Annotated in this window: 101 protein-coding genes, 5 tRNA genes and 1 riboswitch (1 of these 107 only partly in view); of the genes, 39 read left to right on the top strand and 67 right to left on the bottom strand. The window is 52.2% G+C overall.

The window, feature by feature from the left end; all coding sequences use genetic code 11:
- The first annotated feature begins 25 nt into the window (after positions 1 to 25).
- The 6 genes from aspS (at position 26) to AAAH10_RS09190 (ending at position 5388) form a co-directional block, all read left to right on the top strand.
- Positions 26 to 1822, top strand: coding sequence for an aspartate--tRNA ligase (aspS, locus tag AAAH10_RS09215; protein ID WP_343562775.1), 1797 nt, complete (start codon positions 26 to 28; stop codon positions 1820 to 1822).
- A gap of 141 nt (positions 1823 to 1963) precedes the next feature.
- Complete coding sequence (locus AAAH10_RS09210) at positions 1964 to 2746, top strand: response regulator (protein WP_343562773.1); 783 nt, start codon at positions 1964 to 1966, stop codon at positions 2744 to 2746.
- 105 nt (positions 2747 to 2851) lie between these two features.
- Positions 2852 to 3169: a peptidylprolyl isomerase gene (locus AAAH10_RS09205; protein WP_343562771.1), complete on the top strand. Its 318-nt coding sequence runs from the start codon at positions 2852 to 2854 to the stop codon at positions 3167 to 3169.
- 85 nt (positions 3170 to 3254) lie between these two features.
- On the top strand, positions 3255 to 3572 hold the full coding sequence (locus AAAH10_RS09200) for a PilZ domain-containing protein (protein ID WP_343562769.1): 318 nt from the start codon (positions 3255 to 3257) through the stop codon (positions 3570 to 3572).
- A gap of 94 nt (positions 3573 to 3666) precedes the next feature.
- On the top strand, positions 3667 to 4392 hold the full coding sequence (locus AAAH10_RS09195; RefSeq protein ID WP_343562767.1) for a DUF1007 family protein: 726 nt from the start codon (positions 3667 to 3669) through the stop codon (positions 4390 to 4392).
- Between the two features lie 3 nt (positions 4393 to 4395).
- Complete coding sequence (locus AAAH10_RS09190; RefSeq protein ID WP_343562765.1) at positions 4396 to 5388, top strand: nickel/cobalt transporter; 993 nt, start codon at positions 4396 to 4398, stop codon at positions 5386 to 5388.
- A 3-nt stretch (positions 5389 to 5391) separates the two neighbouring features.
- Here the strand turns inward: AAAH10_RS09190 and AAAH10_RS09185 are convergent, their stop codons facing one another.
- Together AAAH10_RS09185 and AAAH10_RS09180 are read right to left on the bottom strand one after the other, a co-directional pair.
- A complete protein-coding gene (locus tag AAAH10_RS09185; protein ID WP_343562763.1) occupies positions 5392 to 5901 on the bottom strand; it encodes an HPP family protein in 510 nt (169 codons plus the stop codon).
- A 120-nt stretch (positions 5902 to 6021) separates the two neighbouring features.
- Positions 6022 to 7935 carry an ABC-F family ATP-binding cassette domain-containing protein gene (locus AAAH10_RS09180; RefSeq protein ID WP_343562762.1) on the bottom strand — a complete coding sequence of 638 codons (1914 nt, stop codon included), beginning with the start codon at positions 7933 to 7935 and terminating at the stop codon, positions 6022 to 6024.
- A gap of 140 nt (positions 7936 to 8075) precedes the next feature.
- Between AAAH10_RS09180 and AAAH10_RS09175 the strand changes: the two genes are divergently transcribed.
- Positions 8076 to 8528 carry a GFA family protein gene (locus AAAH10_RS09175; RefSeq protein WP_343562760.1) on the top strand — a complete coding sequence of 151 codons (453 nt, stop codon included), beginning with the start codon at positions 8076 to 8078 and terminating at the stop codon, positions 8526 to 8528.
- 126 nt (positions 8529 to 8654) lie between these two features.
- Positions 8655 to 9077, top strand: coding sequence for a nucleoside-diphosphate kinase (gene ndk, locus AAAH10_RS09170; RefSeq protein WP_343562758.1), 423 nt, complete (start codon positions 8655 to 8657; stop codon positions 9075 to 9077).
- 95 nt (positions 9078 to 9172) lie between these two features.
- On the opposite strand, the gene AAAH10_RS09165 is transcribed toward ndk, so the two are convergent.
- From AAAH10_RS09165 to AAAH10_RS09155, 3 genes are all read right to left on the bottom strand, one after another.
- Positions 9173 to 10072, bottom strand: a complete 900-nt coding sequence (locus tag AAAH10_RS09165; protein WP_343562756.1) for an AMP-binding protein — start codon at positions 10070 to 10072, stop codon at positions 9173 to 9175.
- A 4-nt stretch (positions 10073 to 10076) separates the two neighbouring features.
- Positions 10077 to 11072, bottom strand: coding sequence for a porphobilinogen synthase (hemB, locus tag AAAH10_RS09160; RefSeq protein ID WP_343562754.1), 996 nt, complete (start codon positions 11070 to 11072; stop codon positions 10077 to 10079).
- 126 nt (positions 11073 to 11198) lie between these two features.
- Positions 11199 to 12494, bottom strand: a complete 1296-nt coding sequence (locus AAAH10_RS09155) for an O-acetylhomoserine aminocarboxypropyltransferase/cysteine synthase family protein (RefSeq protein ID WP_343562753.1) — start codon at positions 12492 to 12494, stop codon at positions 11199 to 11201.
- A 106-nt stretch (positions 12495 to 12600) separates the two neighbouring features.
- Here AAAH10_RS09155 and AAAH10_RS09150 point away from each other — a divergent pair, with 106 nt between their 5' ends.
- From AAAH10_RS09150 to mmsB, 3 genes are all read left to right on the top strand, one after another.
- Positions 12601 to 13158 carry a hypothetical protein gene (locus AAAH10_RS09150; protein ID WP_343562752.1) on the top strand — a complete coding sequence of 186 codons (558 nt, stop codon included), beginning with the start codon at positions 12601 to 12603 and terminating at the stop codon, positions 13156 to 13158.
- Between the two features lie 116 nt (positions 13159 to 13274).
- Positions 13275 to 14351: an enoyl-CoA hydratase/isomerase family protein gene (locus AAAH10_RS09145; RefSeq protein ID WP_343562748.1), complete on the top strand. Its 1077-nt coding sequence runs from the start codon at positions 13275 to 13277 to the stop codon at positions 14349 to 14351.
- Positions 14352 to 15278, top strand: coding sequence for a 3-hydroxyisobutyrate dehydrogenase (mmsB, locus tag AAAH10_RS09140; protein ID WP_343562746.1), 927 nt, complete (start codon positions 14352 to 14354; stop codon positions 15276 to 15278). It abuts the gene before it with no gap.
- Between the two features lie 84 nt (positions 15279 to 15362).
- Here the strand turns inward: mmsB and AAAH10_RS09135 are convergent, their stop codons facing one another.
- Both AAAH10_RS09135 and AAAH10_RS09130 read right to left on the bottom strand, forming a co-directional pair.
- Positions 15363 to 15938 (bottom strand): TadE/TadG family type IV pilus assembly protein, encoded by a 576-nt coding sequence (locus AAAH10_RS09135; protein ID WP_343562744.1) that lies wholly within the window; start codon positions 15936 to 15938, stop codon positions 15363 to 15365.
- The gene (locus tag AAAH10_RS09130; RefSeq protein ID WP_343562742.1) at positions 15925 to 16536 is read right to left on the bottom strand and encodes a TadE/TadG family type IV pilus assembly protein; all 612 of its coding nucleotides are present in this window, start codon (positions 16534 to 16536) and stop codon (positions 15925 to 15927) included. Before AAAH10_RS09130 ends, AAAH10_RS09135 begins: the two co-directional genes overlap by 14 nt.
- Positions 16537 to 16601: 65 nt before the next feature.
- Between AAAH10_RS09130 and AAAH10_RS09125 the strand changes: the two genes are divergently transcribed.
- Entirely contained in the window at positions 16602 to 17432 is an 831-nt protein-coding gene (locus AAAH10_RS09125) for a tetratricopeptide repeat protein (RefSeq protein ID WP_343562740.1), read from the top strand.
- Between the two features lie 32 nt (positions 17433 to 17464).
- Here the strand turns inward: AAAH10_RS09125 and AAAH10_RS09120 are convergent, their stop codons facing one another.
- From AAAH10_RS09120 to AAAH10_RS09080, 9 genes are all read right to left on the bottom strand, one after another.
- A complete protein-coding gene (locus AAAH10_RS09120; protein WP_343562739.1) occupies positions 17465 to 18448 on the bottom strand; it encodes a type II secretion system F family protein in 984 nt (327 codons plus the stop codon).
- Positions 18445 to 19443, bottom strand: a complete 999-nt coding sequence (locus AAAH10_RS09115) for a type II secretion system F family protein (protein ID WP_343562737.1) — start codon at positions 19441 to 19443, stop codon at positions 18445 to 18447. The genes AAAH10_RS09120 and AAAH10_RS09115 overlap by 4 nt, the downstream gene beginning before the upstream one ends.
- Complete coding sequence (locus AAAH10_RS09110) at positions 19440 to 21146, bottom strand: TadA family conjugal transfer-associated ATPase (protein WP_343562735.1); 1707 nt, start codon at positions 21144 to 21146, stop codon at positions 19440 to 19442. Before AAAH10_RS09110 ends, AAAH10_RS09115 begins: the two co-directional genes overlap by 4 nt.
- The gene (locus AAAH10_RS09105) at positions 21137 to 22432 is read right to left on the bottom strand and encodes a CpaE/TadZ family protein (RefSeq protein ID WP_343562733.1); all 1296 of its coding nucleotides are present in this window, start codon (positions 22430 to 22432) and stop codon (positions 21137 to 21139) included. Before AAAH10_RS09105 ends, AAAH10_RS09110 begins: the two co-directional genes overlap by 10 nt.
- Positions 22432 to 23040: a CpaD family pilus assembly lipoprotein gene (locus AAAH10_RS09100; RefSeq protein WP_343562731.1), complete on the bottom strand. Its 609-nt coding sequence runs from the start codon at positions 23038 to 23040 to the stop codon at positions 22432 to 22434. The genes AAAH10_RS09105 and AAAH10_RS09100 overlap by 1 nt, the downstream gene beginning before the upstream one ends.
- A 34-nt stretch (positions 23041 to 23074) precedes the next feature.
- Complete coding sequence (locus AAAH10_RS09095; protein WP_343562730.1) at positions 23075 to 24418, bottom strand: type II and III secretion system protein family protein; 1344 nt, start codon at positions 24416 to 24418, stop codon at positions 23075 to 23077.
- A gap of 73 nt (positions 24419 to 24491) precedes the next feature.
- Complete coding sequence (cpaB, locus tag AAAH10_RS09090; RefSeq protein ID WP_343562729.1) at positions 24492 to 25388, bottom strand: Flp pilus assembly protein CpaB; 897 nt, start codon at positions 25386 to 25388, stop codon at positions 24492 to 24494.
- Positions 25389 to 25400: 12 nt separating this feature from the next.
- Positions 25401 to 25883, bottom strand: coding sequence for an A24 family peptidase (locus AAAH10_RS09085; protein WP_343562728.1), 483 nt, complete (start codon positions 25881 to 25883; stop codon positions 25401 to 25403).
- A gap of 117 nt (positions 25884 to 26000) precedes the next feature.
- Positions 26001 to 26234, bottom strand: coding sequence for a Flp family type IVb pilin (locus AAAH10_RS09080; RefSeq protein ID WP_343562726.1), 234 nt, complete (start codon positions 26232 to 26234; stop codon positions 26001 to 26003).
- A 336-nt stretch (positions 26235 to 26570) separates the two neighbouring features.
- Here AAAH10_RS09080 and AAAH10_RS09075 point away from each other — a divergent pair, with 336 nt between their 5' ends.
- The 3 genes from AAAH10_RS09075 to lysA all read left to right on the top strand — a co-directional run bounded on the left by AAAH10_RS09075 (position 26571) and on the right by lysA (position 30023).
- A complete protein-coding gene (locus AAAH10_RS09075; RefSeq protein ID WP_343562724.1) occupies positions 26571 to 27947 on the top strand; it encodes a pilus assembly protein TadG-related protein in 1377 nt (458 codons plus the stop codon).
- 71 nt (positions 27948 to 28018) lie between these two features.
- Positions 28019 to 28648 (top strand): pseudouridine synthase, encoded by a 630-nt coding sequence (locus AAAH10_RS09070; protein WP_343562722.1) that lies wholly within the window; start codon positions 28019 to 28021, stop codon positions 28646 to 28648.
- Between the two features lie 109 nt (positions 28649 to 28757).
- Positions 28758 to 30023, top strand: coding sequence for a diaminopimelate decarboxylase (lysA, locus tag AAAH10_RS09065; protein ID WP_343562720.1), 1266 nt, complete (start codon positions 28758 to 28760; stop codon positions 30021 to 30023).
- A 49-nt stretch (positions 30024 to 30072) separates the two neighbouring features.
- Here lysA and AAAH10_RS09060 read toward each other — a convergent pair whose 3' ends face one another.
- From AAAH10_RS09060 to AAAH10_RS09035, 6 genes are all read right to left on the bottom strand, one after another.
- A complete protein-coding gene (locus tag AAAH10_RS09060) occupies positions 30073 to 31245 on the bottom strand; it encodes a DUF1513 domain-containing protein (protein ID WP_343562718.1) in 1173 nt (390 codons plus the stop codon).
- Complete coding sequence (locus AAAH10_RS09055) at positions 31245 to 32345, bottom strand: imelysin family protein (protein ID WP_343562716.1); 1101 nt, start codon at positions 32343 to 32345, stop codon at positions 31245 to 31247. The genes AAAH10_RS09060 and AAAH10_RS09055 overlap by 1 nt, the downstream gene beginning before the upstream one ends.
- A gap of 9 nt (positions 32346 to 32354) precedes the next feature.
- Positions 32355 to 33821, bottom strand: coding sequence for a di-heme oxidoreductase family protein (locus tag AAAH10_RS09050; protein ID WP_343562715.1), 1467 nt, complete (start codon positions 33819 to 33821; stop codon positions 32355 to 32357).
- 95 nt (positions 33822 to 33916) lie between these two features.
- Positions 33917 to 35185 (bottom strand): imelysin family protein, encoded by a 1269-nt coding sequence (locus tag AAAH10_RS09045; RefSeq protein WP_343562714.1) that lies wholly within the window; start codon positions 35183 to 35185, stop codon positions 33917 to 33919.
- Positions 35186 to 35304: 119 nt separating this feature from the next.
- Complete coding sequence (locus AAAH10_RS09040) at positions 35305 to 37884, bottom strand: AMP-binding protein (RefSeq protein ID WP_343562713.1); 2580 nt, start codon at positions 37882 to 37884, stop codon at positions 35305 to 35307.
- 189 nt (positions 37885 to 38073) lie between these two features.
- Complete coding sequence (locus tag AAAH10_RS09035) at positions 38074 to 39738, bottom strand: dipeptide ABC transporter ATP-binding protein (RefSeq protein WP_343562711.1); 1665 nt, start codon at positions 39736 to 39738, stop codon at positions 38074 to 38076.
- Positions 39739 to 40143: 405 nt separating this feature from the next.
- Here AAAH10_RS09035 and AAAH10_RS09030 point away from each other — a divergent pair, with 405 nt between their 5' ends.
- A complete protein-coding gene (locus AAAH10_RS09030; RefSeq protein ID WP_343562709.1) occupies positions 40144 to 41733 on the top strand; it encodes a peptide chain release factor 3 in 1590 nt (529 codons plus the stop codon).
- A 66-nt stretch (positions 41734 to 41799) separates the two neighbouring features.
- Here AAAH10_RS09030 and AAAH10_RS09025 read toward each other — a convergent pair whose 3' ends face one another.
- The 4 genes from AAAH10_RS09025 to AAAH10_RS09010 all read right to left on the bottom strand — a co-directional run bounded on the left by AAAH10_RS09025 (position 41800) and on the right by AAAH10_RS09010 (position 42604).
- Complete coding sequence (locus AAAH10_RS09025) at positions 41800 to 42108, bottom strand: DUF1330 domain-containing protein (protein ID WP_343562707.1); 309 nt, start codon at positions 42106 to 42108, stop codon at positions 41800 to 41802.
- Positions 42109 to 42193: 85 nt separating this feature from the next.
- Positions 42194 to 42269: transfer RNA gene (locus AAAH10_RS09020), tRNA-Asn, on the bottom strand.
- A 155-nt stretch (positions 42270 to 42424) separates the two neighbouring features.
- A tRNA-Asn gene (locus tag AAAH10_RS09015) sits at positions 42425 to 42500 on the bottom strand.
- 30 nt (positions 42501 to 42530) lie between these two features.
- A tRNA-Cys gene (locus AAAH10_RS09010) sits at positions 42531 to 42604 on the bottom strand.
- Positions 42605 to 42902: 298 nt separating this feature from the next.
- On the opposite strand from AAAH10_RS09010, the gene AAAH10_RS09005 reads away from it, so the two are divergent.
- From AAAH10_RS09005 to AAAH10_RS08970, 8 genes are all read left to right on the top strand, one after another.
- On the top strand, positions 42903 to 43574 hold the full coding sequence (locus AAAH10_RS09005; protein ID WP_343562705.1) for a protein-L-isoaspartate O-methyltransferase family protein: 672 nt from the start codon (positions 42903 to 42905) through the stop codon (positions 43572 to 43574).
- An 81-nt stretch (positions 43575 to 43655) separates the two neighbouring features.
- On the top strand, positions 43656 to 45065 hold the full coding sequence (locus AAAH10_RS09000; protein WP_343562703.1) for a TolC family outer membrane protein: 1410 nt from the start codon (positions 43656 to 43658) through the stop codon (positions 45063 to 45065).
- 125 nt (positions 45066 to 45190) lie between these two features.
- On the top strand, positions 45191 to 45946 hold the full coding sequence (locus tag AAAH10_RS08995; protein ID WP_343562701.1) for a DUF2497 domain-containing protein: 756 nt from the start codon (positions 45191 to 45193) through the stop codon (positions 45944 to 45946).
- A 220-nt stretch (positions 45947 to 46166) separates the two neighbouring features.
- Complete coding sequence (locus tag AAAH10_RS08990) at positions 46167 to 48830, top strand: valine--tRNA ligase (RefSeq protein WP_343562699.1); 2664 nt, start codon at positions 46167 to 46169, stop codon at positions 48828 to 48830.
- Between the two features lie 505 nt (positions 48831 to 49335).
- Entirely contained in the window at positions 49336 to 49743 is a 408-nt protein-coding gene (locus tag AAAH10_RS08985) for a ketosteroid isomerase-related protein (RefSeq protein WP_343562697.1), read from the top strand.
- A gap of 38 nt (positions 49744 to 49781) precedes the next feature.
- Entirely contained in the window at positions 49782 to 50414 is a 633-nt protein-coding gene (locus tag AAAH10_RS08980; RefSeq protein WP_343562695.1) for a GNAT family N-acetyltransferase, read from the top strand.
- A 13-nt stretch (positions 50415 to 50427) separates the two neighbouring features.
- Positions 50428 to 51315 (top strand): carbon-nitrogen hydrolase family protein, encoded by an 888-nt coding sequence (locus tag AAAH10_RS08975; protein ID WP_343562693.1) that lies wholly within the window; start codon positions 50428 to 50430, stop codon positions 51313 to 51315.
- Positions 51316 to 51351: 36 nt separating this feature from the next.
- Positions 51352 to 52344, top strand: a complete 993-nt coding sequence (locus AAAH10_RS08970) for a LysR substrate-binding domain-containing protein (protein ID WP_343562691.1) — start codon at positions 51352 to 51354, stop codon at positions 52342 to 52344.
- 29 nt (positions 52345 to 52373) lie between these two features.
- On the opposite strand, the gene AAAH10_RS08965 is transcribed toward AAAH10_RS08970, so the two are convergent.
- From AAAH10_RS08965 to AAAH10_RS08945, 5 genes are read right to left on the bottom strand one after another with little or no spacing between them, the layout of a single operon-like run.
- Positions 52374 to 53600 (bottom strand): molybdopterin molybdotransferase MoeA, encoded by a 1227-nt coding sequence (locus tag AAAH10_RS08965; protein WP_343562689.1) that lies wholly within the window; start codon positions 53598 to 53600, stop codon positions 52374 to 52376.
- A 19-nt stretch (positions 53601 to 53619) separates the two neighbouring features.
- Positions 53620 to 54102, bottom strand: a complete 483-nt coding sequence (gene moaC, locus AAAH10_RS08960; RefSeq protein ID WP_343562687.1) for a cyclic pyranopterin monophosphate synthase MoaC — start codon at positions 54100 to 54102, stop codon at positions 53620 to 53622.
- Positions 54103 to 54125: 23 nt separating this feature from the next.
- Positions 54126 to 54920: an indole-3-glycerol phosphate synthase TrpC gene (trpC, locus tag AAAH10_RS08955; RefSeq protein ID WP_343562685.1), complete on the bottom strand. Its 795-nt coding sequence runs from the start codon at positions 54918 to 54920 to the stop codon at positions 54126 to 54128.
- Positions 54921 to 54950: 30 nt separating this feature from the next.
- Positions 54951 to 55985, bottom strand: coding sequence for an anthranilate phosphoribosyltransferase (gene trpD / locus AAAH10_RS08950; protein ID WP_343562683.1), 1035 nt, complete (start codon positions 55983 to 55985; stop codon positions 54951 to 54953).
- Positions 55986 to 56010: 25 nt separating this feature from the next.
- A complete protein-coding gene (locus tag AAAH10_RS08945) occupies positions 56011 to 56571 on the bottom strand; it encodes an anthranilate synthase component II (RefSeq protein ID WP_343562681.1) in 561 nt (186 codons plus the stop codon).
- Between the two features lie 218 nt (positions 56572 to 56789).
- On the opposite strand from AAAH10_RS08945, the gene AAAH10_RS08940 reads away from it, so the two are divergent.
- The 3 genes from AAAH10_RS08940 (at position 56790) to AAAH10_RS08930 (ending at position 60814) form a co-directional block, all read left to right on the top strand.
- On the top strand, positions 56790 to 59090 hold the full coding sequence (locus AAAH10_RS08940) for a heavy metal translocating P-type ATPase (RefSeq protein ID WP_343562679.1): 2301 nt from the start codon (positions 56790 to 56792) through the stop codon (positions 59088 to 59090).
- Positions 59087 to 59479 carry a Cu(I)-responsive transcriptional regulator gene (gene cueR, locus AAAH10_RS08935; protein ID WP_343562678.1) on the top strand — a complete coding sequence of 131 codons (393 nt, stop codon included), beginning with the start codon at positions 59087 to 59089 and terminating at the stop codon, positions 59477 to 59479. The genes AAAH10_RS08940 and cueR overlap by 4 nt, the downstream gene beginning before the upstream one ends.
- Before the next feature lie 72 nt (positions 59480 to 59551).
- Positions 59552 to 60814: a divergent polysaccharide deacetylase family protein gene (locus AAAH10_RS08930; protein WP_343562676.1), complete on the top strand. Its 1263-nt coding sequence runs from the start codon at positions 59552 to 59554 to the stop codon at positions 60812 to 60814.
- Here AAAH10_RS08930 and AAAH10_RS08925 read toward each other — a convergent pair whose 3' ends face one another.
- The 3 genes from AAAH10_RS08925 to purM all read right to left on the bottom strand — a co-directional run bounded on the left by AAAH10_RS08925 (position 60815) and on the right by purM (position 62832).
- Positions 60815 to 60940 (bottom strand): hypothetical protein, encoded by a 126-nt coding sequence (locus AAAH10_RS08925; RefSeq protein WP_343562674.1) that lies wholly within the window; start codon positions 60938 to 60940, stop codon positions 60815 to 60817. It abuts the gene before it with no gap.
- A gap of 66 nt (positions 60941 to 61006) precedes the next feature.
- Positions 61007 to 61687, bottom strand: coding sequence for a phosphoribosylglycinamide formyltransferase (gene purN, locus AAAH10_RS08920; RefSeq protein ID WP_343562673.1), 681 nt, complete (start codon positions 61685 to 61687; stop codon positions 61007 to 61009).
- 29 nt (positions 61688 to 61716) lie between these two features.
- Entirely contained in the window at positions 61717 to 62832 is a 1116-nt protein-coding gene (purM, locus tag AAAH10_RS08915; RefSeq protein WP_343563297.1) for a phosphoribosylformylglycinamidine cyclo-ligase, read from the bottom strand.
- A gap of 133 nt (positions 62833 to 62965) precedes the next feature.
- Here purM and AAAH10_RS08910 point away from each other — a divergent pair, with 133 nt between their 5' ends.
- The 3 genes from AAAH10_RS08910 (at position 62966) to AAAH10_RS08900 (ending at position 66089) form a co-directional block, all read left to right on the top strand.
- Positions 62966 to 64192 carry a DUF2066 domain-containing protein gene (locus AAAH10_RS08910; protein ID WP_343562671.1) on the top strand — a complete coding sequence of 409 codons (1227 nt, stop codon included), beginning with the start codon at positions 62966 to 62968 and terminating at the stop codon, positions 64190 to 64192.
- A gap of 28 nt (positions 64193 to 64220) precedes the next feature.
- On the top strand, positions 64221 to 65345 hold the full coding sequence (locus AAAH10_RS08905) for an AI-2E family transporter (protein ID WP_343562669.1): 1125 nt from the start codon (positions 64221 to 64223) through the stop codon (positions 65343 to 65345).
- 81 nt (positions 65346 to 65426) lie between these two features.
- Positions 65427 to 66089: an HdaA/DnaA family protein gene (locus AAAH10_RS08900; RefSeq protein WP_343562668.1), complete on the top strand. Its 663-nt coding sequence runs from the start codon at positions 65427 to 65429 to the stop codon at positions 66087 to 66089.
- A gap of 79 nt (positions 66090 to 66168) precedes the next feature.
- Here the strand turns inward: AAAH10_RS08900 and AAAH10_RS08895 are convergent, their stop codons facing one another.
- Both AAAH10_RS08895 and AAAH10_RS08890 read right to left on the bottom strand, forming a co-directional pair.
- Positions 66169 to 66903 carry a GGDEF domain-containing protein gene (locus AAAH10_RS08895; RefSeq protein WP_343562666.1) on the bottom strand — a complete coding sequence of 245 codons (735 nt, stop codon included), beginning with the start codon at positions 66901 to 66903 and terminating at the stop codon, positions 66169 to 66171.
- A 187-nt stretch (positions 66904 to 67090) separates the two neighbouring features.
- On the bottom strand, positions 67091 to 68455 hold the full coding sequence (locus tag AAAH10_RS08890) for a DNA polymerase IV (protein WP_343563296.1): 1365 nt from the start codon (positions 68453 to 68455) through the stop codon (positions 67091 to 67093).
- Between the two features lie 328 nt (positions 68456 to 68783).
- Between AAAH10_RS08890 and AAAH10_RS08885 the strand changes: the two genes are divergently transcribed.
- The gene (locus AAAH10_RS08885) at positions 68784 to 69161 is read left to right on the top strand and encodes a response regulator (protein WP_343562664.1); all 378 of its coding nucleotides are present in this window, start codon (positions 68784 to 68786) and stop codon (positions 69159 to 69161) included.
- Positions 69162 to 69207: 46 nt separating this feature from the next.
- Positions 69208 to 70596, top strand: coding sequence for a PleD family two-component system response regulator (locus AAAH10_RS08880; protein WP_343562662.1), 1389 nt, complete (start codon positions 69208 to 69210; stop codon positions 70594 to 70596).
- Between the two features lie 98 nt (positions 70597 to 70694).
- Here AAAH10_RS08880 and rpmG read toward each other — a convergent pair whose 3' ends face one another.
- From rpmG to ruvX, 10 genes are all read right to left on the bottom strand, one after another.
- Positions 70695 to 70862, bottom strand: a complete 168-nt coding sequence (gene rpmG, locus AAAH10_RS08875) for a 50S ribosomal protein L33 (protein WP_343562660.1) — start codon at positions 70860 to 70862, stop codon at positions 70695 to 70697.
- A 154-nt stretch (positions 70863 to 71016) separates the two neighbouring features.
- Entirely contained in the window at positions 71017 to 72558 is a 1542-nt protein-coding gene (locus AAAH10_RS08870; RefSeq protein WP_343562658.1) for a S41 family peptidase, read from the bottom strand.
- Positions 72559 to 72662: 104 nt separating this feature from the next.
- Positions 72663 to 74996, bottom strand: a complete 2334-nt coding sequence (rnr, locus tag AAAH10_RS08865; RefSeq protein ID WP_343562657.1) for a ribonuclease R — start codon at positions 74994 to 74996, stop codon at positions 72663 to 72665.
- Positions 74997 to 75032: 36 nt separating this feature from the next.
- A complete protein-coding gene (gene topA / locus AAAH10_RS08860) occupies positions 75033 to 77681 on the bottom strand; it encodes a type I DNA topoisomerase (RefSeq protein ID WP_343562656.1) in 2649 nt (882 codons plus the stop codon).
- A 143-nt stretch (positions 77682 to 77824) separates the two neighbouring features.
- Entirely contained in the window at positions 77825 to 79009 is a 1185-nt protein-coding gene (dprA, locus tag AAAH10_RS08855; protein ID WP_343562655.1) for a DNA-processing protein DprA, read from the bottom strand.
- Between the two features lie 83 nt (positions 79010 to 79092).
- Entirely contained in the window at positions 79093 to 79716 is a 624-nt protein-coding gene (gene plsY, locus AAAH10_RS08850) for a glycerol-3-phosphate 1-O-acyltransferase PlsY (RefSeq protein WP_343562654.1), read from the bottom strand.
- A gap of 44 nt (positions 79717 to 79760) precedes the next feature.
- Complete coding sequence (pyrC, locus tag AAAH10_RS08845) at positions 79761 to 81056, bottom strand: dihydroorotase (RefSeq protein ID WP_343562652.1); 1296 nt, start codon at positions 81054 to 81056, stop codon at positions 79761 to 79763.
- 3 nt (positions 81057 to 81059) lie between these two features.
- Complete coding sequence (locus tag AAAH10_RS08840; RefSeq protein ID WP_343562650.1) at positions 81060 to 82064, bottom strand: aspartate carbamoyltransferase catalytic subunit; 1005 nt, start codon at positions 82062 to 82064, stop codon at positions 81060 to 81062.
- A gap of 58 nt (positions 82065 to 82122) precedes the next feature.
- A complete protein-coding gene (locus AAAH10_RS08835) occupies positions 82123 to 83085 on the bottom strand; it encodes an ion transporter (protein ID WP_343562649.1) in 963 nt (320 codons plus the stop codon).
- Positions 83086 to 83616 (bottom strand): Holliday junction resolvase RuvX, encoded by a 531-nt coding sequence (ruvX, locus tag AAAH10_RS08830; protein ID WP_343562647.1) that lies wholly within the window; start codon positions 83614 to 83616, stop codon positions 83086 to 83088.
- Positions 83617 to 83781: 165 nt separating this feature from the next.
- Here ruvX and AAAH10_RS08825 point away from each other — a divergent pair, with 165 nt between their 5' ends.
- Entirely contained in the window at positions 83782 to 84180 is a 399-nt protein-coding gene (locus AAAH10_RS08825; protein ID WP_343562645.1) for a YbaN family protein, read from the top strand.
- A 436-nt stretch (positions 84181 to 84616) separates the two neighbouring features.
- Here AAAH10_RS08825 and AAAH10_RS08820 read toward each other — a convergent pair whose 3' ends face one another.
- The 4 genes from AAAH10_RS08820 to AAAH10_RS08805 form a co-directional block, all read right to left on the bottom strand.
- Complete coding sequence (locus AAAH10_RS08820; RefSeq protein WP_343562643.1) at positions 84617 to 85609, bottom strand: M23 family metallopeptidase; 993 nt, start codon at positions 85607 to 85609, stop codon at positions 84617 to 84619.
- 146 nt (positions 85610 to 85755) lie between these two features.
- The gene (yddG, locus tag AAAH10_RS08815) at positions 85756 to 86652 is read right to left on the bottom strand and encodes an aromatic amino acid exporter YddG (protein WP_343562641.1); all 897 of its coding nucleotides are present in this window, start codon (positions 86650 to 86652) and stop codon (positions 85756 to 85758) included.
- A gap of 91 nt (positions 86653 to 86743) precedes the next feature.
- Positions 86744 to 87484 carry an AraC family transcriptional regulator gene (locus tag AAAH10_RS08810; protein WP_343562639.1) on the bottom strand — a complete coding sequence of 247 codons (741 nt, stop codon included), beginning with the start codon at positions 87482 to 87484 and terminating at the stop codon, positions 86744 to 86746.
- On the bottom strand, positions 87474 to 88244 hold the full coding sequence (locus AAAH10_RS08805) for a 5'-methylthioadenosine/adenosylhomocysteine nucleosidase (protein WP_343562637.1): 771 nt from the start codon (positions 88242 to 88244) through the stop codon (positions 87474 to 87476). Before AAAH10_RS08805 ends, AAAH10_RS08810 begins: the two co-directional genes overlap by 11 nt.
- 176 nt (positions 88245 to 88420) lie before the next feature.
- Between AAAH10_RS08805 and AAAH10_RS08800 the strand changes: the two genes are divergently transcribed.
- Both AAAH10_RS08800 and AAAH10_RS08795 read left to right on the top strand, forming a co-directional pair.
- Positions 88421 to 88708 carry a helix-turn-helix domain-containing protein gene (locus tag AAAH10_RS08800; RefSeq protein WP_343562635.1) on the top strand — a complete coding sequence of 96 codons (288 nt, stop codon included), beginning with the start codon at positions 88421 to 88423 and terminating at the stop codon, positions 88706 to 88708.
- A 49-nt stretch (positions 88709 to 88757) separates the two neighbouring features.
- The gene (locus AAAH10_RS08795; RefSeq protein WP_343562633.1) at positions 88758 to 89468 is read left to right on the top strand and encodes a helix-turn-helix transcriptional regulator; all 711 of its coding nucleotides are present in this window, start codon (positions 88758 to 88760) and stop codon (positions 89466 to 89468) included.
- Between the two features lie 60 nt (positions 89469 to 89528).
- Here the strand turns inward: AAAH10_RS08795 and AAAH10_RS08790 are convergent, their stop codons facing one another.
- The 7 genes from AAAH10_RS08790 to AAAH10_RS08760 form a co-directional block, all read right to left on the bottom strand.
- Positions 89529 to 91244: a thiamine pyrophosphate-binding protein gene (locus AAAH10_RS08790; protein WP_343562632.1), complete on the bottom strand. Its 1716-nt coding sequence runs from the start codon at positions 91242 to 91244 to the stop codon at positions 89529 to 89531.
- Positions 91245 to 91357: 113 nt separating this feature from the next.
- Positions 91358 to 92329: a hypothetical protein gene (locus tag AAAH10_RS08785; protein WP_343562630.1), complete on the bottom strand. Its 972-nt coding sequence runs from the start codon at positions 92327 to 92329 to the stop codon at positions 91358 to 91360.
- Positions 92330 to 92413: 84 nt separating this feature from the next.
- Positions 92414 to 93538, bottom strand: a complete 1125-nt coding sequence (locus tag AAAH10_RS08780) for an enolase C-terminal domain-like protein (RefSeq protein WP_343562628.1) — start codon at positions 93536 to 93538, stop codon at positions 92414 to 92416.
- 11 nt (positions 93539 to 93549) lie between these two features.
- The gene (locus AAAH10_RS08775) at positions 93550 to 94860 is read right to left on the bottom strand and encodes a TRAP transporter large permease (protein ID WP_343562626.1); all 1311 of its coding nucleotides are present in this window, start codon (positions 94858 to 94860) and stop codon (positions 93550 to 93552) included.
- Positions 94861 to 94862: 2 nt separating this feature from the next.
- On the bottom strand, positions 94863 to 95399 hold the full coding sequence (locus AAAH10_RS08770; protein ID WP_343562624.1) for a TRAP transporter small permease: 537 nt from the start codon (positions 95397 to 95399) through the stop codon (positions 94863 to 94865).
- A gap of 103 nt (positions 95400 to 95502) precedes the next feature.
- Positions 95503 to 96501 carry a TRAP transporter substrate-binding protein gene (locus tag AAAH10_RS08765; protein WP_343562622.1) on the bottom strand — a complete coding sequence of 333 codons (999 nt, stop codon included), beginning with the start codon at positions 96499 to 96501 and terminating at the stop codon, positions 95503 to 95505.
- A gap of 31 nt (positions 96502 to 96532) precedes the next feature.
- Positions 96533 to 97783, bottom strand: a complete 1251-nt coding sequence (locus tag AAAH10_RS08760) for an NAD(P)/FAD-dependent oxidoreductase (protein WP_343562620.1) — start codon at positions 97781 to 97783, stop codon at positions 96533 to 96535.
- A gap of 279 nt (positions 97784 to 98062) precedes the next feature.
- Between AAAH10_RS08760 and AAAH10_RS08755 the strand changes: the two genes are divergently transcribed.
- Together AAAH10_RS08755 and AAAH10_RS08750 are read left to right on the top strand one after the other, a co-directional pair.
- Positions 98063 to 98746: a GntR family transcriptional regulator gene (locus tag AAAH10_RS08755; protein ID WP_343562619.1), complete on the top strand. Its 684-nt coding sequence runs from the start codon at positions 98063 to 98065 to the stop codon at positions 98744 to 98746.
- A 37-nt stretch (positions 98747 to 98783) separates the two neighbouring features.
- Positions 98784 to 99551: an aspartate/glutamate racemase family protein gene (locus tag AAAH10_RS08750; protein WP_343562618.1), complete on the top strand. Its 768-nt coding sequence runs from the start codon at positions 98784 to 98786 to the stop codon at positions 99549 to 99551.
- Positions 99552 to 99618: 67 nt separating this feature from the next.
- On the opposite strand, the gene thiC is transcribed toward AAAH10_RS08750, so the two are convergent.
- The 9 genes from thiC to AAAH10_RS08705 form a co-directional block, all read right to left on the bottom strand.
- Positions 99619 to 101409 (bottom strand): phosphomethylpyrimidine synthase ThiC, encoded by a 1791-nt coding sequence (gene thiC / locus AAAH10_RS08745; protein WP_343562616.1) that lies wholly within the window; start codon positions 101407 to 101409, stop codon positions 99619 to 99621.
- Positions 101410 to 101505: 96 nt separating this feature from the next.
- Positions 101506 to 101626: riboswitch (TPP riboswitch) on the bottom strand.
- A gap of 1572 nt (positions 101627 to 103198) precedes the next feature.
- Positions 103199 to 104230, bottom strand: coding sequence for a lipid A deacylase LpxR family protein (locus tag AAAH10_RS08740; protein ID WP_343562614.1), 1032 nt, complete (start codon positions 104228 to 104230; stop codon positions 103199 to 103201).
- A 411-nt stretch (positions 104231 to 104641) separates the two neighbouring features.
- Positions 104642 to 104717, bottom strand: a tRNA-Lys gene (locus tag AAAH10_RS08735).
- Positions 104718 to 104751: 34 nt separating this feature from the next.
- Positions 104752 to 104827, bottom strand: a tRNA-Lys gene (locus AAAH10_RS08730).
- 189 nt (positions 104828 to 105016) lie between these two features.
- On the bottom strand, positions 105017 to 105535 hold the full coding sequence (gene coaD, locus AAAH10_RS08725) for a pantetheine-phosphate adenylyltransferase (RefSeq protein WP_343562612.1): 519 nt from the start codon (positions 105533 to 105535) through the stop codon (positions 105017 to 105019).
- 5 nt (positions 105536 to 105540) lie between these two features.
- Positions 105541 to 108330 (bottom strand): DNA gyrase subunit A, encoded by a 2790-nt coding sequence (gyrA, locus tag AAAH10_RS08720; protein ID WP_343563295.1) that lies wholly within the window; start codon positions 108328 to 108330, stop codon positions 105541 to 105543.
- Positions 108331 to 108563: 233 nt separating this feature from the next.
- Positions 108564 to 109025, bottom strand: a complete 462-nt coding sequence (locus AAAH10_RS08715; RefSeq protein WP_343562610.1) for a GNAT family N-acetyltransferase — start codon at positions 109023 to 109025, stop codon at positions 108564 to 108566.
- A gap of 69 nt (positions 109026 to 109094) precedes the next feature.
- On the bottom strand, positions 109095 to 109628 hold the full coding sequence (gene ssb / locus AAAH10_RS08710) for a single-stranded DNA-binding protein (protein ID WP_343562608.1): 534 nt from the start codon (positions 109626 to 109628) through the stop codon (positions 109095 to 109097).
- A gap of 212 nt (positions 109629 to 109840) precedes the next feature.
- Positions 109841 to 110485, bottom strand: coding sequence for an OmpW/AlkL family protein (locus AAAH10_RS08705; protein WP_343562605.1), 645 nt, complete (start codon positions 110483 to 110485; stop codon positions 109841 to 109843).
- A 340-nt stretch (positions 110486 to 110825) separates the two neighbouring features.
- Here AAAH10_RS08705 and uvrA point away from each other — a divergent pair, with 340 nt between their 5' ends.
- On the top strand, positions 110826 to 113690 hold the full coding sequence (gene uvrA, locus AAAH10_RS08700; RefSeq protein WP_343562603.1) for an excinuclease ABC subunit UvrA: 2865 nt from the start codon (positions 110826 to 110828) through the stop codon (positions 113688 to 113690).
- Between the two features lie 42 nt (positions 113691 to 113732).
- Here the strand turns inward: uvrA and AAAH10_RS08695 are convergent, their stop codons facing one another.
- Complete coding sequence (locus AAAH10_RS08695; RefSeq protein ID WP_343562601.1) at positions 113733 to 115064, bottom strand: adenylate/guanylate cyclase domain-containing protein; 1332 nt, start codon at positions 115062 to 115064, stop codon at positions 113733 to 113735.
- A gap of 160 nt (positions 115065 to 115224) precedes the next feature.
- Between AAAH10_RS08695 and trmFO the strand changes: the two genes are divergently transcribed.
- Positions 115225 to 115343, top strand: the 5' portion of a protein-coding gene (trmFO, locus tag AAAH10_RS08690; protein ID WP_343562599.1) for a methylenetetrahydrofolate--tRNA-(uracil(54)-C(5))-methyltransferase (FADH(2)-oxidizing) TrmFO. The gene runs 1258 nt beyond the window's last position; only the first 119 of its 1377 coding nucleotides appear in the window; the start codon lies at positions 115225 to 115227; its stop codon lies beyond the right edge, outside the window.

The raw sequence follows: 115343 nt of genomic DNA, 5'->3' as shown, positions 1-115343 counted from the left end.
CGGTTACAGCGTCTAAGGAAAGATCATGCATCTTTATCGCACACACTCCTGTGGAGAGCTTCGTCAGGATCAGGCAGGCGAGCGGGTTCGTCTGTCAGGTTGGGTTCACCGTAAACGAGATCACGGACAGCTGCTGTTTGTTGATCTGCGTGACAGCAAGGGTATTACACAGTGTGTGGTTGATAGCTCCAGTCCTCTGTTTGAAACGCTGGAAAGCGTTCGTGTAGAGTCTGTTATCACTGTGACCGGAACAGTCGTGGAGCGTATTGCCGAGACGATCAACGAGAACCTTCCAACAGGTTATATCGAGGTCCGCGTCGAGGAACTTGATATCCAGTCCCGTGCCGAAGTTCTGCCCCTGCAGGTGAATTCCGATGAAGATGCCGGCGAAGACACACGTCTGCGTTATCGCTACCTTGATCTGCGCCGCGAGAAAATGGCTGCCAAGCTCAAGCTGCGCTCGGATGTGATCGCATCGCTGCGGACCAGAATGATCGGGCAGGGGTTCCAGGAAATCCAGACACCGATCCTGACGGCGTCTTCTCCTGAAGGCGCGCGTGACTATCTGGTTCCAAGCCGTGTTCACCCGGGCAAGTTTTACGCCCTGCCGCAGGCACCCCAGATGTTCAAACAGCTTCTGATGGTGGGTGGTGTCGACAAGTATTTCCAGATTGCTCCCTGCTTCCGTGATGAAGACAGCCGTGCTGATCGTTCACCGGGTGAGTTCTACCAGCTCGACTTTGAAATGAGCTACGTCACGCAGGATGATGTTTTCGCTGCTGTTGAACCCGTCCTTGAAGGGGTTTTCAAGGAGTTCGCAAACGGCCGTGAAGTTACACCTGCGCCGTTCGTTCGTATTCCCTATGCGGAAGCCATGGCAAAATACGGCTCTGACAAGCCGGATCTGCGGAACCCGATTATGATTGCAGATGTGACCGAGGCCTTCCGCGGTTCGGGCTTTGGTATCTTTGCCAAGTCCGTTGATGCGGGTTCTGTTGTTCGCGCAATCCCTGCGCCGGGTGCTGCGGGCAACCCGCGCAGCTTCTTTGACAAGCTCAACGACTGGGCGCGCTCCGAAGGTGCGGCAGGTCTTGGCTATATCATTTACGGTGAAGACGGTACGCCAAAGGGTCCAATTGCCAAGAACCTGGATGATGAGCGTCTGGCGCAGATCAAGGACGCTGCCGGCCTGAAAGATGGCGATGCGGTTTTCTTCGCCTGTGACAAGGAACTGAAAGCAGCGAAGTTTGCCGGTCAGGTTCGTATCAAGCTGGGCAACGATCTTGATCTGCTTGAAAAGGATATCTTCAAGTTCTGCTGGATTGTCGACTTCCCGATGTTCGAACTGGATGAAGACACGGGTCGTATTGATTTCAGTCACAACCCGTTCTCCATGCCCCAGGGCGGAATGGAAGCTCTGGAAGGTCAGGATCCCCTGACGATCAATGCCTTCCAGTACGATATTGTCTGTAACGGTATCGAGCTGTCTTCCGGTGCCATTCGTAACCACCGTCCTGACATTATGTACAAGGCCTTTGAAATTGCAGGCTACACGGCAGAGGATGTTGAAGAAAGCTTCGGCGGCATGCTGAACGCCTTCAAATACGGCGCGCCTCCGCATGGTGGTTCTGCCCCGGGTGTCGACCGTATGGTCATGATGCTTGCTGATGAGCCAAACATCCGCGAAGTGATCGCTTTCCCGATGAACGGAAAGGCAGAGGATCCACTGATGCAGGCTCCTGCGACAATCGATGAAGCGCGTCTGAAAGAGCTGCATCTGAAACTCGATCTGCCGCTTGAGGAAATTGAAAACGAGGCCTGATTGCCTTTTCAAAGCATCCTTTTGAAAATCCTCGCTGTATTTCACTGCAGCGGGGATTTTTTATAGCTGTTTTTAGGTATCATTAACCTATTGAGCGCTACTATCTTGCCAGATTTTGTTCTTATTGGAGTAGATGGCTCAATGAGCAGCAGTGGCATTAACATTACAGAAGAAGAAGTCAATCAACAGGCAGAGGCTGAAATCCTTGATGAAGCGCGCGATGTCGCGTCAAGTCTGGAAGTCACACTGCAGCAGGTCCGTACAGGGGGAACGGATCCGAAGGATGCTCTGGCAAGGATGTCAGGGGATGTTTCAAACATCCGTTTGAAAGCCAAGTCCGTCAATGTTCCTGGTTTGACAGCAATCACACACCGCCTTGAAGAATACATGTCCAGTGTCAAGGAGCTCGATGACAAGGCGATCGGTGACCTTCAGACCTACAGTGACAAGATTTCCTCGCTTCTGGATGGCGAGAGTGTCGACGTCAGCGAAATTGCTGAAGTTGTGCGCTCCATGCCACACCACTCGACCTTCAACGTTGAAGACATTGAAATCGACATCAAGGAAGTTGTGCTTGTTGTTCCCCAGAAAATTGCTGGCAAGGTTGTGGCCCGGGAGCTGGAAGCCTGTGGTTATCGCGTTACAACGATCATGGATCCCTTTGATGCCATTGCCCTGATTATGGAATTGAAGCCGGACATGATCATGACCTCGATGGTCCTGCCGAGAATGTCCGGGGCCGATTTGGCCTGTGCGCTTTCTGCAATGCCCTCGACAAAGCATATTCCGGTTACGGCTTTGACAAGCCTGGAGCCTTCGCATCCTGACATGCGTGCACTGCCGGTCAATGTTGGTGTTGTCCGTCGGGGTCCCAACTTTGGTGACGATCTGGCGCAGGTGCTGTCGAAATTCCAGATTACCTGATATTTTCCGGTCGAGAATCCGTGACACAGCCCGACTTCCGTTGCATGCGAAAGTCGGGCTGTTATTGTGTTGGCTGTTTTGATTTTACCAACAGCGGAGAGAGTTATGTCTCAAGTTCGTGCTTCCCATATCCTGCTGATGTACGCAGGGTCCATGCGTTCCACTGCATCCCGTTCCAAGGAAGAGGCTCAAAGCCTGATTGAAGAACTGAAGGGTCGCGCTGCAGGCGGCGAGGACTTTGGTGCTCTCGCGCGCGAATTTTCCGATTGTCCTTCCGGTCAGGAAGGTGGCGATCTGGGCCATTTCGGCCGTGGCATGATGGTGCCCGAGTTCGAGGAAGCTGCCTTTTCAATGAACGTTGGCGAAACCAGTGATGTTGTTGAGACATCCTTTGGTTATCACCTGATCCATCGCACGGAATAAAATCTTTGCCTCTCTGGCGTTATGATCTAGAATTTATCGCAGCCTGGGGTGGTTTTGTCTGAAAAACACAAAGGTTGGGCGTACAATGAAAGTCAGGACAATAGAGAGCGATACCCGCAGACTTTTTCAGCGGTTCGAGGTTGATGGCTCTGCGCTTGTGCGAATAGCGGAAGAGTGGCATCGTGTTGAGTGTGTTGATCTTTCAGCCGGTGGCCTTGCGGTGCAAAGCGAATTGCGACCCGATGCAGGGTCCCTGATTGACCTGCATGTTGAAACGCTGGGACGTTTCAAGGGGCGTATTCTGAAGCACACAGATGCCGGATTTGTGATTGAGCTGGAAACATCCGACTTCGTTCAGAACCAGTTAAATGAAGAGCTGGATGAAAAAGCTGACGGCGACTGAGATATTTTTGTGTAGGCAGTCTTGTTTTGTGGCGAGACTGCCTATGTTATTGTATAACGTCAAAACTTTCGCATCGTAAGCTGAGTTATACAGTATGCATTTTTCTATTAAGTCATTTGGTGCTTCTGGTGTGCGGTCCTCCCTTGGCGGGCTGGCAATTGCCTTGATGACATCTGTTCCGGGTGCCAAGGCACACCCTCATGTTTTTGTTGATACTGCAGTGATTGTCTATCACGAGCAGGAGAAGATCGTCGGATTGGAGCCGATCTGGATCTTCGACGATCTCTATTCGGAAACCCTGATTGCCGACCTTGATCTTGACCGGGACGGTCAGTTGTCCGATCAGGAGCTTTATGACTTCGCGGGAGAGGCCCTCTCAAATCTCAAGGAGTGGAATTATTTTCTGGAAATCGAGGGGCTGGAAAATCAGGACCGGATCGACATCAATGCCACACGCATTCATGCGTCCATTCAAAGCGGGCGTCTCGTTCTGAGGTTTCTTGTTGAACCGGAAAGTGGCGAGACTTCCCTCGGGGAAGCGGTACAGCTTAAAATGTTTGACCCGTCCTATTTTATTGCCATGGATTTCGTCCAGTCCGATCAGACGGTCAGTTATCTTCCGGCCAGTGCAATTGAGGGTGGGCAGGCCAGGGCTGTCAGTGGTGCCGATGCGGATTGCCGGACTGAAAGAAAGGCTGCGACCGGGGTTGACGAGCAGACCAGATCTCTTCTGGAAGCCATTCCGATTGACGGTACGCCGGATGATCCCCGTATCGGGGCTGCCTTTGCTGAAACCATGATTGTGGATTGCAGAGGATAAATGATGAAAAGAGTGCTTCCTCTGCTGTGCGCTGCCCTGTTGCTGGCCGCGCCAAAAGCGGCTTTCGCCTTCGAGGTTCTGTCTGCCTTTCAGGAAACCTGGGCGGGGCTGATTGATATAACCCGGGCCTATCAGCAAAGTTTTTCTGCAGAAATCTCATCGGCTGTTCGTGCCATGGCGACAGAAGGGCTGGGCGGAAATGCAGCCTGGCATATGGCATGGGTTTCATTTCTCTATGGTGTTTTTCATGCTGTGGGCCCCGGACATGGCAAGGCGATTATTTCCTCCTACAGCCTGACCCATCACGTTTCGGTACGAAAAACAGCCTCGCTGGCCATGATCTCATCCTGTGTGCAGGGATTGACAGCCATTGTTATCGTTGGAGGAGCCTGGCTCATTCTGGAAGGAGGCGTGCGCTCCTTTTCCCTGTCGGTTGAAGACGCGCTCGAACCTGTCAGCTATGGAGCCTTTATTGCTGTCGGGGTTTTCCTGATGTTTCGTGGTTTCAGAAACAGCGAAGGTCATCATCACTGCTGCGGGCATGACCACGGGCACAGTCATGATCACGCGCATTCCGGATGTGATCATAACCATGGGCATCAGGACGAACATGCACATCATGAACACCATGATCACAGCAGGCAGAGCAAGCACGAGATCAGGAAGAGGGATTTCTGGCTGCTGATTTCCTCGGTCGGGATCAGACCCTGTACAGGTGCCTTGCTGGTCTTGATCCTCTCATTCCTGCTGGGAGAATGGTGGGGAGGCCTGATGGCCGTCCTGGCCATGTCCCTCGGGACCGGGTTGACGGTGAGTGCGATTGCCCTGACCGCCAAGGGGATCCGTGTTCCGCTTTTGTGGCTGGTCGAGGATATCGGAGGCAATCGCCTCTGGGTTGGGCGGGTTATTCCTGTTCTGGGGGGGGGGGTGATCGCTCTTTTCGGGGGCGCCCTGCTTTATGACTACTGGATCACACCGGCACATCCCTTTGTCTAGAGCCTACCAGTATTCGGGATAGTGGCCGCCTTTGGGCAGGTTGTTGACCACAAGACCAACCAGCAGGATTACAAGGGCACCGCTCAGAATGGGCGTCACCAGAAATGACCAGTCTGCCTGTTCCAGCATGACAACCAGCGGTGTTGCACCGGCCGGTGCGTGAAGAGTGCGGGTCAGCTGCATGGCCGTGATTGCGGTTGCGACGGCAATGCCCATGTAAATCCAGTCGTTCCCGAGGGTATGAAAAATGGCCAGACCGACAAAACCGGCAACGAGATGACCCAGAACGAGATTGCGGGGCTGGGCAAGCGGAACATTGGGGGCCGCAAAGACAAGCACACAGCTTGCTCCAAAGGGAGCCATAAAGAAGGGAGCGTTGGCCCAGTTTGATAAACCGGCTGTTGCAGCAATGGCAATGCAGGCTCCAATCCAGGCCCAGACCAGCTTGTCTGTTTTGGGAACAGGCGGCAAGGCCTGTCCCTTGCCGCTGTATTTTTGAAAATGTGCTCTCATTCTTCTGACTCCGTTTTTGTCTGCCTTAAAAGCGCGGGACTTGTTGAAGCCTAGATGGACCGGTTCGTGACAGAGGTCTATTACTGTTTACCTATCAAGTGATAGATTTGTGGCAGAGGTTCAGGCGGAAAGGGCCTCTTCCAGCTGTTCCTGTGCCAGCATCCAGTCTTCTTCAGCCTGTTCCAGAGCCTTTGTCACCTTGCCCATTTCGATGTTCAGCTCCTGAACTTTTTCTGACGGGCCACTGTAAATCTCCGGGTCTGCAAGCTTGTTTTCAATCTCCGCTTTCCGGGATTCCAGCTTCTCGATTTCCTTCTCGGCCTTTTTCACGGCTTTCCTGAGGTCTGCCGAGGCAGCCCGCAATTCGGCTGCGGCCTTGCGTTTGTCTTTTTTGGAGAGGCTGTCTGTGTCGGCGTTGTTGCTGTCCTGTCCTGTTTCTCCTGCCTTTTGGGCCTGACGCTCCTTGCGGCGCTGTTCGAGCAGGAGCTTGCGATAGTCTTCCAGATCGCCATCAAATGGTTTGACGTCGCCATCTGCAACAAGCAGGAGGCGATCCGCTGACAGCTCGATCAGGTGAGGGTCGTGAGAAACCAGTACAATCGCTCCTTCAAAGGCATTCATGGCCTGTATGAGAGCCTGCCGGGAGTCAACATCCAGGTGGTTGGTGGGTTCGTCCATCAGCAGGATGTGAGGTGCTTCGCGTGTCATCAGGGCAAAGAGGAGGCGTGCCTTTTCTCCGCCTGAAAGGGAGGCAATTCTGTTTTCGAAGTGGTTTTCGCCAAAACCGAAGCGGCCCAGCTGGGCGCGAACCTTTTCGGGCAGGGTTCCCTGTGGCATTGCGCGCGCCATCAGCTGGTAGGGAGTGGCGTCCAGATCCAGTTCGTCGGCCTGGTCCTGGGCAAAGTAACCCACGCGAAGCTTTCCGGAACGACTGATCTCGCCAGAGAGAGGCGCCAGGCGTCCTGCGAGAAGCTTCATCAGGGTGGACTTGCCGTTGCCGTTTGCACCAAGCAGGGCAATCCTGTCTTCCTGATCCAGCCGCATGGAAATATTGCGCAGGATCGGTTTGCCTGCCTCGTAACCGATGTTGACACGATCAAGTCCGACAAGGGGAGGAGGGAGTTCGTCAGGAGATGGAAAGTCAAAGGATACAGTCTGATCTTCCATGACAGCAGCGATCGGCTCCATCTTTTCCAGAGCCTTGATGCGGGACTGTGCCTGACGTGCCTTGGAAGCCTTCGCCCGGAAGCGGTCGATGAAGGACTGCATGTGTGCCATCTGTGCCTGCTGCTTGGCGTGGTGGGCGGCCTGCAGTTCCAGACGCTCCCGGCGGGTCTGTTCAAACTGATCGTAGTTTCCGGTGTAGCTGTTGAGCTTCAAATGTTCCAGATGAACAATGCGGTTGCAGATCTTGTTGAGAAGTGTGCGATCGTGGGATACCAGAAACAGTGTCCCGGAATAGCTTTTGAGATAGCCTTCAAGCCAGAGTGTTGCTTCCAGATCCAGATGGTTTGTCGGCTCGTCCAGCAGCAGCAGATCGGGTTCGGCAAAGAGGAGTGAGGCCAGGGCAACGCGCATTCTCCAGCCGCCTGACAGGGCAGAGCAGGGCTGTTGTTGTGCGCTTTCGCTGAAGCCCAGTCCGGCCAGAATTCTTGCAGCCCTTGCAGGGGCTGTGTCTGCGTTGATGGAGTGCAGGCGTTCGTGGATTTCGCCAATCCTGACCGGATCGGTCGCTGTCTCTGCTTCACTGAGGAGTTCTGTCCGTTCATGATCGGTTGCAAGAACAGTATCAATCAGTGACACATCACCGGAAGGCGCTTCCTGATGAACCTTGCCCACACGCTCGTTTCTTGGAATGACAATTTCCCCGGGTTCTGACGGAAGTTCACCGGAAATCAGACGGAGCAGTGTGGACTTCCCGGTGCCGTTGCGACCGACAAAGCCAACCTTGTCACCCTTGTGAATGGTTGCGGAGGCCTTGTCCAGAAGGACGCGGCTGTTGATACGGTATGTAAGATCATGAACTGTCAGCATGGTCGTTCTTTATCATTTCGGGAGCGGCCGGGTAAGTTCTTTTTTGTTTTCGTTTTGTTCTATTTTGGCGTATGGTGTTCCCGAGAATGTTCTCCGGTGTGTTGCCTGTCAGAAAATGATCAAGTCTTGAGGGAAATGTCATGTCTTCCGGAAGCGATACTCCTGTTGAAAAGAAGTCTTTGAAAGGTCAGTGCCTGTGCGGTTCTGTCCGGATCGAGGCCAGTGAATGTGATGCCCATTATCATGCCTGCCATTGCACCATGTGTCAGAAATGGTCCGGTGGTCCGGGGCTGTCTGTTCTGGCCGGAAACGTGGTGTATCAGGGAGAAGAGCATATCAGGAGCTACAGCTCTTCCGATTATGCTGAACGGGGCTTCTGTTCGAACTGCGGCAGCAACCTTTTCTGGCGTATGAAAGATGGCAGCATGACCTTGATGTCGGTCGGCATTTTTGATGATCAGACCGGTTTGAATCTCGGCGGGGAAATTTATATTGATCACAAGCCTGCCGGTTATGATTTTGCCGGGGATCATTCCCGTATGACGGAACGCGAATTCCTGATCTCCATCGGTGCGATTCCGGCCGGGGCCTGAGAACACAAAATGAAGCTTTCATGATTTTGGGGGCGGGCTTGGTAAAAGCCTTGCCCTTCCTCTTTGGCGGACGTATAAGAACGCAGAAATTTACCTGTTGAAGCTTTATTGAAAAGGTTCCGAACTATGGCTCTCGAGCGTACTTTCTCTATCATCAAACCAGATGCAACCAAACGTAACCTGACCGGCAAGATCGTTGCCAAGTTTGAGGAAGCTGGTCTGCGTATCGTTGCGTCCAAGCGCATCCGCATGTCCCGCGAGCAGGCTGAAGGCTTCTACGCTGTTCACAAAGAGCGTCCCTTCTTCGGCGAGCTGGTTGAATTCATGATGTCCGAGCCAGTTGTTGTTCAGGTTCTCGAAGGCGAAAACGCGATCGCGAAAAACCGTGAAGTTATGGGTGCAACAAACCCTGCAGAAGCTGCTGAAGGCACAATCCGTAAAGAGTTTGCTCTGTCTATCGGCGAGAACTCTGTACACGGTTCCGATGCTCCTGAAACAGCTGCTGAAGAAATCAAGTTCTTCTTTGCTGATGAAGAGATCGTTGGCTGATCCAGCTGATCCTTCTGAAAGACAAAACCCCGGCAGGGTTTCTGCCGGGGTTTTCTGTTCAGGAAAAGTATTCAATTTTTGAGTTAATATACTGATTATAAAATATTTATTTTCCTTCTGGTGTAATCATAAAAGAGATCAGAACTCTCTTTTGAAGGCAGGCCGCCTGCGCAGAGACAGCTGCGCACAGATTGGGGAATGTCGCCTGTGAAACTGCTTGAACTGATCCAGTGCTGATAGACGACGGGGTTACCAGCCATAACCGTGATACGGGGCAGGAGCCCGGTCATCCGGACTGCATCAAAGCTTTTGAGATAACAGATTTTGCTGCCACTCAGCAGAGCCATGTTTACAAGCGAGAACAGGCCGTGTTTCTGATAGGCAGGAAGGGCGTGGAGCAGGACATCTTCCCCGTTCAGGCTGTGCTTTTTTACAAGATCCCTTGCTTCGCGCAACAGGTCAGCCTGGGTCATGGATGTCAGAACCGCCCTGTTTTCTGTTGTTCCTGAAGGGAGCAGGGCTGCGGGAGTGTCTGCAGCCAGAGGACTGTCCTGAAACAACAGGTCCTGGGTGATGCAGGCTGACATCAGGCTGCCATCCCCGCGTGTCCCCAAAGTCAGAATAGAAGCGATGTTCAGATCGGCTGCACTTTCCTGTGCCTGTTCCTCTTTGTCCGGGCTGCACACCAGAAGGGAGAGCCTTTGCGTTTCAGGGCTTGCCGACAAATCCGAAAGGGCGATCGAGGGATTGAGAGGAAGGCAGGTCAGTCCAACTCGCAAAGATGCAAGATAGAGGAAAACAAGATCAGCGGACTTCCCGGTCTGGATGGCTATTGTGTCACCGCTTTTCAGGCCGTTCTGCTGCAAGGCGTTGGCAAGCTGGCCTGAAAATTCATAGAGATCCCGGTAGCTGTAGTGTTCGCTATCACAGGTCCACAGGACGGTCTGGTCCGGATCGTTGGGAAAGGCCTCCAGGAAAGCCTGAAAGAGGGACATGTTCCTATCCCTGCTTCAGGCGTCGGGCCACATCCTTGGCAAAGTAGGTCAGAACGCCGTCTGTGCCTGCACGCTTGAAGGCCATCAGGCTTTCCATCATGGCGTTGTCGTGATCAATCCACCCGTTCTGGCTGGCTGCCTTGATCATGGCGAACTCCCCACTGACCTGGTAGGCCATCGTTGGTACGCGGAAGGTTTCCTTGACGCGCTGGATGATGTCCAGATAGGGCATGCCGGGCTTGACCATGACCATGTCTGCGCCCTGTTCGAGGTCTCCTTCGATCATGCGAAGGGCTTCGTCACTGTTGGCGGGATCCATCTGGTAGCTTTTCTTGTCGCCTTTCAAAAAGCCCGCTGCGCCCACGGCATCGCGGAAGGGGCCGTAGAATGCACTGGCATACTTGGCTGAATAGGCCATGATCTTGGCGTACTCGTGTCCTGCTTCATCCAGTGTTGTGCGAATGGCACCGATACGCCCATCCATCATGTCGGAAGGGCCGACGAAATCACAGCCGGCTTCGACCTGTGCAAGAGCCTGTTTACAGAGAACCTCGACTGTTTCGTCGTTCAGAATGATCCCGTCGCGGACAATTCCGTCGTGCCCGGCGCTGTTGTAGGGATCAAGCGCAACATCACCGATCAGTCCGATTTCCCGGTGATGCTTGCGAATGGCGCGAGCAGCCGAACAGATCAGATTGTCCGGATTGAAGGCTTCGCGGCAGTCAGCCGTTTTGCTGTCGTCCCTGTTATAGGGAAAAATGGCAACGGCAGGGATGCCCAGTTCAACGGCTTCTCCCACTGCGTCAACCAGGGTGTCCGGACCGTAACGTTTTACACCGGGCATGGAGGCAACATCGCTTGTGCCCATCTCGTCCTGTACAAACAGGGGCCAGATCAGATCGTCGGTGCCCAGGCGGTTTTCTGCGACCAGACGACGGGTCCAGCTATCGGTTCGGTTGCGACGCGGACGGTGCACGAGGAATGGGGAGAGGCTGCTCAATTGATTGACTCCACTGACGTGTTTTTTTGCCCTTGCTTACAGGAAAGGCTCAGGTCCCTTATAAAACCTGTCAAATAACAGGTCCAGAGACTTGAGCCTTTGAATGGAACTTTCGGCGGTCAGGGATTAATTTGTCGCACCCAGAGCCTGTGACAGATCGGCCAGAATGTCGTCGATATGCTCGATGCCGATTGAAAGGCGAACGTAGCTGTCGGATACACCTGATGCTGTCAGTTCTTCTGCTGTGAGCTGGGAGTGTGTTGTGGTTGCGGGATGAATTGCGAGAGAACGTGCATCCCCGATGTTGGCAACGTGATAGAAGAGTTTGAGCGCGTCAATAAAGGCCGCTCCTGCAGCACGTCCGCCTTTCAGCTCAAAGCCGATCAGTGCACCATAACCGCCTTTGAAATGTCTGTCGGCGATTTCCCTTTCCCGGCCGGATGCCAGACTTGGATGGATGACCCGTTCAACAGCGGGATGAGTGCTGAGGAACTCGGCAACTGCATTTGCATTTCTGCAGTGTTCGCGCATGCGCAGTGGCAGGGTTTCCATGCCCTGGATAAACTGGAAGGCATTGAAAGGGGACATCGCAGACCCAAGATCGCGAAGCAGAATCACGCGGGCCCGGAGGATATAGGCTATTGGTCCCAGTGGCTTGACGGCTTCTGTCCAGACTGCACCGTGATAGCTCGGGTCTGGCTGATTCAGTGTCGGAAAGCGATCCTTGTGGGCTTCCCAGTCGAACTTGCCGCTGTCGACGATCATGCCGCCAATGGAAGTGCCGTGTCCCCCGATGTATTTTGTTGTGGAGTAAACGACAATGTGCGCTCCGTGTTCGATCGGGCGGCAGATGACCGGGGCTGCCGTGTTGTCCATGATCAGCGGGATGCCGAGTTCATCACCGATTGCTGCCACATCGGAAATCGGGAAAACGGCAAGGCGCGGGTTCGGAAGGGTTTCAGCATAGAACGCCCGGGTTTTGTCATCTGCTGCCTTGCGGAAGTTTTCCGGATCTGACGGATCAACCAGTCTGACTTCAATGCCCATTGTTGGCAGAATATTGGCAAAAAGATTGTAGGTGCCGCCATAGAGTTGTGAGGACGCAACAACATTGTCGCCGACCTGTGCAATGTTCTGAATGGAAAAGGCAGAGGCAGACTGCCCGGAAGAAACAGCCATGGCGGCAACGCCGCCTTCCAGTGCAGCAATGCGCTGTTCCAGAACGTCTGTCGTCGGGTTCATGATGCGCGTGTAGATATTGCCAAGTTCCTTGAGAGCAAAGAGATTGGCTGCATGTTCTGCTGATTTGAACTGGTAGGATGTTGTCTGGTGGATCGGGACGGCGACAGAACCGGTGTTGGGATCGGCCCGGTAGCCTGCGTGAAGGGCAAGGGTTTCCGGTTTGTAATCAGCGGCGCTCATACATCTTTTCCTTTTAAAAACGAAAATTTTCCAAATCGCGTATTGAAGTTTTTCACATCTGTGGCGGGGACGTTATTTTGACTTATTATCAAATGAGTGTTTGTTTGTGCGCCCGGAAGAGAAGCTGGAGCTTGTGAGTTTTGGCTTGCTTGCAGGGCGTTACTTCATGATTCGACTTTCAGATTATCCCAATAAAAAAGCAGGTAAAAAGCAACAATTATTTTTGTTGAATTCCTTCGTGCGTCCCGAAAAAGGCTGTGTCTCTCTGTCTGGTGAATTCACTCCACAAAATGGATCATCAGGACTCGAAGCCGATATTCAGAAAAATGCAATTTGTGGCAAAGGGTGTGATCACAAGTGTTTGCCTTTCCTTTCTTTTTCTTCTGGCTGTCAGCGCAGTCTCCAATGGCAGGTCGACCAGCAGCTTCAGCGCCGGATTATTGTAAGCCGGGAGCAGCCAACGGATGATATTTCCTGTCATGCGCAGGATATCAGGGGCGGAACCGGCAATGTGCAGAAGGCCATGATGTCGGTGCGTAAAACCTCTGAGCAGAACCAGTCGACCTCTTCCGAGTTTCTGCAGGATTCCAGAGGGCTTGGAGATCAGTCGAAACATCTGGGATCGGAAGTTGAAGAGCTCCTGAACGGAATTCGCCGACAATAAAGACGGGGGGCAAAAGAGGGAGCTTTTCTGTTCCCTCTTTTTTTAACGGTTATGTTGATTGACACCCCTGTCACAATGGCTCCATCATATCCCCAATTAAAAACAGGGTATGCTTGATGACGCAGACAATTGAAGAAGATATTCTCTTTTCAGAGGAAAATGGAGTGGGGGTTGTTGTTCTGAACAGACCCAGAGCACTCAATGCCTTAACCCATCATATGATTGCCGCGCTCTATGAAAGATTGCTCGAATGGCATGACAACGAGGCAATTGATGTGGTGCTGATCAAGTCCTCATCGGAACGTGCCTTTTGCGCTGGTGGTGATGTCAGAGCGGTCTGGGATGACGCAGACCGGGGTGAGGGTCTCTTTCGCGTCGAATACCGCCTGAACAACTTTCTGGCGCATTTCAGGAAACCCTATGTGTCTCTTCTTGATGGCTATGTCATGGGCGGCGGGGTTGGCACATCCATTTACGGCAGCCACCGCATTGTCACCGAGCGCAGTGTCTTTGCCATGCCCGAGATCGCCATCGGTCTTCATCCTGATGTCGGTGGCGGGTATTTCCTCAACCAGATGCCGGGGCGCCTGGGGTGGTTTCTGGGGCTCACCGGATATCGCTGTTCCTATCTGGAAGGGCTTTTCTGCGGTTTTGGGACGCACTTGCTTGATGCATCCGATCTCAAGGTTTTTGAGGAAAGGCTTGTGGCCGCAAGCGACAAGGGATTTGCCCGTGTTGATTCCGTTCTGAAATCTCTGGCCAGAGACTGTTCTGCTGCAGATACCTTTCTGGCGCGCAATCAGAAAGTGCTGGATCAGGCTCTGGATCACAAAACTCTGGGGGAAGCCGTCGATGAGCTCCTAAAGCTTCAGGAAACTGTTGATGGGCAGGATGGGGAGATCCTTGGCAAGGCTCTCAAAGCCATGGGGAAGGGAAGCAAACGCAGTCTTCTTTTGACCTGGGAAAACCTCCGGCAATCCAGGGGACAGGCTATTGGTCAGGTTCTGGAAAGAGAGCTGAGAATTTCAACAGCGTCTGTTTACACCTCTGATTTCAAGGAAGGCATTCGTTCTGTTCTGGTCGACAAGGATGGCAATCCGGACTGGGAAGATCTGGACCTTCACAATCCGCCTTCGGATTTCATGGATTACTATGACAACTGGACGCTGAAGGATGGTGCGCTTTTAAAATAGATGCGCAATGAAACAATAAAAAGGAGGCTTGAAATGGCACAGGTAGGTTTTGTCGGGCTGGGTAACATGGGCAACCCGATGGCAGCAAATCTGGTAAGGGCAGGGCATGCTGTCAAAGGATTTGATCTGTCGGAAACGTCAATCGAACTGGCAAGGGAAAATGGCGTTACTGTTGTCCAGTCCCAGCTGGACGTGCTGGAAAATGCAGATGTCGTCATCACGATGTTGCCTGCAGGCCAGCATGCAAAGGCTGTCTACCTTGGTGCGAATGGTCTTCTGGCAAAGGCGCATCGGGGAACTCTGTTTATCGACTGCTCCACAATTGATGTTGCTTCCTCGCGGGAAATTCATGCCAAGGCCGAAAGTCATGATCTGTCCATGCTTGATGCCCCTGTTTCCGGGGGAGTGATCGGGGCGGAAACAGGGAAACTGACCTTTATGGTCGGTGGCAGTACAGAGGCTTTTGAAAAGGCCCGGCCGTTTCTGGACATTATGGGGGGGCGTATTATCCATGCAGGCGGTGCCGGAAACGGTCAGGCTGCAAAGATTTGCAACAACATGATTCTTGGAATTTCGATGGTTGCTGTATCAGAGGCCTTCAATCTGGCCGAGGCACTGGGGCTGGATGCCAGGACCTTCTTTGATATTTCCTCCAGTTCTTCCGGTTCCTGCTGGGCCATGACCACACACAATCCGGTGCCGGGAATTGTCGAGGGAACCGCATCAAGCAACAACTATGAGGCAGGGTTTGCTGCAAACATGATGCTCAAGGATCTTGGCCTGGCACAGATGGCTTCGGACTACACAGACTGTCCCACTCCCATGGGAGCCGAAGCGCGGGCCATATACCAGATGCTGATCAAGGCGGGACAGGGAGACAAGGATTATGCCTCTGTTATTAAAATGCTGAAGGGTGAACTGAGCTGAGCAGCTCTGAATCTGTTCTTCCGGAGGGTCCCGGGATCAATGAAAAGCAGTTGGAGCCTGTGAAAGGTTCTGGCTGCTTTTTTATCACTCCCTTTTGACGGTCAGGGAAAGGCGGGGGCGAAACATGGCGCGATGACTGATAATCCGATCCCCGATGATACTGACAAAAACGGGGCGGTACTGGAAGTAAACCTCGGCAACAATAATCGATTGATTGTTGTTGATCAGGAAATTGTCGGGAAGAACTGCGGCGCCGCCCTGTATACCGACGCTGCTGATGGAAATCAGGCTGCCATCATTGTCCTGCCATCCGACAACGGGATTGTCGTTGCCGTCATTTTCCACGGATGAAATATAAATTCTGCTGCTGCCATCCAGTTCAAAGGGTTTTGCGACCTCCTGTGCCGCTGCAAAGAGGTTGTTGATATCGTTCTGGTCAATGGTTTTGGTTCTTGAGGCCAGATCTGCCAGTGTCATTGCTGTCCGCTGGATTTTCTGGCTGGTGTAGATATAGCGCGCTGTTTCAAAGCTTCCGACCAGTACAAGCAGAAGGACAGGTGCGACAAAGCCAAACTCGATCAGAACGCCACCTCTTTCGTTGCGCTTGAAAGACCTGCACAGGGAACCCAGACGGGAAAGAAGTGTTTCAAGGGTCTTCATAAGGCTCATTCCTGACTGCAATGGAAGCCTGCATGTCAATGCTGGTTCCAATCGCTTTTGCAAGCATTCCCGTCATCAGAGGCCAGGTGTAATTGACCCGATAGATTACAACGTCCTGCGGTCCTCCGGCGCCGGCAACACCCATATCCTGATCCCATACACCATTACCATTGATATCGTTAAAATCTTCCCCGTCATCAAATTGTCCGTTTGCCGGCGCTGTATCCTGAAAGGGTTCGGGCTTGCCGATGTCTTCGAAGCTTGGATAAATCAGGATGTCGACATTGCTTTCATCCAGATTGAAGAGATTTAGTGTCACCTGATTGACGCGATCAATGATATGCTCTTCTCTGGATCTTCCGTTGATTTCAGAGCCGGTGATTGCAAAACGGGCGGCTTCGCGCACACCGCCTTCAACCAGACCGTTGGCGAACATGATCATGGCAACTTCCATGATGCCGACAATAAAGAGAATAAGGATGGGAGCAACAAATCCGAATTCGATCAGCGCGCTCCCTTTTTGACACAGCCTAAAGCGCTGGAAAAGATTATCAATTTGTCCTAGAGTATTATTATTACTATGTTTCTTGAAAGTCATCAGCAATGTCCCTTCCAGTGAGTAAGAACAGGAACGTGCCTCATTTCGTTCATGGTAAAGGTTTCTTGAAAACAGCGCTCTTTGTCTCTGCTGCGGTTCTTCTGTCTGCCTGCCAGTTTGACAAGAGTGTCGAGTTTGGAAAGGGCGCGCCGGAAAGCCAGTCGGAATTCCAGTCTGCTTCGAAAACCTATCAGGCCCTTGTGGAATCGGCCCGGGAAGCCGAGAGAGCAGGACGCTTTCAGGATGCTGCGACGCTGTATCGTTCCGCGGCCAGAGTTGATCCGGACAGGCTTGAAGCGCTTGTTTCCCTCGGTGACGTTCTTGCCAGGGGTGGGGCCAGTGACGAAGCGGCAGAGGCCTTCAGGGCCGCCTTGCAGAAAGATCCCAAAAATACCGAGGCCCTGCGTGGACTGGGCAATGCCCTTGTTGTTCTGGGCCAGCCTGATCTTGCCGTCACCTTCTACCGTCAGGCCCTGGAGCAGGATCCGTCTGATCACAGAAGCTATCTTGGACTGGGAGTGAGCAACGATTTGTCCGGTGCCTTTGATGTTGCGCGCAGCTACTATGACGCAGGGTTGGCGCTGGCTCCTGAAAATGCCGATCTGCTTTCGAACAAGGGGCTTTCCCTGGCTCTGACCGGTCAATACGATGAAGCCATTCAACTGGGGACCGAAGCGCTGGAAAAGGGCGGCCGCCGGTATCAGCACAGAACCACTCTTGCGCTGATTTACGGTATCTCCGGACAGTTTGAAAAGGCACGTCAGCTTTCTGCACAGGATTTTGACAGCGTCAGCCTGGAGCGGAACATTCAGTACTTCCGCACTTTGCACGGTCTGCAGGACCCGCTGGAACGGGTTCGCTCCCTGCGAGCATTCTATCAATCCCTGAGCAGCTGATACGCACTTGAACATTCCGGTTTCCCTGCTGCTTAAAGCTTGCTGAAGGCATCAATCGCGCCCAGAATACCCGGGCCGATGAGAACAATAAAAAGCGATGGCATGATAAAGATCACCATGGGGACTGTCAGTGTGGCTGGCAGTCTTGCAGCTTTTTCCTCTGCTTTCATCAGGCGTTCATCACGCATTTCGTTGGCCAGAACCCTTAGAGATGCAGACAGGGGGGTACCGTATTTCTCGGCCTGAATGAGTGTGCTGGTCAGGGCTTCAACGCTGGGGATGCCTGTTCGCTTTGCAAAGTTTTCCAGAGCGATCCGGCGTTCGCTCATAAAGCCGAGTTCGATGGATGTTAGTTCAAGCTCGTCTGAAAGCTCCGGAGAGGTCAGGCGGATTTCCCTTGCGGCGCGCATCAGGGCAGCATCAAGGTTCAGGCCTGATTCCGTACAGATCACCATCAGATCAAGAGCATCCGGGATGGATTTGATGAGCAGCTGCCTCCTCTTGTCTGTCTGGTTTTTGACATAGATATCAGGCGCAAAGGCACCAATGATAACCAGCAGCAGGGATGTGATCAGCTTTCCATTGTCACTCAGGTCATAGAGATTGAGCCCATAGAGTGCGATGACTGCGCCAATGGCAAAGGTGGCGGGCAGACAGACTTTCAAAAAGAGATAGTTGATCATGGCCTCTCTGGACCGATAGCCGGCAGCAGCCAGTTTCATCTTTGCTGTCTCGGCTGTCTGTCCGCCCAGGAGTTTGGTTTTGGTGACCATTTTGCTGGCGAGACCGTGCCCTTTTTCGCTCAGTCCACGACGTTTGGCTTTCGTTGCCTGATCCATCAGGTCTGTGCGTTTGTCCCGAAGGGCCTTGAGGCGTTTGCTGTTGGGGCGTTTCTCCACAAAAGGCAGGGCTGTAACGATGACCGCGAAGGCAACAGAGAGGCAGGCGGAGAAAATCGTCAGCTCTTCTGTTGACGTCTCGAAAGGCAGAAATTTCAGATAGACATCCAGATTCATATCTCGAACCTCACCATCTTGGCCATGACCGCGATACCAAGTGTCATGGATGTCAGTCCCGCAGCGATCAGGACATGACCTCTGGGATCATTGAGCATGCCCATAATGTATTCGTTGCTGACCAGATAAATCAGACAGAACATGACAAAGGGCAGGGAACCCAGAATCATTGCACTGGCGCGCGCCTCGGAGGAGACAGCCTTGATCTTGAGCTGCATCTGACGGCGCTTCCTGAGAATCTCGGAGAGGTTTTCCAGTGTTTCGGCCAGATTGCCCCCCGTCTCGCGCTGGACTGACAGAGTGATTGCAAAAAACTTGAGTTCATTGGCTTCAATATCGCGGGAAACAGCTGTGATGGCTTCTTCGAGGCTGTCCCCAACCTTGATCTGGTCGGCAACGCTGCGAAAGAGTGAACCTACGGGTTCAGCGGCTTCGCGCCCGACAGCAGCAATTGATTCCGTGACCGGCAAACCGGCTTTCAGGCCGCGAACCATAATGTCCAGAGCCTCAGGGAAGTTCTGAAGAAACTTTGTCTTTCTCTTGTTGATCAGATAGGTCACCACAACGTGGGGAATAAAAAGACCACCTGCAAAGCCTGTCATCACTGCGATAATGGGCACCGCGTCCATCCTGAACAGGAGAAACAGGGTTTCTGTTGCCCAGATGGTTGCGCAAATCAGGAGATAGTGAGCCGGACGGATCGAATAGCCGGTCTTTCTGAGCCTTGCGCGCAGCTTTTCAGGATTGGGCAAATAGCGCATCAGAACCTGATCAAGTTTCTTCTCGTTGCTTTTGACAAGAATGGAGTTCTGCAGAGCGGCTTTTTCAGATGTTGTGACGGCGCTGACACGGGAGAGGCGGCTGGCCTTTTTCTTTTTGTTGCTGTCGAGAATGCTTGAAAACAAAAAGATGACAGAGAGGATGGCCAGCAGTGCTGTTCCCACGAGAATGAGTTCAACTGTGTCTGCGTCCAGGGTTTTGAGGAGACTGTTCATTCTTTCATCGCCTCCAGCAGTGGTTTGTCCAGACCGAAATAACGGGCTTTTTCTGCAAAGTTAGGACGCAGGCCGCTTGGCTCGAAATTGCCGATCAGGTTGCCGTCAGCGTCCTCGCCCTCGAAGCGATAGGCGAAAAGCTCCTGCATGGTAATGATGTCACCTTCCATGCCGACGACTTCGCTGACGCTTGTAATTCGCCGCTTGCCGTCGCGCATACGGCTGACCTGCAGGATAATGTCAACCGCAGAGGCGATCTGCTGACGCATTGCCTTGGGCGGGAGGTTGAAGCCCCCCATGGCGATCATGTTTTCCAGACGGGTCAGGGCTTCACGGGGGTTGTTGGCGTGAATGGTGCCCATGGAGCCTTCGTGCCCGGTGTTCATGGCCTGAAGCATGTCGAGGGCTTCGCTGCCGCGAACCTCGCCAAGAATGATGCGGTCCGGACGCATACGCAGTGCGTTTTTCACAAGATCGCGCATTGTGATTTCGCCCTTGCCTTCAAGGCTGGGAGGGCGGGTTTCCAGGCGGACAACGTGAGGCTGCTGCAATTGCAGTTCTGCCGCATCCTCAATGGTTACAACGCGCTCCCCGATATCAATCATGCGGCTCATGGCATTGAGTGTTGTGGTTTTCCCTGAACCTGTACCCCCGGAAATCAAAACGTTCATGCGGCAGCGGGAGGCAATCTGCAAGACGCGCATCATCGGAGTGGAAATGGTGTGGGTCTGTGCCATCATTTCCAGTGTGATTTTTTTCTCGGAAAATTTCCGGATTGAAATCGAGGGACCGTCGATGGCCAGGGGAGGGATGATGATGTTGACACGCGAACCGTCGTCAAGGCGGGCATCGCAGAGTGGTGAGCTTTCATCAACACGTCTGCCTACATTGCTGACAATGCGTGTTGCAATGGCCATGACATGGGCATTGTCACGAAAGTTTACGTCACTCAAAACGAGCTTGCCACCGCGCTCGATATATACCTGCTTGGGACCATTGACCATAATGTCGGTGATGGCATCATCTGCCAGCAGGCTTTCCAGCGGTCCCAACCCCAGCATGTCATTGACCAGAATGGTCACCATGTTCCGGGTTTCAAGCGAGTTGAGCTGAATTTTTGTATCCCTCAAGGCATCACCAACAAGTTTGTTGATTTCTTCTGCCAGTTCCTGTCGGCTCAGGCGGGCCGCAGCAGAGACATCCATATTGTTCAGCAACACAGGGCGGACCTTTTCAACGGCTTCCCGGACGCGTTCATTGTTTGCACCGGTTGCTGAAAAGGCATCATTCCGGCTTTCGGTTTTTTGCTGTTGAACCTCGGGTTCGGTGACTTCGCTCCTGCCGGAAGGTTTGTCCTGTGGTGTAGCCTCTACCGGATCAAGATCATACTGCTTGATCAGGCGCTGCTCTTCCTCGAGTTTTGCAGAAGCGATGCGGGCCTCTATGAGTGCTGTGACCAGATTGCGTTCCTGCAGGGGGTTCAGTTCAACGGAGAACTCCTGCTTGAACTCTTCCACAATGGACATGACGAGCGCCGCCTTTTCGCCTCTGGGTTTGGCGATATAGCTGTCCGCAGGCATGGCAAGCGTAACCTTGGGGAGGATTTTATCACGAAGCGCCATAAGATTGACGCTTGTTGAACTGTCCTGATCGTCGCCGGAGGCGCGTCTGCTTCGGGCGGCGATGCTGTCAACTATCGCCACCATTTTTTCCTCGCTTTTTGCTGCTCCTGTCCGGAGATTTTCTGGACAAGTTCATTGATGTGTTTTGTGTAGACAGAGCGTTTTCCGCAGACATCGGACAGGGCCTTGCCGGACGCCTGGGCCTCTACAGACTGCTTTTCCAGTGCTGGCAGGATGAAATCAATTCTGTCTGTCAGGCCTTTTTCGAATTCAGCCTTGTTCAGCGCTGTTTTGCCCTTGTTTTTCTCGTTGATCACAACGGAGCACGCTGCGTCGAGGTGTTGTTCCTTGAGCCAGCTTTTCAGGCGGAGCGTATCGCGCAGGCTTGCCAGTGTCAGATCGCTGACAATTGTGATGCTGTCAGCATCACGCAGCAGATCCGGGTGAGACAGGGCCATGTGCCGGGGAAGGTCCATAATGATGGACTGAAAGTTTTCGGACACGGCTTTCAAAAGTGTTTTTACGGCGTGTGAGCTGAAAAAAAGCTCCTGATCAAGCGGGTCTTCTCCACCGAGAACAAAAAGCCTGTCCGTTGCATTGACCATGGCACTGCCAACAAAGAGCGCGTCAATGCGCTCCGGACTTTCCAGGGCTTCACGGAGACCTCTTTCCGGCATGAGATCCAGGGCAAGGGCACAGCTGCCATAGTGAACGTCCAGATCAATCAGGGCTGTCTGCTGATCAAGATAATGGGCATTTTGCCAGGCCGTGCTGACGGCAACAGTTGTCGTGCCGACACCGCCTCTGGCCCCGATGATCAGATGCAGCTTGCACTTCTGTTCAACAACAGCTTTCGGAGCGGGAGCTTCCTTTTGAACGGGAAGCAGTGTTGAAAGGATAAGGGTGTCATCATCAACAGGTTTGAAGACGTAATCCGATGCGCCTGCCTTCAGATAGTTTCTGTAGGTCGCGATGTCGTTCTTTTCGCCAAGCACAACAATACGGGCTTCGGTCATCTGGCAGAGGGTTTCGATGGATTCAAAGGCCGTGTCGTTGCCTGCAACATCCAGCAGCAGGACCTCGCAATCCAGATCGTCCATCACAAGTGCAGAGGAAAGACCACCCGGGATAACCTCGGTTTTGCCGATGCGTTTCTCGTGAACAAGTCTGGACAGGGTCTGGGCCAGTTCCGCATCGTCTGTAAAGCTGAGGATGTGCTTTGCATGCCGCAGGTTTTCGGGCAGAGCACGGCTTGTTTCGGCGCTGCTCTGCAAAACATCCGTGTCGTCCTGGCGCAGGCTGACATTCTGGTCTTTCTTGTCATCCTTGTTGAAGAACTGAAGAGGGGAGAACTGTGCGACTTGCATTACTGTTCTCCTGTTGTGTTTGAGCTGGTTGCTTCCTGGGTGCGCAGAGTGCCGGTTCTGTACTTTTGCAGGCCGAGTATTTCCGGACCAGCAATGGTATTGGAAAGTGTTCGGCCGTTGCGCAGATCGCCAGGGGCTGCAAGCATGCGCGCCAGATTGTTCCTGTTGGCGCATCCGTGATTGTCCGGAAGGGCCTGTCCGTTTGTCGGATCTTCAACCTCGTTCCAGTTGCCGCAGTTTCCAACGGTCACGACAGCTTTGGACAGAAGCAGTGTAATGTTGCTGTTAGAGGATGTCTGGCGGTAAACCTCGAGATTACGCGCTTTGAAAAAGCGTTCCAGCTCAATCTGGCTGTCCTGCGACCCGCCTGTGATGACCACACTGTCACCGAAGGTCGGATTGATTTCGCTGACAAAGCTGTCCAGTCGTGCCAGTTCGGAAACCGCAATGGTTCCATCTGCTGTGGCTGGCACCCTGTAGCTGTATTTCAAATCGCTGACAACAGGATGGGTGTTCTGCCTGATGGCTGTCGGGGATGGCTCATCCTTGGCGCAGGCTGAAAGGGCCAGAGCTGCCAGAAGGGAGAGCGGGAAGATTTTCTTCATCATGGTTTGAGCCTTTCTAGAACACACAGGTCAGAAATCAGCGAAGAATAAAGCCCACGGGGCCGACAGGACCCATCCGTCCTGTTCCATCCACCGGCCCCGTGGTTCCATCTGCCAGACGTGCCTTGTGGAGCCGTCCATCCAGGCTGCGTTCAAGGTCGCTGGCAGGGGAATAACCGTCTGTTGGAAGTGCAAGCTGTGTTGAAACAGGACGAACAAGGTAAGGAGTGACGATGATTACCAGTTCGGTTTCCTGTCTCTGGAATTTATTGGATCTGAAAAGAGCGCCGAGGATCGGGATTTCCTGTAGTCCCGGATACTCATTCAGATTTTGTGTGGTGTTATTCTGAAGCAGGCCTGCAATGGCAAAGCTCTGTCCACTGCCGAGATTAACAGCGGTATTGGCCCGGCGCACTGTGATGGCAGGAATTTGAAAACCGTTCAGTTGAAGAGCGCCAACATCGGAAATCTGGCTTGATTCTGTGGCCACCTTGATGTGGATGGTTTTCTCGTCCAGAACGACGGGAACAAAGTCAAGACTGATGCCAAACTGTTTGAAGGAAATTTCCAGACCGTCATCTGTCGCCAGAGGGATGGGGAATTCCCCGCCGACCAGAAAGTTGGCAGACTCACCACTGATTGCTGTCAGATTGGGTTCTGCCAGAAGCGTGATTAATCCTTTGTCATCAATGGCATCAATAACAGTTCTTAAAGCAGTGTCTCCAAAGGTAGTGTCTGCAAAGAGTGCTGATGTACCGGTAATGATATTGTTGTTGATAGCATCTGCTGACCCTGAAAAGAGCGTGACACCAAGATCACCAAAGGAGGAAGCTGCCTGAAAATTCAGCCCCAGTTCCTTGGTAATATCCCTGCTGACCTCTGCAATCTGAACCCGCAGGTTAACCTGGTTCGGGGCTGCAATGCGGAGGTGGTTTTCTATTGTTGCAGGATCACCGGTCACGCGTCCGGCAAGGGCGAGAAGACTGTTGGCCATCTCTGCGTCCTTTGCTTCACCGGATACAACCAGATTGCCGTTCAGCGAGCTGAACTGTACGTCTGTATTTGGATAGATCAGCTTTACGGTTTCATTGAGCTGTTGCGTGTTGTGCTCAATGAAGATGTTTCTCGTATAGATAAGTTCTCCACCTTTTCCGAGAACGGAAAGCGTCGTTGCTCCGTAGGTCTTCCCGTAGAGGTGAAGGCGTCTTGAGCTTTCAAGCTGAATGTCGGCAATTTCCGGATTGGCGATGAAGATGCTTTCTGCAGGTTTGCCGAGTTCAATAAAACGTCCTGCGTTGATTTCCAGCTGCAAGGGAGGGAGGGCATCCACGCCGACAGTGCTCTTGTCGGTTTCAGCGCTGTGGGACGGCGTCATTGTCATTGGTGACAACAGCAATCCGAGGGCGACCAGGGAACAAAGCTTTTTTAAAACAGTTTTTCTCATGATCCTGACCTCACTTTACCGGAACTTTTGAAATGTCATTGCCGCGGATAACCCGAATGGTTTTGGTGCTTTGCTTCTTGGCAACCTGCTTGGGAAGGTTCAGCAGCTGACTGGCTTGTGTATCAAGCGTATAGGTGGGTTCCGGCTGATAGGTGACGACACCGTTTTCAATGCTTGCTTCTTCTGTCTCTGTCAGTGCCAGACTGCGCAGAGCCATGGAGAGACGCCCGATTTCCATGGCAACAGCAATGATTTCAACCTGTTTTGCTGTGACTTCCAATGTTGCTGTTTTGGCCGGTGTGGGCGTGCCTTCACTGGCGCTGACTTTCTGGTCAACAGCCAGCACGCGAACCTTGTGCAGAATGGTTTCGGAAACCCTTCTTTCCGTTTCTCCCTCCGGCATGGAGTGCGTCAGGACAATGTCGACAAGATCACCGGGGAAGATAAAGCCAGAAATCCCGGTTGTTGCATTGATGGGAACTGAAATGGCGCGATGCCCGGCCTTCAGGACAGCAGCCAGGAAACCTCTGTCGCCGGGCTTAACGATCTTGCCTCTGGTCAGTGGTTCACCCGGAGTGATACCATTTCTCAAAACGGCACCGGTGATGTCTTCAAAGACCTGTTCTTCGGTGCGTTCCGGTGTCTGGGAAAAATAGCTTTCCAGAACAGAATCTTCCGGGAAGGAGACCCATTGTGTCATCTCCTGTTTGAGGAAACTGCCTGCAGGGACGGCTTCTTTCATCACAAGAACCATGATTTGGGGCTCTGGCTCCACCTCTTGTTGCTGATTGGCAAACTGTGCAGAGAGAGCGGCCCGCTGTGACTGAAGCCAGTTGTTTGCAAAGAAGACTGTTGCCGTTGCTGAAATCAGTGCCAGAAGGAGTATGAAGACAAAACGTACTGACATCCCGAAAACTCCTTAAATCACAAACTTTTGCCAGGTGACGAAAAAACCGGCAGCCGCAATGGCGACGCCATAGGGGATGACCTGTGGAATGTCGTGTTCAACAGGCAGGCCGTAATAAACAAGAATTTTTCTGAGAAATCCTGTCCTGACCCAGACAAGGGCAAAAAGTCCGCCAAAAACGGCTGTGAAAAACAGGAAGGATAGCCCCTGCTCAAAGCCCATGAAAAGAGAGCCTGCAGCAAGGAGTTTGACGTCACCGCCACCAAGAAATTTAAAGGCAAAAAGTATAAATCCGGCACTTAAAACGCAGGCAGCAAAAGCAATTGCAATCAGAATTTCTCCGAAGAAAAGCTGATATGCCAGTGCCGTAATGCCTACAGCCAGATTGATGTCATTGGTAATTTTGAAAGAGCGAAGATCCATCACTGCTGCAAGTGTCAGCAATGATAGAAAAACAGTCACAAGAAAGACTTCGCCGGAAATGACGTTAAACATAGTGAACTCCTGATGGATGGAAAAAGGAATTCAGATTTTTGAGAGCCCTGCCGACTGGCCGGATGGATAGAAATGGCTGCCGGCAGGGTTCGGTTGACTGTGGGTTTGCGCGAACGCTTAGCCGCCAGTTGTTGTCGTTGTTGAGCTGGAGCTCGAGCTGGAACCGGAAGAGGTTGCACTTGTGCTGGCATTGGTCAGCTCGGTGTCAACAACGCCGAAAATGGATTGCAGTGAGCCACCCATTGCCTGCAGGGCACCAATGGCAGCAACAGAAACCAGCGCGGCGATCAGACCATATTCAATAGCTGTTGCGCCAGACTCGTCTTTAAGAAATTCGTTGAACAGTTTCATGATCTAATCTCCAGATTTTTGCTTTGATCATTGAACACACAAGATCAAGTTGATGGACTTGATGATCAGACTGTCCTTTTTTTGACTGATCTTTGCAACAACTATCGTTTCGGTTTCTATGAAAAGACTAATAAAAATGCATCTAAAGATTAGTAATGTAGTAATAATTGAAATTAACATACTGTTTTTTAATGATAAAAATATTTAAATAAAATTTTAAATTAACAGTATTGTTTAAAATTAAGGGTAAATAAAAGTGATTAAAAAGTGAAAAGGAAAGGGTTTTGAGGTACTCTGCCCTTATGAAAACGTGCGCTGCATCTACAGGAATTCGGAATGAGGCAAGTTATTTTGCATATAAAACGTATGATCCGTTCCTTCACAGGAAATGAGGACGGCGCGAGTGTCGTCATGGTTGCTGTGGCGATGGTGCCCATGCTTGGCATGGCTGGTCTGGCTGTTGATACAACACGGGCCTATATGCTCAAGAGCCAGTTGAGCTACGCGCTTGATGCGGCAGGATTGGCCGGAGGCAAGGAGCTGTTTTCCGATGATCTCAACAGAACAATCAATACAGTCTTCAAGGCAAATTTCCCTGACAGCTATATGAATGCACAGATGTTGTCCTTTAATCCGGTGGTCGATGCACAAGGGGAAAGCCTGACCATTACAGCATCTGTGAGGATTGAAACCACTTTTCTGAAAGTCATTGGGCAGGACGAAATTACTGTCGCAGCCTCTACCACAATTCAACGGGCTGTTCGTGGAATGGAGCTGGCGCTTGTTCTGGATACAACCGGTTCCATGCGCAACAACAATAAAATAGGGGCCCTGAAAACAGCGGCAACCGACCTTGTGAACATTCTTTTTGGTGACAATGAAACGGTTGATGATTTCTGGGTTTCCCTGGTGCCCTTTACATCAACAGTCAATCCGGGTGCTGATCGTTTTGGATGGGTCGACAATCACAGCGCTTCCGATTTCCCCGGGACCAGCTGGAAAGGGTGTGTTGTGGCAAGGGATGCGCCGAATGACCAGAATGACGCAACGCCCGCTGAAAGTATGTTCCAGACCTTCGTCGCTCCGTCACGAAGCTATAACTATAATGACTACGAACGATTTGGCACCCGGGAATCCAATGATTACCCGCGCACGCCCAACAAGAACTGTGGCCATGAAATTACATCGCTTACAGATTCCAAATCCAAGGTTCAGGCCGGTATTGATGCGCTGACCTATTGGAGAGGCGGCGGAACAATGGGGAACATCGGTCTGGTTTGGGGATGGCGGACACTTTCCCCGAAGTGGCGGGGCCTGTGGGGGGACGATACGCCCGCTGCACAACCCTTTGACTATGACGAGCCGCTTATGGACAAGGTCGTTGTCATGCTGACTGACGGACGAAACGAGTGGGTTTCGACAGACTATACAGCCTATGGAGAACTGGGGGATGAACGTCTGGGAACAAGCAGCCAGTCTGCTGCAACAACGATCGTCAATCAGAGAATGGCAAATATTTGTGAAGCCATGAAAGATGAAGGGATCAGGATTTTCACCATTATCTTTCAGCTCAATGATGCAGCGACAGAGCAGCTTTACAGAAATTGTGCCTCCCAGGCGGATTACTATTTTAACAGTCCGGACAATGAAACCCTCCAGCAGGCCTTTCGCAAAATCGGATCGGAACTCAGTAATCTGCGGATTGCTGAATAGAAAGCTTGAGCGGAGCAGGGTGATCTGAGACAAGAGCCGGGTTGAGAGCGTGCTGTTGTCCGGAGCTGCTGGTGGATATTCTTTTTGCTGATGACTGTCTGGTGATTGTCCGAAAACCGTCAGGCCTTTTGTCTGTTCCTGGCAGGGCAGAAGACAACAAGGACTCTGTGGCCTTGAGGCTGGCTGAAATCTATCCGGATGTTCTGACGGTTCACAGGCTGGATATGGATACTTCGGGTCTTATGGTCTTTGCCCGCAGCAAGGATATTCACAGGGCACTTTCAATTGCCTTTCAGAACAAGCTGGTCAATAAGCGTTATGTCTCCCTGGTTTACGGAAAAGTCGAGCAGGAGAGAGGGGAAATTGATCTGCCCTTGCGCTGTGACTGGCCCAATCGTCCCCTGCAAATGGTTGATCACGATCTGGGAAAAAAGGCCCTGACGCGCTGGCAACTTTGCGCTCATGAAGAAAGACAGGGAGAGCCGGTCTCCAGAATTGATCTGGTGCCTATAACAGGCCGTTCCCACCAGTTGCGGGTTCACATGAAGGAATTGGGATACTCCATTCTGGGGGATCCATTCTATGCAACGGGCAAGGCTCTTGAGCTGTCAGAGCGCCTTTGTCTTCATGCGTCATTGTTGTCCTTTGTTCATCCGGTGACGGGAGAAGAGATGACGTTTCAGGATCCGGCACCTTTTTAGGGGCGCGCTCTCGGACTGAAGATATTTCCTGCTCTTTTAAAAAACAGGGTTGCTTTGGCTTTCAAAGCTGAGGCACAAAGTTCTCAAATGTTTTTTTGAGGGCAGGCTTATGCATCACTTTGATTATCGTAATGGCACTCTCTTTGCCGAGGATGTTCCGCTGACCAAAATCGCGGAAGAAGTTGGCTCACCTGTTTATGTTTACTCTGCTGCAACCTTGCGTCGGCACTATCATGTCTTTGCGGATGCCTTTGCAGATATTGATGCAATGGTGTGCTATGCGATGAAAGCCAATTCCAATCAGGCCGTATTGTCGTTGCTGGCCAGGGAAGGATGTGGTGCGGATGTCGTGTCTGCAGGCGAGCTGAAGAGGGCTTTGGCAGCAGGCATTCCTGCTGAACGCATCATGTTCTCGGGTGTTGGCAAGACACATGAGGAGCTTGCCTTTGCCCTTGAAGCCGGCATCTACTGTTTCAATGTGGAGTCAGAACCGGAACTTCGCCGTCTTTCGAAAGTTGCCACAGATCTTGGCAAGACGGCTCATGTCTCCCTGCGCATCAATCCGGATGTTGATGCAAAGACCCATGCGAAGATCTCGACAGGAAAATCCGAAAACAAGTTTGGTATTCCCTGGAAACAGGCCCCGGCTGTCTATGCCCTTGCCAAGGAGCTTTCCGGCGTTGAGGCGACAGGCATTGACATGCATATCGGCAGTCAGATTACGCAGCTTGAACCCTTTGATGCCGCATTTGCGCGTCTGGGAGAGTTGATCGGGAACCTGCGGGCGGATGGTCATCCGATTGATCATGTTGATCTGGGTGGCGGTCTGGGTATTCCCTACAAACATGATGAAGAAACGCCGCCGTTGCCGACCGAATATGCTGCTGTTGTCAAAAAGCATGTCGAGAAACTCAACTGCAAGGTGGTTTTCGAACCGGGGCGTCTGATTGCGGGAAATGCCGGGATCCTTCTGACAGAAGTCGTCTATGTCAAGGAAGGCGAAGGAAAGAACTTCGTGATTGTTGACGGAGCCATGAATGATCTGATCCGCCCGACACTTTATGAGGCACATCATGAAATCGGTACCGTGAACGAACCTGATCCTTCAGGAAAAACAATCGTTGCGGATATTGTCGGTCCCGTCTGTGAAACAGGCGATTATCTCGGTCTTGGGCGGACCCTGCCTGTTGTCGGGGAAGGGGATCTGCTGGTTGTCTATTCTGCCGGAGCCTATGGTGCTGTACAGGCCTGCACCTACAATTCCCGTCCGCTGGTTCCCGAAGTGCTGGTGGATGGTGACAGGTATCATGTCATCCGCAAGCGTCCGGCCATCGAGGACATCATTGCCATGGACAGCGTTCCGGAATGGCTCTGAGCAGAACTGTTGCATCAAGAAACAAAAAAGGCTGCATTGCAGCCTTTTTTTATACCCAGAGCAGGTGGTTGTCCCATTGCAATCGTGTGCGGGTCTTTTCAAGTCTGTAGGGATCAAAACCCAGTTCCATATCCTCTGACAGGATATCGCCTGTGCCGGTTGTCAGAAGAATGCTGTTGTTTCTGGCGCCCAGACCGCAGATGTCATTTGCTGCAAAGCTCTCAAGTTCCAGTTCGTCGGGATTGTCGAGAGCTTCGAATACAGAACCGAAAACAACGGTCCCTCCGCGTGGACTGGTAATGGCAAAGCTTTCCGCGTTCTGGGTAAAACGGACAGAGCCGCAATAGTGATTGAGGCGTTGCAGCAACTCCGGTGCAACCGGTGCGAAAGACAGGGACTCTCCGAAACGATGCAGTGCAATAAGCGGAGCGACAGTCTGTTCCGGGCCTTCATATTGAGCACCCACAATGGTCAGCAGGGTTCCGTCTTCATCCTGTGTCACGTCCAGATGACGGAGTGAACACTGGAACCATTTTGCCGGAGGTTCTGCCCGCTGGAGAACCTGTCCCTGTTGCACTGAGACGTAGGAGAGATTGGGGCGCATTGTCTCGAGATTGAGCTTTTCCCGCCCTGTGTCAGGATGTGTTTGTATGCCGCCATTGCCAACAACAAGTGTTGTACCGTCGGGAGACAGGACAAGTTCGTGGGGACCAATGCCGCCACTGTTCCATTCGCCAATGCGTTGCCAGTTCGATGTTTCCCAGATGCCGATAATGCCGATGGCTTTTTCGTAGTGGTTCTCTGTCGTGAAGACGTGGCGACCATCCCTGCTGAAAACAGCGTGGCCGTAAAAGTGTCGTTTTGCCGGGCTGGAGAGACGGGTTATCGTCTGTCCTGTTCCCATGTCGATCACTTCGGCCCATCGGCCGGGACGACGGGCTGCCATAACGACGATGCTGCCATCGGGGGAAAGGGCCGGTCCATGTGCCCGGTCGGGCAGGATGGTTTCAAAAAGAACGCCTTCTTGCAGATCATACAAAACTGCTGCATTCATACCGTCACTACGCAGGGCGGAGGACAGGAAGCGCTGGTTCCAGGTCTGTGCGGCTGCCGGGCGTGTCAAAAGTGATGCGCCCGCCAGAGAGGCAAGGGGACACAATCCCAGGGCTGTCAGGAGCTCCCGCCGATCAAGGGCAGGACCTGAAGGACGCCTGCTTCCCATCAGTCGCCATCGAGGGCATTAAAACCAATGCCCAGCCCCATGATGTTCAGCAGATCGGTTTCTACGGCATCGCGCGCGTTCAGAAGGTTTTCCCTGACAAGCTGGAGTTTCTGGTAGTTTTCCTCTGTTTCCAGAGCGGCTTGATAGCTTGGCCCCAGTTCTTCCAGCAAGGCGATGCTGTTTTTGAGGGCTGTCACTGCGATGCGATCAATGCTTTCCGCTGTTTCCTCGTCTCTCAGGAAGGATTGCATGGAGGGAGACCCGGCTTCATAGAGGGCCAGTGCAGCTTCAAGGTTGCTTTTCATATTGAGAAGGGATTGTTCGCTGCGCCAGCTTTCCGCGCGTTTCAGACGGGCTTTCTTCTGGGTTTTGCCCATGACTGACTTGAGCTTGATATCGTCCACAAACTGCAGCAGTGCAACCAGTGAGGAGTGGAGTTCCCGCGCAGTTTCCCGGGAGGAGCGGTAAGCGAGATCCTGTTCTGTCGGGGCTGTGAAAATCCTGGAGAAACCTCTCGGGTTTTGCCATTCAGAAAGTGTCTGGAAAGCGATAACCTCGATGTTTTCTGCAATGACAGGGGCCAACTGGCAAAAGTTTTTCCTTTCATCCGTCAGCATGCGTTCATAGGCAGAGAGCCCTTGCACTGCGATGCTTTTTTGAGCCAGTTCCGCGCTGGTGACGGGGCGTTCGGCCGTTTCCCTGATCAATTTGGAAAGGTGTCGCGCTGTCAGGTTTTTCTTGTCAGGCCAGAACTGCATGCGGTGATGGCGGTTGTCTTCAGAAATCGGACCAAAGCGAAAATGCTGAACGGTTTGCCAGGCCTGCATGGTTTTCCTGAAGCCCTGGAAAACATCGCTGTACTCTTCTGCGTTCAGATCGTTGTCACGACAGGCCCCGGCTGTCATTTCCGAAAGGGCGGAACTTTCTTCGGAGAGCGTTTTGTAGGACGGAACAACAACCTGTTCGGTCACGGATTTTGTCAGGGCTGACAACGCTGCGCTGTCAGCTTCCTGACCCTGTGCCGAAACAGGAAGGGAAAGGGACCCGAGAACAAAAAGCGGGCCAAGCAGGATTGAGCGATAGAGGGACTGTTTCAGCATGGGTTTCTCTCAAAGGGAGTCCAAAAAGGCGAGCAGGTTTTGGCGATCTTCCGCAGACAGGGCTATGACCCTGTCACGCGTTTCCCGAGCCTCGCCACCATGCCAGAGAATGGCTTCAAGATAATTGCGGGCACGGCCATCATGAAGGAAAAATGTGTGCCCGTTGACGATGCGGGTTTTTCCGATCCCCCACAATGGTGCTGTCCGCCATTCCTGCCCGTTGGCAAGAGCTTCAGGTCGATTGTCGGCAAGACCTTCACCCATATCATGCAGCAGCAGATCGCTGTAGGGCCAGATCTTCTGACTGGCCAGATGTGGTGAGCTTTCCGAGGGGCCTGTGACATAGCTTGGACGATGACAGTCTGCGCAGCCGATGGAATTGAAAACGGCCTTTCCGGCAAGAACTTCGGGTTTGCGGGCATCACGCCTGATTGGCAGCGCCAGGTTTCGCGTGTAGAAAAGCACCAGATCTGTAACCTTTTGCGAGGCTTCCAGATTGTCGTATTGCGGATCTGCTCCGTTTGGTGCTTTCCGGCACAGAACCTGGGATGGCGTGCATTCACCTGCATGTGACGGAAAAAGCGGAGTGGAAAGGCCGATGTCTCCGACAAAAGCTCCCTGGTTTTGCTGGTCGACATCCGGATTTCCGGCCTTCCAGCCAAAGCGCCCAAGAGCGAGCCTGTCCTGATGCAGGCTCCATACGCGCTGTGCCTTTCCGGATATGCCGTTGTTATCCTGGTCGTCCTGATCTTCACGGGACAGGATGTCCTCTTCCCGGATCAGTTCCAGCAGGCCCAGTCCGACCATTTGGGGGGCCACCCTCGGGGACAGCATGGTGTCAGGATGAAGTTCTCCGTATTGAAGATCTGTAACGCTGTAAGTCGGGTGTCTCAGGCTGACTTCAACGCCATCAGACAGGGTGATGATCTCTTCACTGTATTCAATGTGCATGCGCCCTTCGGCGGGAACGCCCTGCACGGAGAAATCCTGCAGCTGTGTGCCGTAGTTTGGTTCGGCAATGACATTGAGGCGACCGCTTTCCAGTGCACGTCGATCCTCTTCCGTTTGAGGCGGGATGCTGAGGCGGAGAAACATGGAAACAGCATTGTCTTCAGGAAAATTTGCCTTTGGAGGGTGTCCGCGTCCGTCTTTTAAATGGCAGCGCTGGCAGGAACGTGCGTTAAAAAGGGGACCAAGGCCGTCAGAGGCTTTTGTTGAAGCCGGAGAGGATACCCAGATTTTCTTGAAAAAGCCGTTGCCGACTTTGAAATCCAGCTCCTTTTCAAACGGCAGGTTGGCCGAGGAATGGGAAAAGGCGTTCTTGTTCAGACGTTTTTTATGGCTTGTGTCACCCCCCGGTTTTTCTTCTCCTGCCTCATAGAGCTCTGACGGGATGGAAGTGGCCCCTGAAGAAAACGGAAGAGCGCTGATCAGGCCTGCTAGGAGAAGGGACGGGAAAAGAATGGGGTGACGCATGGTATTGTTTTCTTTTGTTTTAAACGGGAAAGGGCAGGCCACAAGAGCGGCCTGCCACTTATCATTCAGAGCCCGAAATCAGGCAATGATTCAGATCACTGAACTGCAGAAGGGTTGTCCAGGCTGTCAGAGCCTTCGAACTCGATTGCATCCAGTTTCAGCGCAGATGTGGCGCGCTCGATCCCCTTGGTTTGAACCAGCAGGGCATCGATGGCAGCTTGAACAGCCGCATTGCCTTCTGTGTTGCCTTCGCCAATCAACTGGTCATAGGACTGACCTTTTTTCTCTGCAAAGTCGACCAGAACCTGCATCTTGGACATGGTGTCATCCAGTGCACCGCCAAGCTCGGAGGCTTCTGCCTTAGGCAGCAGGTCTTTCAGGCCCGGGCCGGAGACGACAGAGCCATCAACACGTGTGTAGGAACCGGCAAACACGTTCTGGATGCCTTTTGCATCATAGAAGTGAGAGTAGTGTGTGTTGTCAGAGAAGCAATCGTGCTCTTCTTCCGGATCGTTCAGCAACAGGCCGAGTTTCATGCGCTCACCTGCCAGTTCACCGTAGGACAGACTACCCATACCGGTCAGCATGGTGATCAGGCCGCCGTTCTCGCCTTCCTCGTCAAGGGCTTTGGAGGCAGAACCGTTTGCAGTCCACTGCTCTGTCATCCACTGCAGGTCGTCGATCAGAAGATCTGTTGCTGTCAGCAGGTAGTGGTTACGGCGTTCACAGGAACCACCGGTGCAGTTGTTGACATCAAAGTCTGTGTAGGGACGATCACCTGCGCCAGCACCGTTACCGTTGGTGTCCTGGCCCCACAGCAGGAATTCAATGGCGTGGTAACCTGTTGCAACGTTGGCTTCCACATCGTCAACTTCATGAAGGGTTTCTGCCAGCAGTTCCTTGGAGATCACGGAGGCGTTGATTGTCTCGCCACCCAGCTGGAATACAGGGTTCGCAATCACATTCGCACGGAACAGAGCATTTTCATCAGACTCTTCGCCGTAATAGCCGCCGTCTACATAGTCGATCAGGCCTTCGTCCAGCGGCCAGGCGTTGACCTTGCCTTCCCAGTCATCAACGATCGCATTGCCGAAGCGGTATACTTCTGTTTGCTGGTATGGAGCGCGGGACTCAACCCATGCCGTGCGCGCAGCAGCCAGTGTTTCCTCTGAAGGGTTTGCAACCAGTGCCTCAACAGCCTTTTGCAGTGCCTTTGCAGTGATCAGGGAGTCTTCGTAACCAGCGTGCGCAATCTTCTTGTATGTTTCCAGAACAGCGGCCTTGTCAGCAGCAACAGCCTGTGAGCCGAAAGATACAGAAAGAGCGATCAGGCTGGATGCAGCCAGAAGAGTTTTGCTTTTCATAACACGATCCAAAATGTGACTAAGAATAGTTCGCAATATTCATGAGGCAGTTGAGACCTGTTGTCAATGAGAATTATTCTTAGGAAATCCTGAGTTTTTCAGTCGGAATTGGAGCTTTTTCAGCGCAGGGTTTTGACCTTCATTCGCAGCTGTTCAAAGCTGAAGGAGCCTTTTGCAAGCTTCAGCAGAATGCCCTGCAGATACCATGCAGCAAAACCGCACAGAACACCGATCAGAATGGACAGGGGGATGAAAAGTTCCGGGAACTGTTCCTTGCCCAGCCATTCAGGGAAGTGTTTTGGAATGATACGGTGGAAGAGGTAAATGTGATAACCGGCTGCAGCAACAGACAAAACGGCTGTCGCCACGACCTTGTGCACTTTCGCTCTGGGAAGGAAGAGCAGGGCGACGATGACCACAATCTGCAGGCTGTATTTGACCCATCCCGGTGTCATGTTTCCGCCAAAGTAGGCCGCTGCCGGAAAGGCAATCAGGCCAAGAACCAGCAGGGTCAGTTTTTGTCGGGTTGTTTTTGCGAAGCAGATCGCCCAGCCAAATCCCACCAGATAGAAGTTCCAGGGAAGGGTGAAGATCTGGCGGCCGCTGAAATCCCATGTTTCTGCCAGACCAAAGCGGAGCAGAAGCCCCAGTCCAATCAGTGCCAGCGCGAATTCGAAGGAATTGTTTTTGGCGTAGTCCCGAACGGAACTGATGCACAGCAGCAGATAGATCAGCAGAACAGACTGAACATAAAGCTCTACAAACCAGTAAAGGAATGGCAGCATCTCCCGGTCCAGCGGGTGGACAAGACCCAGATTGCCAACAAGCAGTGCCGAGGCCCATGGGAACTGTTCATAACCGATTGTATAGCCCATCAGAACAAGACTGTAGGGAAAGAGCACAAGGGGAATACCATTGAGCAGCCGTCCGGGATTGCCGTTCACAACAGCATCCCAGTGGAAACGTGCCAGCCCCAGACCAATCAGGACTGTCATGGCTGCAGCACCGCCCGGAATGGGCCAGTGCGTGGCGTGGTGGACGACGACCAGCAGGATGGAGATGGCCCGGATCAGCAGATCAGTGCCAATGGTCAGATAGCTTTTGGAGCCAGCTCTGGTGTTCCCGAGAGCGGTAATGCTTTGTTCTTCCCACTTGTCAGGCAGGGTGCCCAGAAGTTTTTCCAGAGCGATCGAAAGCTCTACAAATCTGAGTGAATCACCACCCAGGGAGACAAAGCTGTCATCCGGTTTGACGGTTTTTGGAGCAAAGATGTCACTGTAGAGCTGTTGAACCGAAGAAGGAGATGTCTGTCTTGCAGAGGAGAAAAGGCTTTTTGCCTTTTCGTAATCGACCTTGCCTGATGCGAGCAGTGGAAGGTTTTCGTTATAGAGGACTTCAATGGCCAAGTTCGGGAGTTTTGTGATATCTGCGACCAGTTTCCGGACATGCTCATCCTCGTAGGAGGAGCAATGCAGGACCGAGAGTTTGCTGTCATTGCCTGTGACGATGGCCTCAATATCATGCCCGGCAAGGGCGGCCTCAACACTGTCATGCCCTATGCGTAGACCGGAGATCTTGGAGATGCGTTTCAGGCGTCCGACAATTTTATAGAACCCCCTGTCATCCCGCGTGGCCAGGTCTCCTGTTCGGAGCTCGTCTGTTTCCTGTCCTTTGGAGAGATCATTTCGATCAAGGGCATAGCCCATCATGACATTGGGGCCACTGTAAACCAGTTCGCCGGTTTCACCTGCTTTTGTGATTTCCCTGCCGTCTTCATTCAGTAGTTTCAGAGTGCCACCCGGGATCGCCTGCCCAATTGTGTCTGCGTGGTGGACGGCGTCTTCGGGGGGCAGATAGGCAATGCGGGCGGTTGCTTCTGTTTGCCCGTACATGGCAAAGAACTCTCCACCGCTTTTGCGCAGGAAATGGGTGTACTGCGTGATGGTTTCCGGAGATGCCCGCCCTCCTGCAACCGTCATGAAGCGCAGGGAAGGGATTTCATGTGATCTGAAGTCGGTTTCCTCCAGCAGCCGGAAACTGTGGGGAACACCCGAAATATTGGTGCACTGATTGTCAGCAACTGTCCGGGCAAATCCTGCCTCCAGCACCGAGCCATCCGGAATGTAAAGACTTGCACCGGCTTTCAGGTGTGAGTGGAGAACAGACAGTCCATAGCTGTAATGCAAGGGCAGGATCAGTGCTGATCTGTCGTGCTCTGTCAGGTTCAGATAGTCAATGATGGCCTGTGCATTGGATTCAACATTTTGCCGGGAAAGACGAACAACCTTACTGACACCGGTGCTCCCCGAGGTCGGGAGCAGAAGGCAAAGATCAGGGTGCAGTTCACAGGGAACTACAGAATGAGATTGCCGGATTTCAGGCAGACCGTTTTGAAAGCAAACACTGATGTCCGGTGCAAAATCCCGCTCGAAGGCCTTCAGCGCCTGCGCGTCATTCGGGGGAAGCATTGCCATCACGTGACCGGATTCAATTCCCGCCAGATACGCAAAAATGCTTTCCGCGTTTCGTTCTGCAGCGAGGGCGATGAGTTTGCGTTCCTGGCCAAATTGTTCTTGCCAGTATGCTGTTTTCTCCTTCAGGTCCTGCCAGGTGATCCGGTTGCCTGTGCCCGGAATCAGGACCGGTGTTGCTGGGTTGGTTCGGTCTGATTTTGGCAGGATTACGTTCAACTCATTCATTGCCTTGCCCTGTGAAGAGATATTGCAGGTCGATTGTATTGATAATCAATCGCAGGAAATAGCCTGAAGTCAGGGGCCTGATCAAGACAACATTTGCGAATCCCTCACAGAAAAAGGGGCCATCACCAGCCCCCTTTCTCCATATTGTTCTGTTGCCGGGATTTTTGCCCGGACAAGACCCGACAGACCTTATTGCATGTTGGCTGCAATGGCTTCCGCTTCCTGCGGCGTCAGGCGGGGAGGGTGCCATCCCTTGCCGGGTGCGGCGTCCAGAAGCTTTCTGGTATAGGGATGCTGAGGATTGTTGAAGACTTCATCTGCCGTTCCCAGTTCAACCATCTGTCCGCGTTCCATAACCGTGATGTAATCAGAAATCTGTGCAGCAACGCGGAGGTCATGCGTGATGAAGATAATGGAAACCTGCAGGCGCTTCTGCAGGTCGTTCATCAGGCGCAGAACCTGCTTCTGAACGGAAAGATCCAGCGCAGAGACAGATTCATCGGCAATGACAACTTCCGGTTCCATGGCCAGAGCCCTTGCAATGCCGATACGCTGGCGTTGACCTCCGGAGAAATTGCGCGGTTTGCGATGATAGGCTTCGGGTTTCAGGCCAACAAGCTCCAGAAGCTCTCTGGCCTTTGCCTTGGCCTTGGCGTTGGTCATGCCTGCAAGCTCGGCTGCTCTTGCAATCATGGAGCCGACGGAATGGCTCGGGTTCAGTGAACCGTAGGGGTCCTGAAAAATCATCTGAATATGTTTTCTGGCCTGATCCAGATTTTTTCCACGGAGGGCGAGAAAGTCTTCATCATTGATAAAGATGGCACCGCTGTTGGGTTCGACGAGCCGTATCAGGGCCTTTGCCAGGGTGGATTTTCCGGACCCGCTTTCCCCCACGACCCCGAGGGTTTCACCCGGACGGAGCACAAAGCTCGCTTCTCTGAGAGCATGAACCTTGCTGGCTCCGTATCCGTAGGTTTTGTGCAGGGATTCTGCTCTGACAACGGGAGGGTCTGTTCGTTGTTCATCAGGCGTGCGGGTGGTTTCAAGCAGAGGCATCGCATCGACAAGGAGCTTGGTGTAATCTTCCTTTGGGTGAAGCAGGATGTCCTCTTTGCTTCCCTGTTCGATGACCTGTCCCTTGTACATCACCGCCACGCGGTCTGCGACCTCGGCAACGACACCAAAATCGTGCGTGATGAAAATTGTGGCGTTGTCGTAAACTTCCTTGAGCTCGTTGATCAGCAAAAGGATTTCATTCTGCGTTGTGACATCCAGCGCTGTGGTCGGTTCATCAGCAATCAGGATATCCGGTTTGCAGGCCAGTGCCATGGCAATGACGACACGCTGGCTTTGTCCGCCGGAAACCTGGTGAGGATAGCTTTCGTAAATACGTTCGGGAGACGGCAGTTTCATTTGCTCGAAAAGCTTTATTGTTTCTGCTTTTCGGCCCTTTTTGTCGATGTCCGGTCTGTGAAGCTCAAAGACCTCATCAACCTGGGCGCCGATCTTTATCGAAGGGTTCAGGGCGGCCATGGGCTCCTGATAAATCATGGAGATTCTGGCACCGCGCATGTCATTCAGCTCTTCATCAGTGAATTTCAGCACATCCTTGCCATCGAACAGAACCTCACCTGACGCAATATTCAGTCGGGGAGGAACATCGTTCATGATGGCACTGGTCATAACGGATTTGCCGGACCCGCTTTCTCCTACAATGCAAAGGACTTCGCCCTTTTCAAGCCGGAGATTGACGTTTTCAACGGCAAAAGGTCTGTCGCTTCCCCTGGGCAGCTCAATCGACAGATCCTTGATGTCCAGAATGGTCCGGTCATCATTTGATTCAGCACGAGACATAAAAACTCCCTCTCAATTTGATAGCTTTTGTTTTTTTATTCTTTGAGTTTTCACCCGCTTTTTGACGTGCGGGCTCCTGAAAGCACACAGTCAAAAGAGAATGAGAATCTTTCTCAATTAAAGAGAGGAGAGATGTAAAAGTCAAATATGGGAAAAGAAAAAGTTTTTTTCTTTTGGGAAGCAAGGAGTTGCGAGCTTTCTTTCCGCAGATGAGACTTCTGTTTTCCTGCTTCGGTGGGCTGGAAAGACCGGGAGAAGAACAGAAAGCAGCAGAATGCGCGATTGTTCTTGACTGTTCGGGGGCTCTGCTGTTGTTTCTGCTCAATCCGTTTTTCACGAGAAGAACGTTCAAGCGATAACAAAAGTGTACACAGCCCACGTACATGATGCCGAGATTTGAGCCTTATGACATCCCAAGTTGCCACTGAAGCCGCCAATCGTAGAACCTTCGCGATTATTTCTCACCCGGATGCCGGTAAGACCACCCTGACCGAGAAACTTCTTTTGCTGGGTGGAGCCATTCGCATGGCGGGGCAGGTCAAGGCCAAGGGTGAAAACCGGCGCGCGCATTCGGACTGGATGAAGATTGAGCAGGCCCGCGGTATTTCTGTCACGACATCTGTCATGACCTTCGAATACGGCGGTGCGATTTTCAACCTGCTTGACACACCGGGTCACGAAGACTTCTCGGAAGACACCTATCGCACGCTGACAGCTGTTGATTCGGCGATCATGGTGATTGATGCCGCCAAGGGTATCGAGGCGCAAACCCGGAAGCTTTTCGAGGTTTGCCGTTTGCGCGACGTTCCGATTATCACCTTTGTCAACAAGATGGATCGTGAAGGTCGCGATCCCTTTGAAATCATGGACGAGGTCGCCGAAGCTCTGGCTTTGGACACTGTTCCGATGATGTGGCCGGCCGGAGGAGGGGGGACCTTCAAGGGCTGTTACAGCATGAAGGACAAAAGCTTTATCAGCTTCGATGGTTCTGACAGCTATGGTGAGCCGATCCCTGCAGAGCTGGATGACGAGAAGATTACGGCTCTGCTCGGTGAGGAACAGCACACGGAACTGATGGAGGGAGCCGAACTGGCGCAGGGGGCCTGTCTTGAGTTTGATCTGCAAAGTTACCGGGATGGTCACATGACACCGGTTTTCTTCGGGTCTGCCTTGAAGTCCTTTGGTGTGCAGCAATTGCTGGAAGGGGTCCTGGATTTCGCCCCGTCTCCGCGTCCGCAACCGGCTGAACCGCGTGAAATTCAGCCGGAGGAGGAAAAGGTCACCGGATTTGTCTTCAAGGTGCAGGCCAATATGGATCCGAAGCACCGGGACAGGATCGCGTTCATGCGTCTGTGTTCCGGCAAGTTCAAACGGAACATGCGACTGACTCAGATGAGTTCGGGCAAAAGCATGTCCATCCACAATCCGATCATGTTCTTTGCACAGTCGAGAGATCTCGCGGAAGAAGCCTGGCCGGGTGACATTATCGGCATTCCGAACCACGGGACCCTGCGTGTCGGGGACACTCTGACAGAGAGTGAGAAAATTCACTTCACGGGTATCCCGAACTTTGCTCCTGAAATTCTTCAACGGGTCCGTCTGGACGATCCTCTGAAGGCAAAGCATTTGCAAAAGGCTCTGGAGAGCCTGGCCGAGGAAGGGGTGACCCAGGTGTTCCGCCCTCAGCTTGGAGCAGGCTGGATTGTCGGGGTTGTGGGACGTCTGCAGCTTGACGTTCTCCTGACCCGTATCGAGCACGAATATGGCATCAAGGTTGGCTTTGAGGCTTCACCCTTTGTGACAGCGCGCTGGGTGGATGGTGATGATCCCGCAGAGGTGAGACGTTTTCTGGATCGCAACAAGTCGTCCCTTGCAGAAGACCGCGACGGTTGTCCGGTCTATATGGCGAGAAACATGTGGGATGTGAACCGCATTCAGGAAGATTTCCCGAAACTGCGCTTTACGGCAACACGCGAACGGGCTTTCGTGGTTTGATTGCCCTGCTGCAACTGAATTTGAAAAGGCTCCGGCTGTGTATCTGCCGGAGCCTTTTTTGTGGCCTCAGGAGGGCTGACGCTGATACTGGGCCAGTCTGGTAGCGGCACCGACAGAAGAATCGAAAAACTCTTTTTTTACCGCAAGATAGTTCGAATCTGAGAAAAAGGCTTTCTGGGCATCCTCATCGGGAAAGTGGAGTGTGAAAACCCGATTGATATCGGTGTCTGTTTCACTCCTGAGGACTTCGGAGACGCGAAAGTCATACCCGAAATCCCCGCCGTATTCGTGCAGAAGCGGTTTCATGGCCGCACGGTAGGCTGCATAGCGTTCTTCGTTGATAACATTCAGTCCCACCAGTATTTCAAACACCATCTGTTTCCCTTGAAGAAGTGAAAGAGACTATACAGTGGTTTGAAAAACAAAAAACCTCAAGCCTTTCGACTTGAGGTTTTGATGTTGGCTCCGCGAGCAGGGCTCGAACCTGCGACCCAATGATTAACAGTCATTTGCTCTACCAACTGAGCTATCGCGGATCAGTGTTTGCCAGCGTTTCCCGCCGACAAGGGGCTTATAGCAATCTGCTTTGTGCCCTGCAAGAGGTAAAATTCAAAAAAAACAAACAAATTTGTCATGCAACATCAAAAAAAGAAAAAGCTCAAGCTTTTGATAAGCCTGAGCTTTTTCTGATTGGCTCCGCGAGCAGGGCTCGAACCTGCGACCCAATGATTAACAGTCATTTGCTCTACCAACTGAGCTATCGCGGATCAGTGTGTTTTCAGGCTGTAAACCTGAAGTGGAGGCCCGAGCCGGAATCGAACCGACGTACAAGGATTTGCAATCCTCTGCATCACCACTCTGCCATCGGGCCACCGGGCAGGAAAGCGATCCTGATTATCAAGCATTGCAACGCTTGCTTCAAGGCCAATTCCCTTGTGGTGGAGCAGGATATAAAGGGCGAAGAGTCATCGGTCAAGCATGATTTATCCACGAATCATCTTTTTTTTAAAACCAGCATCTTGAGCAATTTTGAAAGGGCTTGTTTACCTCTTGTTTCCCTTTTTTGCGATATTTGGATTTCGGGTTGAATCAGAACTGGAAAGCTCGGGGACACTTGGTTATGATCCGATCCAAATATCAATAACGATCCGGTCAAGAGAGTTGCTTTCATGAAAGATTACACTCAATCCCGCCTCAATATGGTCAATTGCCACCTGCGTACAAACAAGCTGATTCACCAGGGGCTGATTGACGCTTTTTCCCAGGTGGCGCGTGAGGCCTTTGTTCCAGAGGAAAGCAGGAATATTGCCTATGTTGATGAGGACCTGGCTCTTGGAAACGGACGTTTTCTGATGGACCCAATGGTTCTTGCGAGAATGTTGCAGGCACTTGATCCGCAGGCAGAGCAGACGGCTCTGATCGTTGGTGGTAATGCGGGGTACAGTGCAGCCGTTCTGGCAAACCTGATCAGCACCGTTGTTGTTCTGGACAGTGATGAAGGTCTTGTCGAGACAATGACAAGGCACTTTGATGAACAGGCGGTAAACAATGCTGTTGCTGTTCAGGGTGATCTCAAGGCCGGCTATGAAAAGCAGGGGCCTTATGATCTCATTGTTTTTGATGGTGCAGTTGATGATGTTCCGGAGAGCTACTCCGCACAGCTGGCTGAAAATGGCCGCATGATTGCTGTTGTTATGGATCAGTCCACAAAGGGCAAACAGCAGCTCGGTCGTGTGTGCCTGTTTGAAAAGCTCTCGGGAACTGTCAACGTCAAGGTTCTTTTCGATGCAAATATTCCACTTTTGCCGGGTTTCAAAAAAGAAGAATCTTTCACCTTTTAATCTGTCATAATCGTCACATCTTAAGGCAGGGACTTTGAAACTGCCCGTGATGATTTAAAACCAACTCGCATGGAAAAAAGAATGACGAAACTCAAACACGCTTCCAGGAAAACAGCTATTCACCGCTTATGGCTGAACTCTGTCGCCGTCTTGGCACTAACCGGTTCAGTCGGTTTTCTTGGCTCCTCGTCTTCCCATGCAGAAAGCTTGCAGGAAGCGCTGGTCAGCACCTACAACACGAATCCGACGCTTCTGGCTGCGCGCGATGCGCTGAGAGCCGTTGACGAACAGGTGCCGCAAGCGCTTTCCAACTATCGTCCTGACCTCAGCGGAACGACCTCTGCAGGGCTTCAGAGAAGCCGAACCCGGACTTCGACAAACGGGGATACAACCCAGAACACCCAGCCTCTCTCTGTTGCGCTGAACATCAGTCAGTCCCTCTATCGCGGTGGGCGGACCGAGGCACAGGTTGAACAGGCGGAAAATACAGTGCTGGCACAACGGGCAACACTGCGCTCTGTCGAGCAGTCTGTTTTTCAGAGTGCTGTCAGCGCCTATGCGGATGTCTGGCGTGACGAAGCCGTTCTGCGCCTGAACATCAGCAACGAACGTGTTCTTGCCCGCCAGCTGGAAGCTGTCCAGGACCGTTTCGAAGTCGGTGAGCTGACACGAACAGACGTGGCCCAGGCGGAATCCCGTCTGGCTCAGGCTGTTGCGACGCGTGTTGCTGCCGAAGGTGACCTGAAGTCATCTGCGGCGACCTATGAACAGATTATCGGCATGCCTTACACTGTTGTGGAGCAGCCGTTTCCGTTCGGACAACTCCCCGGAAATCTGGAAGGGCTGCTCAACGAGGCGGATTCAAACAACCCGGGTGTTGTGGCTGCACGTTTTACAGAGCAGGCTGCCCGCGACACGATCCGCCTTGTAAAGGGGGAGCTTTATCCGGAGGTCTCTTTGAACGGATCCGTTGCCTACAACGATGAACAATCGTCCCGCGATACCGATGTGACATCGGGTGCGGTTACTGCCCAGGTGACGATCCCTCTTTATCAGCAGGGTGTTGTCTACAGCCGGGTACGCGAAGCGAAGCATACTGCAAACCAGCGGCTGATTGAGGTTCGGGAGCAGGAACTGGCGGTTCGTGAGTCTGCCATTTCATCCTGGGAACAGCTGGTGAGCACACGTGCCCAGCTTCAGTCCCTGCAAACAGCTGTTTCAGCGGCTGAGGTTGCTCTTGAGGGGGTGCGTCAGGAGGAAGAGGTCGGTCAGAGAACGATTCTTGATGTCCTTGATGCTGAACAGGAGTTGCTGGATGCGAGCGTCGATCTGGTCGTGGCTCAGCGTGACGAAGTTGTGGCAACTTACAATGTTCTTGCGGCCAGCGGAAAGCTCAGTGCTGACTTTATCGGCCTGAATGCTGACCTTTATGATCCGTCTCAGAATTACAACGCTGTCCGTGATCGCTGGTTCGGAACAGACATTCAATAAAAAAGAGTGCAAAGTTGCTTCTGTTTCAATACTATGAACGCAGTTTAATCTGTAGGCGAGCTCTTCCTTAAGGTAGAGCTTGTCATATATTGCAGCGTCTAATCTGTTTTTAGGGTCCATTTTTAATGAGTGAAGAACAAACTCAGGGTGAACCGTCAATGGAAGAAATCCTGGCGTCCATTCGCCGGATTATTTCAGATGATGAGGCTGATGAACAACAGAACCCTGCGGAGAATTCTATGGATGCACAGGCCGTTCCTCAGGAAGAAAATGAAGAAGATGATATTCTCGAGCTGACCGACAAGGTTGAGCCGGAAATGGAAGCTCCTGAAGAGGCTGAACCTGAACCGGAGGTCGAGGCTGAACCGGAAATGGAAGCCCAGTCTGCTGAAGAATCGGAAGAGCTGGACGGCGGCGATGCCTTTGATGCGCTTGCCGATGCCATGGAAACGGAAGTCGCTGATGACACATCTGACGAAGAGGGTGTTGAACTCGCTTTTGATGATGGTGACAGTGAAAGTGATGACGGGGATGAGGACGACTTCACGTTCGAAGAGTCTGTTTCAGAAACGGAAATGCCCCTGGTTGCTGCAGAAACAGATGCTGTGTTTGAAGCAGACGAACCTGCTGAAACCAAAGGGCCAAGCATGCTGGCGGATGTCACTCAGGAAGTGACAGCATCCGCTTTGTCGGAAATTGCCAAGGCTGCTGTAGCGCAGCGCTCGCTTGCGATTGGCAGCGGCAAGACAATCGAGGATCTTGTCCGTGAAGCCCTTGTTCCGGAGCTGAAAGCCTGGCTGGATGTTCGTCTGGCTCCAATGGTTGAAAAGATCGTGCGCGAGGAAATTCGCAAAATGGTCCGGCGTGCCGAGGATCTCTGAAGAACAGGAAATACACCTTTATCAGAAGGCCGGAACTTGTTCCGGCCTTTTGCCTTTTCTGGAGACTTTTGGATATTTGGGAACTTTTCTGACGATAAAATCTCAAGCCCTCTTTTCTTCATACCGTCAACCTGCTAGCTAAGGTCAATCTGCCCTGTGTTCGAAGAGCGTTCACAGTTTTTGCATCAATGGATTGATCAGGATAAAAAAGGACCCGGCAATGCTGGACAAAACCTTTAACCCGGCTGAAATCGAAGCCAAGCATTATACACAGTGGGAACAGTCAGGGGCCTTTTCTGCCGACCCAGGCTCTGATTCCCTGCCTTATACAATCATGATGCCGCCGCCGAATGTGACAGGCAACCTCCACATGGGGCATGCTCTGACCTTTACCCTGCAGGACCTGCTGATCCGTTTCAAGCGCATGAAGGGTTTTGATGCCCTCTGGCAGCCGGGTACGGACCACGCGGGTATTGCAACGCAAATGGTTGTCGAGCGTCAGCTGGCTGAAAAGGGTATTTCCCGACACGATCTTGGCCGGGAAAAATTCCTGGATGCTGTCTGGGACTGGAAGGCTGAATCCGGCGGCAATATTGTCAAGCAGCTCCGTCACCTTGGCGCATCTGCCGATTGGCCACGTGAGCGCTTTACAATGGACGAGGGGCTTTCCGAGGCCGTGCGTTCCGTGTTCGTACGACTTTACAAGGATGGCCTGATCTACAAGGACAAGCGTCTGGTCAACTGGGACCCGAAGCTGCTCACGGCGATTTCCGATCTGGAAGTGCAGCAAAAGGAGCTCAACGGCAAGCTCTGGCATTTCCGCTATCCGATTGACGGGGAAGAGGGACGCTACATTGTTGTGGCGACAACACGTCCGGAAACAATGCTGGGCGATACCGGTGTTGCCGTTCACCCTGAAGACGAGCGCTATCAGGATCTGATTGGCAAGAATGTCAAACTGCCGATTGTTGGTCGTCTTATTCCGATTGTCGGGGATGAATACGCGGATCCTGAAACGGGTTCCGGTGCTGTGAAGATCACACCGGCTCACGATTTCAATGACTTTGAAGTCGGACGTCGCGCCGGGCTTGAGATGATCAACGTCTTTGATAAATTCGCTCACATCAATGAAAACGGGCCTGCCGAATATCAGGGCATGGAACGTTTTGATGCGCGCAAAAGGATTGTTGCGGAATTCGAGGCTCTTGGTCTTCTCGAGAAGATTGAAGATCACGTACACATGGTCCCCCACGGGGACCGTTCGGGTGTGCCGATTGAGCCATGGTTGACAGACCAGTGGTATGTTGATGCCGAAACACTGGCCAAACCGGCTTTGGAAGCGGTGGAAACAGGCAAGACAGAGTTTGTCCCTAAACAGTGGGAGAACACCTATTACGACTGGATGCGCAACATTCAGCCGTGGTGTGTTTCCCGACAGCTTTGGTGGGGCCACCAAATTCCGGCCTGGTATGGGCCTGATGGCGAGATTTTCGTCGAGGAGAGTGAAGAGGCTGCACAGAAGGCCGCTGCAGCACACTATGGCAGGGATGGTGTTGAACTGAACCGTGATCCGGATGTTCTGGACACCTGGTTCTCTTCTGCACTGTGGCCTTTCTCGACACTGGGCTGGCGTGGTCCGGGCGATGAAATTCCCGAGCTGGATCGCTACTATCCCGGCGATGTGCTGGTGACAGGCTTTGACATTATCTTCTTCTGGGTGGCCCGGATGATGATGATGAGCCTCTACTTCATGAAGGAAATTCCTTTCAAGACTGTCTACATTCACGCTCTGGTGCGTGATGAGAACGGTCAGAAGATGTCCAAATCCAAGGGCAATGTGATTGATCCGCTGGAAATCATCGAGGAATACAGCTGTGATGCCCTGCGCTTTACCCTTGCTGCCATGGCGGCACAGGGGCGTGATATCAAGCTGGCAACCTCACGCGTTGAGGGCTACCGGAACTTCGGAACCAAACTCTGGAATGCGGCTCGCTATTGCGAGATGAACGGAGCCGAGTTCGATCGGGCCTTTGATCCGCTGTCCTGTAATCTGAAGGTCAACAAATGGATCGTTGGCAAGGTTGCCAAGGCGACGCAGGAAATTGAAACAGCGCTTGAAGGCTATCGTTTCAACGATGCAGCCAATGCTGTTTACCGTTTCGTCTGGAATGATTTCTGTGACTGGTATCTTGAGTTTTCCAAGCCGATCCTCGGCAGTGAAGATGCCGGAGCAATTGAGGAAACCCGCAAGACCATTGCCTGGGTTCTGATGCAGATCCTGCATTTACTGCATCCGTTCATGCCTTATATCACCGAAGAACTCTGGGAGAACTTTGGCGGAAAGGATGCCGGTTTGCTGATTTCTTCAGGCTGGCCGACCTTTACCGATGCGCATATCGATGCGCAGGCCGATGCAGATATGGACTGGGTGATCCGGCTGATTTCCGACGTCCGTGCCGTTCGTGCGGAGATGAACACGCCTCCGTCAGTCAAGGCTCCCCTGTATCTGAGTGACGGGAATGACGAAATTCGTCGCCGCATGAGCGAAAACACTGATCTGATCAGCCGTCTGGCCCGTCTGTCCTCTCTTGAAGAGCTGTCCGGTGAAATGCCAAAGGGTGCCATTCAGGTCGTTGTCGAGGAAACAACCTTTGTGATGCCACTGGGTGACCTGATTGATGTCGGGCAGGAAAAGGCGCGTCTCAACAAGGAGATGGAAAAGACCCTGGTCGAGATTGAAAAGATCAACAAGAAACTGGCCAATGAAAGCTTTGTCTCCAAGGCACCAGAGCATGTTGTGAAGGAGCAGCATGATCGCAAGGCTGATTTTGAAGGCACCAAGGCCAAGCTGGAAGAAGCTCTGGCACGGCTGGCTGATCTGTAGGACTTGCCCGGTGATTTGAACAAAAAGGCCTCTGCTTCAAGTGGAGGCCTTTTTTGCGTGTCAGCAGGTCTTGGCAAGGACATTTGCATCCCGCGGACTTTTAAACAGGCGTGTTGTTTTGGAAAATCAGGGAGTTGATGCAGAAAACCGGCACAGGCAGCAAAGGGACAGATATTTTGATCTTGTCTGTTCGAGAGATGCCGGGGATCGCTCTGATCTGCATAGAGGTGAAACTGCGGTTTGCCGACTTGTCGGGGAAGGGGCGTCAGAGAGCAAAGCATTGTGTTTTGAATAACGGGATCGCGGAACACATTTCGGTATCCGAGTATCTCTGATTTGGTGATCGACATCGTCAGCGCAGGAGCGTTGAATCCGCAGTGCCCACTCTTTGGACCGTGCCCTTCTTTTTGGCGAAACAGATTGAAAACTGTCGTTTTTTTCTGTTCATACAACTTCTTTTTTTGCAAAGATCGCTTCAATAGCAAACGAGGGAGAGCCTTTCACCATGTCTCAAAACAGCAAAGCCGTTATTCAGGCCTACTATGATGCCTTTCATGCTGCGGATGTTGAACAGTTTCTGTCACTGCTGACAGATGATGTGGCCCATGACATCAATCAGGGAGAACGCCAGATCGGCAAGGAGGCTTTCAGAAGCTTTCTTGAGCATATGAACCGCTGTTATCGTGAAACGCTGACTGATATGGTCATTATGATGTCGGAAGACGGGACACGCGGTGCGTCCGAGTTTGTTGTGAATGGTGAGTACCTGACGACAGACGAAGGATTGCCGGAAGCCACGGGACAGAAATATGTTCTGCCGGCAGGCGCTTTTTTTGAAGTCAGGGACGGCAAGGTTGCCCGGATCAGCAATTACTACAATCTGGAAGACTGGATTGCCCAGGTCTCCAAATAAAACAGGGGTACAGCAGCAACAGTGTCAGGGAGGACGAAATGACGCTTGAAACAGGACTGGTGCCACCGAGTGAACGTGGCGGTTTGACCTTCAAACCTCTGACCGGAGAGGCACTGCTGGATTATTTGCCGGATCTTGCGCGTCTTCGAATGGAGGTTTTCCGCTCCTTTCCCTATCTCTATGAAGGTGATCCCGCCTATGAGGAAAACTACCTTCAGACCTATGCACAAACCCGGGATGCTGTTGTCGTCTGTGCCTTTGATGGCGATCGTGTGGTCGGGGCTTCAACAGCCTTGCCTCTGGAGCAGGAAGAGGAAAATTTCCAGAAGCCTTTCCGCGATCTGGGGATTGATCCTCGTGATGTTTTCTATTTCGGTGAATCCGTTCTGGAAGCTGCCTATCGCGGGCGTGGTGCCGGAGTGGCTTTTTTCGAGCATCGTGAAGCCCACGCGAGGAGCTTCAACCGCTTCAGGGCAGCCGCTTTTTGCGGTGTGATCAGGCCGGATGATCATCCTCTGAAGCCGGAAGGCTACAAGCCGTTGGACAGCTTCTGGACCAATCGCGGATTCAAAAGACTGGAAGGGGCTGTGGCTCAATACTCCTGGCAGGATATCGATCAGGACGAGGAAACCGGAAAACCTCTCCAGTTCTGGATCAAGTCACTGCTGTAAGGGACCTGATAAAATGTCTTCTCTGAAGCTTGCTGCGGCACAGTACCCCATTATTGAGCATCAATCCTGGGATGGTTACTGCGCACATATTGAAAAATGGGTACTGGAGGCGCAGGGAGGTGGAGCAAATCTCCTGCTGTTTCCGGAATATGGAGCGATGGATATCACTGCGCTTATGGGCAATGATCTTCGACAGGACCTGTCAGGTCAAATCGAAGCGTTGCAGGATTTTCTGCCGGATTTCCTCAGGTTGTTTTCCGGGCTGGCCCAACAGCAGGCCCTGTGGATCGTTGCTCCTTCCATTCCTGTCCGGGTTGGATCGGAGTACAGAAACCGCGCTTATGTTTTTGGTCCGCAAGGGCAGCAGGACTATCAGGAAAAACTGGTGATGACCCGGTTTGAACGGGAAGTCTGGAACATTGCAGGTGGAACAGAACCCAGGGTTTTTGAAACAGCGTTCGGGACCTTCGGGATCAATATTTGCTATGATGTTGAATTCCCGCTGATTGCAAGGTCACAGATTGAAGCCGGCGCCAGTCTTATTCTGGCGCCGAGCTGTACAGATACGCTTGCGGGCTATTACCGGGTGCGTCTGGGGGCGCAGGCACGGGCTCTGGAAAACCAGTGTTTCGTGGTTCAGTCTCCGACTGTTGGCGAGGCCCTGTGGTCTCCGGCTGTTGACGAGAATCGCGGCGCGGCCGGTATCTATTCGCCGCCGGATTACGGGTTGCCGGATGACGGTGTCGTCCTGAGCGGGGAGCTGGACAGGGCCTGCTGGATTCATGCGGATCTGGACCTGAAGGAAAGCGCCAGAATTCGCCGGGAAGGACAGGTCTTCAATCATCGGGATTGGCAGGACCAGTCCAGACTTGATAGAGTTCAGGCAGTTGTATTGAAATAGGTGCAGGTTACTCTGCCTTTTTGAAAGGGTCTGGCTGTGAAAATAAACCGTCGCACCTTGCCATTGAATTCCCTGCGGGCTTTTGAAGCAACAGGACATCATCTGAGCTTTACGCGAGCCGCCGACAGTCTCTCTGTGACGCAGAGCGCTGTGAGCCGTCACGTGATCAATCTGGAAGACTTGCTGGGCATCAGGCTTTTTGAGCGCAAGCACCACCAGCTTGAACTGACCGAGCAGGGCCGTGCCCTGTTGCCTGTTGTCACACAGGCCTTTGACAGTCTCGAGAAAAAGATGAGTGACATTGTTGTCGGGGATGGTCTTGGGGCCTTGCGACTGGCCATGCCGCCAACCTTTGCAGAGCGCATCGGGATCGGCCTGATCAGCGAGTTCGAAACCGCATACGAAGATACAAACCTTTCTCTTAACTCATTGAGAGATGCTGTTGATCTTAAAAAGGAAAATCTTGATCTGGCTCTGGTTTACACAGCCCCGAAAGTCAGTGAATATGTGATGGATCTGTTGTGGCTGGAAAAGATTACACCGCTTTGCAAGCCGGATGTCTGGGCTGCTTTCGAAGGGGACAGCTTTGAGGATTTCCTTTTGCAAAACAACCTGCTGCACATCAAGGTTGACGGGCTGCCCTATCTGACCTGGAGCAACTGGCTACGTGACAAGGGGTACAATCGCACAGACCCCCAGAGCGGTCAGATTTTTGATACGGCAAGCCTTGCGACACAGTATGCGCTCAAGCAGGGCGGTATTGTGATCACAGATCCGCATCTTTTTCAGAGGGAACTGGAGAGCGGAGAACTGGTTGCTCCGCTGGAGGATCGCCATCCGAGTGGTTACGGCTATTATCTGCTTTCCCGCCCGGAAGATCTGGAAAGCAGCTCGGTGCAGAATTTCCGCCGCTGGATCATTTCCGAGTCCGACACGATTTCCTCGATGCGCAATTCCCTTGAAGAGATGGCCTATCAGGCTGAAACCGTTGCGACCCTGAGGGAGCGCGTGACGAAAAGCTCTTTGTAGCAGTTTTTTGGGTAGCAGCTTTTTGGTTGTTAGCGGTCGAGACGAATAATTCTGACACTGTCGCCCGGTTTCATGACGGGGGACAGGGCAGGTCTGATGATCAGTGCTGTTGCCTTCTGAAGAGTTGAAAGCATGCCGCTGTCCTGCTTTGAGTAGGGTGTGACCAGAAGAGTACCGGTTTCAGAAAAGCTCAGTTCGGCACGCATGTATTCCATACGCTGATCATTTTCAGGAATGACGCTTCCCAGAATGGCACTGTCGTAGGCCAGTGAAGGATTGGAAAGACCGGAAAGACACTGCAGGGCAAGTTTCAGCATTGTGTGGGCACCGACAATGGCGGACACCGGGTTGCCGGGTAGAGCAAGAACGGGAATTCCCCGACGTTTTGCAAAGATTACGGGCTTGCCCGGACGAACGGCAAGTTTGCTGAAGTAAACCCTGGTTTCTTCTTCCTCGGCCAGCAGTCTGCGCACAAGATCAAAGTCACCCACGGAAGCGCCACCTGTCGTGACAATCAGGTCAAACTGGGCAAGCTGGGACAGCACCTTGTCTTTCAGGTCGTCTTCGTTGTCACGTGCGATCCCGAGGAAAACAGGATCACACTCCTGATTTTTGACAAAACCGGTCAGGGCAATGGTGTTGCTGCTGATGATCTGGTTGTCAGCCATGGGCTCGCCGGGCAAGACAACTTCATCGCCTGTTGCCAGAATGCCGATACGCGGACGGCGACGAACGGAAAGCCAGCTGTATCCCATCGCAGCTGCCAGTGCCAGATCGCGATCGTTCAGGCGCTTTCCGGCCCTGATGCCAATATCTCCGGCAGAAAAATCCAGCCCGGCTGGCCGGACGAAACGACCGGGGTTTTCACTTTGAAGGACCCGGACAGTGGTTTCTGACGGTTTTTCAGTGTTTTCCTGAATAACAATGGTGTCGGCGCCTTCGGGCAAAGGGGCGCCTGTGAAAATACGGCAGGCTTTGCCTTGCGGAAGGGAACGGGGAAGAGCACCACCTGCCTGTGCAACTTCAACGACATCCAGATCAACCGGAACAGTTTTTATGGAGTTTGAATGCACAGCATAGCCATCCATCGCAGAAACAGCCCGTTTGGGATGTGTCAGGCGGGCAACAACGTCCCCGGACAGCACGCGGCCCTGCGCTTCAACCAGCGGAATGTCTTCCGAGCCAACTGCGGAGAGCTCCTTCAGGAGAATGTCGAAAGCCTCTTCCTGCGGGAGCAGGGGGGATGCGTGTTTCATGTTCTGATCTCCGCCTTTTTCAGCTGGCTGTAAAGTGACCTGATTTTCCGCCCTTTTTCTCAAGCAGGCGCACATCCGTTATGACCATGCCCTTATCGACAGCCTTGCACATGTCGTAGACTGTAAGGGCGGCAACTGAAACGGCAGTGAGCGCTTCCATCTCGACGCCTGTTTGCCCCTTGAGCTTGCAGGTCGCTGTAATCTCAACAGCTTTTTCTGTTTCAGACAGCTGTAGATGAACCTTGACAGAAGTCAGCATCAGGGGATGACAAAGGGGGATGAGATCAGGGGTCCGTTTGGCCCCCATGATTCCGGCCAGTCTGGCAACAGAGAGAACATCGCCTTTCCTGAAACCACCTTCACGGATCAGACGATAGGTTTCATCGGAGACGACAACGCGTCCTGCGGCTGTTGCCGAGCGCTCTGTTTCGGCCTTGTCAGAAACATCCACCATGACGGCATGACCATCCTGGTCAAAATGCGTGAAGTTTTTTTCTGACATGGCAATACTCCGATTTCGGGTCTCTACTGGGCAAGCAGTTCTTTTGTTGCTTTTTCAACATCATCGTTGCGCATGAGTGATTCGCCAATGAGGAAAGTCGTCGCACCAACCCTGGACATGCGCAGAAGGTCTTCCGGTGTGAAGAGGCCGCTCTCGGCAACCAGCAGACGATCCGAAGGAACACGTTCGGCCAGTTCCTCTGTTGTTTTCAGGGTCACGTCCAGCGTTTTGAGGTTGCGGTTGTTGATCCCGAGCAGAGGCGACTTCAGATGCCTGAGGGCGCGATCCAGCTCCTCGCCATCGTGAATTTCAATAAGGACATCCATGTCCAGCTCAAAGGCCTGCTGTTCAAAATCACGGGCCTGCTGGTCATCCAGGGCGGCCATGATCAGCAGAATACAGTCGGCTCCAAGGGCACGGGCTTCTGTAATCTGGTAGGGATCAACCATGAAGTCCTTGCGCAGTGCGGGCAGAGAGACAGCCGCACGTGCTTCTTTCAGATAATCGTCATGGCCCTGAAAATAGGGAACATCTGTCAGGACAGACATACAGGCTGCGCCGCCGTTTTCATAGGATCTGGCCAACTCCGCCGGGTTGAAGTCCGCACGAATGAGACCTTTGGACGGAGACGCTTTCTTGATCTCGGCGATCAATCCGTAGCGGCCAGCATCTTTTTTGGCCTGAAGAGCCTTGTAAAAGCCGCGTGCCGGAGATTGCTCCTTTGCAAGATATTCCAGCCTGGACAAGGCAACACGGCCTTTGCACTCTGCTACATGATTGCGTTTGTCATTGCAGATTTTGGTGAGAACATCACTCACGATTGTCTTTCCTGTCTTTTGAAGGTTTCGTCAGTTGCCATTGCTGATGGCAACCAGTCCGTCGAGACGTTTCAGGGCCTCGCCACTGTCTATTGCTTCGGTAGCGCGGGCCACGCCGTCTTTCAGATCGCTCGCAATTCCGGCAACGATCAGGGCAGCGGAGGCATTGAGCAGAACGGATGTGCGATAGGCACCGGTATCCTCTCCGGCAAGAAGTGCACGCATTGCCCTGGCGTTATGAGCGCCATCGCCTCCTCTGATTGCATCAAGAGGGGCGCGTTCGAGGCCTGCGTCTTCCGGAACAACACTGAAGCTGGAAAGCTGGCCGTTTTTAAGTTCCGTTACGAGGGACTCACCGCAAATGGACAGTTCATCCAGACCTTCCGCACCGTGGGCAACCCACGCAGTCTCGTGTCCGAGCTGCTTGAGGACCTGTGCAAGAGGCTCGACCCAGTTGCGATCAAAAACACCCATCAGCTGTTTTTTGATCCGGCAGGGGTTCGAGAGGGGGCCGAGGAAATTGAAGATTGTCCGCATACCCAGTTCAGCACGGCTTGGTCCAACGTGACGCATTGCCGGATGATGGCGTTGAGCAAAGAGGAAGCAGGTGCCGTTGTCCCTCAGGGCCTTTTCAACGAGGTCGAACTCGGCGGCACAGTTGATGCCAAGGGCTTCAAGAACGTCTCCTGCGCCGCTTTTGGAAGAGGCTGCACGGTTGCCGTGCTTGGCAACTGTCGCGCCTGCAGCTGTTGCGACAAAGGCGACGGTTGAGGAGATGTTCAGTGTGCCTTTTGCATCGCCTCCTGTCCCGCAGACATCAATGGCTCCTTCAGGAGCCGAGATCGGCACCATGCGATCGCGCATGGCTTCTGCTGCACCAGTGATCTCGGGCACAGTTTCGCCTTTCATGCGCAAGGCTGTAAGGAGGGCGCCAATCTGTGTCGCACTGGCTTCACCATCCATCAGGCAACCGAAGGCTTTCTGCGTTTCTTCAAAGCTCTGATCGTTGCCTTCAACGACACTGGCAATAAAGCTTTTGAGATCAAATGATGTTCCTGCCGCCATGATGAGGCCTCTCTATTTTCCTGAGTTACAGTGCCAGAAAGTTTTTCAGCAGATCGTGCCCCTTTTCGGAAGCAATCGATTCCGGGTGGAACTGAACGCCGTGAACAGGAAGTGTCTTGTGACTGACACCCATAATCACACCATCCTCGGTCTGGGCTGTGACCTCCAGACACTCCGGTACAGTCGCAGGATCAATTGTCAGGGAATGGTAGCGGGTGACCGTCAAGGGGTTGGGCAACCCTTTGAAAACGGAGCTGTCTGTGTGTGTGATCTCGCTGAGTTTCCCGTGCATGGGTTTTTCGCGCACAATGGAGGCACCATAGACCTGACCGATTGACTGGTGTCCAAGACAGACGCCAAGAAGCGGGATACGGCCCTCGAGTTTTTCGATCAGCTCCAGGCAAATCCCGGCGGAACTCGGGTCACAGGGACCCGGCGAAATAACAATGTGGTCCGGTTTCAGAGCCAGAGCTTCCTCAACAGTGATCTGATCGTTCCTGTGAACAACAGTGTCAGCACCAAGCTCACCGAAATAGTGATAGAGGTTGTAGGTAAAGCTGTCATAGTTATCAATGAGTAGAAGCATGGCGGCACACTTTGAAATCAAGATTATTCTGCAAACCCCTGATTGCTTTCAAAACAGGAGAAGACCCTTATATCAGGTGCTTTCGTCGCTTTGAAAGCCTTTCCGTAACATATTTTCAAGAATGTCTTCTGGCGTCTGACTTTTGTCTTCTTGACCTTGCCCCTGGGGGAAGGCCCATTTTACGTCAGTAAACACATAACCATTGCTTTTTGAAGATCATGACAACACTTGAAAAGACAGAAACCCACACCCTGAACCTCAGGATTTCAGGCATGTCCTGCGCCGGTTGTGTCCGTTCTGTTGAAAAGATATTGCTGAGTGACAAGGCTGCGCTGGGCGCATCCGTTGACCTGCTTGGTTCTGAAGCTGTTCTTGAAATTGATGCCCGTGAAAATCCGGACACGGTGAAAAGACGGCTGATTTCATCTCTGGACAAAAAGGGTTATCAGGCATCCGGAACCGGGGATGAAACCGGGCAGGAGGAGCCTGTCTCTTCAAGAGCGCTTTGGGGACAACCCCTTTTGTTGATGGCTCTGGTTCTTACCCTGCCGCTGATGGGGCAGATGCTCTTGCCTCTGTTTGGCTATCACGCAGGAATTCCTCCCCTGCTTCAATTGCTGATGGTTGCCCCTGTTCAATTTCTGGCTGGCGCACGGTTTTACCGCGGGTTCTGGCAGTCTCTGAAAGCGGGAACCGCCACAATGGATACGCTTGTGGCTATTGGAACCACAGCGGCGTTTGTGCTCTCGCTCGGGATCATGATCCAGGATGTGTCTTTTCGTGGCACGGAAGCGCTTTGGTCGGTTCATCTGGCCCACAACCTTTATTTCGAGACATCTGCTGTTGTGATTTTGCTCGTTCTGGTTGGGAAGATCATGGAGGAACGCGCCAAGAACGAAACCAACCAGGCCATTCAGGCTTTGCTGGCCTTGCGTCCGGCAACAGCCCTTGTCAGGCGGGACGGGCAGGAAAGAAAAATCAGGGCTTCGGAGATCAGGCAGACTGACCGGGTTATTGTTGCCGCGGGCCAGTCAATCCCCTGTGATGGTATAATCGTTCAGGGAGAGAGTGCCGTGGATGAAAGTCTGGTAACAGGTGAATCACTTCCTGTCACCAGAAAGGTCGGCGATACAGTTATCGGTGGAACTCTCAATCAGAACAATATGCTGGAGCTGGACCCTGCATCATTGGGTGAGGATTCTTTCCTTTCGAAAATTGTTGCCCAGGTTAAAGAGGCACAGCAAAGCAAACCACCCATTCAAAAGCTGGTCGACAGAGTGGCTGCACTTTTTGTCCCGGCTGTTCTGGGAGTGGCACTCCTCACATTTGGTGGCTGGTGGCTTTGGACCGGCGCCTTTGTCGAAGGAATCGTCCCTGCCATTTCAGTGCTGGTGATTGCCTGTCCCTGCGCCCTTGGTCTGGCAACTCCGACTGCGTTGCGCGTGGGAATTGGCATGGCGGCCCGTCATGGTATCCTTTTCAGGGATGCGTCTGTCATTGAGGCCCTGCAGGGGATTTCCCTGGTTGCCTTTGACAAAACCGGAACCCTGACAAAGGGGAAGCCGGTGGTCGTCAGGACATGGAAAAACGAGGCCTGTTTTGATGATCCCGACAACCAACTCGTCAGGGTTCTGTTCAGCGCGCTGGGAGGCAGTACACACCCCTTGTCTTCGGCCATTCGTGCATTTGAACAACCTTCGGAACCTGCTCATGTTTTCTATCAGTCCAGCGAAGAAGCAGGTTCGGGCCTGAAAATTGTTGTTGAGGGCATGGGGACTCTTCTGGCTGGCTCCCTGGAAATGGTGGAGAACCAACCGGAAGATTTCAGGCCGGAAGCCGACATGAGCTGGGTGCGGGAAATGACGTCTGTGGTTGTAACCTTTGTTCCCCTTGATTCCGGAAGCCAGACGCTCGTTGCCCTGTATGGCTTTGAAGATGAAGCGAGAGAGGATGCCCGGGAAACCGTTTCCATGCTGGCTAGTCTCGGTCTCGGGACTGCCGTGCTCAGTGGTGACCGGGAAAGTTCCGTGTGGCGGCTGGCTGAGAGATTGAATATTCAGGAAGTCTATGCCCAGCAAAAACCGGATCAGAAGCTCTCTGTGATCAAAGCTCTGCAGGCCAGCGGGAAAAAGGTGGCAATGGTCGGGGATGGCATGAATGACGCTCCTGCACTGGCTGCTGCGGATGTTGGTATCGCAGTGGGTGGGGGAACAGACGCTGCGATCAAGGCCGCACCGGTGAGTCTGCTTTCGGATCGGGTCAGCCAGACTGTACAGATTTTTCTGTCCGGGCGACTGATCTATTCAAAAATACGTCACAACCTCTTCGGGGCTTTCATATACAACTGTCTGGGAATTCCCCTTGCGGCCTTTGGTATTCTCAGTCCAACCCTTGCCGGGGTGGCCATGGCCTTTTCCTCCGTAACGGTTGTTGTCTCTTCCCTGCTGCTTTATCCTTCTTTGCAAAAGTGCTTTGAGCAGTATCAACCATCCAGACAGTCAACAGGGGAAGACCAATGAAAATTGGTGAAGCTTCTGATCAATCCGGCGTTTCGCGAAAGGCCATTCGTTATTATGAGTCTGTAAAGCTGATCGAGGCTGCAGGACGAACAACTGCCGGCTACAGGGATTACAGTGAAAAGGATGTGGAAATCCTGAAATTCATTTCCCGGGCAAGGGGGCTGGGTTTCAGCATTCCGGAGGTCTCGGCTCTTGTTGATCTCTGGAAGGACCAGAACAGGACTTCTGCACAGGTCAAGGAACTGGCTATGGCTCATCTTCAGCAGATAGAGAACAAGATTGCCGAACTGCAGGCCATGCGTGACAGCCTTCTGCCGCTTGTTGATCGCTGCCCCGGTGATAACAATCCTGACTGTGCGATTCTCAACGGATTGGCCCAGCGGAAGTAGAGCTTGACCTCTTTGTTCTCTGTCTGCACAAGAAGTCTTTGTTGCTGAAGATAAAACAGGAAGTTCCCGAAAATGCCGGCACGGAAGGGCGAAAGCGCAGATCGCTTCAAGGCGAAGATTGTCTCCTTGCTGAAATGGCCGGATCGCCTTTCTCTCGGGTTACAGCTGACTGTCCTGTTTTCTGCACTTTTCGGTATTGCCCTGATTTTTGGTTTCATCCTGTATCAGTTTGCCGAGCGTCCGCATGACGAAAGGGAGGTGGCCAGTTACGGGGACCAGCAGCCTGCGCAGACACAAAGGCCTGAAACGCCTCAAATCGTTGAGGATCCCGACAAAGCCTACAGCAAACGATCCAACAAGCCTCATCCCATCGATCTGAGCGAACTTGCGATTGAAGATACAGTTCTTGACGATGGCACACGGGACCTTTCCCGCCTGCCACCCAACCTGACCCTGACAGAAGAACCCTTACTGACAGATGCAACACCGCAGGCATCACCTCCGGGACAGGAGCTGAAACCGGAGGAACCTCAGGAATCCGAGCAACAGGCGGCTTTGACAGAACAGTCTTTGCCGGTAGATGCGAACAGGAAAACGTCGCGGAAAAAAACGGTTCTCGAAACGGAAAAACCTCTTGTTGTTGTTGTGCTTGATGACGTTGGCGTCAACAGGACAGGCGCACGCGGGGCAATCGGGTTGTCCACGCCTGTAACCCTTGCCTTTATGACCTATGCAGCCGGTGTGCGTGAACAGGTCGGGCAGGCCAGGGAAATGGGGCATGATGTTATGTTGCATTTTCCCATGGAACCCCGGGGCGGGCAGGACCCAGGACCACAGGCACTGCTGACATCGCTTTCTGAGGATGAGCTGAAAGCCAGACTGGCGTGGGGGCTGGATCAGTTCGAGGGGTATGTCGGTGTCAACAATCACATGGGAAGCCGCTTTACAGAGTGGTCTGATGGCATGCGGCTGGTGATGGAAGAAATGCGCAAACGCAAGGTCTTCTTCATGGATTCAAAGACCAGTGCAAACTCTGTTGCCGAGCAGGAGGCCGAGCGTGCCGGAGTGCCCTTGCTGATAAGGGATATCTTTCTGGACAACGATTACAAGAAGCCCGCGACCATCATGTCACAGCTTCTGAAAGCTGAAAGAATAGCCAAAAAACAAGGGTACGCCATTGCGATTGGGCACCCTCATCTGCAAACACTGAATGTTCTTGAACAGTGGTTCCCCGAAGCCAGAGCCAGAGGAATTGAAATTGCGACAGTCTCTAAGCTGGTTGATCATCTTGAAAAGATCGACCCGGACTTTGCCTCTCTGGAAACGCCTGATTAATCAGGCGAGAATAAACATAATCCCCATGGCTACAAGAAACGCGGCAATCGTTCCGTATTTGGCAGCAAAAACAAAATGATCCCAGCCTTCTTTCTTTTGCTGAAGAAGTTCATCATTGTGCGACATGAATAGCTCTCCCTTTTATTCTGCAGAGCTATTCTGAACTGATTTTCAAATGAAAACAAGTTGCTCTTAAATTGAGAGAATTAATTGCTCATTACTGCTCTGATAGCGCCCGGAGTAGAGAAGGGATTCTTCGCTAACAGTGATCACGCGCTCTGCAATCTTTTTCAGACAGGCAGGATAGAGCTGGTGCTCTGCCTGCAAAACGCGTTGCGCCAGAGAAGCTGCATCATCCGAAGGCAGGACAGGAACAGCAGCCTGTCCGACAATCGGCCCGGTATCCATTTCATGCCTTACAAAATGGACTGTGCAGCCGTGGAGTTTGCATCCTTCATCCAGCGCGCGCTGATGGGTATCCAGACCGGGAAAAAGCGGCAACAGTGCCGGATGAATATTGAGCATCCGGTTGTGCCAGTGATGAACGAACTCTTTTGAGAGAAGACGCATGAAACCGGCCAGACAAACAAACTCGGCTCCTGAGGATTCAATGATCCCTGTCATGGCCTGATCAAAGGCAACCCGGTCTGTCCTGCCATCGCTCTGGCGAAAGTCTCTGTGATCCAGAGTTGCTGTTCTGACCCCGGCCTTTTCTGCCCGTTCAAGCCCCTGAACGTCCGGAACGTTTGACAGCACAAGCACAATTTCCGCAGGGAAGGCAGGATCCTGACAGGCATCAAGAAGAGCCTGCAGGTTTGATCCGCGACCGGAAATAAGCGCCGCCACTTTCAGGCGAGGGGCCTGTGCTGTCATCAGAAACGTTCCTTTCAGAGTTGCAGGCCTCAGGCGCCCCAGCTCTCGTCAAGCTTGTTGATCTGCACTGAGGTCTCGCCTTCAGAACGCTCTTCAATGGTTCCGAGGACACAAACCTTTTCACCCTGATCTTCAAGGATCTTCCGGATGTCCTGTGCTTTTTCAGGAGCAACAACCACGGCCATTCCGATACCACAGTTGAAGGTGCGCATCATTTCCGAAGGTGCAACGTTGCCCTGATTGGCAAGAAATTTGAACACAGGCGGAACAGACCAGCCGATACCGTCAATTGTTACACCCAGTCCTTCGGGAAGAACGCGGGGCAGGTTCTCGACAAAGCCGCCACCTGTAATGTGCGCCAGGGCTTTTACGCCTTCACCATGGGGACCAAAGGCCCGAATGGCCGCAAGGCAGCTTTTGACATAAAGGCGGGTCGGGGTCAGCAGGGCAGCGCCGAGGTTTTCAAATTCAGAGCCATCGGCATCCTTGAAGGGAGCCGGGTCGGAGTAATTCAGTCCCGTGCGTTCAATGATTTTGCGAACCAGTGAATAGCCGTTTGAATGCAGACCGCTGGATGACAGTCCGAGAACAGTATCACCGGCTTTTACATGCTCACCCGTAAGAGCCTCACCACGCTCGACAGCGCCAACGGAAAAACCGGCAAGATCGTAATCACCTTCGGCATACATGCCAGGCATTTCGGCCGTTTCGCCGCCGATCAGTGCACAGTTTGAATCCCTGCAACCTTTGGCAATACCTGCAATAATGTCGCGACCTGCAGAAACCTCAAGCCGTCCTGTTGCGTAATAATCCAGAAAAAAGAGGGGTTCCGCACCCTGGACAACCAGATCGTTCACACACATGGCAACCAGATCGATTCCGACAGTGTCGTGCCTGTTCGCATCGATTGCGACTTTGAGTTTTGTGCCAACGCCATCGTTACAGGAAACCAGCAGCGGATCGTTGAAGCCAGCGGCCTTCGGATCGAAGAAAGCGCCGAATCCGCCCAGTCCGGCCATGGTGCCGGGACGATTTGTTGATTTTGCCAATGGTTTGATCTCATCGACAAGCTCATTCCCTGCGTCGATATCCACTCCAGCAGACTTGTAGCTGAGAGATGAGGGATTGTTTGAACCGGTAGCTATGGCATCCTCCTGTAACTTAGAGTATGTATGATCTGGTCAGGAAGCTTCGGGAAAGGTTTTTGTCTTTCCGCGCTCTGTTTTTCAGGGCCAGAAGTTTCTCAATGGGAAAATACTCGATCCGGGATGGTTTGCAATGCGGTTTCACCGCTTTTTTTGTCACTTTCAGACGCTTTTTCACGCTCTTTTTGTTTCTGCAGTGGTTTTGGGGCTTTTTTCTGCAGGGGCTCAGGCCGGCAGTGGGACGATTTATACCGTTCAGGATGTGAACATTGATGTCACGGCTGACAGCGTTTCCCAGGCGAAGGAGCAGGCTCTGAAAGAAGGCAACATGACAGCCTTTGCCTTTTTGATGGACCGCCTTGTCGCAAGTGATCAGCGCGCTTTGGTGCCCGAGCTGACCCAGGAGCAAATCGTTCCCTTTATCCAGGACTTCTCCCTGAAGGATGAAAGAAGTTCTGCTGTCCGCTACACGGCCAGGCTGACTGTCAGGTTTGTGCCTGACCAGGTTCTGGCGCTGTTGCGTCAATCCGGAGTTTCTGTGACAGAGACTGTCAGCCGTCCTGTTCTTTTGTTGCCAGTCTGGTCCGGCAATGGGCAGGTTTTCCTGTGGGAAGACACAAATGCATGGCGGGATGCCTGGCTGAATATTGACCTGCAGGGGGCTTTGGTTCCCCTGGTGGTTCCCTTGGGCGATCTTGAGGATGTTGCAGTTCTCAATGCGCAAAGGGCAGCAGATGGCGGTCAGGAAATCTGGGCTCTGGCCAGCAAGTACGGTGTCCGGGACGTTATTCTCGCCTCTCTGGTGAGCAATGATGCCGGAGAGATTGTTCAGGGATCAGCCCTGTGGCTGGGACGCGATGGCTCTGTCAGGCAGGACGTCTCAATTGCCGGAGGACCTGCTGACATGGAAACAGCTGCAAGACAGTTGAACAACCAGCTTCAGGAAACCTGGATTCTGGCCAACCGGGTCAACAACACCACGGAACAGTGGCTCGCGGTGTCTGTTCCCTTGCAGGGACTGAGTGACTGGGTTGCAATTCGAAACAGGATTGGGCGTATCTCCGCCGTCAAACGGAGCACTGTGAGATCGCTGAGCAAGAATGCGGCCGAACTTGATCTTTTCTTTCTTGGAACCATTGACCAGTTGTCCAGGGCACTGGCACAGGAAGACGTTTCCCTGCGTTTGAACGAACTGGGAGACTGGATGCTGTTTCTGGACCGTCCTGCCCAGGCCCGGCAGGGGTTTCCGGATGATACATTGCTGGAAAGAGAACAGGTTTCGTCTGACAACAACCCGCCAGGGACCGTCGAGACATCGGGCAGTGACACACCTCTGGCTCCGACAGTGATTATCGAATAAGAACAGGCAAGATTCCGGGATCGTTGAAATGGTAGCAGAAAGACAAATCCGTTTTTGGCTTTTCAGTCTGGTTTTTTTCCTGATTTCTGTTTACCTGCTGCGTGAGGTTCTGTTGCCGTTCGTGGCAGGGATTGTTGTTGCCTATTTTCTGGATCCTCTCTGCGACCGTCTTGAAAACACAGGATTGTCCCGCACGGCTGCGACTGCCGTTGTCACAGTCTGTTTTCTTTTGATTCTGCTGGCGGCTCTGGGGCTGGTGCTTCCAGTTGTTGCCAATCAAACTGGAAAGCTTATCAGTGCATTGCCTGATTTTGTTGAAGCTGTTTCCAAAAAAGCCGATCTGATCAGAACAGAATTTGCCACGTCTGTTGATCCCCAGATTGTTGCCCGGGTCAAGGCATCTATCAACGAGGTTGTTTCGACAGCGGGAACCTGGATCGGCAGTCTGGTCAAGGACGTCATTGAAGGTGGTGTGGCCTTTCTGAATCTGTTGTCCCTGATTTTCATCACTCCGGTTGTTGCTTTCTATCTTCTGCGGGACTGGGATCGTCTGGTGGCCAAGATTGATGGCTGGCTGCCCCGGATGCACCAGAAAACAATTCGTGTGCTTGCTTTCGAGGTGGATGAAACCCTGGCAGGATTTATTCGCGGGCAGGGGACGGTTTGTCTTGTCCTGGGAGCCTTCTATGCTTTGGGATTGAGCCTTGCCGGGCTGAATTTCGGACTTGTCATCGGATTACTGGCGGGCTTTCTCTCCTTTATTCCCTATGTCGGCGCCATCATTGGCCTGCTGCTTTCTGTCGGTCTTGCACTGTTTCAATTCGACAGTCTGACTTCTGTGGCAATTGTGGCAGCAGTTTTCTTTGCCGGGCAATTCCTTGAAGGAAACGTTCTTACTCCAAAGCTTGTGGGTGAACGCATTGGTCTTCATCCTGTCTGGGTGATTTTTGGCCTGCTGGCAGGAGGAACGCTTTTCGGGTTTGTCGGAGTTCTTCTGGCCGTGCCGGTGGCTGCCGTGATCGGGGTTGGCGTACGATTTGCTCTCGACCAATACATGATGAGTGGGTATTACTCTGGCCTTTCGGTTGCCCGTCAGCAGGAAAACAACGGGGAAGACGAAACAGATCTTTTCGAACAGGACACTCGGGATTAAACTGGTTCCTTCAATTTTTTCAATGGTTAAGGCAGGTTCACGTTGTCCAGGCAGCAGTTACAACTGACATTGGATCTGGGAATGGCCCCCAATCTGTGCAGAGAGGACTTTCTGGTCTCTGCCTGTAATGAAGAAGCCCTGGCCTGGATAGAAAGCTGGCCCGGCTGGTCCACTCCTGTTGCGTCCATATATGGCCCGAAAGGATGCGGCAAAACGCATCTGGCCCATGTCTGGAGCGACTGCTCCTCGGCAGAAATCATAACGCCTGAAATTTTCTGGAAGCTTGAGCCGGATCAGATTCTGTCCGGTCAGAATGCCTTTGTTCTGGAGGATCTGGAAACAATTGTTCCCGGAGATCGCTTTCTGGAAGAAAAGCTGTTCCATTTCTACAATATGGTGCGGGAAGAAAAGGGGTGGCTGCTTCTGACAGGGGAGACGTCACCTGCGCGCTGGCCTGTTACCTTGCCGGACTTGAAATCACGGCTTTCAGCCGTTTTTTCCCTGCGGATGACAGCTCCTGATGATGAGTTGTTCGATGCTTTGCTGGTCAAGCTCTTCCATGACAAGCAGATCGCACTTTCACCCGAGGTGTTGAATTTTCTGACCGCACGCTGTGAGCGGTCCTTTGATGTCGCAAGAAGGCTTGTGGCTCAAATTGACCGTGCTTCTCTGGCACTGCACAGGGAGATTACGGTGCCGCTTGTCCGGCCTTTGCTGGAAGATCTGGCAGAAACCGGAGAATAGTTTTATGTCCGGTTCACAGACGTGACTGGAATTCCGAGATTCTGTCATCCGGAGCTTTTCAACAACGCACCCGTCTGACTTAGAGTTTTCTTTTGCCTTTGGCTTCATACATGGTCTGATCGGCCTTTTCCAAAAGCGTAAAGGCTTCTGTCTCGGGGCCGTAAATTTCGTGTCCCACGCTTGCTGAAACCGGGATGAAATCGTTTTCCCACGGAACAATCATCCTGTTCATCAGTTTTGACAGCTTGTGAACGACCCGGTCGCCTTTGTCTGTGCAGACATTGGGCGTCAGGACAACGAACTCGTCCCCTCCGATCCGGGCGATGCAATCGTTAGCCCGGACATTCTGCTTGAGGATTTTGGCAACGTGGATCAGCACTTCATCGCCGGCAGCATGACCGTAGGTGTCGTTGATTGCCTTGAAGTGATCCAGATCGCAAAGGATGAGAATGCCTGATTGCTGATCGCGTCTGGCCTGGGCCAGTGCTCTGTTTAACTCTCGATTCAAACCGCGACGGTTGAGCGTTTCGGTCAACTCGTCAGTCATGGACAGGTTTTCAAGATAGGTGACGCGTTCCTGCAGTTCGGAAATGCGCTGTTCGGCTTCGGCTGCCACATCCAGAAGTTCCGTTACGAAATCCTCAGACGTTCTTTCCTGTGTGAGAGACGAACTGTGGAAGAGAGAAGATGTTGTGAAGCGCCCATACAGAATTTGACGCAATCTGAACAGAAGATTGGTATTCAGGCTCTTTTGCAGGTTCTGAATATCGTCCGATTGCTGAAGCAAGTTATGAAAGCTGCTTGAAAACACCATGTTTTCTCTCTCCTCAAGAGTGGTGTCCTCAACAAGCAAAAAGTATGCCTTGGATTTAAGTCATTATAATCTATTGATTGAAAAGAAATTTTAACGCTTTTGGGAGTGTCACGAACAAGGTGGAGGAAAAAAATGCCGGGTAACTTTTGCCAGATCGGTAAAAAATTCCACCTTGTTGATTGTAAGGCTATTTCTTCCTTATTTTTGGCAGGTCTTCAAAAAGCCCGAAGGGTTCATCCTGCCTTTTTGGAGTTTTCTGCGCGGGTCTTTCTTCTTCATTGGCATTCTTTCCGGGCAGGGAAGGAAGCGGAGGAATGACAATTTCGCCGTCATTGTATTCTGTTTCCAGCAGGTCCTTGTCCTGACACGCAGTTGCCGAAACAAGATCACTGCCGCCAATTCCCAACAGGCGATATTCAAGGTCTGCCGGAGCACGTTCCAAACATTTCAGGCCAATTTCGAGGACATCCTCTGCCTTGAAAACGGGATACTCTGCAGTATAGCTGCGTGTGACTGTTTTGAAGTCGGCTGTCTTCAGTTTCAGGGTGATGGAACGCGCAGCAGCATTCTTGCGCTCAAATCTGGATTGAAGGCTGAGGCACAGCTTTTCGAGGATCCTGCCAAGGCCTGAAGTGCCCCGTTCATCGTGGGAAAAGGTCGTTTCAACAGAAATGCTTTTCATGATCGAGGAAGACGAAATCTTCCGCTCGTCAATTCCTCTGGAAAAGTTATAGAGCCTGTGCCCCATGGCACCGTAAAGGTGGTTCAGTTGGCGTTCGCTTTCCCTGCGAATATCGCCGATCGTAAAAAAACCGTCCTGATGCAGTTTCTTTTCCAGACTTTTTCCGACGCCGAAAATTGTCCGAACCGGTTTGTCTTCAAGGAATTCCAGGGCATCCTGTCGTCCCAGAACGGAGAACCCCCTGGGTTTGTCCAGGTCGGATGCCAGCTTTGCCATGCTTTTGTTGTAGCTCAGGCCAATTGAAACGGTTATGCCAACCTTGTCCTCAATCTCCTTGGCCAGCCTGACAAGACATTCTGCAACAGACAGTTCTTCTGCCTTCTTGCCCAGCCATTCCGGTGTGTGCCTTTCCTCCAGATCCATAAAGGCTTCATCAATCGAGAGAGGTTCAAGCTGGTCTGTAAGGCTTGCCATGATGTCACGCACCTCGCGACCGACCTTGCTGTATTTTGAGTGGTCGGGATGAACAACCGTGGCTTCCGGACAGGCTTTCAGTGCCTGATAGAGAGGCATGGCAGAGCGCACGCCATACAGGCGGGCAATGTAGCAGGCTGTCGAGACAACGCCCCTGTGACCACCACCAATAATCAGTGGTCTGTCCAGAAGCTCCGGGTTGTCCCGTTTTTCGACAGAGGCAAAGAATGCATCGCAATCGAGATGGGCAATGGCAAGACTGTCCAGTTCGCCGTGCTGAACCAGCCGGGGCGATCCGCAGGAAAGACAGCGTCTGATGAGGCTGTTTTCCCGGTTTTCTTTTTCTTCTGGGACGGTTCTCATCTTGTGAAAACAGTCACGACACAGGCTGATCATCTTTAAAGGGCGGAGCAATGTACATGATTTGTTCTTTGTGTATTTTCTTCATTCCCCGATGGAAAAGCAAGAGAGTAATGGGGCAGGGTTGAACAAAAAGGAGCAAAAGCTGGTTTTGCCCTGACCTTTATGCTTTATGCTTACTTTATATTAAGAATAACGAGGGTACTGTCGAACCCAGACCAGACGGCTTCTGATTTCAAAGGCATGCAGTTTTGCAATAATTTGTTATTGTTTAGTGTATGTTTTTATTCAGGGTTTCATTGCATTCGCTGTCTTTCACAGGCAAACTGTAAAGACGCATTAAGGATAAGAGAATCGATTGGCGATGTCCCAAAACGCTGCAAAAACCGTACTTATTGTCGAGGATAACGAGCTGAATATGAAGCTCTTCCACGATCTTTTGGAAGCACAGGGATACAATATCCTGCAATCCAGTGATGGCATGGAGGCTCTCAGTATAGCAAGAAACCATCATCCGGATCTCATTCTGATGGATATTCAGTTGCCGGAGGTTTCTGGTTTGGAAGTCACCAAGTGGCTCAAGGAAGATGACAACCTGCGTTCCATACCTGTGGTCGCGGTCACGGCATTTGCGATGAAGGGCGATGAGGAAAAAATCCGCGAAGGTGGGTGTGAAGCCTACATTCCAAAGCCGATTTCTGTGACGAACTTTCTGGAAACTGTGCAGCGCTTTTTGAACTGATGTCGTCTGACCTGGATATGATTACCTTGAGCCGGAAAGAGAATTAATGGCAGCACGCGTTCTCGTTGTCGATGATATCCCAGCTAACGTCCGTTTGCTTGAAGCAAAGCTTATGGCGGAATACTTCGAGGTCATTTCCGCAACAGACGGCCCTTCTGCACTGGAGGTCGTGGAAAGTGAAATGCCGGATATCATTCTGCTTGATATCATGATGCCCGGTATGGACGGTTATGAGGTTTGCACCAAGCTCAAGGCCAATCCAAAAACACGACACATTCCCGTTGTTATGGTGACCGCACTGAGTGATCCCAATGACAGGGTACGCGGCCTGGAAGCCGGTGCTGATGATTTTCTGACCAAACCCCTGAACGATGTCGCCCTCTTTTCACGTGTACGTTCCCTCGTACGCTTGAAGATGATGACTGACGAGCTGCGTGTCAGGCAGGAAGCCAGCGCCCAGTTCAACCAGAACAGCAACAATCAGTTTGATGAACAGATCAATACCGAAAATGCCGCCATCCTTGTTGTGGAAAGCAGTGAGCTGAACGCTGGCAAGATTGCCTCTGAACTCGTTGAACAGGAACACACCGTTTCTGTTGTCAACAACTCCGAAAAAGCCATGCAGATCGCCAAGGATCAGTCCTTTGATCTGATGATTATCTCCCTGTCCCTTGGCGGGGAGGATGGATTGCGTCTCTGTTCCCACTTCCGGGCAAGTGATGATACACGGCATGTTCCGATCCTGCTGGTTATTGAGGATGAAAATCTGGATCAGCTGGCAAAGGGTCTGGATATCGGTGTGACTGACTACCTGATCAAGCCGGTCGATCTGAACGAGCTGAGGGCGCGTTGCAAGACGCAGATCAAGCGTAGACGCTATCATGACCGCTTGAGCACTATGCTGCAGCAATCTGTGGCAATGGCCTATACAGACCCGCTGACCGGGGTCTTTAACAGGCGCTACATGAATGCGCATCTTGATCGTTCCATCATGGAAATTGCGCAAACGGCCAAGCCGGTTTCTGTACTGATCTTTGATATTGATCACTTCAAGTCTGTCAATGACACCTACGGGCATGCCTGCGGAGACGATGTTCTCAAGGAACTGTCCGGCAGGGTCAAGGGGTCCATGCGAGATTTTGATATGCTGGCCCGGTACGGCGGCGAAGAGTTCGTTGTCGTGATGCCGAACACGGCCGAAGAGCAGGCTTTGAGTATCGCAGAACGTGTACGCAAGGGAGTGAACAATCAGGACTTCAGGCTGGCCAGCACAACACTGGCTGGCGAGGAAAACCTGAAGCTGTCTGTGAGCGTTTCAGTCGGTGTTGCGACAACCAGAAACCCGATGGAAATGGCTGATGAGTTGCTGTCCCGGGCTGACAGAGCGCTGTACAGTGCAAAGAACCAGGGGCGCAACAGAGTGATGAGTGCCTGAAGAAAAAGCACCGCTTTCTTGATCCCTGATCCCTGAAAAGCAAAAAACCGCTGATGATGTTCACCAGCGGTTTTTCTTATTCTTCAAAGCGAAGGAAATTACTTCATCTTCGCTTCTTTGAACAGAACGTGCTTGCGCGCAACGGGGTCGTACTTGCGCAGCTCGAGCTTTTCGGTCAGCGTACGTGGGTTTTTCTTTGCTACGTAGAAGTAGCCGGTATCCGCGGTGCTAACCATACGGATCAGTTGTGTAGCAGGCTTAGCCATTGCGAAGTCCTTATCGCGCTATCTTATTGGTGTCAAACTATGGGCGGAAGATACAGTGCTAAACGCTTAAGTCAAGAGGGCATGACAACTTTTTTACAGATAATCTGCAATGGGTGTCCTTTTCCCGGAAAAAACGATCTAACGCGTTGGGTTCTTAACGAAAAGCGTCGAAAAGCTCTTTGTTTCCTATGATCACTTCAGCAAGTTTTTCATCAGTGAGGCTGCTCTCGAAGCTCTTCGGACAGTCCTGTTCTTCATTTTTGGAGAGACCCTGGAAGTGCCTGATACGCAGTTCCTTGAGGTAAGCTCTGATCTGCTCGGGTGACCAGTCTTCCTGAACGGTAAAATCCGGGCGGGAAGAGCAGATGTCAGGAGAAATCCCCAGCTCATGGATCAGCTGTCCGGAAGGGGCATAGAAGAGGGACCAGGTCAGAGCCATCTCGCCACCATTGGGTAGACTGGACGGTTTTTGGACACTTCCCTTGCCAAAGGACTTGCTGCCAATGATCACGGCTCGATGATTGTACTTCAGGGCTGCAACAAGGATTTCAGAGGCCGAGGCCGAATTCCCATTGACGAGAACGACAATGGGAAGGCCGTCAAGAATGTCTCCCTTTTCAGCCTTGTATTGCTCGATACTGCGCTCGTGGCGTCCGTCCGTATCAAGGATAATGCCCTTTTCGAGGAAAAGATCTGCAATCTGGACGGCCATGGAGACAAGACCTCCGCCATTGTTGCGCAGATCGAGGACGATACCCTCAAGTCGTTCCTCCGAACCTGATGTGTCTGTTTCCAGCAGACTCTCGAGAATGCGTTCCAGATCATCAAAGGTTTCCCGGCTGGTGAAGTTATCAATCCTGATAAAGGCAAGGCTTTCACGCTTGTCGAGGTGAACTGTCTGAGTGTGAACAAAGCGGCGTGTGATATATTGTGTGAAGTGTTCCTCGTCCGGCTGGCTGATATTTCTGACGATGGTCAGCTGAACCTTTGTTCCTCTCGGGCCGGTAATCTTCCGGACAATTTCTGCATCACCGAGACCTTCAACGGATTGACCATCAATGAAGGTGATCAGATCATTCGGTTTCAAACCGGCATTGAAGGCTGGTCCTGTCTCAAAGACTGAAAGAATACGAACACCCTGTTCATCCGTAATGATTGTGATGCCAATGCCTTCATACCCGTCTCTTCTCTGACGATAGCTTTCGACCTGCTCCGGGTTGGAATAGCGGGAAAATCTGTCCAGTTCACCCATCATACCGTCGAGAACAGCCTGATAGATTGCACCGTTTTTGAGACGGCTGAGATCACCGGACTGTTGTTGTATGGTTCTGATGGCAGAACTTGTCAGCCGGGCCCAGGCGCCGTGATCATTGCCCTCAGGTGTGGAGAGAATAAACAACTCTTCACCATTGTAGGAAAACAGGATGGAATTGTCCGTCGCTTCGCTTTCAAGATCCGGATCAAGGGTTGAAAGATTCTCAATTCCGGCCAATGCCAGCTCACGGGTTGTTGGAGGATCAATGTGATAGGCATCAATGAGATCGAAGCTTTTCTCAAAAAGTCTGCTGCCAAAGGCCGTATCGAATTGACCATCTTCATTGTACTTGCCGGTCCCGCAACCGAATAGAAACAACGCAAGCAAGAGGGGAAGGCCAATCCTGAGAGAGTCTGGCAGAAAAATCTTGAATGGCGTCACTTTAAATCAATCCGGAATGCTGTCTGGCTTTTGAAATCCACTGTGATCAAGCCATACCAGAAAGAGGCCCTGATCACGAGACCGAAAAAGAACACACCGGAATATTATCGCGTTGTTTTGCTTCTTTTGCGTGAGGTCTTTGAAGAAAAAGAGCGTTTGGGTGCTGTGCCGGGTGTTTTTTTCCTGCTGCGTCCAGATGTCCTCTTGCGATCATTTGAGCGAGTCGAGCTGCGCACATTCCGTTTGGGGCGATCCGTGGTTTCCCCTTCGTCATGCTCAACAAGCTCGAAGGTAATGGAACCAGCCACAGCATTGGCTTCGAAAACGCGGACGGCCACCTTGTCTCCCAGAGAGAAGACACGTCCCCAGCGCTTGCCGACGAGCTGATGGCTTTCTTCGTTATGGTGATAGTAATCTTCCGGAAGATAGCGCATTGGCAGGAGACCATCTGCACCGCTGTTATCAAGGGTTATAAAAAGGCCGGCCTTGGTGACACCGTTTACCTTGCCTGCGAAGACTTCTCCGACATGGCGGGACATGAAAACCGCTGTAAAGCGGTTGTTGGTGTCTCTTTCTGCAAGGGCGGAACGTCGTTCTGTGCCGGAAATCAGTTCAGCAATTTCCTCGAGCGTGCCGAAGGCCTCATCCGGCAGCCCATCAGAACCGAGACTGTTTTTCCGGATAATGGCGCGGTGCACCATCAAGTCAGCGTAACGGCGGATCGGCGAGGTAAAGTGTGCATAGCGTTGCAGGGCCAACCCGAAATGCCCTGCGTTTTCACAGGTATAGAGAGCCTGACTTTGGCTACGCAGGACCAGTTCGCTGATCATGGGATATTCAGGGCGTTCCGATGCACGGTCCAGTACCCGTGACAGAACTTTCGGGGTGATGACCTGTCCCTTTGCAAAAGGCAGATCCATGGATTTGAGAGAGGCTGCCAGCGCTTCAATCTTGACGGGATCGGGCGTTTCATGGACACGGTAAATACAGGGGATACGGGTTGTTTCCAGCTCGGTTGCCGCAGCAACATTTGCTGTGATCATCAGTTCTTCGATCAGCTTGTGACTGTCCAGCCGCTGCCTTTTTTCAACGGCGACAACATCACCGTCCTCGTCAAGAACAGGTCTGAATTCCGGGATTTCCAGTTCAAGCGTGCCGCGCTCGGACCGGGCCTTTTCCAGCGCTTTGAACGTGCCGAGGAGAGGGGAGAGGACGCTTTCCATCAATGGTGCTGTCGTCTCGTCAGGAAAACCGTTGAGAGCCTCCTGAACCTGCTCGTAGGTCAAACGCGCCGCAGAACGCATCAGGCCGCGGACAAACCTGTGTTTGATCAGATTGCCGTCCGCTGAAATCCAGAGATGAACAGCCATACAGGGGCGCTCTTCATCGGGAACGAGCGAACACCAGCCGTTTGAAATGACTTCGGGGAGCATCGGGACAACGCGGTCAGCAAAATACGTTGAATTTCCCCGGTTTCTGGCTTCCATATCAAGAGGGGAGTTCAGCGTGACATAGTGTGAGACATCTGCAATGGCGACCAGGGCATGCCAGCCGCCCGGATTGTCCGGATCACTGTCAGGCTCGGCCCATACCGCGTCATCAAAATCGCGGGCGTCGGCTCCGTCTATGGTTACAAGGGGAATGTCGCGCAGATCAGTCCTGTTTCCCAATTCGGTTGCCTGGGCTTCATCGGCCTGTTTCAGAGCGTCTTCCGGGAAAACGTTCGGAATTTGATGTTCGTATATGGCAACCAGACTGAGCGCGCGAGGATTGTCAATTGCGCCAAGGCGTTCCACGACCTTGACCTCTTTGGGCCCCCGACCACGGGCGTTGCCCAATGGTTCAGCGAGCACCAGTTCATTTGGCTCTGCTCCAAGTGCGTGTTCTTTCTTCAGAACAAACTCGTCTCTGGAGCGTTTGTCCACGGAACGTATCCGTCCGCCTTGCGATGTTTGTTCGTAAATTCCCAGAACCCTGGCAGGGTCCTTGTGGATGCGCCGGATGGGAAGGGCTTCATATTGTCTCTTGCCGATCGGTTTGATCTTGGCAAGCGCGCGTTCGCCCTCTGCAAGCACAATTCCCTTGCGCCTGTCTTCCACCATGTAAAGGATCGGGGGATTTTCCCTGCCTGCAGGCCAATCCTGGGGAAGGGCAATCATTTCGCCGTTGCGGTCCAGTCCCTGTGCGACAACGACCAGAACGGGCGGGAGACTGTCCGCGCTGAGAACCCGGGATTCCTCGGGACGTTTTCCAAACAGTCCCTGATCCTTCAGCCGACGAAGGATCGCCTTGAGGTGGATGCGATCCTGTCCCTTGAGATTAAAAGCCTTGGCAATTTCTCTTTTGCCAACCCGGGTCGGACTCTGCTGGATAAATTCCAGAACTTCTGCTTCTGTCGGCAGATAGGGCTCTTCACCTTTGCCTTTGGGTCCTGCCATGGACTGTCCTTTTCTTCAACTCCCGGAGAGGAAGAGCTATTCTGCTCCATCATCCTTGGTGGCTGTTTTTTTAGCTGCTGTCTTTTTGGGGGCAGCCTTTTTGGTCGCTGCCTTTTTCGTTGTCGTTTTTTTTGCAGCCGTCTTTCTGGCGGACGCTTTTTTCTTCACGCCTTTCTTTTCAGCCTGTTTTGCAAGGAGTTCGACAGCTTCTTCAAGGGTAAAGCTGTCCACTTCGCGGCCTTTCGGCAGGGAAGCGTTCAGTTTGTTCCACTTGACATAGGGGCCGTAACGACCACTGTAAATGTTGATTTCTGCCTCGTCTTCCGGGTGCTTGCCAAGGGATTTGAGGGCCGTTGCAGCACCGCGTTTGGGGGCCTCTGCCAACAGGGCGACGGCGCGGTTCAGTCCGACAAAGAGAACATCATCATCCTTGGTCAGGGACTTGAAGGTGCTGCCGTGCTTGACAAAAGGACCAAAGCGACCAATTCCGGCGGTGATCATTACACCGTCATCCGGGTGGGGGCCCACGTCACGAGGCAGGGAGATCAATCCCTGCGCCATTTCATGGCTGACATCTGCCGGGGCAACACCTTTGGGGACAGCAACACGCTTTGGCTTCTTGCCATCTTCGCCTTCACCAAGTTGCAGATAGATGCCGTAAGGACCTTTGCGCAGGGAAATCATCAACCCTGTGGTCTCGTCCGGACCCAGTTCCCTGGGCTGGTGCAGATCGTCTTCGGAACCGCCTTCGCCGGCAATTCCCAGCGGACGGGTATAGCGACATTCGGGATAGTTTGAGCAGCCAATAAAACCACCTGTCCGGCCGAGCTTGATGCCCAGGCGGCCATCACCACAGGTCGGACACTGTCGGGGGTTCGGCGCATCCGGGTTGTTTTCCTCAACCGGGAAGAAGTGAAGGCCAAGTTCCTCATCCAGAGTTTCGATAACCTCTGTGATGGTTAGATCCTTGGTGCCGGAAATCTTCTCGTCAAAGGCTTTCCAGAATTCGCGCAGAACCTCTTTCCAGTCCAGAGAACCGGCAGAGATGTCATCAAGCGAGTTTTCGAGATCCGCAGTAAAGTTGTATTCGACATAACGTCTGAAGAAATTCTCCAGGAAAGTTGTGACGATACGTCCGCGATCTTCGGGGATGAAACGCTTGCTTTCCAGACGCACGTAGCTGCGATCCTGCAGAACCTGGATGATCGAGGCATAGGTTGAAGGACGACCAATCCCGAGTTCCTCAAGGTTTTTCACCAGTGAAGCCTCACTGAAACGCGGAGGAGGCTGGGTAAAGTGCTGATCAGCCTGTACATCTTCCCGGCGCAGCGTATCACCCTCGCTCATGCGGGGCAGGCGCCTGTCCTGATCATCACCCTTTTTGCTGTCATCACGGCTTTCCTGATAGATCTTCATGAAGCCGTCAAAGGCCATGATTGAGCCGTTGGCCCGCAAGGTCGCCTCGCCCTGATTGACATCAATGTCTACAGCAACCTGGTCCAGCACTGCCGCTTCCATCTGGCTGGCCATTGTCCGGTTCCAGATCAGTTCGTAAAGGCGGTAGCTGTCCTGATCCAGAACGCCCCTCAGGTCACGGGGCAGGCGGCTGAGATCTGTTGGTCTGACCGCTTCGTGCGCTTCCTGGGCGTTTTTGGCCTTGCTTTTGTAAATGCGTGGATTGGCGGGCAGGTAGTCCTTGCCGTACATTTTCGAAATCAGATTGCGCGATGCTGCAATGGCATCACCGGACAGGCTGACACCATCCGTACGCATGTAGGTGATCAGACCTACTGTTTCACCGCCAATATCCATGCCTTCGTAAAGGTTCTGGGCCAGCCGCATGGTTCGGGAGGCACCAAATCCCAGTTTTCTGGACGCTTCCTGTTGCAGGGTGGAGGTGGTGAAGGGAGCATAGGGGTTGCGTTTGGCTTTCTTGCGCTCGACCGTTGTCACGCCAAAGCTGCTGGCGCCTCTCAGCAGGTCGGCGGCCTTTTCAGCTTCTGCGGCGTTCGACAGGTCAAACTTGTCCAGTTTCCTGCCGGACAGATGTGTCAGACGGGATGTAAAGGAGAGATCCTCTTCTGTCTGGAGCTTGGCTTCAACAGACCAGTATTCCTGCGGCTTGAACTTTTCAATTTCTGACTCGCGCTCGCAGATCATGCGAAGTGCCACGGATTGAACCCGTCCGGCTGACTTGCTGCCCGGCAGTTTGCGCCACAGAACAGGGGAGAGGGTAAAACCAAAGAGATAATCCAGAGCCCGTCGTGCCAGATAGGCTTCAACCAGTTCCATGTTCAGTTCACGGGGCTGGCTGAAGGCATCAACAATGGCCTTTTTGGTGACCTCGTTGAAGACGACGCGCTGAACATTCTTGTCCTTGAGAACCTTCCGGCGGGTCAGTTCTTCGGAAATGTGCCAGGAAATGGCTTCCCCTTCACGGTCGGGGTCAGTCGCAAGGATCAGGGTGTCTGCCTCTTTCAGGGCAGCGATAATGTCCTTGATCCGCTTTTCGGACTGCCCATCAACTGACCAGGCCATCGCGAAATCATGATCGGGAGACACCGAACCGTCCTTGGAGGGCAAGTCCCTGATATGACCATAACTGGCAAGCACCTCATAATCGGAACCAAGGTATTTGTTGATCGTTTTGGCTTTGGCAGGGGATTCGACGACGACGACGTTCATGAGTTCTGGATAGACCTGTGGTTAATAAGCTGCATTACACTGCGATTTACACGGCAGAGAAGCCGCTGTCCAAGGATTTTATGCTGCATTTTCCTTCAAAAGCGAAGGAGATGCATCTTTTTCGTTGTTTTTTTTGGAAAAGATCAAAAAAGACCTCCTTTTCCACCGGAAACGATTTTGATCACCCTGTTGCCGGGAACCCGTTCAATTGTGCCTTCAAGTTCGAGTTCCATCAGTCTCGAATTGAGTTCGGCGAGAGGGATGCCGGACTGCCTGGCCAAATCATCCACGGCAACAGGCTCTGCCCCCAACAGGTCTGACAAAGACCCGGGACAGACCGGAATATTCACGATTTCCGTTTCAGCTGTTGGTTTTGGTTCCGCATTCAGCCCCGAAGTCCCTGATCTGTTTCTTTTGTCAGAGGAGACAGTTTTTGTCCCGGGCGGTTCCTGGTTTTCAAAAGGTCTGTGGAGCTGCTCGAGAATGTCATCCGGACTTTCAATCAGAGCAGCCCCCGATTTGATAAGCTGGTTACAGCCTTTGCTCCTCGGATCAACAGGGTTGCCGGGAATTGCCATTGTTTCGCGCCCCTGTTCCTGAGCCAGCCGGGCCGTGATCATGGAACCTGACCGGAGAGAGGCTTCAATCACAAGAACGCCTCTGCTCATGCCGGAGACAAGCCTGTTCCGTCTTGGAAAATGTCGGGCCTGTGGTTGGCAACCCAAAGGCATTTCTGAAGCTATGACACCTGCTTCCCTGATTTTGTCGTACAGGAGCTGATTGCTCCGGGGATAGACAACATCAATCCCGCCTCCGACAAGTGCAGCTGTGCCGCTATGCAGGGCGCCTTCGTGTGCGGCAGCATCAATGCCTCTGGCCAGACCGGATGTAATGAGAAAGCCTTGCTGGCCCAGAGCGGAAGCAAAATCCCGTGCATGCATCAAACCGTTTGCAGAGGCATTGCGGGCTCCGACGATTGCAATGGATCTTTTTTTGAGAAGCTGTGTGCGTCCCAGTGCCATCAGGACGGGAGGAGCATCTTCCAGCTGTCGCAACAGGGGCGGGTAATCATCGTGACCATAGTCAATCAGCGTACCTCCCAGAGAAAGAAGCTCATCCACTTCCCGCGCAACAGAAGAAGGCTTTGCAACCGCAATCTCTTTTTTCCTGCATTTTGAAAGGGAAGGAAGGGCATCCAGAACAGCTTCTGCCGTCTCAAACTGCTCCATCAGTTTCCAGAAACTGACAGGGCCAAGGTTCGCAGAACGGATCAGACGCAACCAGTTCAACTGATCATTTTCATCACGCGGGATCGGACGATCAAACATATCAGGAGTTTGGTGCCGATTGCGTTCAAGGTCAACAAGGATGATCGCGCAGTGGTTGATGTTTTTTCAGAAAACAAAAGGGATCAGGTTTTCTTTTTGCCGATCCTTGGTTCTTCACCTTTGAGGATGCGCGCAATGTTCTGATGGTGTTTGATCCAGACCAGTACAGCAATAAAGGCTGTGATTTCTGCCAGTTGCAAATCCCTGAAATAAAACCAGGCTGCAAGTGGTGTTGCAGCCATGGCAACCAGGGCTGAAAGGGAGGAGATGCGGAAGGTAAAGGCCGTTAGCAGCCACATTGCACCGGCAAAAAGTCCCAGCATCCAGTTCAGCGCAAAGACAACCCCGAGTGTTGTTGCAACGCCCTTGCCACCTTTGAAGCCCAGCCAGACAGGGAAAAGATGTCCCAGAACAGAACCGGCCGCCGCAATCAGGGCAACATCATATCCGGCAAACCCGTAGGCAAGGATAACAGCAAGAGCGCCTTTGCCACTGTCGCAAATCACTGTTGCAAAGGCCAGATCCTTCCGTCCGGTCCGCAGAACATTGGTCGCACCGATGTTGCCGGACCCGATGTTGCGAATGTCACCCAGACCGAAAAGCCGGGTGATCACAAGTCCAAAGGGAACAGATCCCAGCAGGTATCCCAATGCCAGGGCAATGGCATAGATATGAGCAACTTTTTCCCAGGAAATAGGATCCGGCATTTTTAATATTATCCGTTAGTTAAAGAACATTCTTGATTTTCAGTTTAAAGAACAAAAATGTCCCTGGCATCGACAACGCTACGATTGACCTGTCCCTGAACAGGGTAACCTGTAAAGGGCGAGTTCTTGGACTTGCTGCGGAACTTCAGAGGATCAATAAAGTGTGGACGATCAGGGTTGAAGAGGACAAAGTCAGCGGCTGCCCCGGCACCAAGTGTTCCTGTTTCCAGACCCAGAAGTCTGGACGGGGCAACTGTGATGCGTCTCAGAACCTCCAGCAGACTCAGATCTCCTTTCTGGAAGAATTGCAGAGACAGCGGCAACAGGGTTTCAAGGCCTACGATGCCAAATTCCGCCTGTGCAAAGGGCAGGCGTTTGGAATCCTGATCCTGTGGACAGTGATCGCTTGTGATGATGTCAATGGTTCCGTCCACAACTCCCTCGTAAACAGCAAGACGATCCTCCTCGCTTCTCAGGGGCGGGAAGACCTTCGCAAAGGTTCTGTAATCAATCACAGACTGTTCGTTGAGCGTAAAATAATGAGGCGCCGTGTCACAGGTGACAGTCAGTCCCCTGGCTTTGGCTTCGCGGATCACCCGGACAGATTCAGCTGTGGAAACATTGGCAATGTGATATCTGGCGCCTGTCATCTCGACCAGTCGGAGATCCCGCTCGATCATCATGACTTCTGCAAGGGCCGGAATGCCGGACAGTCCCATGCGTGTGGCAATCTCTCCGCCGTTCATCACGCCACCGGACAGGCTTGGTTCTGACGGATGCTGGATGATGACCTTGTTGAAGGCTGTGGCATAGGACAGGGCACGCCTGAGGGTCTGGGCATTTTTGACAGCCTTGAGGCCATCTGTGAAGGCAACGGCGCCGTAATCCGACAGCAAGCCGATCTCGGTAATCTCCTTGCCTTCCAGTCCTCTGGTCAGAGCGCCGTGGCAGTGGATTTTTGTCATGCGTGTTTCGCGCGCACGTCTTGCAATGTATTCAACACCTGAAATGTCATCCAGAACCGGTGTTGTGTCCGGCATGGCAACCATGGTGGTGATACCACCTGCTGCGGCTGCCTCACTTGCTGTTCTGATGCTTTCCTTGTGTTCACCACCCGGTTCACCCAGATAGACACGCATATCGACCAGGCCCGGTGCCAGACACAAACCGTCGCAATCGATAATCTCGATACCTTCAGGAGCTGTTTCGGCCGTGATATGAGAGCCAAGGTCGACAATTTTACCGTGCTCGCAAAGGATACCGCCAGGGCTATCCAGATCAGATGACGGATCCAGAAGGCGTGCATTGACGAAGACGCGTTTTTTGATTGTGTTTTCCATGACCTATACCAACTCCAGATCCAGAGAGCCTTCCTCGCGTCGGGCATCCCACTCGGCACAGAGCAGGTGGAGGCAAGCCATTCTGACCGCAACACCCATCTCGACCTGGCGGCGGATCAGTGAACGGTCAATGTCGTCCGCCAGCTCACTGTCGATTTCCACGCCGCGGTTCATCGGGCCGGGATGCATAACCAGTGCATCAGGTCTGGCAGCCGCCAGTTTGGTCGCATCAAGGCCGTAGAAGTGGAAATATTCCCTGACAGAAGGGACAAAGCTTCCCTGCATACGCTCCAGCTGAAGGCGGAGCATCATCACAATATCGCAGTCCTGCAAACCTTCTTCCATTCTCGTGAAGGTCTGAACACCCATTCTGTCAATTTTGGAAGGCAACAGGGTGGGGGGAGCAATCAGGCGCACTGTGGCCCCCATGATACTGAGCAGATGAATGTTCGAGCGGGCAACCCGGCTGTGGGCAATGTCCCCACAAATCGCCACGCGCAGGTTTTGCAGGGCACCGCGACGGCGGCGGATCGTCAGGGCATCCAGCAGCGCCTGTGTCGGATGCTCATGACTGCCGTCACCTGCGTTCAGGACCGGACAGTTCACCTTTTCGGACAGCAGTTTGACTGCGCCGGAATCAGAGTGGCGAACAACCAGGGCATCGGGGTGCATGGCATTCAGCGTCATGGCTGTATCAATCAGGGTTTCGCCCTTCTTGATAGAGCTTGAGGCCACAGTCATGTTGATGACATCAGCGCCCAGCCTTTTGGCTGCAGCTTCGAAGGAGGTCCGGGTTCGTGTCGAGTTCTCGAAAAACAGATTGATTACTGTTTTTCCCTGGAGAACATCGGATTTCTTGCTGGTGGAACGGCTCTGCTCGACATAATCGTCAGCAAGGTCGAGCAGTTGATTGATCTGAGGAGCCTTGAGCCCTTCAATACCAAGGAGGTGCGGTTCGCCAAAGCGAAGCGGGGAAGCCGGATTGGAAGAAGAATGTGTATCAGTCATTAAAGCGGCACTATGTCACCAGCGCTTTAAAAGTGCAATGGCTTTATCGCGTATTCCCTTACTCTTCGTGGGTTTCTGTATGATCGAGAATTGAATAGCGATGGTGACAGTGCGGACAGGTGTGAATGCTGCGCTTGCGCAGGGCTGTTCTGGTCTTTTTCAGAATATTTCTGGCTTCCAGTTCCGAGAGCCCGAGCTCCTGTCTCAGAAGGTCAAGCCGTATGGCTTCATCCTCTGTCAGCAAACCATCTTCAAGATAGTTGTAAGCTCTCGCCTTGAATTGCTGTTCACGGTTTTTCAGCTCTTCCGAAAAGCGGGAGGCCAACATGCCGGCGGGCAGGGCAACAATACCGACCCCGAGGATAATAACGGCCGCTCCGACCACCTTGCCGGCTGCTGTAACCGGGGTCACATCCCCATAACCGACTGTTGTCAGGGACACGATGGCCCACCACAGGGCCTGGGGAATTGTGCCGAAGGCTTCAGGTTGAACATCATGCTCCAGAACATAGAGAGCTGAAGCCACAAAAAGGCACAGGATCAAAAGAACCATTATCGCTGCAGCCAGAGACCGGAATTCGGCCCGGATGACATTTGCCAGCATGCCCAAAGCAGAAAAGTAACGGGACAGTTTGAGAATTCTCAGCAACCGCAGCAAGCGCAACAGGCGCAAATCAATAGGAATAATAAAAAAGAGCAGGGTTGGCAGAATGGCCAGCAGATCAATGATGGCAAAGGGGCTTTTTACAAAGTGCCAGCGCGAACCGGCTTCCTTGGAGGACCAGAGCCTCAGGGAATATTCAACAGAGAAAAGGAACAGGGACAGGAATTCAAAGGTAATAAAGTATGATCTGTATTGAGCGTTGATCTCCGGTATCGTTTCGACAACAACAGAGAAGACATTCAGCAGAACCAGTATCATCAGGGAGATATTGAAAAATCTGCCAGCAGGCGTGCCAAAGCCATCCAGTTCGAGGATTCTGTAAACTTTCGATCTGACCGGATTGGCGAGGTTGCTCATTTAAAAACCATCAAAATCGTCATTGTCAGAAGGGTTCAATCGCGCAAAGGCATCCAGTGCACCCTGAAGAATATAGGCAGCCGCTGCCTTGTCGACAATTTCAGCACGCCTCTTTCTGGTCATGTCGGCTTCCTGCACAAGAAACTTCTCAACAGCCGAGGTCGAGAGCCGTTCATCCCAGAAGAAAATCGGGATATCAAACCAGTCCAGATTTTCAAGGTTGCTGGCAAGCTGACGGACAGACTGGCATCTCGGTCCCTCTGTTCCGTCCATATTCACAGGCAGACCCATAACAACGCCACCGACCTTGCGCTCTTCACAAACCTTGCGGAGCTCTTCGGCATCATGTTTGAATTTTGTGCGGTTAACTGTTCCGATAGGAGAGGCGACAGCCCACCCGCGATCGGAAATGGCCATGCCCAGGGTTTTGGTTCCCGGATCAATTCCCAAAAGCCTTGTGCCGTTTTGCACAGACCCGGCAAAGTCTTCGAGGCTCAGGGTATCGTCGTGATGCACATCTCTTCCTTTCATGGCCGATGGCTTCAGGCTTGTATTCTCTGTAAAAAAACACATGACAAAAGGCTGCAAGCTATTGAACTGTGCTTGAAAAATATAACCTGTTACAATGGATCTATGAATAGCAATAACAGGCTTTGACCGATGGCTCAAAAAAGAAAAATCATAAAATCACCAGTTGTGAGAGCACTGTTGATTGGCCTTGGTTTTGTTGCAGTCGGGTTAGGGGGCATTGGCATTGTTTTGCCCGGCATTCCGACAACACCTTTTTTGCTTCTGGCCCTGTGGGCCTTTTCCTTGAGCTCAAGGCGTTTCAGAGTCTGGTTGCTCAGCCATCCGTGGTTCGGGCGCTCCATTCGAAACTGGAACCGTTATCGTGTTGTTCCCGTCAAGGCCAAGGCACTGGCCGCCATTTCCATGTCAGGAAGCTGGATATGGTTCTGGTGGAGTGAAAGCCTGGCGTTCTGGCCCTTGTTGCTGATCGGTGTTTTCTTCATTGTGGTTCTGACATTTCTTTTTTCAATGCCATCCAAAGCACCGGGTTCACCAGGCGGTGATGTGATGCGCTCCAATGTATAATCTTCCGTAACGGGACAGGGCTTGAGACATCCCGGTGATACGGCCTGAAGTCCATCCGTGACAACAAGGGGCCGAAGGCTCTGGGTCGAAGAAGCTGCAATTTCGTTCAGGAAAAGAGTGTACAAGAGTTTTCAGGCCTATGCCTGATTGTTGAGAAAATTAAGGGAAGAACTTGACGCGTTTCTGTAATTTGCGAAGCTGACAAGATAAATTCGCATAATTTATATTATGGAAAATTATGGATGTGGGCATGAAAACAAAACTTGAGGCTTCAGCTCAGATTTTATGACGACCAAACTCGCCTTATGACTTTGGCTATCGCACTCCAAAGACCCCACATGGTTTGACGGCAGCAACTTTTGCACAGAGTTGCTGCAGCGTTATTCTGGCCGCTGCAGAAATATACACGCGTGCACTGTGTCTGTTCGTACAAAAATCATTTGCTTCGGAGCTCGTGTTCTCCGTAAATTTTCTGCAGGATTTCGTCTTGGTTTCTGCCCGTTAATCCAAGACTGCTCAAACGCACACCGACAAAACAAAGAGTCTGGGCTTTGAAACTTTCGAAAGCGCATTGATGCTTGCTGAGAAGATTGCCACTGGAATCTTTGATTTTTAAAAGTAATTCCTGTTCCGTTGTCTGGTGGAATGATTGAACCCAGTAAATGGCAATATCACTTTGCCCCAGAAGAACTTTCGGCTTGTCAGGGTTGTTCAATTCCCTTGATTTTGGTTTTTCACCCAGCCAGCCGGATTTTGTGCGGGTGTCCTGATATTGCAGGGATGGATTGTTGTCATCACTCCAGAGCCTTTGCTTTTTTGATCTTTCCTCCACGCAGGTTTCATTGCCCTGAAAGGAAAAGGGATCGACAAACTCGGTGCGGGCCGTTTTTCTTCTGATTTCAAAATGCAGATGAGGAAACTCTGTAAACCCGCTCAACCCCACAAAACCGATTACATCACCTGCTTTGACATAATCGCCCGGCTCAACGGTGACGGAACCCTTTTTCAAATGGGCATAAAGAGTGCGATAACCAAAGTCATGTTGCAACAGAACCACATTTCCCGCAGGATTCCTGCGTTCTGCGGCGGGCTGATTTTCCAGATAAAGTCCATCGGGTTCGCGTCCTTCAATTCTGGAAACGCGACCATCGGCAGCTGCAAAAACAGCAATGCCGTCACGATATCGTTTGTCGTCAAGAACGCGAAAATCTGTCCCTGTGTGACCATCATAGCCTCGCGGACCACAACTGAAGTCCTTGAAGCTGGTTCGTGTAGTATCATGGTCCTTGTAGTTCTGGATCAGACAATCCGGAGTGCCCCCCTCATCGGTTCTGCAATCGACGGGCAGCTGGAAAAGGATCGGGCTGTTGCTTTGGTTGGTTTCTTCCGGGTTGTCTGAAGCAATTCCGTTGTCCGGTGACGTTCGCATGAGAGACACCGGAGTGTTTGCTTTTTCTGCAGTGTAACCCTGAGGTGACGGATCAGTCGACGTCCCTTCTCCTGAAAATCCCCAAAGCACCAAAGCAAGGATGCCTACACCAAAGACTATTTTTCTCAAACTGTTCGACATCAAAATCAGGTTCTCTTTTTTCCTGTCAGAAGATCCAGTGATGCCAAAGCGGCGCCGCCACAAATCAGAAGGCATGACAGAAGCAATATAAGGGATGCTTCTGTAAAACCAAAGAAAATGAGAACAAGGGTGCTCAACAGTGGTGTCGCATAGGACCAGACGCCCAGCAGCCTGATGTTTCCGTTTTTTGTACCGTGATCCCAGGCGTAAAAAGCCAGACCGACAGGCCCTGCTCCCAGTCCGGCAATTGCCAGTCCCTGCCCCGGATCAGGAAAAATCCATTCTTCCGTGAAAAGATGTGTCATGCCACTCAGCAACGCCGTCAAAATGCAAAAAACAGCGACTGCTTCGGTCGGGACCGAGGCCTGGGTTTTGTTGTAAACAGAATAGCTTGACCAAATCAGCGCACAGGCAATGGCAGAGAGATAGCCGACAGTATAGTCATCTGAAAAGGCAAGGGATTCTGTCTGATTGTCCATCACCAGAGCTGCAGCACCGGCAAGTCCCAGCAAGCCGCCAGCAATGTGGAACCAGCGCAGTTTCTCTCCCGGAAGGAAAGCGGAAAACAGGACGATCAGCAAGGGCCAGAGATAGGCAATCAGACTGGCCTGTTCAACCGGAGCATGTTTGAGGGCTGTGAAGTAGAAAAAGTGGTATCCAAACAGACCGGCAACGCCAAAAATCCAGACTTTCAGGGGGAGTTGCAGTTTTCCTAAACCGTCCCTGCCCTGTGAGAACAGAAAGAAAAGGCCGATTGAACCGCCAATGGAAAAGGTCATAAACAACAGTTGGAAGGGTCCAATGCCGTTTGTCTTTGCTGTGAGGAGCGCCAGAATACCCCAAAGAACAATCGCGACTGTTCCGATCAGTGTTGCCCGCATGCTGTTTGAAGCGTTTTGCATCTTGATAAATCCAAATCTGTAAAAGCCTGAAGGTCTTCTGTGCCCGATAGTGTTGCGAAAATCTGGTATAAGACTCTTGTTCTTTGGATTGTTACTCTGCTTTTGTGTTTCTTTTGCTGAATTGTCCGGGTGTTTCGTTAAAAGCCTTTTTGAAAGCGCGCCCGAAAGCGCTCTGGTCTGCAAAATTCAGCGCAGCGGATATTTCCGATGATCTGTGCCCTCTTGCAAGCATGTTCCTTGCGCGCTGAAGTTTCAGTTCGACGATGCGTTGTTGGGGCGTCTGACCTGTTACTTTCCTGAAAGCGTTGTAAAATGCTGCTTCTGACAGATTGGCGATTTCGGCCAGTTCCCTGTTGCGTAAAACGCGTGTGTAATTGTTTTCAATATAGTCGATGACCTTTCCAATTCTGCGGATTGAGGATCCTGTGTCATCTGTACAGGAGACTTCACAGAGACTTGTCAGGTAAAGGCGCTCCCATTGTTCCATCCATTTCCGGTCAACAGTCCTGTGCAGCTTGCTGCGTGCGTAGTTCTGCAGTGCACGAAGTTCATCATTTGCGGGCAGAAAAGCATATCCCTGCAATCTGGAAAGAAGATCGTTCTCTTCCCCTGAAGCAGGCACATCCAGAACAACAAAACTGTTTTCATCCCGGGAGCTGAAACTGTGCCTGGCTCCACAGGGAACAACACCCGTTGTGCTGTCACAGACCTCACCTTCGCGGCCCTCAACATCAAGCTGCAGACGGCCTTCAAGCGGAATGATGATCTGATGAAAGCTGTCGTGGCGATGCTCTGTTTCATTGAGGTCGTATGTGCGCAGTTCACCATGCATTTCCAAAGGCCCTCAAAATGCAGCGAAGGGAAAGAGCTGCTCCTGCTCCAGTTTCGTGCAGAAAAGCCATAAAGTCCATGCCGTTGCTCTGTGCGCCGGCCAGGTCGCTGAGGGAGCGGATAATCAGGAAGTCTTTTCCAAACCTCTCACAAACCTGGGCAACAGCAGCGCCTTCCATCTCCACACAATCGGCATTGTGCTGGGCGTGGAGCCTTTCCCTGGTTTCGACGCAGTCAAGAAACAGATCCCCGGTCAGGATTGTCCCTCTGTAAATTTCAGGCTGGCGCGGTTGACCACCGGCGGCTTCAGCGGAAATAACAGGCAGGGCAAGCTCCTGAAGGGCCTCCAGAGCCTGTTCAAACGGTTTGCCTGACGGTTTGTATCCAAGCCGTTCTGTTGGTTCGTGAATGGGCAGATGCCCCGGCTGATAGCAGGTAAACTCTCCGGCACTTTGAATGCCGTAATCATACTGGATCAACTTTTCTCCCAGGATAACATCACCAATGCTCCTCTGAGGTGAAAGTCCGCCAGCGATTCCGGAAAACAGAATGAAATCGCATCCGAACTTCTCAACAAGCAGTGTGGTTACAACCGCCGCGTTGACCTTTCCCATGCCTCCTTCGACCAGCACAATGGACTGCTGCTCCAGTTTCCCTTCCTGAAACAGCAATCCTGCCTTTTCCGAGGTTTTCTCAATGTCGAGAAATTCCTGCAGATGAGCTGTTTCGTTGGGGATAGCAAAAATGATGCCAAAGCGCATGGTGTCGGTTCCACTTCCTTGATTTTTGTGCCGTCTGGATTGTTGCCTGCCAATTCTTTTCGCAGATTTTGAGGATTTTTTCCAACACCAAAATGGAATGTTGCCTTAATCCGTTTTGGTGTTATTGTTTTTGTGACAATATCTTGGAGTTAAGTTTGCAAAACCGGATAAGAGAATTGCGTCTTCAGAGCGGCCTGACCCAGCAGGAACTGGCTGTGCGTTCCGGGACATCCCAGGCCCAGATCGACAGACTGGAAAAGGGGACAAGACGAATCACGCCTGACTGGCTTGAAAGGCTCGCCCCTGCCCTTGACTGCAAACCGCTTGAAATTCTCGGACAGCAAGGCGGACAGAGGCTGACAGATCAGGAGCAGGAACTGCTTGACCTCTTTCGTTTTCTCAACAGGGAGCAACAGCAGGCCTTTATCGGGACCTTAAGAGCCTTTCAACCACCCAAGAGCTAATCTATAACGACAGAACACGCGCCAACAGACAAGGAATGGGGAGCTTTCTATGCAGGCACACCGGATCAAGGGGTTGCGAAAAGCAATGGGATGGACCCGCGTCGAGCTTGCCAAACGCTCCGGCCTCTCATCCGAACAGATCAAAAACCTTGAGGAAAGTGACAGGCTTCTGTCTGAGGCTGAAATTCAGGCCTTGGAGCGGGCTTTTGGTTTTCAGGCACTGGAGGAGGACAAGGCACCCGCTCCAGTAGCGTCGTCCACAAAAAGCAATGTTGCTTCCTTGCTGGAGCATCTGCCGGAAGGACAACGCCTGAAGGCTTTAAGGGAGCGCCGCGATTTGACGCGAAAGGAACTGGCACAGGAAATGGGAATTTCCTGGACGCAGATCAGCGAGTGGGAAAACAGCAGCAAGCCTTTGCCCCAGGCAACCCTGAATACGCTGGCAACAGCGCTTGGTTGTCGGGTTGATGAACTCAGTTCACGAGCAACCGGAACTGTCGAGGCGAAAGCCCCTGAAGCGCCCTCTGCGCATGCACTGCAAAACAGTCAGAGTCCGTCCCGGATTCCCGAGGAGAGCCCAAGTCTTGAAGAGGCTGTCACACGTCTTTCTGCAAGCGAACAAAGTGCCTTGCTAACGCTTCTGGGATCTGTTGATAAAACCCGCGATCCTCTCAAGGCAGAGTTGAACGCCCTCTTCGACCGGATGAGTGAAAGACAAAAACAGGCACTTGTCGAGCATATCCGGGCCATGCTGGGATAACAGTCTGGAAGGATGCCATAAAAAAAGGCGCTCAAATGAGCGCCTTTTCTTTGTTCGGGATCAGGAGAAATAGGGAAGTTTTCTTTCCTTTGCGACCCTGACCCAGGCCGATACAAAGGGAATGATTTCATCCTGGGTTGGCACATTGATTTCAATAAAGTTTGCCCCCTGATGATTGATGGCTTCGCTCAGGATGCCTTCGATCTCGTCCTCTGAATTGATCCTTGCTGTTTTAAAGCCGAAGCCTTCGGCAACCTTCAGATAATCGACGGGGCCAAAATCTGTCGTAAAGGACACATCGCAGTTGTCCAGCAAAACAGCCTCGCCCTTGATCCAGCCAAAGGTGTCGTTGCGTGTCAGAATAATGGTGACGTTCTTGTTGCTGCGCTTGATTGTTTCCAGATCTCCCAGAACAAATCCAAGCGAACCATCGCCCGTGAAGCTGATCACCGGCCCGTCGTTTGCATAGGACGCACCAAGTCCCGCCGGAACAGCATAGCCCAGTGCTCCCATGGAATAGTTGGTGATGTAGCGGCGTCCCGGTTTTCTGACGGTGAGCAAGGCAGAAGGATAGATTGCAGCGACACCCGGCTCTGCCGTGACGATCGCATCGTCCGGAAGAATTCTGTCCAGTGCCTGTGACAGTTTGACAGGAGACACGACACCTTCCGGCATCCGGATCGGAGAATTGAAAACAGCATCAAGCGCTTCCTGCTTGACCGGATTGAGATCAAGCTTTTCCCTTTGCAGATCGGGATGCTCGATGCGGACAAGCTCTGCCATGTATTCGAGGGTTGCCCGCGCATCACCCACCATCCCCACCTTGACGGGAAAGTTGTTTCCAATGTGAGCTTCTGCAATATCCAGATGTATGAAGGTTTTGCTTTTGGGGTCGCCATAGAGCTTCCAGGCATCCGTGGCACTTGAGTCCGTGTTGGTGCCCACAAAGAACACGACATCGGCTTCATGAACATAAGAGTTTGAGTATTCCATTCCGCCGCGCGCACCGATCACCCGAAGGGCCAGAGGATGATCTTCCGGTATGGTGCCCTTGCCGGGTGTGGTTGTGGCGACAGGGATTTGCAGAAGTTCTGCCAGCTCCACAAAAGCGTCCGTTGCCTTGGAAATCAGGCCGCCCTGTCCCGTTACAATAACAGGCTTCCGGGCTTTCAGAAGAATCTCGATTGCCTGGCGAATTCTGGAGTGATCGGCAACGGGACGATGCGCAGGATAGACGCAGTAATCACTTTCAGCATAAAGGTCGGTAATATCCGCCTCTTCATGGAACACGTTGATAGGCACGCGAATATGAACAGGAGCCGGTCGGCCGGATGTCGCAACCCGGAATGCACGGCGCAGCAGAAACGGAATCTCCTCAACGTTTGTGACGTAGAAGGATTCCTTTGAAATGCTTTCATAGAGCGCAGTCTGGTCCACGCCGGTCAAACCGTGCTTCTTGTCCTGGTTGATCGGAATATCGGAACTGAAATAGATAACAGGAACAGAGCTGAGATAGGCCTCTGTGATGCCGGGGCTGCAATGGGTCACCCCCGGGCTTGGAGCTTCCAGAACACATGGGCGTCCTGTGATTTTTGCATAGGCTTCAGCCGCATAGGATGCCGTGCGCTCATCGCGAGTCAGAATGTATTCGATATCCGAATGTTCACGCCATTCCTTGTACCAGCCGATTGTTGTCTCGCCCGGCAGACCAAAAACATGCTTTACATCATGCAGTTCCAGCATCTTCAGAATGGTCTGAGCACCGTTCATTTTCATCGTTCTATACCTGTTTTGGAGGAGTATCAAAAAGCATATCAATTGCGTTATTCAGGATTGTATACAGTTCTGAATAATGCGTCAACCGCCGATCATCCCGGCATGTGAAATGCTTATGTCCTGTATGTGCTTTTTGATTTAAGCCATTGATAAAAGGGTTTGAAAAAAAGTGGTGCAAGGTAGATTGGAAGCTGTGCAAGCGTCAGGAAGAGAAACAGTTCCTGTTTGAGTGCAACGGGAAGAACAGCCATGAACAATGCAAAGTTCCTGTTGGCGCACAGCATGGACAGGCTGCCTTTCGTTTCCAGCCACCCTTCCCGTCTTTTCAGAAGCAGGCAGCCGAGAAAGCCTAGGAACATGAAAACAAGGAAATGTGTTCCCCAATTCATGAAAAATGCCAGAGCGAAGGTTTGGAAAAAATAAGCCGGTTTTTCAAGCACATCGGCATTGACTGCATTCAGTACAAAGAACGCAAAAAGCATCAAAAGCAGCGTCGAAATGCCGTCCAGAGCCTGTTTTTGCTGAACAAGCGGTTTGAAAAAGGGGATCCTGCGCACGAGAACAGCAATGACAATCGCGAGGACAATCGCCAGGATCAGCCTGAAGAACAACTCCTCCCGTCCCAGTTCCGGGATTGGAATGGCAAAGAGGGAAAGAACAAGCGGAACGGAAAAGGGAGCAATCAGAGTGCTGATCAACATGATCGGAACGGAAAGCTCAATATCCAGTTTCAACAAAGCGATGAGGCCGGGATTGGACGCCAGTGGCGGTGCTGAAGCCAGAAGCGCGACGATCAGCAGGAATTCTCCGGACAGGCCAATTGCTCTGGCACCGATTATGAAAACAACAGGTGAAACAAGCATGATGGCCGAAACCAGCAGGAACAGTCTTGCAGGTCGGGCAAACTTTTGCCTCAGAGCCTTTACATCCGCGCGCACAAGAGGAACGGCGATCATCAAAACAATCAGCGGGGACAGCAACAGCTCTGCAATGCCGTCAATTTTGGGCAGGACCATCCCCAGAAAGACGGAGCCTGCCAGAAAATAGGCGGCGTAATGCCCCAGATAATCAAGCGTCTTTACCACAGGAGGAACCCTTCGCAAGAGTGCCCTGGAAAATGGAGGACAGGGAAGAAAACGCGAAGCGCTCCCTTCCCCGTTTTTCAGAGCCTACTGAAACCTCTGACCGTAATGTTCAAGCTTGCTGCGATCGACATTAACACCAAGCCCCTTTCCTTCCGGAACATGAACATAGCCGTTTTTGACCGGGAAAGTTTCCTCGAGGATATCTTCCCTGAGGTAGTAGTTTGCCATGTAGAACTCGCAACTGAGTTCCAGTTCGGGCGCGCAGGCCATCAGATGGGCACCGGCTGCATGAGCAATGCCTGTTTCAAACATGCAGCCCCCGTAAACACCAATTCCCGCGGCACGTGCAATCGCAGCAACCTGCAGGGCCTTGCGAATGCCGCCGCTCTTCATCACCTTGAGACTGAAAATGTCTGCAACCCGCATCTGGGCGCCAACCAGTGCCTCACGCGGATTGAACACAGACTCATCAGCCATCACCGGTGTTGTCAGCACATGTGTAAAATGCTTCATGGCCTCCAGGTTGTCCCGCGGCACCGGCTGCTCGATAAATGACAGGCCGAAGCTCTCGAAATCCTTGAGTTTTGGAAGGGCTTCCTGAGCCTTCATGCCCTGATTGTAATCGATCCTGAGGTCCAGAAGGTCCCCGAATTCGCTGCGGATCTTTTCCACGCGCATCAAATCAAAGGCGTGGTCCTTGAAGCCTGTCTTGAATTTGAAGATCCTCACGCCGTCTTCGACCATGCGCTGAACCTTTGCAAAGTCCTGGTCAAAATCAGGATTGGCAATGGAAAAACTCATCAGGGATTTTTCGCGATGCGCCCCGCCAAGCAGATCGCAGACACGGGTATCCAGGGCCTTTCCCGTCAGGTCAAGCAGCGCCATTTCAAGCGCAGCCTTGGCTTCAGAGGCGTGGACAACCATCCTGTCCATCTGATCCAGAATAACCTCAACATCAAAGGGGCTGCGTCCGATAATGGCCGGAATGAAATAGTTTTTCAAAGCGGCAGCGTTGCTTTCGACAGTTCCGGTGAAGACAGCCCAGGGAGAAGCCTCTCCCCAGCCTGTCAGGCCACTGTCTGTCGTCAGCTCAAGCAACACAGAACGAATGGTTTTTACGTCACCGGAGCCATGCGAGTGAACCTCTGTGACAGGCAGGTCTACGATATAGACTTCGCCTGAAACAATCTTGTGAAGGTCTTTGGTCATTGTCGTCGTCTTTAATTGTTTAATTTGCTCATGTTTTCAGGGAGGTAGGTGGCAATTTCCGGAACAAAAATCAGGACAAAGACCATCAGTACCATGATCAGGAACATCGGGATTGCCGCTCTGGCAATATAGCCCATTCCGTGATTGGTAATTCCCTGCATAACAAAAAGATTGAAGCCGATTGGCGGCGTAATCTGGGCCATTTCCACAACCACAACGATGAAAATACCAAACCAGATAATATCGATACCTGCCGTGCGGATCATGGGCTCGACAACGGCCATGGTCAGCACGACCGACGAAATCCCGTCAAGGAAACACCCGATCACCACATAGAACAGCAGCAGAGCCATCAACAACTCAAAGCGGCTGAGTTCAAGTTCTGCAATTGTCTCTGCAAGAGCGCGTGGCAAGCCGGTGAACCCCATGGAAAGGGACAGGAATGCTGCACCTGCAAGAATCAGTGCGATCATCGCGGAGGTTCTTACCGCCCCCATGAGGCTCTCATAAAAGGTTTTCCAGGTCAGAAGCTTCTGACTGGCTGCAAGGAGCAGAGAGCCGATAACACCAATTGCAGCAGCTTCCGTTGCCGTTGCCAGCCCGGCATACATCGAACCAATGACGACTGTGATCAACAGAATGATGGGGATCAGGAAGCGGGAATTTGCAAGCTTCTCGAAAAAGGTCTGTTTTGCTTCACTGTCAGGATTGTAGTTGCTGGAAACAAAGGAATAGATTGCGACATAGGCCATGAACATGCTGGCCAGGATCAGTCCCGGCAGAATGCCTGCAATGAAGAGTTCCGAAATCGACTCATTGACCGTTACACCATAGACAATCAGCGTCAGGGATGGCGGGATCATCAGACCGAGTGTTGCGGCTCCTGTCAGGGTGCCGATCACCATCTTCTCGGGGTAGTTCCGCTTGCGCAGTTCCGGGATGGACATCTTGCCAACTGTTGTCAGCGTGGCAGCAGAGGAACCCGAGACAGCCGCAAAGATTGTACAGCCAACAATATTGGTGTGGACCAGACCGCCGGGTAGCGGTGCAAGCCAGGGGGACAACCCTTTGAACATGTCCTGTGACAGACGGGTTCTGTACAGGATTTCACCCATCCAGATAAAGAGGGGCAAGGCTGTCAGTGTCCAGGATGAAGAGGCACTCCAGATCGTTGTGATCATGGTGTCACCAACGGGACGTGTGGTGAAAAGCTCCATCCCGACAAAAGCAACCCCCAAAAGGGCCAGCCCGACCCAGACACCTGTTCCCAGCAGAAGGAACAGGACAAAAAGGAAAATGGCAATCAGCTGAAATTCTTCCATCTTTACTCTCCATGCCCCTGTTCAACCACATCGGCCTCAATGCGGTGAGAACCGGCAAACACGACGTGAAGAAGATGATCTGTCAAAGCAATTGCGAAAACGATGCTGCCCAGCACCATGGACATCTGCGGGATCCACAGCGGAGAAGCATCCTGCCCCTGGCTGATGTCATTGAATTTCCAGGACCAGTAGGTCGCCTTGCCTGCGTAATAGACAAAATACCAGGCCAGAGCGGTCCCAATGGCAAAGCACCAGCCTTCAACAATCGGTAAAACCTTTTTGGGTACAGCATTAAGAAGCAGGCCGACCCGAATGTGTGCTCCCTTGTTCAGGGCGTGCGCAAAGGCGAAGAAGGAAGCCGCTGCCATGCTGTAGCCTGCATATTCAGGGGCACCCGAAAAGATTTCCCCTGTCCAGCGTGCCAGCATCTGCAAAACGATCAGAAACAGAATGGCAATGAGAAAAACGGCAGCGATCATGCCACTGCCAAGATACAGCGCGTCCAGAAAAGACCGGACCCGGCGAAGAAAGATCTGCATTGTTAAGCCTCACAGAACTAGCACGCGCCTCTGCCTTTCAGAAGCACAGGGCGTTTTAAGGGCGAAAGAGGAAGGCCCAAACAGCCCTCCTCCCCGATCCGTCTTATTGGGAAGCCCTGAAGGCTTCGACAATGGCCTTGCCTTCGTCCCCGGCCTTTTCGAGCCATTCAGCAGTCATGGTTTCACCGATTTTCTTCAGATCGGATGTCAGCTGGTCTCCGGCAGGTCCGACACTCATGCCACCTTCACGCAAACCGTTCAGCGTGAAGTTTGTGTATTCGATGGCACGCCAGTTGCCTGCGTACTCGGCCAGATCGGAACAGGCATTGATGACGTTTTTCTGTGCGTCTGTTGTGCCTTCCCAGACATCCTTGTTCACCATCACGTAGTTGCGTGGCAGCCAGGCATCGACTTCATAGAAGTGTGTCAGGCTGTCCCAGACCTTGCGGTCATAGCCAGTCGCTCCGGAAGAGATCATTGACTCGGCAACACCTGTGGAAAGGGCCTGGGACAGTTCGGCAGCCTCAATGGAAACCGGACGCATTTTGGCCAGCTCTGCAAGGCGCGCTGTTGCTGTGTTGTAGGCACGGAACTTGATGCCTTCCATTTCGGCAACAGAGTTGATTTCACGATTGAAATAGAACCCTTGCGGAGGCCATGGAACAGCGTAAAGCAGGTGCAGGTTCTGTTCGTCGAGGATCTTTGTCAGTGTTGGCTTGGCAGCCTTCCACAGCTTTTCGGAATCCTCGAATGACGTTGCCAGGAACGGAATGGAGTCAAAGCCGAAGATGGCATTTTCGTTCTGGTTTCCGGACAGCAGGCGCTCACCGATCGGAGCCTGTCCGGTCTGAACGGCACGCTTGATGTCAGCACCCTTGAACAGAGAGCCGGACGGGTGTGTTTCGATCTCGATTTCACCGCCGGTTCCTGTCGTGACACACCGGGCAAACTCGGCACCTGTCACAGAGTGGAAGTTGCTCGCAGAATAAGCCATGGGCATATCCCATTTTTCCCCGGCTGACGCGCCAGAAAAAGCAGCAACACTCAGAACTGCAGTCACAGCAGTACCGAACAGAGCAGTCTTGAAAGAGGTTTTTCTCATGATATGAATTCTCCCTGTTGTTTGTTTTATTCTAGAGTGTTCTGTCTGGTGCATAGGCACTCAGATCAATGTCAGGCTTGCGACCTGCCGCAAGCTGTGCTGCAAGCAAACCTGTTTTCGGGCCTGCAGTCATGCCGATGTGGTGATGACCATAAGCCAAAATAATGTTCCGGTTTTTCGGAGCGTGCCCCAGAATTGGAAGACTGTCTGCGGGAGCCGGACGATGCCCCAGCCATTCTCGCACATCCGTCAGTTCCAGATCGGGCAGCAGATTTTTTGCGCCGCGTTTCAACAGCGCCAGCGGACCTTCTGACTGGGGAGCCTCCAGTCCGCCAAACTCGACAACGCCTGCAAAGCGTATGCTGTCACCCATGGGTGTCACAACAAACTTGCCCGAGGCATCCATGAGAGGATTCCGGGGCATGACAGACGGATTGTCCAGCTCGATATGATAACCGCGTTCTGTTTCCATGGGGACTGTCACATCGATTTTCTGCGCCAGTTCATTTGACCAGACACCTGTTGCAAGCACAACCTTGTGCGCAGCCAGCCGGTCTCCCTGTTTTAGTTCCACTGTCAGGCCGTCGTTGTTTTCGGAAATGTCAACGACTGTTCCGATCCTCAGGTCTCCGCCATTTTCCAGGAAAGTGTCTGTCAGGGCCTGAACATAATTGCCGGGCTTGTGAATAAACCCGTGATTTTTGAGCAGGACAGCATAGCGGTAGTCGTCATTCAGATCCGGTTCGATTTCCCTGACCTCCCCGCCTTCTGCCGTTTCCCAGCTGTAGCCGTTTTCCCGTCGAAGGTTCCAGCCATAGGCGTCCCCTTCGAAGCCGGCCTTGTCCCTGTAGAGATAGAGGTAGGTCGACGGATGCAGGATTTCACTGGCCCTGGATCCCTTGCTGATGTCCTGATGCTGTTCCAGACCATCCGCCAGAAGGGGCTGGAGCCCTCTGGCAATGTGTTCGACAACTTCGTTTTTCGAGGAGGCAATGTACTTTTGCAGAAACGGCAACATACGCGGAAGATAGCTCCAGCGCATAAAAAGCGGGCCGTTTTCATCCATCAGCATTTTCGGTGCACGGGACATGATACCTGGCGTAACGACAGGAACCACCGCACTGCAGGCCAGAATGCCGGCATTGCCATAGGATGTGCCTGCGGCCGGGCCCTGTCTGTCCAGCAAGAGAACCCTTTCCCCCATTCGCTGGAGATGAAGGGCCGTGGAAACCCCGACAATGCCTGCCCCCACAACAACAATAGGGTTTTTTTGTCCCTGCATGCCTTTTTGCCTCACCCTTTGAGCCACAGAGAGGCGAACTTTTCCCCGCCCTTTGAACTGCTGACTCTGTTCTGCGTCCGGTGTGATTTTTCACGGTTTGTGTTGTGGTCACTTCCCGGCTTTAATTGTATACAGTTTTGTATTTTGAAAATTCATTGTCAATCCTTTTCATGTGTCGCAGATCACAAAAAACAAAGCGTACTCAATAAGGGAATTGAAATCCTTTGGGTTATCCTTTAGTTTCAAACAGTACAAATTGTATACAATTCAGGTTTCAAGATGACAGACGCACCCAAAAAAGAGAACAAAAGCAGCGTTGTGCGCCTTTATGAGGAAATAAAGGAGATGGCCATCAGCTACAGCTTCAAACCCGGTGAGCGGGTGAATGAAGTCGAGCTGGCCAAAAACCTCGGAGCCAGCCGCACGCCACTGCGTGAAGCTTTGAACAGACTGGTTGCCGAGGGTTTTCTGACCTTTGTTCAGGGGCGCGGGTTCTTTTGTCGGGAACTCAAATCGCGCGAAATTTACGAACTCTATCAAATGCGAACCATCATTGAGGTTGCCGCTGTCCGTCTGGCCTGTGAGCAGGCAGCCGACAGTGAACTGCAGGATATTCAGAATTTTCTGGATGACCGGACCAGCAACTTCACGGAAGGCACCTCCAACAAGGAACTGGTTGCCCACGATGAAGAGTTCCATCACATGATCATGGCTCTGACCCGCAATAGCGAGATGTCACGATTGCTCGGGAATGTTTATGATCGCATCAAGTTCTTTCGCTGGATTGACATGGACAGCCAGCATGCCAAATCGCAGCTGGAGCATGCCGACATTTTGAAGGCCCTGATTGCAAGGGACGCAGAAAGTGCGGCGAAACTGATGGAAAATCACATCAGGCGTCGCCTTGATCAGATTACAGAGGCGACCAAGGAAGGTTATTCCCGCATTTACATGCACTCCTGATTGCCACACTCCCCAATGACTGACTGGATAAAAAACAATGACTGATTTCCCGAGCAATCATGCCGTTGGTGGCAAGGCTGTCTATGGTGCCTCCGTCGGTATTCTCATGCTGGATGCCCGTTTCCCGCGCATTCCGGGGGATATGGGCAATGCAATGACCTGGCCCTTCCCGGTTCACTACAAGATTGTTCGCGGAGCAAACCCGAACCTTGTTGTCCGCAATGGCGCAAAGGGCCTGCTGGATCAGTTTGTCGAGGCAGGCAGGGAGCTGGTTGAAAACGGCGCAGACGGGATTACAACAAACTGCGGCTTTCTCTCGCTCTTTCAGGACGAGCTTGCTGATGCGCTCGGGGTTCCTGTCGCGACGTCCTCACTCATGCAGGTTCCGATGATCAAAACCATTCTGCCATCGGACAGGAAGGTCGGTATTGTTACCATTTCTGCAGAAACCCTCACGGAAAAACACCTGACAGCTGCAAGGGTTCCGCTGGATACTCCGGTGATTGGAACGGAAAACCGCCGTCATTTCACCAATGCCATTCTGGACAGTCACCCTTCCCTTGATCCCGAAGCGTCCCTGCTGGACATGATTGATGCCACCCGTGATCTGCTGGAGGCCAATCCCGCTATCGGCGCGATCCTTCTGGAATGCACCAATATGGTTCCCTACGCTGCCGATCTGCGTCGCATTTTCGGCTTGCCGGTTTTCAGTATCTATTCCTTTGTTCAATGGTTCCAGGCTGGCCTGATGCCCCAGGCTTTTGACCAGAAGCATTACGATACCCGACCACAGCATTTCCGTTAACCCGACGTCCACCCTTTGCCGATTTAAAAAGCCCTCTGTAAAATCAGAGGGCTTTTTCTCTGCAGGGCTATCCGGCATCCTTGATGTAGATTTCACCGACTTCCTTGAACCTGTCGGCCATCATCTGCATCCCTTCCTTCTGGGCCTCTGCACGAATGTCGTGACTGATCCGCATGGAGCAGAACTTGGGTCCGCACATGGAACAGAAGTGTGCAACCTTGTGTGCTTCCTTGGGCAGGGTCTGATCGTGGAAATCCCGCGCCGTTTCCGGATCAAGAGCCAGATTGAACTGATCTTCCCACCGGAATTCAAAACGCGCGCGACTGAGCGCATCATCCCGTCGCTGTGCGCCTGGCAGGCCCTTGGCAAGATCCGCAGCATGCGCCGCAATCTTGTAGGTGATCACGCCTGTTTTAACATCGTCGCGATCAGGAAGACCCAGGTGTTCCTTGGGCGTGACGTAACACAGCATTGAGCAGCCATACCAGCCGATCATCGCAGCCCCGATACCACTGGTGATATGGTCGTAGCCGGGTGCGATGTCTGTTGTCAGTGGCCCGAGAGTATAGAACGGGGCCTCGTGACAGCACTCGAGTTGCTTGTCCATGTTCTGTTTGATCTTGTGCATTGCAACATGTCCGGGTCCCTCAATCATGACCTGACAATCCTTGGCCCAGGCAATTCTGGTCAGTTCACCCAGTGTCTCCAGTTCTGCAAACTGGGCTTCATCATTGGCATCGGCGATAGAGCCCGGACGCAACCCATCTCCCAGGGAAAAGGCGATGTCGTACTGGCGACAGATATCGCAGATTTCATCAAAGTGCTCGTAAAGGAAGCTTTCCCTGTGATGATGGAGGCACCATTTTGCCATGATTGATCCACCACGCGATACAATCCCTGTCACACGATTGACGGTCATCGGAACCATGTGCAAACGAACCCCGGCATGGATTGTAAAGTAATCCACGCCCTGCTCGGCCTGCTCGATCAGGGTGTCGCGGAACACTTCCCAGGTCAGGTCCTCTGCAATTCCATTGACCTTTTCCAGGGCCTGATAGATTGGCACCGTTCCGATCGGTACAGGTGAATTGCGGATAATCCATTCGCGTGTGTTGTGAATGTTTCGTCCTGTCGAAAGGTCCATAACGGTATCTGCGCCCCAGTGAATCGCCCAGACCAGCTTGTCGACCTCTTCTTCCATGGACGAGGTGACAGCGGAGGTTCCCATGTTGGCGTTGATCTTCACCAGAAAGTTTCGCCCGATAATCATCGGTTCGCTTTCGGGGTGATTGATGTTGGCTGGCAGGATGGCCCGGCCTTCTGCGATTTCCTGCCGGACAAATTCCGGTGTTACATAATCGGGGATCGAAGCACCCCAGTCCTGACCATCACGTTCGCTTTTGACAGCTTCTCTCAGCTGATTTTCCCGAATGGCCACGAATTCCATTTCTGGCGTCACAATCCCTGCCCGGGCGTAAGCCAGCTGTGTGACAGCTTTCCCTTCCTTTCCGCGCAAGGGGCTGGTTTTGCATGGAAATTCCGGGGTCAGACGGCTGCCTTCCACAAAGCCGTTGTCTTCCGGCTTGATATTGCGTCCGTCATAGCGTTCGACATCATCACGGGCTTCAATCCAGGTGCGCCTCAGTTCCGGCAGACCTTTGCGAATGTCAATCTCTGCAGCCGGGTCTGTATAAGGGCCGGAGGTGTCATAGACAGGCAGTGGTGGTTCGCCTGCAGTTGGATGGACGGAGATCTCGCGCATGGGGACGCGAATATCCGGGTATATTGTGCCTTCAACATGGATTTTACGCGAAGCCGGCAACGGCCCGGTTGTTACTTTTGGTGTGGGATGGTTCATCTCTCTTCAGTGCTCCCTAAAGCATGGGTACTGTGACACTGGAGATCAGAAGAGAGAGGCAAAAGCTGCACGAAGGTAAAAAAGGACCAACCCTGTGAGCGCTTTGTCAAAGCTTCCTACGCCAGTGTCAACTGGTTCAGGTTCAAAGGGTCGCTGTACCGGATATAATCCTCTCAGCCTCTCAGTCCCCAACGGCGGGACTCCCCTGCTACGCCGTAACCGTTACACAGGATCGCAGCAGAGCGCAATGCACAAAATGTCAGATTGTTTTTTCACACAGGCAGAGTCTAACAGAACGTTATCGCTAATATTTTTTCTGAAAATAACAAATAAGATATTGTTATAAAAAACTATCTCTGTTTGCGAGACGGCAAAAACAGTGGAGCGTTCTGAGTCGTTTTTCTCTGATTGTAACGGGCACTGTTCATCTAAATCGGCTCAGGAACGGCCTTTTCCATGACAACAAGAAAGAGAAAAACACGCAAAACAAGACAATCAGGCAGAGATATTTTTCTTTTAAACCCTGCAAAATAAAAAAATGACATAACGCTCGGCATTACTATAAATATTCAAAAATTTCGGAAAAATATATTTGCTTGCACCAAAAAAAATCCCCGCCTGGAAAGAGCGGGGAAGAAGGGCAGAAATTGTCCCGTTTTCTGCGTTCAAAGGATGTTGCATGCAGGGGTAAAGGGATGAAACCCGTTGTAACATCACTCCCGCAGACACTGCTAAAACTAAAGCAGAGAAACTTGTTTGTCAAATAAACGGCTGAACATTCTTTAAGATTAACATATGAATTTCAGTATTTTAATTGAATATTCTCAACAAAAAGACATAAAGCACTTTCGTAAAGACATATGCAAAAAGCACCCCGTCAGAATAAATCCAACGGGGGTAAGTGCAAGTGAGTTTAGTCTTTTTATTTGATCCGGAAAGGCTCTGGTAAGACGCTTGGCGGAAAGCTCCCAGAGTTTTTCCAGACAAAATGAAACTAAATAACGAAACTCGTTTCATCAATATAATTTCATGGATTCTGAAATAATATTAAATACATCATATCAGTGTTTAATGTAATTTTCAAATTTTTGAGTATTTTTTATCAATATATATGATATTTATATAACAATATATTTTATATATTATCTATACTCCTTTACTGAAAAAGGAGGAAAATCAGGAGGCTTTGACTCATAAAAAATCTCTTTATAATTGTAAAAATTTTATAATTGTCAGGATTTTTATGAAGAGCTTTTGGCTTCAAACACAGATGATGTAACAACTGCATTTGTCCGTTAGAAAACAGAAAAAAGGTCGGGCCTTTCTGTTTGAAACAGTTCCCGCTGTATCGAGAAGCCGTGACTGTCTTTTAAAAAAAGTGTCCGGATTTCCCCTCAATCTTGTGCTCTGTCGGCAAGGTTATGCAAACGTTCAAGCCCCACTCTTCTCTTTCAGAGCGTACCGGGCAAGCAAAACACCCCAACATCACACAAAATATCTAGGGAAAAACCGGGACATAACTGGAGTTACAGAGACAGTCTGCTGGTTATATTCTGCTCATGCTCCAGGCGTTCTTGTCTTCGATCCTTACAAACACAGCGGCGATGGAAGACGTTACCGATCACAGAAACAGGACGCCCAGCACAGGTCCCTTCTCTCAAAAGCAGTATATTTTCCGGCCCCGCCTTAAAACCCGGAACCCATATCAGGTGAAGTCAAACCTGAAGTCTCATCAGTGCAACGCCTCTGATCTCTGCTAAGCATTCAATCCGACAGCGTGTATACAGCATCAGAACCTGTACCCCAGTGATACCGATCCAAAAAGGGAATTGTCACGCTGATTGTCAAATTCATCAGAGCGCCAGTTCAGGGTGTAGGCGATCTGGGTCCGGCCATAGGTCACGGTAAAGCCCGTGTTGACATCCAGCACACCGTACTTTTTGTCAACAGATGGACTGTCTTCGAAACTGTTGCCATCCAGGAAAATGTTACGGGCCACGGCACGGCCCTCTACCCCGGCAAAGATCAGCCATGAAAACTCGTCCTCTGGCACATAGAACTGACCGGAACCGGGAATGGCGGGACGCACACGCGCTGGCGCCGTTTGCCATCTGTGTCGCTCCGGAACAAGCAGAAACGTCAAACCGGCATTGGCATAGGTATAGGCATTGCCAAGTGTTGCCCCGGCATGCGGAGCAATCCGGAAGTAAAAGGGATCAAGAGGCGCGCTGAACAGATCCGGCCAGATCCGCTGATAGGCAAGCATGACGACAGGCTCGTTTTCCAACTGGCTGTCCCAGCCTTTGGGGTCATCGCTACCAATCAGGTCGTGGACAAATCTTTGCGTTTCCTCCCCCAGGGCAGCCGGCCCCACAACCCCCAGGGTAAGCTCAATATCATCAACATGGTTGTCAAACAGGGTTCTGTATCCTATCGAGCCATAAAGAAAGCCTGCATAGGGGCGGTCATTCGGGTCCGGTATCCGGGTTGTAATGACCTCGGGAGTATAGAGGTTCTGACCTGCAGAGTAGTAGATGCTGGTGGTTTCATTGATATTGAAGAACGGGACAGCATCACCAATCGAGCGGACAAATTCCGGCGGACTGGCCTTGTCATTGAAATAGGTCAGCCGCACGCCGCTTGTGTAGTTCTCGTCAGTTCCGCTCCCGAAGAGATCATTCTCGACTGTTATCGTCAGAAATGAATTGTCTTCACTCGTGATTGCTTCCGGGATGCGATCCTGCAACGTATCCTTGGCCAGTGCCGGAGGAAAGGCAGCAATCAACGCAGAGCTTATGCCTGCCAACAAAGCCTTGTTCATTCTTTCCCCCGATAGCAAATCCCTGAAAATATGAAAGAACCCAACGTTCGCAACAAGGATATTGGAAATCAAATAAAACAGAATTACAAACGGTTTCATCATTGATCAAACCGGTTTGTAATCCCCGGGACCGGATGCATGAAACCCGTCTGCTACCCTCCGGGTTTCCTTGTAAGGAAATCTGCCCCGAACCAGGTTTGAAGGCTATCCGGGGTGATGATCCATGCACAGTCCTGATCAAAAGCGCAAAACTTTTGAAGCGCAGTTTTGGACCACTGTTTCAGGAATTGAAAACACCAAAGTGACAGAGCAAGAAATGCGAACGTTCCAACAGGCTGAAAACAACAAAAGCGGCCTTCGAACGAGAGCCGCTTTTTGTTGTATCCGTTTGAACCGGAACACTTGCCAAGGTGGTGAGCCCGACAGGATTCGAACCTGTGACCCACTGATTAAAAGTCAGTTGCTCTACCAACTGAGCTACGGGCCCTTACCTTGTATGTTGCCAACGCATCAGAAAAAAGTGGTGAGCCCGACAGGATTCGAACCTGTGACCCACTGATTAAAAGTCAGTTGCTCTACCAACTGAGCTACGGGCCCTTACCATTTTTTCCTGCTTTCCGAGCCGCGCTGTTGCGCTGAACCCCGTTAGCGAGGCGGAACATAGAACCTCCCTCGGGAGAGGTCAACAGCCTTTTTCAGATTCACTGCAAAAAAAATGACTTATTTGATTTTTCTGCATTTTTTCGAGCTTTATCAAAGTTCTTCGCAAGGCTGTCACGGAAAGAATCAACTGCCGGAAGCAGCCTTCAGACGCTTGAGTGTCTCCGGCGTGACAAATTCGCTGACATCACCACCGAGGGCTGCCACCTCCTTGACAAAGCGTGAGGAAATGAACTGATGTTTGTCCGAAGCCATCAGGAAAAGCGTTTCGATATCCTGATCCAGCCGGGTGTTCATTCCTGTCATCTGGAATTCGAATTCGAAATCCGATACTGCACGCAATCCCCGAATAATGACAGAGGCTCCCTTCTGACGCGCAAAATGAACAAGAAGGTTGTCAAAGGCACAAACTTCGACGTCATGGCCCTGATCTCGCAGATGCTGGACATCCTGCTCGACAAGTTCAACCCGTTCGTCTGTAGAGAAAAGCGGGCCCTTGCGATCATTGCGGGCCACTGCGATGATCAGGCGATCCACCACCCGAAAGGATCGGGTGATGATATCCAGATGTCCGCGGGTAATCGGATCAAAGGTGCCGGGATAAAGCCCGACACGCTTTGTCATGGAAGCATCAGAAAGCGCCATGGCACTTAAGCCTCTTCGTTTCCTGTGTTGTCATCTGCTGCAGGTTCAGCCGTCCCGGACGCTTCCGGGTTCCCGGCAGAGCCATCAACAGCTTCTGTGGTGCCCTCTTCGCCTTCGAGAAGATCATCGTCATCCTCGTCAAGATCAGAGACGCGGGAAACCGAAACGATTTTCTCATCATCAGCCACATCAAAGAGCTTAACGCCACGGGTAGACCGTCCAGCAATACGGATATCATGGACAGGGCAGCGGATCAGCTTGCCGGCATCTGTGACCAGCATGATCTGGTCTGTTTCCTCTACCGGAGCAACCCAGGCCACAGACGGTTCCTTGCCCCCTGCACGGCTGAGATCGAGGTTTCCAATTCCCAGACCGCCACGGTTGGCCACACGATACTCGTATGCAGAGCTTCGCTTGCCGAGGCCGTCATCAGAGATGGAAAGAATGAACTGCTCGTCTTCAATCAACCCCTCAAGAGCCGGACCGACTGCAGAAGCCAGTTCGTCCAGATTCTCTGTTGTATCACCTTCGGCGTTGTCAGCCCGTCGTTTTGCAGAGGCATAGCGCAGATAACTGTCGCGCTGCTCGATATCAAACTCCTTGTGATCCAGGATCGCCATGGAAATTACATCATCGTTGTCGGACAGTTTGATTGCCCGAACGCCTGTCGATGTCCGGCCTGCAAAAACCCGAATGTTATCAACGCCAAAGCGGATACACTTGCCACGGCGGGTTGAAAGCAGGACATGCTGGTCTTCCCGACAGGTTTCCACACCGATGAGGAAACTGCCCTCGTCCAGCTTCATGGCGATCTTGCCGTTGGCGTTCACGCGCACAAAGTCTGACAGCTTGTTGCGGCGTATGCCACCTGTTGAAGTGGCAAACATCACATACATGTCGCCCCAGGTGTTTTCATCCTCAGGCATGGGCATCAGGGCTGTGATCTGCTCGTCCGCATCCAGTGGCAGCATGTTGACCAGAGCCTTGCCCCGTGACTGCGGATTGCCGACCGGCAGGCGGTACACCTTGGTTTTGTAGACCATTCCCTTGGAGGAGAAGAACAGAACCGGCGTATGGGTGTTGCACACAAAGATACGGGACACAAAGTCCTCGTCACGGGTTGCCATCCCGGCGCGTCCCTTGCCACCGCGGCGTTGCGCCCGGTAGGTGTTCAGCGGTACACGCTTCACATAGCCCCCATGGCTGATGGTCACAACCATCTCCTCACGCTGGATCAGGTCCTCATCATCATAACCAAAGGCACCATCCAGAATTTCGGAGCGTCGTGGCGTTGCATAGCGTTCACGCATCTCAACCAGCTCGTCACGCAGGATGCCCATCAGCTTTTCGCGGGATTCAAGAATTTCCAGATAGTAGCGGATCTTTTCAGCCAGATCTTCGAGTTCACCGGCAATCTTGTCACGCTCAAGGCCGGTCAGTCTTTGCAGGCGCAGTTCAAGAATGGCGCGCGCCTGGGCCTCGGACAGATAATAGGTCCCCTCTTCCGTTACGGAACGACCTGGCTCGTCAATCAGCTTGATCAGGAACTCGACATCACGCGCATCCCAGGCGCGGGACATCAACTGCTCTCGTGCGACAACAGGATCAGGCGCGGCACGGATCAGTTCGATGACGGGATCAATGTTCGCAACAGCAATGGCCAGACCTACCAGAACGTGAGCCCGATCACGTGCCTTGCCCAGTTCGTAGATGGTGCGGCGTGTAATGACGTCTTCACGGAACTTGACAAAAGCCTCGATAATGCTGCGGAGATCCAGCATTTCCGGACGTCCACCGTTCAGAGCCAGCATGTTGGCACCAAAAGAGGTCTGCAGAGGCGTGTAACGGTAAAGCTGGTTGAGAATGACCTCTGGCTCGACATCCCGACGCAGTTCCACAACAACGCGGACGCCGTTACGGTCACTCTCGTCACGAATATCGGTGATGCCTTCAATGGTCTTGTCGCGAACAATATCCGCGATCTTTTCCATCATGCGTGCCTTGTTCACCTGGAACGGGATTTCGGTCACAACGATGGCCATCTTGTCCTTGCGGATTTCCTGGATATCGGCCTTGCCGCGCATCACGACAGAGCCACGCCCTGTGTGATAGGCATCGCGAATGCCGGTACGACCAAGAATGACACCGCCGGTCGGGAAATCAGGTCCCGGGATAATCTGGTTCAACTCGTCAATGGAGATATTCGGATCATCAACATAGGCGCAGCATCCATCCAGAACCTCACCCAGGTTGTGTGGCGGAATGTTCGTCGCCATACCCACGGCAATACCACCCGCTCCGTTCACCAGCAGGTTCGGGAAACGCGCAGGCAGAACGGTCGGTTCCTTGGTGGTTTCATCGTAGTTGTCCTGGAAATCAACCGTGTTGCGGTCAATGTCCTCCAGCAGGGCTTCACTGGAAACGCGTTGCAGACGGGATTCCGTGTAACGCATCGCAGCAGGTGGATCACCATCCATGGAACCGAAGTTCCCCTGTCCGTCCACCAGAGGCAGACGCATGGAGAAATCCTGTGCCATACGCACCATGGCATCGTAAATCGCCTGGTCGCCGTGAGGGTGATACTGACCCATTACATCACCGACGATACGCGCAGATTTGCGGTATGCACGGTTCCAGTCGTATCCGGACTCTTTCATTGCATAGAGGATCCGGCGGTGAACAGGCTTCAGACCATCACGTACATCAGGAAGCGCACGGGACACGATCACGCTCATGGCGTAATCGAGATAGGATCGGCGCATTTCGTCTTCGATGGTAACCGGAGAGATGTCCATTGGACCTGTAGGCGTTGGGGTGTTCGATGTCACGACTGTGTCCCGTAAAACATTGGTAATGCGAGTGCCTGCTGCACCTGATCAGTCACCTTGAGCCAGTGCTGCGACAACAGGTCTTAAATTTGAAGGGAAATTGTAACAAAGCGGTTCGGAGCGAACAACAAAATGGTGCCGTTTCGCCCGTAAAATCAGCTTTTTATCGCAAATTTTCACTCTTGACAGAATCATCTCTGTCAGGTGCGCAGTTTTCGAACCATGTCACAGTGCGGAATACCACCGTCATCATAGGCATCACCCGGTTGTCTGACGAATCCCAGCTTCTCGTAAAAGCTCTGCTGTTCGAGTTGTGCTGACAGATAAACACTTTGCAGTTCGGGCTGTTCGTCACACCAGTGCAGCCCGCGAAGCATCATCATCTTTCCCAGTCCGCTTCCCCTGCCATTCCTGGCGACAGCCACCCGGCCGATTTTCGCCTGTGTTCCATCCTTCAAAAGGCGCAGTGTACCGATCATTTCCTGCTGCCCGTCCTGATCTCCCTCAACCAGAACATGCCAGGCTCGAGTGTCATCTCCATCAGGGTCGAGATAAATTGATTCCTGTTCAACTACAAAGACTTCTGATCGTAATTTCAGAATTTGATAAAGCTGATGTGAAGACAGTTCATTAAAAGAAAGAAGACTGGTTTTTGCTTTCATGCCCGACACCTTCCCGAACGAAAAAGAGGAGCCCTGTCAGGCTCCTCCCGAAACAATCTTTGGACTGGATCAGAACGGGATTTCGTCGTCCAGATCATCGCCCATACCTCCGCCAGAGGACGAGCCACCACTGCCACCGGCAGAACCGCCACCAAATCCACCGCCACTTCCGCCGCCGTAGCCTCCTCCGGAACCGCCGAAGGGATCGCCGCCACCGGCAGAACCTCCACCCTCGCCGCCCATTCCGTCATTGCGGCCATCGAGCATGGTCAGTTCGCCACGGAAGTTCTGGAGAACAATTTCGGTCGTGTATTTTTCAACACCGGCCTGGTCTGTCCATTTGCGCGTCTGGAGCTGTCCTTCGACATAGACCTTGGAACCCTTGCGCAGGAATTTTTCTGCGACATCGGCAAGACGGTCATTGAAAATAACAACACGGTGCCATTCGGTGCGGTCACGGCGTTCGCCGCTCATTTTGTCGCGCCAGGACTCGGAAGTCGCAACATTGAGGTTCACCACGCGCTGTCCATTGTTCATGGAGCGGATTTCCGGGTCGCGCCCCAGATTGCCGACAAGGATTACTTTGTTTACAGATCCAGCCATGGTGTTCTGTGCCTTCCATTATTCTTCTGATTGGCGAATCACGGTTTCGTTCATCCGCCTCGTGTTTGTTTGAACACTATACCTAACGAAGTGATGACGCCACGACAATAAAAAGAAAAAGGTCTTTGATACAATTCCTCCGGAAGCACCAGAAATCAAGGCGCTGCCAAAATGACAGCGCCTTTGAAAAAGTAGCCTGCTTTTGAACAGGATCAGAATCGGTAGCCCACGCCAATACCGACAATCCAGGGATCGATATCAACATCGGCATCAACGATGCTGGCCCCTGTATCAATACGAACATCCGTATTGAGCATGATGTGTTTGACATCCAGATTCACAGACCAGCTGTCATTAAGCTCGTAGTCGACACCGGCCTGGAAAACAGCACCGAAGCTGTCATCATAATCAATATCCCGGAACCCGTTTCCGACCTTTTCGTCATAGAAAACAGTGTAGTTGATCCCTGCTCCCAGATAAGGCTTCAGGCCGGGCGTCAGGACATCATTGAAGTGGTATTGCAGTGTCAGGGTCGGTGGCAAAAGGCGCACATCGCCAAGATCAAGCTGACTTGCAACAGAGCTGTTGTTCCACTTCACATCGTGCTGGGTGGTTGCCAGAATCAGCTCTGCCGCAATGTTGTCCGTGAAGAAATAGGTAAAATCGACTTCTGGTACGAAATCGTTGTCGATTTCCGGGCTGCCGTTGATATTCGAGCTGCCATCTTCATCCGGAAGCACGCCGATACCGCGCAAACGGATCAGAAAATCACCCTGTTCGCTTGCCAATGCCGGAGCTGCGACAAAAGCTGTTGTTGCCATAAGTGCTGCGCAAAAAGCTGACTGAAGCTTTTTCATTGAATTCTCAATCCCCTTGATCGCTTTCAGGAGTCTCCGGAAAGCTGATGTTGACACTCAAAGACACAAACTTTCTGTGCTCTTTGTATGCCTCCTAACATCCTGAAAAAAGAGATGAATTGATCTGGATCATATTCGGCAGCAATGACGGATGCGTCAAAAGTTCACATCAAATCCGGCAAGGGAGATAGAGCGTAATTTAATATCATGTCTTCAGAAAAAGAAGACAGAGTGATCACGAAGACTTGCGTTTTGTTCTTGCTTCGTTCATCTTTTTGATCCAGACAACTAGGCCTATACAGGGCACAAGCCTTTCTTCATGTGAACACAGGACCCTTCAATGACAATCGCTCATGAAAGCCGGTATATCTCGGTTCGCGGTGCGCGCGAGCACAATCTCAAGGATGTCTCTCTGGATATTCCGCGAAATGAACTGGTTGTCATTACCGGTTTGAGCGGATCCGGAAAGTCATCCCTGGCTTTTGATACAATCTATGCAGAAGGTCAGCGGCGCTATGTGGAATCGCTTTCAGCCTACGCCCGCCAGTTTCTGGAGATGATGCAGAAGCCGGATGTTGATTCCATTGAAGGCCTTTCTCCTGCGATTTCCATCGAGCAGAAAACAACATCCAAAAATCCGCGCTCGACAGTCGGCACCGTGACTGAAATCTATGACTACATGCGACTTCTGTTTGCGCGTGTCGGGATTCCCTATTCGCCTGCAACCGGCCTTCCGATTGAAAGCCAGTCTGTCAGCCAGATGGTTGATCGGGTTCTTGAAATGCCGGAAGGAACCCGTCTGTATCTTCTGGCTCCTGTCGTCAGAGGCAGAAAGGGAGAGTACAAAAAAGATCTGCTGGCCCTTCAGAAGCAAGGCTTCCAGCGTGTCAAGATTGATGGAACGCTCTATGAAATTGCAGACACTCCCGATCTGGACAAAAAGAAGAAGCACGACATCGATGTCGTCGTTGACCGCCTTGTGGTCCGGGAAGACATTCAGTCAAGACTGGCAGATTCCTTTGAAACAGCCCTGAATCTCTCGGACGGGCTGGCCTATGTTGAGGATGCAAAAACCGGGGAAACAACAGTTTTCTCGGCGCGCTATGCCTGCCCGGTTTCCGGTTTCACCATTGATGAAATCGAACCGCGTCTGTTTTCCTTCAACAATCCCTTTGGTGCCTGCCCGAAATGTGACGGTCTTGGCTCCACGCTTTATTTCGATCCGGAACTTGTTGTTCCCGACAGGAACCTTTCCCTCAAGGCCGGAGCCCTTGCTCCCTGGGCCAGCACAACATCCAAGTATTACATGCAAACGCTGAATTCCCTGGCCCTGCACTACGGGTTTTCAGTCGAGGCGGCCTGGAAGGATCTGGGCAAGGATGTTCAGGAGATGCTGCTTTACGGTTCCGGCAAGGAAATCATCTTGATGACCTACAGCGACGAAAAGCGCAGCTATCAGACTGAGCGGCCGTTCGAGGGTGTCATTCCAAACATGCAGCGCCGCTATCGTGAAACCGACAGTGACTGGGTCCGCGAAGAGCTTTCAAAGTATCAGGCAAAGCAACCCTGCCCGTCCTGCGAGGGCCACCGCCTGAAGGATGAGGCGCTTTGCGTCAGGATCAACAACAACCACATTTCCGAGGTTGCCGCACTTTCCATCGGACAGGCTGCAAAATGGTTTGAAGAGCTCCCGCAGCACCTCAGTCAGAAAAACCAGGAAATCGCGGTTCGCATTCTCAAGGAAATCAATGATCGCCTGTACTTTCTGGTCAATGTCGGCCTTGACTACCTGACCCTTTCCCGATCATCCGCCACCCTTTCCGGAGGTGAAAGTCAGCGCATTCGACTGGCTTCCCAGATCGGCTCGGGCCTGACCGGCGTTCTCTATGTGCTTGATGAGCCTTCCATCGGCCTGCACCAGCGCGACAACGAAAGACTGCTGCAAACCCTCAAGCGTCTGAGGGATCTCGGCAATACTGTTGTGGTTGTTGAGCATGATGAGGATGCCATTCGCACCGCAGACTATCTTGTCGATATGGGGCCGCGTGCAGGCGTGCACGGGGGCGAGGTTGTTGCGTCGGGAACACCTGCCGAGGTGATGCAGAACAAGGACAGTCTGACAGCCCGGTATCTGACAGGCGATTTGGCAATCTCCCTGCCCGCCAAGCGCAGAAAAGGCAAAAAAGGCAAGGCACTGGAAATCGTCAAGGCTTCCGAAAACAATTTGCAGGATGTCTCTGTCAGTCTGCCGCTCGGAATCTTCACCTGTATCACCGGCGTCTCCGGGAGCGGCAAGTCCACACTCATTCTTGAGACACTGTTCAAGGCAGCTTCGCGCAAGCTCCACAATGCTAAGGCGCACCCCGGCAAGCACGAAGACATCAGAGGGCTGGAACACGTCGACAAGATCATCGACATTGATCAGTCTCCGATTGGCCGGACACCGCGTTCCAACCCCGCGACCTACACCGGGGCCTTTACACCGATCCGGGACTGGTTCGCCGGTCTGCCGGAAGCCAAGGCACGCGGTTACAAACCCGGCCGTTTTTCATTCAATGTCAAGGGTGGTCGCTGTGAGTCCTGTCAGGGTGACGGAGTGATCAAGATTGAAATGCACTTCCTGCCGGATGTCTATGTCGAGTGTGATGTCTGCAAGGGCAAGCGCTACAACAGGGAAACCCTGGAAATTACCCACAAGGGCAAATCCATTGCCGATGTCCTTGCCATGACAGTCGATGAGGCTGCCGAGTTCTTCACAGCAGTCCCCTCCATTGCCGGAAAGATGGAAACCCTGCAGCGCGTTGGTCTGGGCTACGTTCAGGTTGGTCAGGCCGCCACTACCCTCTCGGGTGGTGAAGCTCAGCGGGTCAAGCTGGCCAAGGAGCTTTCAAGGCGCTCCACAGGCAAAACCCTTTATATTCTGGATGAACCAACGACCGGTTTGCACTTCGATGATGTGCGCAAACTTCTGGAAGTGCTGCAAACCCTTGTAGACCAGGGCAATACTATTCTTTGCATTGAGCACAATCTGGAAGTCATCAAGATTTCTGACTGGATTGTTGATATGGGGCCTGAAGGCGGGACAAAGGGCGGTCTGGTTGTTGCGACCGGAACCCCTGAGGAAGTTGCCCGGGTTCCGGAAAGTCATACGGGACGCTTTCTTGCGCCCTACCTCAATATCGAAAGCTCGTCCAAAGCGTCTTGAGGACCAAAAAAGCCCCGATCCGGAAGGTCGGGGCTTTTTTCATCAAACGGTCAGTTTCTCTTCCGTCTTCTGTGCTGGCAGATCAAGCTGGAAACAGCGACCAAACTGGCTCGACATGTTTGGATCAATGCCATAGACAGGCAGGGCCTTCTGAACACCGGCCACCTTGTGATCCCCCATGTGCTGAAGGCTGTCACAGTTAATTGTGTCTCTGAAGGACTGGCTGCAAAGCACTCTTCTATCAAGAGTTTTTGTCAGACTTTCAAGGCGAGAGGCCTCATTGACAGCAGGACCGATTGTTGTGAACTGCAGGCGATCCGGCAATCCAACATTGCCGAACATGACATTTCCGACATGCAGGCCCAGACCGAAATCAATGTTGCAGCGCCCATCGGCACAGGTTCCTTCACTGTTGATCTGGGTCATGCGGCGTGTTGTGTCTTCCGCAGCCATCAGGGCCCGGAAACAGGTTGCCTGATGATCTTCCCCTTCATTCAGCGGGAAAATTCCCAGAACGGCATCGCCAATGAGCAGGAGAACATCTCCGCCGTGGTCCATAATGGCACCGGCCGTACATTCAAAATAGCCATTGAGGACCTGCAGATATTCTTCCTCGGGAAGACTGTCCGCAAGGGCTGTGGAGTTTCTGAGATCGCTGTACCAGATGACAGAGTGAATTCTTTCCCCGTCCCCGCGCTTGATCTGTCCCTTCAGAACCCGGTTGCCGGCATTGCGACCCAGATAGGTTGTGCAGATATTTTTCGAGATATTTTCCTGAATGATAATCTTGCTGATCACAGCAAGCCTTTTTTGCAGGCGCACCAGGCTTTGCAGATGTGCATCCGAAAAACCGCCTTTTGAATCCGATGCCCAGCTTCCGATCATTCCCTTGGTGTCAAAGTGATCGTCTTCCCTGCTGTCCTCGAAGGAAAAGGCATAGGCCATGTAGTCTGTATAGCCCTGCTCTTTCAGTTCGGGGAGAATGCCGAAATCCATAATCGCAGTGTCATCACACAACCGCCTGCGAATTTGGGGGATTCCCTCGTTGAACATCAGATTGAAGGGACTGTTTTGCCAGGCGGCTGTCTGTTCTTCCCTGGCCGAGTTTTCGTGAGTGTAGCCGACCGTTCGCACGCCCTTGTCCAGCTCCCACGTTACGCCCATCACCCGGTAAAGGGGATGCAGCGTTCGAAAGGCGATATAGGCGCGACCAATGGGAATGCCGCTTGCACGAAGACGCTTGCAACACCCGCTGAAAATATCTTCCATCGTCGCAGAGGACGAGAGGGATTGATCCATCATCCAGTCAATGATTGAGCTGATCAGGCTGTCATTTTCTGTACGTAAGGCTGTGGGGGCCTCATTGACGGGCATGGTTTACTCCTGATTTTGATGCCTGAATTCTTATTATGAGCAGGATTTCCTGTCTGAACCATTAATATATGGATTTGCACAGATACAATTCCAATGTTAAAGGCCTGAGAAATCTCTTTTAGCGCGATCCTCTCAGCGATCAAATCACAAGGATATGATGATGTCCGGCACTGACATTAAACCTGTTCATGTAATCGGCGGCGGCATGGCTGGCTGTGAGGCCAGCTGGCAACTGGCCCAGGCAGGCGTTCCGGTTATTCTGCACGAAATGCGTCCGGT

Source organism: Carbonatibacter coralli (assembly GCF_039592655.1).
In the GTDB taxonomy this organism is placed as follows: Bacteria; Pseudomonadota; Alphaproteobacteria; order Kiloniellales; family Kiloniellaceae; genus Carbonatibacter; species Carbonatibacter coralli.
The sequence above is the reverse complement of the archived record's forward strand: the minus strand, read 5'-3'. Positions and strand labels throughout refer to the sequence as shown.

Coding starts and splice junctions, on each gene's coding strand:
- moaC (WP_343562687.1), bottom strand. CDS start 54,102: ATGTCAGAAAAAAACTTCACGCATTTTGACCAGGATGGTCATGCCGTC.
- AAAH10_RS09145 (WP_343562748.1), top strand. CDS start 13,275: ATGACGCAGACAATTGAAGAAGATATTCTCTTTTCAGAGGAAAATGGA.
- AAAH10_RS08705 (WP_343562605.1), bottom strand. CDS start 110,485: ATGAAAAAGCTTCAGTCAGCTTTTTGCGCAGCACTTATGGCAACAACA.
- AAAH10_RS09200 (WP_343562769.1), top strand. CDS start 3,255: ATGAAAGTCAGGACAATAGAGAGCGATACCCGCAGACTTTTTCAGCGG.
- AAAH10_RS09035 (WP_343562711.1), bottom strand. CDS start 39,738: ATGTCTCGTGCTGAATCAAATGATGACCGGACCATTCTGGACATCAAG.
- AAAH10_RS08925 (WP_343562674.1), bottom strand. CDS start 60,940: ATGTCGCACAATGATGAACTTCTTCAGCAAAAGAAAGAAGGCTGGGAT.
- uvrA (WP_343562603.1), top strand. CDS start 110,826: ATGACAATCGCTCATGAAAGCCGGTATATCTCGGTTCGCGGTGCGCGC.
- AAAH10_RS09175 (WP_343562760.1), top strand. CDS start 8,076: ATGTCTTCCGGAAGCGATACTCCTGTTGAAAAGAAGTCTTTGAAAGGT.
- AAAH10_RS08780 (WP_343562628.1), bottom strand. CDS start 93,538: ATGACCAAAGACCTTCACAAGATTGTTTCAGGCGAAGTCTATATCGTA.
- AAAH10_RS08750 (WP_343562618.1), top strand. CDS start 98,784: ATGACTGATTTCCCGAGCAATCATGCCGTTGGTGGCAAGGCTGTCTAT.
- AAAH10_RS09210 (WP_343562773.1), top strand. CDS start 1,964: ATGAGCAGCAGTGGCATTAACATTACAGAAGAAGAAGTCAATCAACAG.
- coaD (WP_343562612.1), bottom strand. CDS start 105,535: ATGGCGCTTTCTGATGCTTCCATGACAAAGCGTGTCGGGCTTTATCCC.
- AAAH10_RS08770 (WP_343562624.1), bottom strand. CDS start 95,399: ATGCAGATCTTTCTTCGCCGGGTCCGGTCTTTTCTGGACGCGCTGTAT.
- topA (WP_343562656.1), bottom strand. CDS start 77,681: ATGAACGTCGTCGTCGTCGAATCCCCTGCCAAAGCCAAAACGATCAAC.
- AAAH10_RS09190 (WP_343562765.1), top strand. CDS start 4,396: ATGAAAAGAGTGCTTCCTCTGCTGTGCGCTGCCCTGTTGCTGGCCGCG.
- AAAH10_RS08890 (WP_343563296.1), bottom strand. CDS start 68,455: ATGATCAGCCTGTGTCGTGACTGTTTTCACAAGATGAGAACCGTCCCA.
- AAAH10_RS08820 (WP_343562643.1), bottom strand. CDS start 85,609: ATGCGAACGTCACCGGACAACGGAATTGCTTCAGACAACCCGGAAGAA.
- AAAH10_RS09115 (WP_343562737.1), bottom strand. CDS start 19,443: ATGAACAGTCTCCTCAAAACCCTGGACGCAGACACAGTTGAACTCATT.
- gyrA (WP_343563295.1), bottom strand. CDS start 108,330: ATGGACATCTCTCCGGTTACCATCGAAGACGAAATGCGCCGATCCTAT.
- AAAH10_RS09100 (WP_343562731.1), bottom strand. CDS start 23,040: ATGATGAAGAAAATCTTCCCGCTCTCCCTTCTGGCAGCTCTGGCCCTT.
- AAAH10_RS09185 (WP_343562763.1), bottom strand. CDS start 5,901: ATGAGAGCACATTTTCAAAAATACAGCGGCAAGGGACAGGCCTTGCCG.
- AAAH10_RS08930 (WP_343562676.1), top strand. CDS start 59,552: ATGCCGGCACGGAAGGGCGAAAGCGCAGATCGCTTCAAGGCGAAGATT.
- AAAH10_RS09075 (WP_343562724.1), top strand. CDS start 26,571: ATGAGGCAAGTTATTTTGCATATAAAACGTATGATCCGTTCCTTCACA.
- AAAH10_RS08980 (WP_343562695.1), top strand. CDS start 49,782: ATGACGCTTGAAACAGGACTGGTGCCACCGAGTGAACGTGGCGGTTTG.
- AAAH10_RS08985 (WP_343562697.1), top strand. CDS start 49,336: ATGTCTCAAAACAGCAAAGCCGTTATTCAGGCCTACTATGATGCCTTT.
- AAAH10_RS08805 (WP_343562637.1), bottom strand. CDS start 88,244: ATGCGCTTTGGCATCATTTTTGCTATCCCCAACGAAACAGCTCATCTG.
- AAAH10_RS08695 (WP_343562601.1), bottom strand. CDS start 115,064: ATGCCCGTCAATGAGGCCCCCACAGCCTTACGTACAGAAAATGACAGC.
- AAAH10_RS09080 (WP_343562726.1), bottom strand. CDS start 26,234: ATGAAACTGTTCAACGAATTTCTTAAAGACGAGTCTGGCGCAACAGCT.
- AAAH10_RS08975 (WP_343562693.1), top strand. CDS start 50,428: ATGTCTTCTCTGAAGCTTGCTGCGGCACAGTACCCCATTATTGAGCAT.
- AAAH10_RS08765 (WP_343562622.1), bottom strand. CDS start 96,501: ATGAGAAAAACCTCTTTCAAGACTGCTCTGTTCGGTACTGCTGTGACT.
- trpD (WP_343562683.1), bottom strand. CDS start 55,985: ATGGCGGCAGGAACATCATTTGATCTCAAAAGCTTTATTGCCAGTGTC.
- rnr (WP_343562657.1), bottom strand. CDS start 74,996: ATGGCAGGACCCAAAGGCAAAGGTGAAGAGCCCTATCTGCCGACAGAA.
- AAAH10_RS09085 (WP_343562728.1), bottom strand. CDS start 25,883: ATGTTTAACGTCATTTCCGGCGAAGTCTTTCTTGTGACTGTTTTTCTA.
- AAAH10_RS08795 (WP_343562633.1), top strand. CDS start 88,758: ATGCAGGCACACCGGATCAAGGGGTTGCGAAAAGCAATGGGATGGACC.
- AAAH10_RS08885 (WP_343562664.1), top strand. CDS start 68,784: ATGTCCCAAAACGCTGCAAAAACCGTACTTATTGTCGAGGATAACGAG.
- AAAH10_RS08945 (WP_343562681.1), bottom strand. CDS start 56,571: ATGCTTCTACTCATTGATAACTATGACAGCTTTACCTACAACCTCTAT.
- purN (WP_343562673.1), bottom strand. CDS start 61,687: ATGACAGCACAGGCCCCTCGCCTGAAAGTGGCGGCGCTTATTTCCGGT.
- cpaB (WP_343562729.1), bottom strand. CDS start 25,388: ATGTCAGTACGTTTTGTCTTCATACTCCTTCTGGCACTGATTTCAGCA.
- AAAH10_RS09135 (WP_343562744.1), bottom strand. CDS start 15,938: ATGAAGACCCTTGAAACACTTCTTTCCCGTCTGGGTTCCCTGTGCAGG.
- AAAH10_RS08840 (WP_343562650.1), bottom strand. CDS start 82,064: ATGACTGATACACATTCTTCTTCCAATCCGGCTTCCCCGCTTCGCTTT.
- AAAH10_RS08740 (WP_343562614.1), bottom strand. CDS start 104,230: ATGAACAAGGCTTTGTTGGCAGGCATAAGCTCTGCGTTGATTGCTGCC.
- plsY (WP_343562654.1), bottom strand. CDS start 79,716: ATGCCGGATCCTATTTCCTGGGAAAAAGTTGCTCATATCTATGCCATT.
- AAAH10_RS08715 (WP_343562610.1), bottom strand. CDS start 109,025: ATGAAAGCAAAAACCAGTCTTCTTTCTTTTAATGAACTGTCTTCACAT.
- AAAH10_RS09205 (WP_343562771.1), top strand. CDS start 2,852: ATGTCTCAAGTTCGTGCTTCCCATATCCTGCTGATGTACGCAGGGTCC.
- AAAH10_RS08810 (WP_343562639.1), bottom strand. CDS start 87,484: ATGCATGGTGAACTGCGCACATACGACCTCAATGAAACAGAGCATCGC.
- ssb (WP_343562608.1), bottom strand. CDS start 109,628: ATGGCTGGATCTGTAAACAAAGTAATCCTTGTCGGCAATCTGGGGCGC.
- yddG (WP_343562641.1), bottom strand. CDS start 86,652: ATGCAAAACGCTTCAAACAGCATGCGGGCAACACTGATCGGAACAGTC.
- mmsB (WP_343562746.1), top strand. CDS start 14,352: ATGCGCAATGAAACAATAAAAAGGAGGCTTGAAATGGCACAGGTAGGT.
- AAAH10_RS09095 (WP_343562730.1), bottom strand. CDS start 24,418: ATGACAATGACGCCGTCCCACAGCGCTGAAACCGACAAGAGCACTGTC.
- pyrC (WP_343562652.1), bottom strand. CDS start 81,056: ATGGAAAACACAATCAAAAAACGCGTCTTCGTCAATGCACGCCTTCTG.
- AAAH10_RS09195 (WP_343562767.1), top strand. CDS start 3,667: ATGCATTTTTCTATTAAGTCATTTGGTGCTTCTGGTGTGCGGTCCTCC.
- AAAH10_RS08790 (WP_343562632.1), bottom strand. CDS start 91,244: ATGAAAATGAACGGTGCTCAGACCATTCTGAAGATGCTGGAACTGCAT.
- rpmG (WP_343562660.1), bottom strand. CDS start 70,862: ATGGCTAAGCCTGCTACACAACTGATCCGTATGGTTAGCACCGCGGAT.
- AAAH10_RS09050 (WP_343562715.1), bottom strand. CDS start 33,821: ATGCGTCACCCCATTCTTTTCCCGTCCCTTCTCCTAGCAGGCCTGATC.
- AAAH10_RS08965 (WP_343562689.1), bottom strand. CDS start 53,600: ATGAAACACGCATCCCCCCTGCTCCCGCAGGAAGAGGCTTTCGACATT.
- AAAH10_RS09105 (WP_343562733.1), bottom strand. CDS start 22,432: ATGCAAGTCGCACAGTTCTCCCCTCTTCAGTTCTTCAACAAGGATGAC.
- AAAH10_RS08910 (WP_343562671.1), top strand. CDS start 62,966: ATGCGGTTTCACCGCTTTTTTTGTCACTTTCAGACGCTTTTTCACGCT.
- ruvX (WP_343562647.1), bottom strand. CDS start 83,616: ATGAAAGGAAGAGATGTGCATCACGACGATACCCTGAGCCTCGAAGAC.
- AAAH10_RS09155 (WP_343562753.1), bottom strand. CDS start 12,494: ATGAGCGCCGCTGATTACAAACCGGAAACCCTTGCCCTTCACGCAGGC.
- lysA (WP_343562720.1), top strand. CDS start 28,758: ATGCATCACTTTGATTATCGTAATGGCACTCTCTTTGCCGAGGATGTT.
- AAAH10_RS09165 (WP_343562756.1), bottom strand. CDS start 10,072: ATGTCCCTCTTTCAGGCTTTCCTGGAGGCCTTTCCCAACGATCCGGAC.
- AAAH10_RS09030 (WP_343562709.1), top strand. CDS start 40,144: ATGACATCCCAAGTTGCCACTGAAGCCGCCAATCGTAGAACCTTCGCG.
- AAAH10_RS09040 (WP_343562713.1), bottom strand. CDS start 37,884: ATGAATGAGTTGAACGTAATCCTGCCAAAATCAGACCGAACCAACCCA.
- cueR (WP_343562678.1), top strand. CDS start 59,087: ATGAAAATTGGTGAAGCTTCTGATCAATCCGGCGTTTCGCGAAAGGCC.
- aspS (WP_343562775.1), top strand. CDS start 26: ATGCATCTTTATCGCACACACTCCTGTGGAGAGCTTCGTCAGGATCAG.
- AAAH10_RS09055 (WP_343562716.1), bottom strand. CDS start 32,345: ATGCTGAAACAGTCCCTCTATCGCTCAATCCTGCTTGGCCCGCTTTTT.
- AAAH10_RS08895 (WP_343562666.1), bottom strand. CDS start 66,903: ATGGTGTTTTCAAGCAGCTTTCATAACTTGCTTCAGCAATCGGACGAT.
- AAAH10_RS08760 (WP_343562620.1), bottom strand. CDS start 97,783: ATGCAGGGACAAAAAAACCCTATTGTTGTTGTGGGGGCAGGCATTGTC.
- AAAH10_RS09120 (WP_343562739.1), bottom strand. CDS start 18,448: ATGAATCTGGATGTCTATCTGAAATTTCTGCCTTTCGAGACGTCAACA.
- AAAH10_RS08905 (WP_343562669.1), top strand. CDS start 64,221: ATGGTAGCAGAAAGACAAATCCGTTTTTGGCTTTTCAGTCTGGTTTTT.
- AAAH10_RS08835 (WP_343562649.1), bottom strand. CDS start 83,085: ATGAGCAACCTCGCCAATCCGGTCAGATCGAAAGTTTACAGAATCCTC.
- AAAH10_RS09045 (WP_343562714.1), bottom strand. CDS start 35,185: ATGAAAAGCAAAACTCTTCTGGCTGCATCCAGCCTGATCGCTCTTTCT.
- AAAH10_RS09025 (WP_343562707.1), bottom strand. CDS start 42,108: ATGGTGTTTGAAATACTGGTGGGACTGAATGTTATCAACGAAGAACGC.
- AAAH10_RS09130 (WP_343562742.1), bottom strand. CDS start 16,536: ATGACTTTCAAGAAACATAGTAATAATAATACTCTAGGACAAATTGAT.
- AAAH10_RS09000 (WP_343562703.1), top strand. CDS start 43,656: ATGACGAAACTCAAACACGCTTCCAGGAAAACAGCTATTCACCGCTTA.
- AAAH10_RS08900 (WP_343562668.1), top strand. CDS start 65,427: ATGGCCCCCAATCTGTGCAGAGAGGACTTTCTGGTCTCTGCCTGTAAT.
- AAAH10_RS09005 (WP_343562705.1), top strand. CDS start 42,903: ATGAAAGATTACACTCAATCCCGCCTCAATATGGTCAATTGCCACCTG.
- thiC (WP_343562616.1), bottom strand. CDS start 101,409: ATGAACCATCCCACACCAAAAGTAACAACCGGGCCGTTGCCGGCTTCG.
- AAAH10_RS08775 (WP_343562626.1), bottom strand. CDS start 94,860: ATGGAAGAATTTCAGCTGATTGCCATTTTCCTTTTTGTCCTGTTCCTT.
- AAAH10_RS08755 (WP_343562619.1), top strand. CDS start 98,063: ATGACAGACGCACCCAAAAAAGAGAACAAAAGCAGCGTTGTGCGCCTT.
- AAAH10_RS08940 (WP_343562679.1), top strand. CDS start 56,790: ATGACAACACTTGAAAAGACAGAAACCCACACCCTGAACCTCAGGATT.
- AAAH10_RS09060 (WP_343562718.1), bottom strand. CDS start 31,245: ATGGGAAGCAGGCGTCCTTCAGGTCCTGCCCTTGATCGGCGGGAGCTC.
- AAAH10_RS08990 (WP_343562699.1), top strand. CDS start 46,167: ATGCTGGACAAAACCTTTAACCCGGCTGAAATCGAAGCCAAGCATTAT.
- AAAH10_RS09180 (WP_343562762.1), bottom strand. CDS start 7,935: ATGCTGACAGTTCATGATCTTACATACCGTATCAACAGCCGCGTCCTT.
- ndk (WP_343562758.1), top strand. CDS start 8,655: ATGGCTCTCGAGCGTACTTTCTCTATCATCAAACCAGATGCAACCAAA.
- AAAH10_RS08880 (WP_343562662.1), top strand. CDS start 69,208: ATGGCAGCACGCGTTCTCGTTGTCGATGATATCCCAGCTAACGTCCGT.
- dprA (WP_343562655.1), bottom strand. CDS start 79,009: ATGTTTGATCGTCCGATCCCGCGTGATGAAAATGATCAGTTGAACTGG.
- AAAH10_RS08995 (WP_343562701.1), top strand. CDS start 45,191: ATGAGTGAAGAACAAACTCAGGGTGAACCGTCAATGGAAGAAATCCTG.